General features: G+C 65.6%; 114 protein-coding genes (2 of these 114 cut by a window edge). 65 read left to right on the top strand and 49 right to left on the bottom strand.

Annotated elements, in window-relative coordinates:
• A protein-coding gene (serS, locus tag EJV47_RS11485; protein ID WP_126693291.1) for a serine--tRNA ligase crosses the window boundary here: on the bottom strand, positions 1-1,209 show its 5' portion. Its footprint begins 69 nt before the window's first position; 1,209 of the gene's 1,278 nt are visible here — the first part of the coding sequence; it begins with the start codon at positions 1,207-1,209; its stop codon lies beyond the left edge, outside the window.
• A 520-nt stretch (positions 1,210-1,729) separates the two neighbouring features.
• Between serS and rho the strand changes: the two genes are divergently transcribed.
• Positions 1,730-4,030, top strand: a complete 2,301-nt coding sequence (gene rho / locus EJV47_RS11480) for a transcription termination factor Rho (protein ID WP_126693290.1) — start codon at positions 1,730-1,732, stop codon at positions 4,028-4,030.
• Between the two features lie 346 nt (positions 4,031-4,376).
• Entirely contained in the window at positions 4,377-5,072 is a 696-nt protein-coding gene (locus tag EJV47_RS11475) for a DsbA family protein (RefSeq protein ID WP_126693289.1), read from the top strand.
• Between the two features lie 89 nt (positions 5,073-5,161).
• Here the strand turns inward: EJV47_RS11475 and EJV47_RS28025 are convergent, their stop codons facing one another.
• The 5 genes from EJV47_RS28025 to EJV47_RS11450 all read right to left on the bottom strand — a co-directional run bounded on the left by EJV47_RS28025 (position 5,162) and on the right by EJV47_RS11450 (position 8,735).
• Positions 5,162-5,809, bottom strand: coding sequence for a hypothetical protein (locus EJV47_RS28025; RefSeq protein WP_165903712.1), 648 nt, complete (start codon positions 5,807-5,809; stop codon positions 5,162-5,164).
• A 39-nt stretch (positions 5,810-5,848) separates the two neighbouring features.
• Positions 5,849-6,745, bottom strand: a complete 897-nt coding sequence (locus EJV47_RS11465; protein ID WP_126693288.1) for a UbiA family prenyltransferase — start codon at positions 6,743-6,745, stop codon at positions 5,849-5,851.
• A 207-nt stretch (positions 6,746-6,952) separates the two neighbouring features.
• Entirely contained in the window at positions 6,953-7,741 is a 789-nt protein-coding gene (locus EJV47_RS11460) for a class I SAM-dependent methyltransferase (protein WP_126693287.1), read from the bottom strand.
• Positions 7,742-7,812: 71 nt separating this feature from the next.
• On the bottom strand, positions 7,813-8,250 hold the full coding sequence (locus tag EJV47_RS11455; protein WP_126693286.1) for a hypothetical protein: 438 nt from the start codon (positions 8,248-8,250) through the stop codon (positions 7,813-7,815).
• Between the two features lie 23 nt (positions 8,251-8,273).
• Positions 8,274-8,735, bottom strand: a complete 462-nt coding sequence (locus tag EJV47_RS11450) for a hypothetical protein (protein WP_126693285.1) — start codon at positions 8,733-8,735, stop codon at positions 8,274-8,276.
• 151 nt (positions 8,736-8,886) lie between these two features.
• Here EJV47_RS11450 and EJV47_RS11445 point away from each other — a divergent pair, with 151 nt between their 5' ends.
• From EJV47_RS11445 to EJV47_RS11375, 16 genes are all read left to right on the top strand, one after another.
• Positions 8,887-9,537 carry a hypothetical protein gene (locus EJV47_RS11445; RefSeq protein ID WP_126693284.1) on the top strand — a complete coding sequence of 217 codons (651 nt, stop codon included), beginning with the start codon at positions 8,887-8,889 and terminating at the stop codon, positions 9,535-9,537.
• Positions 9,538-9,701: 164 nt separating this feature from the next.
• Positions 9,702-10,001, top strand: coding sequence for a winged helix-turn-helix domain-containing protein (locus tag EJV47_RS11440; protein ID WP_126693283.1), 300 nt, complete (start codon positions 9,702-9,704; stop codon positions 9,999-10,001).
• Between the two features lie 44 nt (positions 10,002-10,045).
• A complete protein-coding gene (locus EJV47_RS11435; RefSeq protein WP_126693282.1) occupies positions 10,046-10,474 on the top strand; it encodes a hypothetical protein in 429 nt (142 codons plus the stop codon).
• Positions 10,475-10,544: 70 nt separating this feature from the next.
• Positions 10,545-11,042, top strand: coding sequence for a hypothetical protein (locus EJV47_RS11430; RefSeq protein WP_126693281.1), 498 nt, complete (start codon positions 10,545-10,547; stop codon positions 11,040-11,042).
• Between the two features lie 100 nt (positions 11,043-11,142).
• Positions 11,143-11,520: a hypothetical protein gene (locus tag EJV47_RS11425; RefSeq protein WP_126693280.1), complete on the top strand. Its 378-nt coding sequence runs from the start codon at positions 11,143-11,145 to the stop codon at positions 11,518-11,520.
• A gap of 56 nt (positions 11,521-11,576) precedes the next feature.
• Positions 11,577-13,244: a DUF4153 domain-containing protein gene (locus EJV47_RS11420; RefSeq protein WP_126693279.1), complete on the top strand. Its 1,668-nt coding sequence runs from the start codon at positions 11,577-11,579 to the stop codon at positions 13,242-13,244.
• A 101-nt stretch (positions 13,245-13,345) separates the two neighbouring features.
• Positions 13,346-13,675 (top strand): hypothetical protein, encoded by a 330-nt coding sequence (locus tag EJV47_RS11415; RefSeq protein ID WP_126693278.1) that lies wholly within the window; start codon positions 13,346-13,348, stop codon positions 13,673-13,675.
• A gap of 14 nt (positions 13,676-13,689) precedes the next feature.
• A complete protein-coding gene (locus EJV47_RS11410; RefSeq protein WP_126693277.1) occupies positions 13,690-14,091 on the top strand; it encodes a hypothetical protein in 402 nt (133 codons plus the stop codon).
• A gap of 114 nt (positions 14,092-14,205) precedes the next feature.
• Complete coding sequence (locus EJV47_RS11405) at positions 14,206-15,000, top strand: ferritin-like domain-containing protein (RefSeq protein WP_126693276.1); 795 nt, start codon at positions 14,206-14,208, stop codon at positions 14,998-15,000.
• A gap of 13 nt (positions 15,001-15,013) precedes the next feature.
• Positions 15,014-15,430: a hypothetical protein gene (locus EJV47_RS28410; RefSeq protein WP_207895880.1), complete on the top strand. Its 417-nt coding sequence runs from the start codon at positions 15,014-15,016 to the stop codon at positions 15,428-15,430.
• The gene (locus EJV47_RS28405) at positions 15,420-15,773 is read left to right on the top strand and encodes a hypothetical protein (RefSeq protein WP_207895879.1); all 354 of its coding nucleotides are present in this window, start codon (positions 15,420-15,422) and stop codon (positions 15,771-15,773) included. Before EJV47_RS28410 ends, EJV47_RS28405 begins: the two co-directional genes overlap by 11 nt.
• A 45-nt stretch (positions 15,774-15,818) precedes the next feature.
• On the top strand, positions 15,819-16,358 hold the full coding sequence (locus tag EJV47_RS11395) for a hypothetical protein (protein ID WP_243651117.1): 540 nt from the start codon (positions 15,819-15,821) through the stop codon (positions 16,356-16,358).
• Positions 16,358-17,017, top strand: a complete 660-nt coding sequence (locus EJV47_RS28400) for a hypothetical protein (protein ID WP_207895878.1) — start codon at positions 16,358-16,360, stop codon at positions 17,015-17,017. Before EJV47_RS11395 ends, EJV47_RS28400 begins: the two co-directional genes overlap by 1 nt.
• 223 nt (positions 17,018-17,240) lie before the next feature.
• Entirely contained in the window at positions 17,241-17,543 is a 303-nt protein-coding gene (locus EJV47_RS11385) for a hypothetical protein (protein ID WP_126693275.1), read from the top strand.
• A 17-nt stretch (positions 17,544-17,560) separates the two neighbouring features.
• On the top strand, positions 17,561-18,262 hold the full coding sequence (locus EJV47_RS11380) for a metallophosphoesterase (RefSeq protein ID WP_126693274.1): 702 nt from the start codon (positions 17,561-17,563) through the stop codon (positions 18,260-18,262).
• Between the two features lie 85 nt (positions 18,263-18,347).
• Positions 18,348-20,747, top strand: coding sequence for a transglycosylase domain-containing protein (locus EJV47_RS11375; protein WP_243651116.1), 2,400 nt, complete (start codon positions 18,348-18,350; stop codon positions 20,745-20,747).
• A gap of 220 nt (positions 20,748-20,967) precedes the next feature.
• Here the strand turns inward: EJV47_RS11375 and EJV47_RS11370 are convergent, their stop codons facing one another.
• From EJV47_RS11370 to EJV47_RS11340, 7 genes are all read right to left on the bottom strand, one after another.
• Positions 20,968-21,240 (bottom strand): hypothetical protein, encoded by a 273-nt coding sequence (locus EJV47_RS11370; protein ID WP_126693273.1) that lies wholly within the window; start codon positions 21,238-21,240, stop codon positions 20,968-20,970.
• Positions 21,212-22,171: a hypothetical protein gene (locus EJV47_RS11365; protein WP_126693272.1), complete on the bottom strand. Its 960-nt coding sequence runs from the start codon at positions 22,169-22,171 to the stop codon at positions 21,212-21,214. The genes EJV47_RS11370 and EJV47_RS11365 overlap by 29 nt, the downstream gene beginning before the upstream one ends.
• A 99-nt stretch (positions 22,172-22,270) precedes the next feature.
• A complete protein-coding gene (locus EJV47_RS11360) occupies positions 22,271-22,525 on the bottom strand; it encodes a BPTI/Kunitz domain-containing protein (RefSeq protein ID WP_126693271.1) in 255 nt (84 codons plus the stop codon).
• A 51-nt stretch (positions 22,526-22,576) separates the two neighbouring features.
• Complete coding sequence (locus tag EJV47_RS11355) at positions 22,577-23,146, bottom strand: hypothetical protein (RefSeq protein WP_126693270.1); 570 nt, start codon at positions 23,144-23,146, stop codon at positions 22,577-22,579.
• Positions 23,147-23,405: 259 nt separating this feature from the next.
• Positions 23,406-24,335: a TIGR01777 family oxidoreductase gene (locus tag EJV47_RS11350; protein WP_126693269.1), complete on the bottom strand. Its 930-nt coding sequence runs from the start codon at positions 24,333-24,335 to the stop codon at positions 23,406-23,408.
• Positions 24,336-24,427: 92 nt separating this feature from the next.
• A complete protein-coding gene (gene folE / locus EJV47_RS11345) occupies positions 24,428-25,096 on the bottom strand; it encodes a GTP cyclohydrolase I FolE (RefSeq protein WP_126693268.1) in 669 nt (222 codons plus the stop codon).
• The gene (locus tag EJV47_RS11340) at positions 25,089-25,496 is read right to left on the bottom strand and encodes a 6-pyruvoyl trahydropterin synthase family protein (RefSeq protein ID WP_126693267.1); all 408 of its coding nucleotides are present in this window, start codon (positions 25,494-25,496) and stop codon (positions 25,089-25,091) included. The genes folE and EJV47_RS11340 overlap by 8 nt, the downstream gene beginning before the upstream one ends.
• A gap of 265 nt (positions 25,497-25,761) precedes the next feature.
• On the opposite strand from EJV47_RS11340, the gene EJV47_RS11335 reads away from it, so the two are divergent.
• The gene (locus EJV47_RS11335; protein ID WP_126693266.1) at positions 25,762-26,466 is read left to right on the top strand and encodes a coiled-coil domain-containing protein; all 705 of its coding nucleotides are present in this window, start codon (positions 25,762-25,764) and stop codon (positions 26,464-26,466) included.
• A gap of 95 nt (positions 26,467-26,561) precedes the next feature.
• On the opposite strand, the gene EJV47_RS28020 is transcribed toward EJV47_RS11335, so the two are convergent.
• The 10 genes from EJV47_RS28020 to EJV47_RS11290 all read right to left on the bottom strand — a co-directional run bounded on the left by EJV47_RS28020 (position 26,562) and on the right by EJV47_RS11290 (position 39,281).
• Entirely contained in the window at positions 26,562-27,050 is a 489-nt protein-coding gene (locus EJV47_RS28020; RefSeq protein ID WP_165903711.1) for an inorganic diphosphatase, read from the bottom strand.
• A 118-nt stretch (positions 27,051-27,168) separates the two neighbouring features.
• A complete protein-coding gene (locus tag EJV47_RS28015) occupies positions 27,169-30,162 on the bottom strand; it encodes a M1 family metallopeptidase (RefSeq protein ID WP_165903710.1) in 2,994 nt (997 codons plus the stop codon).
• 286 nt (positions 30,163-30,448) lie between these two features.
• Positions 30,449-30,805 (bottom strand): 50S ribosomal protein L19, encoded by a 357-nt coding sequence (gene rplS, locus EJV47_RS11325; RefSeq protein WP_126693264.1) that lies wholly within the window; start codon positions 30,803-30,805, stop codon positions 30,449-30,451.
• Positions 30,806-30,897: 92 nt separating this feature from the next.
• Positions 30,898-31,635, bottom strand: coding sequence for a tRNA (guanosine(37)-N1)-methyltransferase TrmD (gene trmD / locus EJV47_RS11320; protein ID WP_126693263.1), 738 nt, complete (start codon positions 31,633-31,635; stop codon positions 30,898-30,900).
• Between the two features lie 63 nt (positions 31,636-31,698).
• Positions 31,699-32,286: a ribosome maturation factor RimM gene (gene rimM / locus EJV47_RS11315; protein ID WP_126693262.1), complete on the bottom strand. Its 588-nt coding sequence runs from the start codon at positions 32,284-32,286 to the stop codon at positions 31,699-31,701.
• A gap of 113 nt (positions 32,287-32,399) precedes the next feature.
• A complete protein-coding gene (locus tag EJV47_RS11310) occupies positions 32,400-32,942 on the bottom strand; it encodes a 30S ribosomal protein S16 (protein WP_126693261.1) in 543 nt (180 codons plus the stop codon).
• A gap of 416 nt (positions 32,943-33,358) precedes the next feature.
• Complete coding sequence (locus EJV47_RS11305; protein ID WP_126693260.1) at positions 33,359-34,126, bottom strand: acyl-CoA desaturase; 768 nt, start codon at positions 34,124-34,126, stop codon at positions 33,359-33,361.
• Between the two features lie 221 nt (positions 34,127-34,347).
• On the bottom strand, positions 34,348-35,064 hold the full coding sequence (locus tag EJV47_RS11300) for an RluA family pseudouridine synthase (RefSeq protein ID WP_126693259.1): 717 nt from the start codon (positions 35,062-35,064) through the stop codon (positions 34,348-34,350).
• Positions 35,065-35,470: 406 nt separating this feature from the next.
• The gene (gene panB / locus EJV47_RS11295; protein ID WP_126693258.1) at positions 35,471-36,286 is read right to left on the bottom strand and encodes a 3-methyl-2-oxobutanoate hydroxymethyltransferase; all 816 of its coding nucleotides are present in this window, start codon (positions 36,284-36,286) and stop codon (positions 35,471-35,473) included.
• Between the two features lie 202 nt (positions 36,287-36,488).
• Entirely contained in the window at positions 36,489-39,281 is a 2,793-nt protein-coding gene (locus EJV47_RS11290) for a putative LPS assembly protein LptD (protein ID WP_126693257.1), read from the bottom strand.
• A 121-nt stretch (positions 39,282-39,402) separates the two neighbouring features.
• On the opposite strand from EJV47_RS11290, the gene EJV47_RS11285 reads away from it, so the two are divergent.
• From EJV47_RS11285 to EJV47_RS11235, 11 genes are all read left to right on the top strand, one after another.
• Complete coding sequence (locus EJV47_RS11285; protein WP_424321758.1) at positions 39,403-40,236, top strand: N-acetylmuramoyl-L-alanine amidase family protein; 834 nt, start codon at positions 39,403-39,405, stop codon at positions 40,234-40,236.
• Between the two features lie 82 nt (positions 40,237-40,318).
• Entirely contained in the window at positions 40,319-41,350 is a 1,032-nt protein-coding gene (locus tag EJV47_RS11280; protein ID WP_165903709.1) for an MlaD family protein, read from the top strand.
• A gap of 404 nt (positions 41,351-41,754) precedes the next feature.
• Positions 41,755-43,410, top strand: a complete 1,656-nt coding sequence (locus EJV47_RS11275) for an acyl-CoA carboxylase subunit beta (protein ID WP_126693255.1) — start codon at positions 41,755-41,757, stop codon at positions 43,408-43,410.
• 135 nt (positions 43,411-43,545) lie between these two features.
• Positions 43,546-43,944 (top strand): DUF559 domain-containing protein, encoded by a 399-nt coding sequence (locus EJV47_RS11270; protein ID WP_243651115.1) that lies wholly within the window; start codon positions 43,546-43,548, stop codon positions 43,942-43,944.
• A 118-nt stretch (positions 43,945-44,062) separates the two neighbouring features.
• A complete protein-coding gene (locus tag EJV47_RS11265) occupies positions 44,063-44,290 on the top strand; it encodes a UPF0175 family protein (RefSeq protein WP_126693254.1) in 228 nt (75 codons plus the stop codon).
• Entirely contained in the window at positions 44,283-44,741 is a 459-nt protein-coding gene (locus tag EJV47_RS11260; protein WP_126693253.1) for a PIN domain-containing protein, read from the top strand. Before EJV47_RS11265 ends, EJV47_RS11260 begins: the two co-directional genes overlap by 8 nt.
• 102 nt (positions 44,742-44,843) lie before the next feature.
• On the top strand, positions 44,844-45,086 hold the full coding sequence (locus EJV47_RS11255) for a UPF0175 family protein (protein ID WP_126693252.1): 243 nt from the start codon (positions 44,844-44,846) through the stop codon (positions 45,084-45,086).
• Positions 45,064-45,519 (top strand): PIN domain-containing protein, encoded by a 456-nt coding sequence (locus EJV47_RS11250; protein ID WP_126693251.1) that lies wholly within the window; start codon positions 45,064-45,066, stop codon positions 45,517-45,519. The genes EJV47_RS11255 and EJV47_RS11250 overlap by 23 nt, the downstream gene beginning before the upstream one ends.
• Before the next feature lie 147 nt (positions 45,520-45,666).
• Positions 45,667-46,089: an ATPase gene (locus EJV47_RS11245; RefSeq protein WP_243651112.1), complete on the top strand. Its 423-nt coding sequence runs from the start codon at positions 45,667-45,669 to the stop codon at positions 46,087-46,089.
• Positions 46,086-46,265, top strand: coding sequence for a hypothetical protein (locus EJV47_RS11240; RefSeq protein WP_126693250.1), 180 nt, complete (start codon positions 46,086-46,088; stop codon positions 46,263-46,265). The genes EJV47_RS11245 and EJV47_RS11240 overlap by 4 nt, the downstream gene beginning before the upstream one ends.
• Positions 46,266-46,557: 292 nt before the next feature.
• On the top strand, positions 46,558-47,712 hold the full coding sequence (locus EJV47_RS11235; RefSeq protein WP_126693249.1) for a hypothetical protein: 1,155 nt from the start codon (positions 46,558-46,560) through the stop codon (positions 47,710-47,712).
• Here the strand turns inward: EJV47_RS11235 and EJV47_RS11230 are convergent.
• Positions 47,661-48,947, bottom strand: coding sequence for a hypothetical protein (locus tag EJV47_RS11230; RefSeq protein ID WP_126693248.1), 1,287 nt, complete (start codon positions 48,945-48,947; stop codon positions 47,661-47,663). The two genes, EJV47_RS11235 and EJV47_RS11230, sit on opposite strands and share 52 nt — an antisense overlap.
• 110 nt (positions 48,948-49,057) lie before the next feature.
• On the opposite strand from EJV47_RS11230, the gene EJV47_RS11225 reads away from it, so the two are divergent.
• From EJV47_RS11225 to EJV47_RS11205, 5 genes are all read left to right on the top strand, one after another.
• On the top strand, positions 49,058-49,303 hold the full coding sequence (locus tag EJV47_RS11225) for a hypothetical protein (protein ID WP_126693247.1): 246 nt from the start codon (positions 49,058-49,060) through the stop codon (positions 49,301-49,303).
• Between the two features lie 24 nt (positions 49,304-49,327).
• Positions 49,328-50,539, top strand: a complete 1,212-nt coding sequence (locus EJV47_RS11220; protein ID WP_165903708.1) for a toxin-antitoxin system YwqK family antitoxin — start codon at positions 49,328-49,330, stop codon at positions 50,537-50,539.
• 13 nt (positions 50,540-50,552) lie between these two features.
• Complete coding sequence (locus EJV47_RS11215) at positions 50,553-50,906, top strand: hypothetical protein (RefSeq protein WP_126693245.1); 354 nt, start codon at positions 50,553-50,555, stop codon at positions 50,904-50,906.
• A gap of 272 nt (positions 50,907-51,178) precedes the next feature.
• Positions 51,179-51,412 carry a hypothetical protein gene (locus EJV47_RS11210; RefSeq protein ID WP_165903707.1) on the top strand — a complete coding sequence of 78 codons (234 nt, stop codon included), beginning with the start codon at positions 51,179-51,181 and terminating at the stop codon, positions 51,410-51,412.
• Between the two features lie 177 nt (positions 51,413-51,589).
• Positions 51,590-52,477 carry a transglutaminase-like domain-containing protein gene (locus tag EJV47_RS11205; RefSeq protein WP_126693243.1) on the top strand — a complete coding sequence of 296 codons (888 nt, stop codon included), beginning with the start codon at positions 51,590-51,592 and terminating at the stop codon, positions 52,475-52,477.
• 281 nt (positions 52,478-52,758) lie between these two features.
• Here EJV47_RS11205 and EJV47_RS11200 read toward each other — a convergent pair whose 3' ends face one another.
• Together EJV47_RS11200 and EJV47_RS11195 are read right to left on the bottom strand one after the other, a co-directional pair.
• Positions 52,759-53,364 (bottom strand): redoxin family protein, encoded by a 606-nt coding sequence (locus EJV47_RS11200; protein ID WP_165903706.1) that lies wholly within the window; start codon positions 53,362-53,364, stop codon positions 52,759-52,761.
• 17 nt (positions 53,365-53,381) lie between these two features.
• Positions 53,382-54,053, bottom strand: coding sequence for a 4'-phosphopantetheinyl transferase family protein (locus tag EJV47_RS11195; RefSeq protein WP_126693241.1), 672 nt, complete (start codon positions 54,051-54,053; stop codon positions 53,382-53,384).
• Positions 54,054-54,196: 143 nt separating this feature from the next.
• Between EJV47_RS11195 and EJV47_RS11190 the strand changes: the two genes are divergently transcribed.
• From EJV47_RS11190 to folB, 3 genes are all read left to right on the top strand, one after another.
• Complete coding sequence (locus tag EJV47_RS11190; protein WP_126693240.1) at positions 54,197-55,132, top strand: WD40 repeat domain-containing protein; 936 nt, start codon at positions 54,197-54,199, stop codon at positions 55,130-55,132.
• A gap of 137 nt (positions 55,133-55,269) precedes the next feature.
• Positions 55,270-56,286 (top strand): DivIVA domain-containing protein, encoded by a 1,017-nt coding sequence (locus EJV47_RS11185; protein WP_126693239.1) that lies wholly within the window; start codon positions 55,270-55,272, stop codon positions 56,284-56,286.
• 264 nt (positions 56,287-56,550) lie between these two features.
• Positions 56,551-56,922, top strand: a complete 372-nt coding sequence (gene folB, locus EJV47_RS11180) for a dihydroneopterin aldolase (RefSeq protein ID WP_126693238.1) — start codon at positions 56,551-56,553, stop codon at positions 56,920-56,922.
• A gap of 16 nt (positions 56,923-56,938) precedes the next feature.
• Here folB and EJV47_RS11175 read toward each other — a convergent pair whose 3' ends face one another.
• Both EJV47_RS11175 and EJV47_RS11170 read right to left on the bottom strand, forming a co-directional pair.
• Complete coding sequence (locus tag EJV47_RS11175) at positions 56,939-57,667, bottom strand: LytR/AlgR family response regulator transcription factor (RefSeq protein ID WP_126693237.1); 729 nt, start codon at positions 57,665-57,667, stop codon at positions 56,939-56,941.
• A complete protein-coding gene (locus EJV47_RS11170; protein ID WP_126693236.1) occupies positions 57,667-58,716 on the bottom strand; it encodes a sensor histidine kinase in 1,050 nt (349 codons plus the stop codon). Before EJV47_RS11170 ends, EJV47_RS11175 begins: the two co-directional genes overlap by 1 nt.
• A 204-nt stretch (positions 58,717-58,920) precedes the next feature.
• Here EJV47_RS11170 and EJV47_RS11165 point away from each other — a divergent pair, with 204 nt between their 5' ends.
• The 7 genes from EJV47_RS11165 to EJV47_RS11135 all read left to right on the top strand — a co-directional run bounded on the left by EJV47_RS11165 (position 58,921) and on the right by EJV47_RS11135 (position 69,069).
• Positions 58,921-60,000, top strand: a complete 1,080-nt coding sequence (locus tag EJV47_RS11165) for a hypothetical protein (protein WP_126693235.1) — start codon at positions 58,921-58,923, stop codon at positions 59,998-60,000.
• Positions 60,001-60,399: 399 nt separating this feature from the next.
• The gene (locus EJV47_RS11160; RefSeq protein WP_126693234.1) at positions 60,400-60,825 is read left to right on the top strand and encodes a BlaI/MecI/CopY family transcriptional regulator; all 426 of its coding nucleotides are present in this window, start codon (positions 60,400-60,402) and stop codon (positions 60,823-60,825) included.
• Positions 60,812-63,457, top strand: a complete 2,646-nt coding sequence (locus EJV47_RS11155) for a M56 family metallopeptidase (RefSeq protein WP_126693233.1) — start codon at positions 60,812-60,814, stop codon at positions 63,455-63,457. Before EJV47_RS11160 ends, EJV47_RS11155 begins: the two co-directional genes overlap by 14 nt.
• A gap of 204 nt (positions 63,458-63,661) precedes the next feature.
• Complete coding sequence (locus EJV47_RS11150; protein WP_126693232.1) at positions 63,662-66,211, top strand: DUF5916 domain-containing protein; 2,550 nt, start codon at positions 63,662-63,664, stop codon at positions 66,209-66,211.
• A 127-nt stretch (positions 66,212-66,338) separates the two neighbouring features.
• A complete protein-coding gene (locus EJV47_RS11145; protein WP_126693231.1) occupies positions 66,339-66,992 on the top strand; it encodes a hypothetical protein in 654 nt (217 codons plus the stop codon).
• Entirely contained in the window at positions 66,992-67,381 is a 390-nt protein-coding gene (locus EJV47_RS11140; protein WP_126693230.1) for a VOC family protein, read from the top strand. The genes EJV47_RS11145 and EJV47_RS11140 overlap by 1 nt, the downstream gene beginning before the upstream one ends.
• A gap of 53 nt (positions 67,382-67,434) precedes the next feature.
• On the top strand, positions 67,435-69,069 hold the full coding sequence (locus EJV47_RS11135) for a carboxylesterase/lipase family protein (RefSeq protein WP_126693229.1): 1,635 nt from the start codon (positions 67,435-67,437) through the stop codon (positions 69,067-69,069).
• 127 nt (positions 69,070-69,196) lie between these two features.
• On the opposite strand, the gene meaB is transcribed toward EJV47_RS11135, so the two are convergent.
• A complete protein-coding gene (gene meaB, locus EJV47_RS11130; RefSeq protein WP_126693228.1) occupies positions 69,197-70,171 on the bottom strand; it encodes a methylmalonyl Co-A mutase-associated GTPase MeaB in 975 nt (324 codons plus the stop codon).
• 214 nt (positions 70,172-70,385) lie between these two features.
• Here meaB and EJV47_RS11125 point away from each other — a divergent pair, with 214 nt between their 5' ends.
• Complete coding sequence (locus tag EJV47_RS11125; RefSeq protein ID WP_126693227.1) at positions 70,386-71,783, top strand: DUF5723 family protein; 1,398 nt, start codon at positions 70,386-70,388, stop codon at positions 71,781-71,783.
• 290 nt (positions 71,784-72,073) lie between these two features.
• Here the strand turns inward: EJV47_RS11125 and EJV47_RS11120 are convergent, their stop codons facing one another.
• From EJV47_RS11120 to EJV47_RS11100, 5 genes are all read right to left on the bottom strand, one after another.
• Complete coding sequence (locus tag EJV47_RS11120) at positions 72,074-73,168, bottom strand: YncE family protein (RefSeq protein ID WP_126693226.1); 1,095 nt, start codon at positions 73,166-73,168, stop codon at positions 72,074-72,076.
• A 171-nt stretch (positions 73,169-73,339) separates the two neighbouring features.
• Entirely contained in the window at positions 73,340-73,906 is a 567-nt protein-coding gene (locus EJV47_RS11115; protein WP_165903705.1) for an NUDIX hydrolase, read from the bottom strand.
• Positions 73,897-74,361 (bottom strand): VOC family protein, encoded by a 465-nt coding sequence (locus tag EJV47_RS11110; RefSeq protein ID WP_126693224.1) that lies wholly within the window; start codon positions 74,359-74,361, stop codon positions 73,897-73,899. The genes EJV47_RS11115 and EJV47_RS11110 overlap by 10 nt, the downstream gene beginning before the upstream one ends.
• Before the next feature lie 465 nt (positions 74,362-74,826).
• Positions 74,827-75,528 carry a L,D-transpeptidase family protein gene (locus EJV47_RS11105; RefSeq protein ID WP_126693223.1) on the bottom strand — a complete coding sequence of 234 codons (702 nt, stop codon included), beginning with the start codon at positions 75,526-75,528 and terminating at the stop codon, positions 74,827-74,829.
• 389 nt (positions 75,529-75,917) lie between these two features.
• Positions 75,918-76,709: an SDR family NAD(P)-dependent oxidoreductase gene (locus EJV47_RS11100; RefSeq protein ID WP_126693222.1), complete on the bottom strand. Its 792-nt coding sequence runs from the start codon at positions 76,707-76,709 to the stop codon at positions 75,918-75,920.
• A gap of 255 nt (positions 76,710-76,964) precedes the next feature.
• On the opposite strand from EJV47_RS11100, the gene EJV47_RS11095 reads away from it, so the two are divergent.
• The 3 genes from EJV47_RS11095 to EJV47_RS11085 are packed head-to-tail and all read left to right on the top strand — an operon-like array spanning position 76,965 to position 78,919.
• A complete protein-coding gene (locus EJV47_RS11095; protein ID WP_126693221.1) occupies positions 76,965-77,450 on the top strand; it encodes an ankyrin repeat domain-containing protein in 486 nt (161 codons plus the stop codon).
• A gap of 27 nt (positions 77,451-77,477) precedes the next feature.
• Positions 77,478-77,936 carry a GNAT family N-acetyltransferase gene (locus EJV47_RS11090; protein WP_126693220.1) on the top strand — a complete coding sequence of 153 codons (459 nt, stop codon included), beginning with the start codon at positions 77,478-77,480 and terminating at the stop codon, positions 77,934-77,936.
• A gap of 23 nt (positions 77,937-77,959) precedes the next feature.
• Positions 77,960-78,919, top strand: a complete 960-nt coding sequence (locus EJV47_RS11085; protein ID WP_126693219.1) for an alpha/beta hydrolase — start codon at positions 77,960-77,962, stop codon at positions 78,917-78,919.
• A 399-nt stretch (positions 78,920-79,318) separates the two neighbouring features.
• Here the strand turns inward: EJV47_RS11085 and EJV47_RS28010 are convergent, their stop codons facing one another.
• From EJV47_RS28010 to EJV47_RS11060, 4 genes are all read right to left on the bottom strand, one after another.
• Entirely contained in the window at positions 79,319-82,561 is a 3,243-nt protein-coding gene (locus EJV47_RS28010; RefSeq protein ID WP_165903704.1) for an AsmA family protein, read from the bottom strand.
• Positions 82,562-82,724: 163 nt separating this feature from the next.
• On the bottom strand, positions 82,725-83,132 hold the full coding sequence (locus tag EJV47_RS11065) for a CPBP family intramembrane glutamic endopeptidase (protein WP_165903703.1): 408 nt from the start codon (positions 83,130-83,132) through the stop codon (positions 82,725-82,727).
• 237 nt (positions 83,133-83,369) lie between these two features.
• Positions 83,370-83,534: a hypothetical protein gene (locus tag EJV47_RS28005; RefSeq protein ID WP_165903702.1), complete on the bottom strand. Its 165-nt coding sequence runs from the start codon at positions 83,532-83,534 to the stop codon at positions 83,370-83,372.
• 47 nt (positions 83,535-83,581) lie between these two features.
• Entirely contained in the window at positions 83,582-83,803 is a 222-nt protein-coding gene (locus EJV47_RS11060) for a hypothetical protein (protein ID WP_126693216.1), read from the bottom strand.
• Positions 83,804-84,926: 1,123 nt separating this feature from the next.
• Here EJV47_RS11060 and EJV47_RS11055 point away from each other — a divergent pair.
• The gene (locus EJV47_RS11055) at positions 84,927-86,519 is read left to right on the top strand and encodes an ABC-F family ATP-binding cassette domain-containing protein (protein ID WP_126693215.1); all 1,593 of its coding nucleotides are present in this window, start codon (positions 84,927-84,929) and stop codon (positions 86,517-86,519) included.
• 293 nt (positions 86,520-86,812) lie between these two features.
• Here the strand turns inward: EJV47_RS11055 and EJV47_RS11050 are convergent, their stop codons facing one another.
• A complete protein-coding gene (locus EJV47_RS11050; RefSeq protein WP_126693214.1) occupies positions 86,813-87,265 on the bottom strand; it encodes a helix-turn-helix domain-containing protein in 453 nt (150 codons plus the stop codon).
• Between the two features lie 108 nt (positions 87,266-87,373).
• Here EJV47_RS11050 and EJV47_RS11045 point away from each other — a divergent pair, with 108 nt between their 5' ends.
• Together EJV47_RS11045 and EJV47_RS11040 are read left to right on the top strand one after the other, a co-directional pair.
• Positions 87,374-87,715, top strand: coding sequence for a hypothetical protein (locus EJV47_RS11045; protein ID WP_126693213.1), 342 nt, complete (start codon positions 87,374-87,376; stop codon positions 87,713-87,715).
• The gene (locus EJV47_RS11040; RefSeq protein ID WP_126693212.1) at positions 87,699-88,004 is read left to right on the top strand and encodes a hypothetical protein; all 306 of its coding nucleotides are present in this window, start codon (positions 87,699-87,701) and stop codon (positions 88,002-88,004) included. The genes EJV47_RS11045 and EJV47_RS11040 overlap by 17 nt, the downstream gene beginning before the upstream one ends.
• A gap of 373 nt (positions 88,005-88,377) precedes the next feature.
• Here the strand turns inward: EJV47_RS11040 and EJV47_RS11035 are convergent, their stop codons facing one another.
• From EJV47_RS11035 to EJV47_RS11005, 7 genes are all read right to left on the bottom strand, one after another.
• Positions 88,378-89,097 carry a hypothetical protein gene (locus EJV47_RS11035; RefSeq protein ID WP_126693211.1) on the bottom strand — a complete coding sequence of 240 codons (720 nt, stop codon included), beginning with the start codon at positions 89,095-89,097 and terminating at the stop codon, positions 88,378-88,380.
• A gap of 410 nt (positions 89,098-89,507) precedes the next feature.
• Positions 89,508-89,915, bottom strand: a complete 408-nt coding sequence (locus EJV47_RS11030) for a hypothetical protein (RefSeq protein WP_126693210.1) — start codon at positions 89,913-89,915, stop codon at positions 89,508-89,510.
• 85 nt (positions 89,916-90,000) lie between these two features.
• Positions 90,001-90,318, bottom strand: coding sequence for a hypothetical protein (locus EJV47_RS11025; protein WP_126693209.1), 318 nt, complete (start codon positions 90,316-90,318; stop codon positions 90,001-90,003).
• A 58-nt stretch (positions 90,319-90,376) separates the two neighbouring features.
• Positions 90,377-90,793 (bottom strand): hypothetical protein, encoded by a 417-nt coding sequence (locus EJV47_RS11020; protein WP_126693208.1) that lies wholly within the window; start codon positions 90,791-90,793, stop codon positions 90,377-90,379.
• Positions 90,790-92,079, bottom strand: coding sequence for an AAA family ATPase (locus EJV47_RS11015; protein ID WP_126693207.1), 1,290 nt, complete (start codon positions 92,077-92,079; stop codon positions 90,790-90,792). Before EJV47_RS11015 ends, EJV47_RS11020 begins: the two co-directional genes overlap by 4 nt.
• Positions 92,080-92,093: 14 nt before the next feature.
• Positions 92,094-94,310 (bottom strand): methylmalonyl-CoA mutase, encoded by a 2,217-nt coding sequence (gene scpA, locus EJV47_RS11010; protein ID WP_126693206.1) that lies wholly within the window; start codon positions 94,308-94,310, stop codon positions 92,094-92,096.
• A 205-nt stretch (positions 94,311-94,515) separates the two neighbouring features.
• Positions 94,516-96,339 carry a methylmalonyl-CoA mutase family protein gene (locus tag EJV47_RS11005; protein WP_126693205.1) on the bottom strand — a complete coding sequence of 608 codons (1,824 nt, stop codon included), beginning with the start codon at positions 96,337-96,339 and terminating at the stop codon, positions 94,516-94,518.
• 180 nt (positions 96,340-96,519) lie between these two features.
• Between EJV47_RS11005 and EJV47_RS11000 the strand changes: the two genes are divergently transcribed.
• The 5 genes from EJV47_RS11000 to dnaA all read left to right on the top strand — a co-directional run bounded on the left by EJV47_RS11000 (position 96,520) and on the right by dnaA (position 102,797).
• Positions 96,520-97,716: a porin family protein gene (locus EJV47_RS11000; protein ID WP_126693204.1), complete on the top strand. Its 1,197-nt coding sequence runs from the start codon at positions 96,520-96,522 to the stop codon at positions 97,714-97,716.
• Between the two features lie 97 nt (positions 97,717-97,813).
• Positions 97,814-99,088: a porin family protein gene (locus EJV47_RS10995; RefSeq protein WP_126693203.1), complete on the top strand. Its 1,275-nt coding sequence runs from the start codon at positions 97,814-97,816 to the stop codon at positions 99,086-99,088.
• Between the two features lie 157 nt (positions 99,089-99,245).
• Positions 99,246-99,971, top strand: a complete 726-nt coding sequence (locus tag EJV47_RS10990; protein WP_165903701.1) for a 5'-nucleotidase C-terminal domain-containing protein — start codon at positions 99,246-99,248, stop codon at positions 99,969-99,971.
• Between the two features lie 143 nt (positions 99,972-100,114).
• Positions 100,115-101,053 carry a bifunctional metallophosphatase/5'-nucleotidase gene (locus tag EJV47_RS10985; RefSeq protein WP_126693201.1) on the top strand — a complete coding sequence of 313 codons (939 nt, stop codon included), beginning with the start codon at positions 100,115-100,117 and terminating at the stop codon, positions 101,051-101,053.
• Positions 101,054-101,183: 130 nt separating this feature from the next.
• A complete protein-coding gene (gene dnaA / locus EJV47_RS10980; RefSeq protein WP_126693200.1) occupies positions 101,184-102,797 on the top strand; it encodes a chromosomal replication initiator protein DnaA in 1,614 nt (537 codons plus the stop codon).
• 153 nt (positions 102,798-102,950) lie between these two features.
• Here the strand turns inward: dnaA and EJV47_RS10975 are convergent, their stop codons facing one another.
• Positions 102,951-103,445 (bottom strand): hypothetical protein, encoded by a 495-nt coding sequence (locus tag EJV47_RS10975; RefSeq protein WP_126693199.1) that lies wholly within the window; start codon positions 103,443-103,445, stop codon positions 102,951-102,953.
• A 115-nt stretch (positions 103,446-103,560) separates the two neighbouring features.
• Positions 103,561-103,989 carry an OsmC family peroxiredoxin gene (locus EJV47_RS10970; protein ID WP_126693198.1) on the bottom strand — a complete coding sequence of 143 codons (429 nt, stop codon included), beginning with the start codon at positions 103,987-103,989 and terminating at the stop codon, positions 103,561-103,563.
• Positions 103,990-104,107: 118 nt separating this feature from the next.
• Between EJV47_RS10970 and EJV47_RS10965 the strand changes: the two genes are divergently transcribed.
• The 5 genes from EJV47_RS10965 to EJV47_RS10945 are packed head-to-tail and all read left to right on the top strand — an operon-like array spanning position 104,108 to position 107,587.
• Positions 104,108-104,656: a hypothetical protein gene (locus EJV47_RS10965; RefSeq protein WP_126693197.1), complete on the top strand. Its 549-nt coding sequence runs from the start codon at positions 104,108-104,110 to the stop codon at positions 104,654-104,656.
• A gap of 55 nt (positions 104,657-104,711) precedes the next feature.
• Positions 104,712-106,208: a GH3 family acyl-acid amido synthetase gene (locus EJV47_RS10960; protein WP_126693196.1), complete on the top strand. Its 1,497-nt coding sequence runs from the start codon at positions 104,712-104,714 to the stop codon at positions 106,206-106,208.
• Positions 106,209-106,224: 16 nt separating this feature from the next.
• Positions 106,225-106,722 carry a hypothetical protein gene (locus tag EJV47_RS10955; RefSeq protein WP_126693195.1) on the top strand — a complete coding sequence of 166 codons (498 nt, stop codon included), beginning with the start codon at positions 106,225-106,227 and terminating at the stop codon, positions 106,720-106,722.
• Between the two features lie 15 nt (positions 106,723-106,737).
• On the top strand, positions 106,738-107,184 hold the full coding sequence (locus tag EJV47_RS10950) for a hypothetical protein (RefSeq protein ID WP_126693194.1): 447 nt from the start codon (positions 106,738-106,740) through the stop codon (positions 107,182-107,184).
• Between the two features lie 19 nt (positions 107,185-107,203).
• Positions 107,204-107,587, top strand: a complete 384-nt coding sequence (locus tag EJV47_RS10945; protein WP_126693193.1) for a hypothetical protein — start codon at positions 107,204-107,206, stop codon at positions 107,585-107,587.
• A 15-nt stretch (positions 107,588-107,602) separates the two neighbouring features.
• Here EJV47_RS10945 and EJV47_RS10940 read toward each other — a convergent pair whose 3' ends face one another.
• A complete protein-coding gene (locus EJV47_RS10940; protein ID WP_126693192.1) occupies positions 107,603-108,568 on the bottom strand; it encodes a phytanoyl-CoA dioxygenase family protein in 966 nt (321 codons plus the stop codon).
• A gap of 564 nt (positions 108,569-109,132) precedes the next feature.
• On the opposite strand from EJV47_RS10940, the gene EJV47_RS10935 reads away from it, so the two are divergent.
• The 3 genes in view from EJV47_RS10935 to EJV47_RS10925 are tightly spaced (at most 8 nt apart) and all read left to right on the top strand, a layout consistent with a single transcriptional unit that may run on beyond the window.
• Complete coding sequence (locus EJV47_RS10935) at positions 109,133-109,579, top strand: 3-oxoacyl-ACP synthase (protein ID WP_126693191.1); 447 nt, start codon at positions 109,133-109,135, stop codon at positions 109,577-109,579.
• An 8-nt stretch (positions 109,580-109,587) separates the two neighbouring features.
• Positions 109,588-110,298: a DUF6915 family protein gene (locus tag EJV47_RS10930; protein ID WP_126693190.1), complete on the top strand. Its 711-nt coding sequence runs from the start codon at positions 109,588-109,590 to the stop codon at positions 110,296-110,298.
• Positions 110,264-110,412, top strand: partial view of a hypothetical protein gene (locus EJV47_RS10925; RefSeq protein WP_126693189.1) — the start only. 349 nt of this gene lie beyond the right edge of the window; the window shows 149 of its 498 coding nt (coding positions 1-149); its start codon is at positions 110,264-110,266; the stop codon falls past the right edge of the window. Before EJV47_RS10930 ends, EJV47_RS10925 begins: the two co-directional genes overlap by 35 nt.

The following is a 110,412-nucleotide window of genomic DNA, read 5'->3' as shown; positions in this document are numbered from 1 at the left end:
CTGGTTGTTTTCCAGCAGCGCCGCCACGATGCGGGGCAGGGCCAGGGCCGAGCCGTTGAGCGTGTGCAGCAGCTGGGTTTTGTTGTTCTCGTCGCGGTAGCGCAGCTTCAGGCGGTTGGCCTGGTAGGTTTCGAAGTTCGAGGCCGACGACACTTCCAGCCACCGCCCCTGCGCCGCCGACCACACTTCCAGGTCGTAGGTCAGGGCCGAGGTGAAGCCCATGTCGCCGCCGCAGAGGCGCAGCACCCGGTAGGGCAGGCCCAGCTGTTGCAGCAGCCCTTCGATATGGGCCACCATGCCGTCGAGGGCCGCGTAGCTGTCCTCGGGCTTGGCAATCTGCACGATTTCCACCTTGTCGAACTGGTGCAGGCGGTTCAGGCCGCGCACGTGGGCGCCCCAGGAGCCGGCTTCGCGGCGGAAGCAGGGGGTATAGCCCGCGTTCAGGATGGGCAGGCGCTCCGTCGGGATGATTTCGTCGCGGTACAGATTGGTAATGGGCACCTCCGCCGTCGGAATCAGGTACAGGTCGTCGGCGGTGGCGTGGTACATCTGGCCCTCCTTGTCGGGCAGCTGACCGGTGCCGTAGCCCGAGGCCTCGTTGATGAGGATGGGCGGCTGAATTTCGGTGTAGCCGGCATCAATGGCCTGTTCCAGGAAGAAGTTGATGAGGGCGCGCTGCAGCCGGGCGCCCTGGCCCTTGTACACCGGGAAGCCCGCGCCGGTAATCTTGTTGCCCAGCTCGAAGTCGATGATGTCGAGCTTCTTGATCAGGTCCCAGTGGGGCAGCGCGCCTTCGGCCAGCTCCGGCTTCTGGCCCACTTCGCGCACCACCTCGTTGTCGTCGGCCGAGCGGCCGGCGGGCACGCTCGCGTGCGGCACGTTCGGAATACGATACAAGGCATCCTGCAGCTCCTTTTCCAGCTGCGTCAGCTCCTCGGCGGCGGCTTTGGTTTGCTGCTTCAGCTCGGCGGTGCGGGCTTTCAGCGTTTCGGCCCCGGCTTTGTCGCCGCTCTTCATCAGCCTGCCGATCTGCTGGGCCAGCTTGTTGGCCTCGGCCTGGGCGGAGTCGTGCTCGGTTTGCAGCTGGCGGCGGCGCTGGTCGAGGCCGATGATGCGCTGCACCTCAGCGTCGGCATTGGGGAAATTCCTTTTCGCAAGGCCGGCCAGCACGCGGTCGGTTTGCTCTTTCAGGACGGAAACTTGCAGCATAACGCAGTCAAAACACAATGAAACGGGGCAAAAGTAGTGCTTTTCGCCGGGCGCGGCACCGCCGGCGGCTGCCGCCCCAAGCTGGCCCGGCTCGGGGCGGCTACCAGGCCTCCAGGGCGTTTTTTGCGGGTTTGGCCGCGCTTCTCCGGTTCAAAATGCTTTTCCGCCGCGGCCGGATGCGGCTGCGCCTCAGCGGCCTGAACTATATCCTTCCCTGAAAAGTTAAATTCCCAGCCGGCAAATAGAAAAATGCTGCATCCTGTTGGGGCATTTGGGCGTATTGTGTAACATTGCGGAAGCAAGCCGGCGCTGATGCCGGGCCGCCCCCCCTCGCGGGTGAAGCGCCCCGCCTCCGATTTGCTCTTGTTCCGGCGCCCGCAGACTCCAGCTGTTTCCATCGCCCCCGCGCTTCTGCGCTGCTTTCCCGTTGGGTTGTGTGCCGTGGCGTTTCGCATAGGCGAAGCCCCGCGGCAGTTGCCGGGCCTTTCCACCCCGATTTTCCCTCTCCCCGTACCGTTATATGTACACTATTGATGAGCTCAAGGACCGGTTGTTGTCCGAGCTAAAGGAAATTGCTGAATCCCTGAACGTGGGCAATTTCCGCCGCCTGAGCAAACAGGACCTGATTTATAAGATTCTGGACCAGCAGGCCGTCACGCCGCTGGATAAGCTGCCCAGCAAGCGCGGCGCCGAGCCCGAAGCCGCCGCCCCGGCCGCACCAGCCCCCGCGGCGCCGGCCGCCCCGGCCCGCCCCGAGCGCCGCGGCCGCAACGGGGTGCAGAGCGCCGCCAAAGCTTCCGCCGCCGCTGTAGCCGAAGCTCCGGCGGCCGCCCCCGCCGAAACTCCCGCGCCCGCGCCTGCCGCCGAGGCCATTGAAGCACCGGCCGCTCCGGTGGCCGGTGGCCGCAGCCCGCGTACGGGCCAGCGCCCGGCCCGCGGCGGCCGTGCGGCCGCCGCACCCGCTGCCCCCGCCGAAGCTGCCGCCCCCGTAGCCCCGGAAGCCCCGGCCGCACCTGCTCCTGCCGATACTGCTCCGGCCGTCTCGGCGCCTGCCGCTGCGGCCCCCGCTGCCCCGGCCGAAGTTGCCGCCGCGGTAGCGCCCGAAGCGCCTGCCGCCCGCCCGGTGCGCTTCGTGGTGCCGCAGCCCGGCCGCGAGCCGCGCGAAATCCGGCCGGCCGACTACCGCCGCGACGCCCCGCGTACCGACCGCAACCGTCCGCAGGAAGCCCCGGCCGCCGCGCCCGGGCAGCCCGCCCCGCGCCCGGCCGGCGAGCAGCCCCGCCCCATCATCATTCCGCAGCCGCCCCGCGAGGAGCGCGAGCCGCGGGAAAACCGCGACGGCCGCGAGCCGCGCGACCTGCGCCGCGACGAGCCCCGCCGCAACGACGAGCCGCGCCGCCGCGACGAACCCCGGCAGCCGGAAGAGCTGCGCCGCGATGAGCCTCGCCGCACCGACGAGCCCCGCCAGCGCGAAGAGGTGCGCCGGGATGAGCCCCGGCGCGGCGACGAGCCCCGCCGGGAAGACGGCCGCCGCGACGAAGGCCGCCCGCAGGGTGAGCCGCGCGAGCTGCGCCGCGACGAGCCGCGCCGCGGCGACGAGCGGTTCAACCGCGACGGCCGCCAGCCGCAGCAGCAGGGCCAGCAGCGCCCCCAGGGCGAGCAGCAGGCGCCGCGGCCCCAGCAGCCGCAGCGCGTGGAGTCGCTGGAAATCACCATTCCGAGCGAAGGCGCCCTGGAAATGATGCCCGACGGCGGCTACGGCTTCCTCCGCTCGCCCTACTACAACTACCTCGCCTCGCCCGACGACATCTACGTGTCGCAGCAGCAGGTGAAGCAGTACTCGCTCAAGGCCGGCGACACGGTGAAGTGCACGGTGCGCCCGCCCAAGGAAGGCGAGAAGTACTACGCGCTGGTGTCGGTGGAAAGCATCAACGGCCGGACCGTGGAAGACGTGCGCGACCGGATTTCCTTCTCGCACCTGACCCCGCTCTTCGCCGATGAGCGTCTGAAGCTCACGACTTCGCCCACGCAGTACAGCACCCGCATTCTGGATTTGTTTGCCCCCATTGGTAAAGGGCAGCGCGGGCTGATTGTGGCCCAGCCGAAAGTGGGTAAGACGGTGTTGCTGCAGGAAATTGCCAACTCCATCGCCGAAAACCACCCCGAGGTGTACCTGATGATTCTGCTCATCGACGAACGCCCCGAGGAAGTAACCGAGATGCAGCGCACGGTGAAAGCCGAGGTGCTCAGCTCGACCTTCGACGAAACGGCCGACCGCCACGTGAAAATTGCCAGCATGGCCCTCGACAAGGCCAAGCGCCTGGTGGAGTGCGGCCACGACGTGGTCATCCTGCTCGACTCCATCACCCGCCTGGCCCGCGCCTACAACACGGTGCAGCCCTCCAGCAGCCGCATCTTGTCGGGCGGTATCGACGCCGGGGCGCTGCAGAAGCCCAAGCGCTTCTTCGGGGCGGCCCGCAACGTGGAAAACGGCGGCTCGCTGACCATTGTGGCTACGGCCCTGGTGGACACCGGCTCGAAGATGGACGAGGTTATCTTCGAGGAGTTCAAGGGCACCGGCAACATGGAACTGCAGCTCGACCGGAAGCTGGCCAACAAGCGCATCTTCCCGGCCATCGACGTACCGGCTTCGGGCACCCGCCGCGAAGACCTGCTCATGGGCAAGGACGAGCTGAACCGCGTGTGGGTACTGCGCAAGTTCATGTCGGATATGTCGGCCACCGAGGCCATGGAATTCCTCAAGGACCGTATGAAGGGCACCAAGGACAACATCGAGTTCCTGGTATCGATGAACGGGTAGGGCTGATGCCGCCCCGCAAGGAAAAGGCCCGCTGGCAGCTGCCGGCGGGCCTTTTTCATTATAGAGCCTGGTCTGCCGGCCCGGTTCAGGGCCGACGAGGCGTTGGCTGAGCAGGCCCGCAGCGGTACGCGGCCGGCACACGTACAGGCCGGCGGGCAGGCCCGGCAGCGTCACAATGGGGTGCTCCGGGCTGATGGGATACTTTGTATTGGTGTTTTTTGCGAAATAAATATGCTAATGGCCTTTCCATAGGCTTGGTTCCGGCTGGCTACGGCTGGCTTCGACGCTGGCCGTGAACTACTTAATATTGACCAGAAGTTTACCGGGCGACTGAGTAGTTTTGCGCATGAGCCAATCCAACCAAGCCGAACGCCAGCTTCTGTACATCTTCGACCCGCTCTGCAGCTGGTGCTACGGTACCAGCCCGGTGGTGCAGCGCCTGGCCGCAGAGTTTGCCGACCGCGTGCCCGTGACGGTGCTCAGCGGCGGCATGGTGGTGGGCCCCCAGGTGCGGCCCATTCGCCACGTGTGGCCGGCGCTGCAGGAGTCGCACGCGCAGGTGGCGCAGGTGACGGGCGCCGAGTTTGGCGCGGCCTACCAGCGCCTGGGCGCCGAGGGCAGCTACCGCAACGACTCCGAGCCGCCGAGCCGGGCGCTGATGGTGTTCAAGCAGCTCGACCCGCTCAGCCGCGAAGCCGAGTTTGCCCACGCCCTGCAGCGCGCCTTGTTCGTGGACGGGCAGGATCTGAACGAGCCGCAGACCTACGCCGCACTGGCCCGGCAGTTTAGCCTCGACCCCGAAGAGTTTGTGCGCTGGTGGGACAGCGACGCCAGCCGGCAGGCCACCAAGCACGAGTTTGAGGTGGTGCAGCGCCTGGGCGTGCAGGGCTTCCCCACACTGATTTTCGCCCACGGGCAGGACGGCTACGTGCTGGCCCGCGGCTACCAGCCCTACGAGCAGCTGAAAGCCGGCCTGGAGCAGCTGCTGGAAGAAACCGCCGCCCCGGATGCCCCCGAAGCAGGGCAACAGCCCTCGGCCTAAGCAGCCCGATACGCACGCGCCGACACCCAAGCGCCCGGCCTACCACCGATTGGTAAGCCGGGCGCTTGGGTGTCGGCGGGCCGGAAAAGTCAGCTGCCTACGCCGCCGAGGCGCACCACTTGCTTCTTGAGCGGCGACCAGGCAATGCGGCGCCGGTCTTCCTTGCCCACCAGGTAGTCGAAGCTGACGGTGCCCGAGCGGCGGCGCAAATCGTCCCGGCCGGCCCGGTCGAGGCTACCGGGCTGGTAGCTGTCTTTCGGGCCGATGGCGGGCGTGCGGAAGTTCTTGGCGGCGAAAAACTCGTCCATGCGCCGGCGCACGTAGGCTTCGCGCTCCTGGCGGGTGGCCCCGGGCTTGGTCATTTCGTACACCATGCTGGCTTCAAGGTCGGCCGAGCTGAGGGCTTCGCGGAAAATGACGGTGCCGTCGGCGGCCGTGATAGTGAAGGTGGCTTCGCTGCTGAGCAGGGAGTCGCCGCGCAGCACCAGCTGAAACAAATCGGGGGCGGAGGGCGAGGAAAACAGGTGGCGAGTACGCACCACTTTCAGCGTATCCGACTGGGCATTGGTGACCGAGGCGGCGGTGGTATCCAGGGGCTCCGGCGCGGGCGAGTCGGACACGGTGGCGGTGTCGGTGCCAACGGCGGGCGTGCCGGCGGAGCGCTCGGAGGAAGGCGTGGAACAGGCTGCCAGCGCGGCCAGCAGCGTCAGGGTAGGGGTGAGGCGGCGAATCAGCATAGCCCCGTTGTACGCAGCGGCCGGGGGCGGCGTTTGGGCTCAGGGCAGCACGCTGCCGAAGTGCCGCAGCGCCAGCATCAGGATAAACGCCGCGCTCAGGCACAAAGACGACACCTGGTTCATGCGCATGGTGTGGCGGAAGTCGGCGGCGGCCGCATCGTGCCACACGGCCAGCACCCAGCGCGCGAAGAGCAGCACCACCGGCAGCGTGGCCACGGCAAAAATCACCAGGAAAGCCAGCTCCTGCCGCTGCCAGAAGGCGTAGCCCAGCACTGCGGCCCCGGCCAGCAGCCCCAGCCCGGCAAACACGAAAGTGCCGCGCAGGCCCAGCAATAAACTGAGCGTCTGGTCGCCGCGCTGCCGGTCTTCCCGATGCTGGTACACCTGCGTGAGCGGGTAGGAGCCGCACAAAAACAGGCTGCTGACCAGAGCCAGCAGCAGGTTGTCGGGGGCGAGGATTTCCGCCGAGCGGGCCTGCGCGCCTACCTGCGTCATCAGGAACGTAAACGCACCCTGAAACACCACCACCACCAGCGTGCTGATGATGGGGTACTTCTTGAGCCGAATCCGGTCGTAGCTGTAGGCCTTCGATACGAGCAGGTACACCGTCAGCAGCGCGGCAAACTCCCAGCTGATGAGCAGGGCCCCGAGCACGGCTAGCGCGTCGAACAGCACGACCAGGTGCCACAGCGCCGGCGTGACCTGCGGCGGCCGCTCCAAGCCCCCGATGCTGCCCTCGTCGCGGTCGAACCAGGAGTTGTAGCCGTTGGAGGCGGGGTAAGCCAGCAGGTGCAGCACCACGAACACGCCCACCGCCCGCGGCCCCGAAAACGGCTGGCGCAGCGCGCTCAGCGCAAACCAGTACACCGGCATCAGGTACACCGAAAACGGGATGCGCAGCAGCGGCAGGGCTTTTTGGTAATTGGCAGTGGTCAATGATTGAATGATTGAGTGAGCGAATGATTGGTTGGGGCAATGATTGAACGGCTGTTTGGTTGATGGCCAAATGGCTCGACTGAATGGTCAAATGCCCTGGTAGCCAGATGGTCGGTCGTGCTGACGTGAGCAGTTCAGCACGACCGACCATTTGGCCATCGAGCTATTTGCCTGTTAAGAAAATCATTCAGTCATTCCTTCATTCAATCATTGCCCCTTGGGCCAGCCGACGAGGTAGGTTACTTCTGGGCCCTGGGGGTGGCGCACTTTGCCGGCCTGCCACGCGTAGCGGCCGTCGGGGTCGGCGCGGCGGGCCAGCTGCAGCAGCTGCTCGGGCGGGTACATGCGCAGAATGCTCACCACGCCGTCCCAGATGGTGAAGAGCGGAATCAGCGGGACGAGGTAGGTGAAAAACAGCCGGCTCAGGCTGAACGGGCGCACGAAGGGCATGATGCACAGCAGCACCACCGGCAGCACGGTGCAGGCCAGCAGCAGCTCCCACCAGTGCTTGCCCGCCCCCTCGAATACGCCCACGCCGGTGCCCGCCCGCACCGCGTCGCGCAGCAGCGCCTCACCGGGTGCCGGCCGGAAGTGGTGAAAGGCCGAAAACACCGCCCGGAAGCCCGGCAGCGCCGCCGGCACCTGCAGGGCATTCACCGGCTCGGGCACGAAGGCTATGCGGCCGCCGGTCTGCTGCTCGATGTGGCGCCAGGCGGCCGGCTGGGGATAGAGGTCGGTGAGCAGGATGCGCGCCTCGGGCAGCTCCTGCTGCAGGGCCTGCAGCACGTCTTCGGTGCCACCGCCCGCGCCGGCGCACAGCTCCAGCACCTGCGTCTGCCCGGTGCGGCGCAGCCCCTCGGCCAGCAGCGGCGCGATGGGCCGGTAGGTGTGCAGGTGCGTTATCATAAAACGCAGGTAGTCCAGCATGCCGGCCCGCACCACGTTGGGAAACCAGGGCTGGTCTTCGAACTCGAACAGGTGCAGGCGGAGCTTCATAGCGGGCGGGGCAGGGGGCGGAGGGCGCTGACAAGATACGTCGCCGTCCCGATGCCAGCCCAGTTACTGGCTCAGACCCACGGCTCCTCGGCCGCAGGGGCCGGGGCAAACAGCCAGGGGTGGTACAGGTACATGGCGCAGCCCAGCGCGGCCGGCCAATACACCAGGGCAAACAGCAACAGCTCGTCGAGGCCCCCGAACAGGCCGGCCACCAGCAGCAAAGGCAGCAGAAACAATGTGGTGATGCCCAGAGCGGCGGCCACTTGCCGGTGGCGGAAGCTGGCCAGCCGCGGCAGCAGGTAAAACAGCCCGGCCGCCAGCGGAATGGTAATGAGCGAAAAACCCGCGGCCAGCATGGCGCCGAACAGGCCCATCAGCAGGGCATTGCCAAGGCGGCCCTGCCAGACGGCAAACAGCAGCAGTACGCCGTTCATCAGGCCCGCGCCGCTAAGGTTGGTGAGCAGCCACAGCAGCAGGGCGTTGGTCAGGGGTGGTTTGGGTGCGGGCATAGCAGTAGCAGAATAGCGTGGCATTACACCCATGGCTCCTCGGCCACGGCCGCGGCCGGAAACAGCCAGGGGCGGTACAAGTACATGGCGCTGGCCAGTGCCGCCGGCCAGTATGGTAGGGCGCAAGCAAGCAGCCTCCAAGCTGGCTCGCTTATAAAGTCTGTCATACCTACAACCGGCAACAGAAATATCACCGTCGGGCCAAGGCCAGCTAGCCACTGCCGTTGCCAGTAGGCTGTTACCCGCGGCAACAGAAAGAACAGCAGTCCGGCCAGTGGCACACTGGCCAGCGAAACAACCGCTGCTATCAGGCCACCCACCAAGCCGGCAAACAGTCCGAAGGCCGCATCACCATCTCTGATACCCAACAGCAGCAGCAAGCCCACAAACACTGCGCTGCCGCCGGCATTGGTGCAAAGCCACAGGAGCACGGCCTTGTGCCAGGGCGGTTTGGAAGCAATGGGCGGGGCAGCGGACAGCGACATGGTATTAAGTAGAGGATGGTAACTTGGCGGCTGGGCAGCCCGCCCGGCACGCGGCATGGCTGCCCGGCCGATGCCCGCCGGAAAAAAGTCGGGCCCAGAGTTGCAAAGCAGGGAAAAGTTAACCAGCTTTGCAATACAAAGTGCTCTGAATATGAAGCCAGCCGTTGACCCCTTAGCCCAGCTAGCCGAAATCCGCACCATCATGGAGCGCTCCTCGCGCTTCATTTCCCTGAGCGGCTTGTCGGGGGTAGGGGCGGGGGTGGTGGCCCTGGCCGGGGCCGGCTTTGGGCACTGGTACCTGCGCACCCAGTACGGCCCGGGCGGCTTCGTGCGGCTGATGGAGGGCTCGGAGCAGATGCGCCACAGCACCCTGCCCTTCCTGCTGGGCCTGGCCCTGGTCATCATCCTGCTGGCCGGGGGCGTGGCCGTGTATTTCACCCAGCGCCGCACCCACAGCAGCGGCCGTTCGCTCTGGGACCCGGTGGTGCGCCGCCTGTTCTGGAGCATGGCCATTCCGCTGGTGGTGGGCGGGCTGTTCTGCCTGCAGCTCTACCTGCGCGGGGCGGCCGGCCTGGTGGTGCCGGGCATGCTGCTGTTTTACGGCCTGGCCCTGCTCAACGCCAGCAAATACACCCTCGACGAAATCAAGCTCCTGGGCATTTCGGAGCTGGTGGTGGGGCTGGTGGCCACGCTGTTTCCCAACTGGGCCTTCGTCTTCTTCGCTATCGGCTTCGGCCTCTGCCACATCGGCTACGGCCTGCTCATGTACAACCGCTACGAGCGGCAGGCATCGGCGCAGTGAGTAGATGATTGAATGATTGAGTGTTGGGCCCAAAACCGGTTAATTCTTGAATGAGCCTTCAATCACTCAATCAGCAAGTCATGCCAGCATTGACTTACCTTCGCCCCTCGTTTCCGTTTCTCCGCTGATTCTGTGCGCCGCCCCGCCGGTTGCGTTTCCCGCTCGTGAAGCACGCCATCCACCAGCTCAACAAGGCCTTTGACCACCGCGTGCGGCTGGGCGTCATGGCCGTGCTCATGGCCAACGAGGAGGTGAGCTTCGGCGACCTGAAGGAGACGCTGGACCTGACCGACGGCAACCTCGCCAGCCACGCCGCCGCCCTGGAAAAAGCCGGCTACGTGCAGGTCAACAAGCAGTTCATCGGCAAGAAGCCCAATACCACCTTCACCGCCACCAAGGAGGGCCGCCAAGCCTTCCAGGACCACCTCGACACCCTCGAAAAGCTGCTGCGCCGCGACGGGTAAATTTTTTTGCGGCAAAACTTTGAAACACAAAGTTCTTTACAGAAATGAATTTTCTGCGGTACGAACGGTCGGCTGACCATTGGCGCCTTGCCCCGGCCTCGAAGGCCTGGCTGGTGCTGGCAACTGCACTCGGCGCGGTGGCACCGGCCTACGGCCGTTCCGCCCTGGAAGACCTCGACGGCAGCTTTGCCGTGGGCGTGCTGCTGGGCTGGCTGCTGCTGCTACCACTCTTCGGCTTCGGCTGGCCGGCGCTGCTGGGCTGGGCTACGTGCCGCGTGCTGCGGAGCCGACGGCCGGGCTACACCTGCCGGGCTTGGCCCTGCGCCGTGCTGGCCATCGGGGCGGATTGGGCTGGGCGGATGCTGAATTTTGGCTTCGGTTGGCTGGGCTACGCCAGTTTTCTGGTGCTGCCGGTGAGCGGGGCGGTGCTGGGTTACTACCTCGTACGGCGGCCCGCGGCTGGCCCGGCTTGATGGCGGAGGCCGCGGAAAAAGCCATTGGAATACTTCTGAATGCGAATTAATTATTAGCCGAAAACTCACTATGCTGCTCATTGCCTATAATTATTTTACCGAGCTGTACCACGTCGGGTTGTGGTTTGGCTTAATTCTCCTGGTGCTGTACATCGGGCTCCGATTGACAGGCCGAAATCTGACGGCGGTGCCACCGGCAATCCTGGTTTATCTGTTCGTTTTCTGCTGGGCCAAAGCCACGTTTATGGAAGCCTACAACGCCAAGGATATTGTCGGTTACAAGCCCCAAATTCGCACGGAAGGCGGCTGGCTATCCGACAACAGCTACTCTTACGAATGCCAAGAGCCCATTTACGCCCACGAAAGCCGCGGGCACGCCATCCTGTGGCTGGGTCCATTTGTGGCCATGGCCGGGGCCATGCTCTACGACATATCCCGGAGCCGTCGGCACAGCCTGTATATAGCGGCATTATTTATTCCGTTCCTGCTGTTTAGCTATTTATGTATGGCCGGTGAATATTTATTTGATTCGGATTCAAAGCCCTGCAATAGGATGGAATATCATTAGCATAATATCCGCTGATTACGGGCAGGGAAGCTTACCGGCTTTCCTGCCTTAACAGGGGGCTTATCGATTATAAATCACGCATTCACCACCATTTCTGCCCATGAGCATTCTGCGCTACGAACGTCCGGCCAACCCCGCCGCCCCGCCGGACGCGCCCTCTATTGCCCTGGCCCTGTTGAGCCTGCTGGCTATTCTGCTCCTGTCGGCGGTGGTGGGGCTGATCAGCGCGGTGGTTTTGGTGCACGCCGAAGCGGCTGGCCCCACCAACCTGGCCTTGGGGGCGCTGGCGGTGCTGCCTTTTGCCACCCAGGGCGCTACGCTGGTGCTGGTCATCCGGCCCATGTGGCACCGCTGCCAGCACGACCGGCCGGTGGCCGCTACGGTGGCGCTGAGCCTGGGCTGGCTCGTATTTGGCGGCTTGCTGCTGCTGGAGCTGAGCATGTTAGGCCTCAGCGTTGTGCCCTTGAGCCTGGGCTGAGGCCGCAGGTGCAGTTTTTATTTGCCTTTAAACTTTGAAACACAAAGTTCTTTAACATGAACGCCCTCCCGCTTTTCACCCCGACCACGGCTCCTGCCGAAACGGCGCCGCTGAGTGCGCCCGTCTGGCGGCCCGCTCACCTGGTGCTGACCACCGCCCAGAAATGGCTGCTGCCCCTGGGCGTGCTGGCCTTCGATGTGCTGTTCTGGCAGCAGGGCCTGGGCCTGAACTTGGCCCTGTACACCCTGCTAGCCGTGGTGGTGCTGCTGGCGGGGCGGCCCCGCGCCGCCTGGCGCTCCGGTTACTTCCGCCTGGTGCTGGCGGGCACGCTGCTTTCCTGCGCAGCAGTGGCCTGGTACGGCTCGGGCGCGGCGGTACTGGCCTGCACCGGCTCGTTGCTGCTGCTCTGGGGCTACGCCAATCAGCCCTTGCTGCAGCAGGCCTCCCTGGCCTTGCTCACGGGCTTGGGCGCGGCCGCCGAGGTGGTAGCCGGCCTGCCCGCCCTGCTGGTGCGCAGCCTGCCCAGCCGCAGCACCAAGGCGGGCCGCGTGGGCTGGTACGCCCGCCTGCTGCTGGTGCCGGTGCTGATTCTGGGTGTATTCCACATGCTGTTTGTGCTGGCCAACCCGCGCTACGCCGCCTGGGCCGCCGTGGCCTGGGCGCAGCTGGGCCGGTGGCTGGCGGCCTGGTTTGAGCTGCTCTCAATCGGGCACCTGCTGTTTCTGGTGCTGGGGCTGGCCTGCACGGCGGCCGTGCTGCTGCGGGTGCCGCTGCCCGGCCTGGCCCAGTGGGAGGCCCGCTTCGGCGAGTTTACCCTGCGCCGCCGCGACCGGGTGGCCTCCTTCGCCGTGCGCCACCCCCACTTCGGCCGCCACGGCTTCCGCACCGCCGATTTGCGCAAGGAGTACCTGGCGGCCCTGGCCGTGTTCGGGCTGGTGAACCTGCTGCTGCTGGCCGTCAACGCCATCGACGTGCAGTGGCTGTGGTTCGGCTTCGAGCCGGAAAAGAACTTCGACCTGGCCCAGTTCGTGCACGAGGGGACGTACGTGCTCATCTTCAGCATCCTGCTGGCCATGGGCATCGTGCTGTGGTTTTTCCGCCGCAACCTCAACTTCTACCAGCCCGGCCTGCCGGCCCTGCGCTGGGGCGCCACGGTGTGGGTGCTGCAGAACGCGGTACTGGCCGTGTCGGTGGGGCTGCGCAACTACTACTACATCAGCAATATGGGCCTGGCTTACAAACGCATCGGGGTGTGCTTCTTCCTGCTGCTGACGTTGTTCGGACTCGTGACCATCCTGCTCAAGATCTGGCAGCGCCGCTCGGCCTTTTCGCTGGTGCGCCTCAACAGCGTGGCCGCCTACCTGGTGCTGCTGGCGCTGGCGGCGGGCAACTGGGAAATCTGGATTGCGCGCTTTAACCTCACGTCGGACTTCAAGCAGGTCGACTACGGCTTCCTGCTCGACATGCCCGGCCGGGTGCTGCCCGAACTGGTACGCTACCGGGCCGTGCTCGGGCAGATGAAGCAGATTACCCGCGACGACGACAGCGGTTATTACAGCGAAGTTATCGACGCCGAAACCGCCCGGCGCCTGCTCGACGGCCGCGTGCAAAGCTGGCAACAGCAGCAGCGCGAGCAAGCCAGCTGGCAGGACTGGACCTACGCCGACCAATCCGCCTACGCGGAGCTGACCGCCCTAGCCAAGGCCCGGCCGGCCAAGCGCTGAGCCCCCGCCGCCAAGCCCGGATGACCGGCGCCTAACTTTCAGAACACGAGCCGGCGGAGGCTGGCGCATACTTTCCACCCGGTTCCATTCCCGTCCTTGCTATGAATCCCCAACCTGTTTTTCCGACGGCGCACGGCGCCTGGCTGCGGCGCAGCTTCGGCCTGCTGCTCGGCGTGGGCCTGCTGGTGCTCATGCTCCGGTTTATCGACGACTTTCCCGAAATCTGGCAGCGGCCCATCTTCTTCCTGACGGTGCTCGGGGCCAACGCGCTGCTCTACCTGCTGGTCACGCGCCGGGGCAGCCACACGCCCGGCGCCGGCCAAGCCGCCCAGACGCTGCTGGTAGCCGCCGCCGTGCTGGTGCACCTGCTCAGCGGCATCGGGCTGCTGCTGGCCTGCGTGTTCATCTACCTGGACATCAACCCGCACTAGCCACGCGGAGGAGCATGGGTGCTTTCCTGTCGACCGGTTCGCCCGTCGCGCTGCGGCAGCGGCTGCTGCGGAGCCTGGCTTGGACGGCGCTGGGCTTGGGCCTTGACCTAATGGTGTGGTTGGTCTGCGACCCGACTTCCATTGGCCGCGGGGCAGTTGGCAGTGGTGCCCGGCTGTTTCTGCTGCTGCTGGCGAATGTCGGAATGACAGCACTACTCACCCGGCAGGTGGTTGTTTTCGAGCCAATAGACCACCCAGGTGCTAAAATCAGCACCTGGCCAAGCAGGCTGGCGGCCTATAGCTGGTTGCTCGTGCTGCTGCTGCTGACGTGCGCCTGGGTGCTGGCCGATGTCGTGCTGCTGCTGGGCTGGCTGTTCGAGGCCGGCGACTACGGGGACCCGGGTTCGGGCGGTTAACGGCCGGCCGCGTGGCCTGGGCCTGATGCCCCGACGTGAAGCCGGAATAAGCCCGGCGTTTTTCCCTGACTTCCCACTCACTGCTTTCCCGCCGCCCCGCGCGGCTTCCTTGCCATGAACTTTGCCGACTGGACGGCCTATTTCCGCCGCAACAAAAACCACCTGGCCGATGTGAGCTGGGACGACCCGTACCGCCTCACGCCGCGCGAAAAACGCGCCGCCGGCCGCTCCCTGCAGCATTTTCAGCGCTTCGAAACCTCCGAGGGCCAGTACCTGCGCCAGCGGGCCGAGGCTATGCACGACGCCGACTACGCGGCCGCCATCCGCGGGCTGATTGAGGAGGAGGGCGACCATTCGCAGGCGCTGGGGCAGTTTCTGGACCTGCAGCAGCTGCCGCGCCTGCGCCGCTCCTGGGTCAACGACGCCTTCCGCGGGCTGCGGCGCTGGGGCAGCCTCGAAACCACCATCCGCGTGCTGCTCACGGCCGAGGTGGTGGGCACCGTGTACTTCCGCGCCCTCTACCACGCCTCCTACTCGGGCCTGCTGCAGCAGCTGTGCCTGCGCATCATCCGCGACGAGCAGATGCACGTCAACTTCCAGGCCTACACGCTCACGCAGCTGCGGCCGCGGGCTTCGGGGCTGGGCTGGGGGCTGCGGCAGCTGCTGCACGGCGGCCTCACGGCGGGCACGGCGCTGGTGGTGTGGCTGTGCTTCAACCGCACCCTCTGGGCCGGCGGCATGGGCCCGGTGGGCTTCTTCGCGGCGGTGGCCGAGGAGTGGGACCGGGCCTGCGGGCTGCTGCGCCAGCCGGGCCGCATCGAAATCCGGGAGCCGCAGCCGGCCGGCCGGCCCGGCGCCGGCCGCAGCGTCGGTAGCACCGGGCCGGCCAACCTATCCGTCGGCTTCTAAGCTGCCCGCAGTCATGAACCAGCCTAACACTGCTCAGCCGGTGGCGCCGCCCCTGGCGTCGGCAGAACTGGCCCGCTACTTAGCCTTGGCCCAGCAAGTCAAGGACACCATTACCATCGTGTGCATGAACCTGCTGCTGCTGGTACCGATAGCCTGGCCCGGCCTGGTGCTGTACGGGCTGCGCTGGCGCCTAACGCGCCGCGGCGTCCGGCCCGGGCGCTGGTTGTGGGGGCTTACGCTGATTCACGAGCTGCTCTGCCTCTGGCTGTTTGCCGGCATCCGGCCCGGCTCCGACCTGGGCGGAATGGAGCCGTTCGGCCTTAGCTACGTGCTGGGGACGCTGCTGTCGGTTGCCGCGCTGCTGACGGTGCTGAGTCTGGACGCCGCCGCGCCAACCACGCACCCTGCCCCGCCCGCCGATGCCGACTAAGCTGCTGCCCCTGGCCCGGCTGGCCGTGCGCCTGGCCCCGCGCGGGCTGTGGCTGCTGCTGGCCGGCGCGCTGCTGGCCGCGCTGAACCTGGGCTTCCGGCGCGAGATATGGCCGAATACGCCCGCGGCCCAGTCGTTTTTCGAGCTGCTCCTGCTGCTGTGCGGGCTGCCGCTGCCCTGGCTGCTGGCCCGCACCGCCCAGCTGTTGGGCCGGCAACTGCGGGGCTGGTTCTGGCGCCTGCTCTGGCAGCTGGCGGCCGCGGGCGGCTACGTTGGGGCCTTTTTTAGCTCCGTCGCCGGCTTGTTCGGGCTGGCTTACCTGCTGCTGCGGCTGGTCAGGTAAGTCGCTGATTTTCATTGTCACGATTCCGCTTATCCCCAACCCGCTATGCCTGCTTCCTCCTCCGCTGCTACCGCCGACCGGCCCGTGAGCGGCCTGCGCAATTACCTGTCCCTGCTGCTGCTGTTCGTGCCGGCGGTGGCCTTCGGGGCGCTGCTGCTGCTCACGCCGGGGCTGGCCCAGCGCCTGCACCTGCAAGCCGCGTTTCCGTTCGTGCCCTGGCAGTTCTGGGTGGTGCTGCTGGCCGGGGCCGCCGCCACCTACGGCGGCGTGGCCGACTGGCGCTACCACCGCAACCCCCTGCACCTGAAGCTGCCGGCCAAGGAGCGCGACGCCGAGGCTCTGGCTCTGGGTGCCGGCGGCGTGCCCATGTTCGGGCTGATGTGGCTGGCCATGCTCAGCCCCCAGCCCAGCCGCTACCTGGTGCCCATTGTAGTGGTGCTCATCTACACCGTGGTGGCTATTTGCTACGACGAGTTCGTGTTTCACCGCAAGCGCTGCGGCCCCGAGGAAACCGCGTACCACCGCCTGCTGGTGTTCGGCAATGGCCTGGCCTGGCTGGCCTGGTTTCACTTCATCTACGGCTGATGCGGGCCCTGCGCTACCTGCGCCGCGCCCACCAGGAACTGGCCCGGCAGCCCTCGCCGCCCGGCCGCGTCGGCTTCGGCCCCGGCGCCCGGTGGATGCACCAGCAGCTCGGCCGCCTGCGCCCCCCGGGCGCGCTGCCGCCTTTCGACGCCCGCTTGCCTTACGAGCGGTACGGCTGGCTGAAATACGGCCTGTGCGGGCTGTCCGCCGCGCTGGTGGCCGCCCCGCTGCTGGCCGCTGGGCGCTGGGGCGGGCTGCCGCTGGCGGGGCTGGCGTTTTACCTGGTCGAAATTCACCTGCTGTTCGTCTTCCCGCTGCTGCTCGACCAGCACCCGCGGCCCCTGCGCCAAAGCGCCCGGCTGCTGCACCGGCGCATAGGCGTAGGGCCGGCCCTGCTGACGGTGCTGCTCATTGCGGCGCACATGCTGCTGGGTTTGCTGCGCCCGCGCCGCCCGCTGCTGCACTGGTACGCCGGCTGCCTGGCGGTGCTGTACTGGTACGAAGACGTGCGCCAGACGTGCCCCGGCGCTGAGTGCGGAACAGGTCCTCCCAACGCGCTCCAACGGTCTGCCCCGGCAGTTGTCAAGAATTATGGCTGGTCAGTCACCATTCCTGACAAACACTGTCAAGAATTTCGGGCCGCCGGTAAGAATTCCTGACAGGCTCTGGCAAGAATTTCAGCTCGTGGGGCAGAATTGTTGCCAGCCGTTGGAAATAATTCCAGCTGATGGGTCAGAATTGTTGCCAGCCGTTGGAAATAATTCCAGCTGATGGGTCAGAATTGTTGCCAGCCGTTGGAAATAATTCTGGCTGCTGGGGCAGAATTATTTCCACGAGCTAGCCCAGGTTTGTCAGGCCAAACCAGATTTTCCCACTTTCCTGATGAGAGTCAGAACAATCCGGTTCTTGGTGCTGGCACCCTTGCTGATGGTGGCCCTGCTGGGGCTGTACCTGGGGCTCTTCAGTCGCTCCAGCCGCGTGTACGGCCGGATGAAGCAGGTCGAAATCGGCATGACGCGGCAGCAGGCTACGCAGCTGCTCTCCCCGCCCGACACCGCGTACTGGTGGGTGGAAGAAGCTGACTCGGTGCTGGTGCTGCACTACGATATGGGCTTCGGCGCCCCGGATGCCCTGTGCGTGCTGGTCCGGCGCGACACCGTGACGGCCGTGGTGTACAACCAATAACGCTTCGACGCTTTGCTATGCCCACCCCCGACCTGCTGATTCGCCGCGAGCAGTACCGCAGCAACGCCCCGCACGCCCCGCTGCGCCTGCTCTACCTCTCCGATCTGCACTTCACCGCCCGCAGCGACGCGCTGGCCGCCCGCATTGCCGCCCTGGGCGCGGCCGAAGCCCCGCAGCTCATCCTGCTCGGCGGCGACTACGCCGACACGCCCGGCGGCCGCCGACCCCTGGCCCGCCTCGTGGCCGAGCTGGCCCGGCTGGCGCCCACCCTGGCCGTGGCCGGCAACCACGACCGGTGGCTGGGCCTCGGAGCCATTCGCGCCGCCATTACCGATGCGGGCGGGCAGTGGCTGGAAGGCCAGCGCCGGCAGCTGCAGCTGGGCGGGCTACGGCTGCACCTCGACGGCAACCTGCCGCCCGAGCCGGGCGCGCTGGCCCGGCAGGCCGGGCAGCTGCGCCTGCTCTGCGCCCACCGCCCGCCCAACCTCGCCCGCCTGCACCCGCACTACGACCTCATTCTGGCCGGGCACCTGCACGGCGGACAGGTGGTGCTCTGGCAGCGCGGCGCCCAGCTCTTCCCCGGCCGCTGGCTCTACCGCTGGAACGGCCTGCGCTACGCCCGCGGCGGCTGCCGCCTGCTCGTCAGCCGTGGCCTGGGCGACACGCTGCCCCTGCGCCTGGGCTGCCCGCGCGAGCTGCTGAGCGTGGCGCTGGGCTAAGCCGCCGCCCGCCCCGGCCGCCAGCGGTTATATTTGCACTTCCGCCGGTGCGCGCGCGTTGTGGCCGCCCGGTACATTCTGCCCGATGCCCCCGAAAGAAGACGCTCCGAAAGCCGCCCGCCCGTCGAAAACGCCCCGCCCCAAACGCAGCTGGCCCAACCGCCTCTCGCGCATGGCCTGGGCCGCGTTTGCCGTGCTGGCCGGTTTTTTTCTGCTGCTGCCCCTGCTGGTGGCGTCCAACTTCATGTTCCTGTTCGGCAAGTCGCCGAGCCTGGAGGAGCTGGAAAACCCCAAGGTGGAGCAGCCCTCGGAGGCCTACACCGCCGACGGCGTGCTGCTGGGCCGCTACTACCGCGAAAACCGCTACCCCGTGCCGCTCGACAGCATGTCGCCCTGGCTGGTGAAGGCCCTGGTAGCCACCGAGGACGTGCGCTTTGAGGAGCACTCGGGCATCGACCCGGAGGCTTTGGGCGGCTCGGTGCTGGCGGCCCTGCGCGGGCAGAAGCGCGGCGGCTCCACCATCACCCAGCAGCTGGCCAAAAACCTCTACAAAACCCGCCGCGAGGAGCAGGGCGCCCTGGGCAAGGTGCCGGTGGTCGGCACGGTGGTGGCCAAGCTCAAGGAATGGCTGACCGCCGTGGAGCTGGAGCGCCGCTACACCAAGCCCGAAATTCTGCGCATGTACCTGAACACCGTGGATTACGGTTCGCAGGCCTATGGCATCAAGGTGGCGGCCAAGACGTTTTTCAGCACCACGCCCGACAGCCTGACGCCCGAGCAGGCCGCCGTGCTGGTGGGCGGGCTGAACAACCCCACGGCCTTCAACCCCAAGTTTCACCCCGAAGCCGCCACCCGCCGCCGCAACCTCGTGCTCACGCGCATGGCCCAGGCCGGCGTGCTGCCCGCCGAGCGGGCTAAAGCCCTGCAGGCCCAGCCCATCGTGCTGCAGTACCAGGTGGAAAAGCACGTCGACGGGCCCGAGAACTACTTCCGCACCGCTATCAGCCAGTTCGTGAACAGCTGGTGCGAGCAGAACGGCTACGACATGTACCGCGACGGGCTGAAGATTTACACCACCATCGACTCGCGCATGCAGGCCCACGCCGAGGAGGCCGTGGAAAAGCGCATGCGCACCCTGCAGCGCACCTTCGACAACTTCTGGCGCAACCGCGACTCCCAGCCCTGGGTGGACGAGCAGGGCAAGGAAATTCCGAACTTCATCGAGACGCAGATCAAGCGCACCGAGCTGTACAAGCGTCTGGCCGAGCAGTACAAGGGCCGCCCCGACCAGCTGGAAGCCGCCCTGCGCACCAAGCGGCCGATGAAAGTCTTCACCTGGAAGGGCGACGGCGACACCACCCTGCTCATGTCCCCGCTCGACTCGCTGGCCTACTACAAGCACTTCCTGCACGCGGGCATGATGTCGATGGACCCCTACACCGGCTACATCAAAGCCTGGGTGGGCGGGCTGAACTACCGCTTCTTCCAGTACGACCACGTGAAGCAGGGCCGCCGGCAGGCCGGCTCCACCTTCAAGCCCTTCGTGTACCTGACGGCCATCGATAAGGGCTACGCGCCCTGTGACCGGATTCGGGACCAGCGCGTGACCATCAAGTACGTGGAGAACGGCAAGCCCATGGAGTGGCAGCCCGACAACGTGACCCGCGAGTACACCGGCTCGAATATGACCCTGCGCCACGCCATGGCCCGCTCCGTCAACTCCGTGACGGCCCAGCTGACCGAGCGCGTGGGCTGGGACGAGGTGGCCAAGTACGCCCACAAGGTCGGCATCCGCAGCAAGCTGCTCGGGGTGCCCAGCATCGGCCTCGGCTCCGGCGGCGACGTGAGCGTGTACGAAATGGTCAACGCCTACAGCACCTTCGTCAACGGCGGCTTCCGGCCCGAGCCGCTTATTGTCACGCGCATCGAGGACCGCAACGGCAACGTCATCAAGCAGTTCGACCCCCAGCAGAAGCCCGCCATTTCGGCCGAAACGGCCTGGCTGATGCTCTACATGCTGCGCGGCGGCATGGAAGAGCCCGGCGGCACCTCGCAGGGCCTGTGGGAGTACGACCTGTGGGACAACGACAACCAGATTGGCGGCAAAACCGGCACCACCTCGAACTACTCTGACGGCTGGTACATGGGCGTGACCAAAGACCTGGTAACGGGCGTGTGGGTTGGCGGCGAGGACCGCAGCATCCACTTTTTCCGTACCGAGCAGGGCGAAGGCGGCCGCATGGCCCTGCCCATCTTCGGCATGTACATGGAGCGCGTCTACAAGGACACCGACCTGGGCATCAAGCCCGGCCACTTTCCCAAGTACCCCGGCAAAATCTCGCGCAAGTACATCTGCTACAGCGAAGACGACCGGCCGCGCCGCCGCCGCGACGAGGTTATCGACACGCTGGTGGCCGACAACCTGCTGGAAAAGCTCAACAGCAGCCAGGGCGGCAACATCCCCGACAGCCTGCCGCAGCCGTAGGGAAATAGGAGATGACGCCAGTGGCGGATCGGCCGTTGGTGGTGTAGCGCGGGCTTTAGCCTGCATCCGCGTGCACAAACCCGACGGATGAAGGCAGCCGAACGCGGGCTAAAGCCCGCGCTACCTGCGCGCGTCTCCGTTTGCCGGAACAAGCCGCAACTTGGGTTGGGAGCTAGCCTTTGGTTTTCTGCTGCCTGCTTACTGGCCTGTAGCTTTCCTCCTACCAGGGCAGCGGCTCCCCATTATCGGGCGTTGTATGGGCTGGTGCCGGCTCCGGTGCGGCGACTGGCTTCGTACGAGCGGGCGGCCGCCGAAACCACCAGGCGGCCAGCCCCGCCACCGCCAAAGACAGCAGCTGAAACCAGCCCCGCCAGCCGCCCGGCGTGGGTAGCGGCGGCTGCACGGCTACGGCATTGCCCCAGACCAGGAAGGCATCGGCAATGGGCAGTTGCCCGAACAGGTAGCTACGCCGCCCACCGCTGGTGTAGGCCATGCCGAAGGCGCTGAGCGAGTTGCGCAGCCCCGCGGCCAGCACCGGGTCGCCGTAGAGCTGGGCCGTGCGCCGCCCCACCAATGCCCCAGAGCACCGGTCCGGAATCCACGTCGCCCAGTCCAAACTGCCCCTGCGGGTACTCCCGGATGCCCGGCAGCCCCAGCCGGCTGGCCACGAAGTAGCGCCGGTACAGCCCGTACTGCTGCCGCCCGAACGCCGGGTCGATGTCGTGGAGCAGGGCCAGCATCAGGCTCTGCGAAGCGCCGCGGGCCCCCTGCCGGACGCGCCCGGTGCGCGGCTCCACCTCGTGCGGAATCAGGCCCAGCGTGTCCAGCCGCGTCTGCACCCGGCGCAGCCAGCCCCGGATGACGGGCTGGTAGCGCGGCGGGTACAGCCGGTTGTGCACGGCCAGGGCGGCCACGCACACGGCCGCATCGGCGGGCCAGGCGGCACCGAAGTAGGATTCGGGAAAGGGAGAAGCCGTGTCGGGCAGGGCATCGGCAATCCGGGCGCAGGTCTGGCGGAAGCGGGCTTCGTCGGCGGGGCGGCGCTCGGCGGGCGTTTCGGCCAGCAGCTGCCGGCCCAGCGGGTAGGCCAGCCAGCCGTTGTAAAAGGCGCCGTAGGGCAGGGGCAGGTCGGCGTCGAAAATGGCCCGGCCCTGGCCCGACGCTACCTGCGCGCCGGCCCAGCGGCTTTCGGCCAGGGCCTGCCGGTGCAGGGCATCAGTGGCAGGTACGGCGGCGGCCACTTCGCTCCAAGCCAGGCCGTAGAGCGCGTTCAGAAACACGAAGCCCTCGGGGTACAGCCCCTGCATGTCGGTGGCCGCGCCCTGGTGCAACTTCGGCTGCAGGTGCCGCAGCTGGGCCAGCACGTCGGCATCGAGCGGGCGGCCGGCTAGCTCCGCGGTGGCGGGCTGACGCAGCAGGGCCACGTTCAGTTACAGCAGATAAGCCAGCACGAGCAGCAGGGGCACACGCAGCAGGGCTTTCAGGGCTTTGAGCATACCCGCAAGATGCAGCCCCGGCGCGGCTTATTGGTCCTCGCAGCCGCAGTCCTGGCACTCCTGCAGCGTCTGAAAAGGCACCACGCCCGCGCAGCCGCCCCAGGTGAACTGTTCGCAGCGGCCGGTTTTCTGGTTGTAATAATACTTCGGCATGGCTGCCATGCACGGACCGGTGTTGGGCTCCAGCCGGCACTGCTCGGGCAGGACCCGGTCTTTGTCTTCGCAGCTGAGCAGGGTAGCGGCGCTGAGTAGGAGTAATAAGGCAGAGTATATGGTTTTCATAGACTGAGGACCTGCCCGCCCGGCATAAGGTTGCAAGCCGGTACGTATCAATTAGTTGACCGGGCTGCGGCCGGCTTTCCTGATACGCGCCAGCTCGGCTGCGTAGGCCTCATTGGTGCTGGCGGGCATAGCAGGCTCACTCCGAAAGCGGAAGCCCAGAAACTGGCCGTAAATAGTCCGGATTCGGCGCTCTGTCAGCTTCGCGTCGAACACCGGCCCAGCGGCGGTCAGCTCGTAATAGCAGATCGGGTTGTAAGTGGTGTACTCGCCCCGGTCGCCCCCCACTTCGTTGCTGGTCAGCATTCCGGCCAGTTCCAGCGGAGCGTCGTCGTCGAGCTGAGCCGCCCCGGTGATGAAGACCGGCAGCGTATCGGTCACGGTGCCGCGCCCATTGCTGATGCGCAACTGCAGCAGCAGGTTCAGGTCGCGGTTGTTTACTTCCAGCAGCACCGTCGCGCCCCTTGTGCCATCGGCAAACGTGGTGGGGTAGGGGCGCCGGGCGGCTTCGTACTCGTTGGCGCTGTCCTGATAAACGAGCTGGCCAGCGTGCAGCACCTGCAGGTGGCTATACAGCGTCAGAGCCGAATCCAGTACTTCTGGCCGGCCCAGGCGCAGTACCACGCCGTGCGGCAAGCGGACCTCCCTGGCTGGCTTGGCGGCAACGGGCCCGGCATTAGCAGCAGAAGAAGCAATAGAATCGGCCGCCGGTGGCAGGGTGGGCGCGGTGGCCGCAACGGTAGCGGATGGAACTGAGGTCGGTGCGTCGGGGCCGCAACTGCTGGCTAGTAGTGCGCCGACTCCGGCCAGAAGCAGTGAGTATCGTTTGGGCATTCGGCCAACGGCGCAGGTGATAAGGCGCCAATCGGCAGCAAAATAGCCGCTATTCCTCCTCTTTCTGGTAAAACGACTCCAGCGCCCCGCGCAGCTGCGGGTACTCAAACTGGAAGCCCTGCGCCATGATTTTCTGGGCACTCACGCGCTGCGAAGCCAGCACGATTTCGCTCATTTCGCCCATCACCAGCTTCAGGCCGAACTCCGGCACCTTGGGCAGTACCAGCGGGCGGTGCAGCACGTCGGCCAGGGTAGCGGTAAACTCCTTGTTGGTCACCGGGTTCGGGGCCACCACGTTGTAGGTGCCCTGCCACTCGGCGTCCTCCATCGTCTGGATAATCAGCCGGCAGGCGTCGTCGATGTGCACCCAGGACATGTACTGCCGGCCCGAGCCCAGCACCACCCCGGCGCCCAGCTTCACCGGCCGGGCAATGGTAGGCAGGGCGCCGCCCTCGTCGCTGAGCACAATGCCGATGCGGGTAATGACCGTGCGGATACCCAGCTCCTGCACCTGCTGGGCCGCCCGCTCCCACTGGGTCGATACATCGGCCAGAAAGTCGTCGGCCGGGGCGGGCGGGGTGTCTTCGGTCAGCAGCCGGTCGTCGGCGTCGCCGTACACCCCGATGGCGGAGGCCGAAATAAAGGCCTTCACGTGGTGCTCCTTCTCGCGCAGCTCCCGGGCCAGCAGGTTGGTGCCGCCCACCCGGCTGGCCATGATGTCCTGCTTCCGCTCCTCCGTCCACTTGCCCTCCGACACGCTCGCGCCGGCCAGGTTCACAATAAAGTCGGCGTAGCGGATGGCCGCCTCGTCGATTTGCCCGGTGGCCGGGTCCCAGCGAAAGGAGCAGTAGTGGCCGTGGGAGGTTTGCCGGCTGAGGTGCGCCACCTCGTAGCCGGCGTCAATCAGCATTTCCGATAGCCGCATGCCAATAAGGCCGCGGCCGCCCGAAATCAAAACTTTGCGCAGGGAAGGTTTCATGGGAGAAGCTAGGCCCGGCCGAAGTGGGGAAACGGGGGCGAAAAGGGCCGCAAATGTACAGCCCAAACGCAAATCAGTAGAGCGTCAGTTCGTTATTTGCCGATCTGCCGCAGAAACTCCTGCCGCAGCGTCTCGTCCTGCCCGAAGCGGCCGCCGTACTCGGCCGTAATGGTGGAGCTGCTCGTGTCGTTCACGCCCCGGCTCATCACGCACAGGTGGTCGGCCTCGATGAGCACGGCCACGTCCTCGGTCTGCAGGCTGTGCTTCAGCTCCTCGGCAATCTGCCGGGTGAGGCGCTCCTGCACCTGGGGCCGGCGGGCGTAGTATTGCACCACGCGGTTCAGCTTCGAGAGGCCCACCACGTGCTCCCCGGGCAGGTAGGCCACGTGCGCCTTGCCCACGATGGGCACGAAGTGATGCTCGCAGCAGCTGAACAGAGTAATGTCGCGCTCCACCAGCATCTGCTGGTACTGGTAGCGGTTGTCGAACAGGCGTACGTCGGGGCGGTGCTCGGGATTGAGGCCGCGGAACCACTCGTGCACGAACATCTTGGCCACCCGCCGCGGGGTGCCGGCCAGGCTGTCGTCGGTCAGGTCGAGGCCGAGCAGATCCATGATGTGGCGGAAGTGCTCGGTAATGCCGGCAATTTTCTCTTCTTCGCTGAGTGCAAACGCGTCGGGGCGGAGCGGGGTGCGCAGGGCGGAAGCCAAATGGGCATCGGGCAGGCCGCTGGCTGCGCCGGGGTCGGGCTGGTTAGCCATGGTATTCTACAAAATTGCGGTCCGTCTCGTGGAGCGTGACCGATAGGGCCAGGTGGGGGGCCAAATGGGGCCGCAGCCGTTGCCAGCACACCCGGGCAATGTTCTCGGCCGTGGGGTTGAGCTGGCGAAAATCCTCGGTGTCGAGGTTGAGGTTGCGGTGGTCAAAGGTATCCAGAATCTCGCGCTTGATGAGCCGGCTCAGGTCTTTCAGGTCGTATACGTAGCCGGTGGCCGCATCGGGCGCCCCGGTGAGGCGCACGGTCAGCACGTAGTTGTGGCCGTGGTAGTTAGCATTGCTGCAGGGCCCGAAAAAGGCCACGTTCTGCTCGTCCGACCAGGCCGGATTGTATAGGCGGTGCGCCGCATTGAAGCTCTCAACGCGGCCGACGGTTACGTTCATGGGGAGCTTAACCGGCATAAGATAGACTTTGTTGCGAGTTTTACATCATATTAGACTACAGGACTTTAGCTGGAAAGGATTTTTATTGCATTGTATTTAATTAATATTAAAAGTGATACATCAAATAAAAGTGCTGTATTCCGAAAAAAATCACGCGGGGCCGGTGGTGCTTTGTTAGAGGGTGGTTAAATTTGGTGAGTTGTTAACCAAACCTTCGGGAGGTTGCGGCGCTTCACATCGTTTCTTCCAACTCATTTCACTTCTTATGAAATCAGGCGTACTCCTCTCCCTGTTGCTGTTCGTCCTGACGACTGCTGGTTTCGCCCAACGCTCCCCCGTTGACGAAACGGACATGGCCATCAAAGGCATTCCCCGCAAGGGTCAGCGCGTCACTATTCAGTTGGACAGCAAGCGCGTCGAAGACTCGTGGGTGAAGCTCATCAACGAGAAAATCGGCAAAGTAAAGGCCGACAAGGGCGTGTACTCGATGGACGGCGTGGTGGTTGAGTCCATCTCGAAAACCCCGATCCGCATCATCTCGAAAGTCGACGCCGTGCCCACCGGTACCACCGTGTGGTGGTCGATTGACCTGGGCAACGCCTACCTGAGTAAGGACGCTACGCCCCAGCAGTGGAAAGCCGCCGAGGCCTACCTGAAAGACTTCGCCCGCGGCCTGTACCGTGAGGACATTGCCCTGCAGATCAACGAAGCGGAAAAGGCCCTGATCAACTCGCAGAACAACCACATGGCCGTTATTGCCAAGCAGGACGCCATCAAGAAGGACATCGAGCGCAACAAGGCCAAGAAGCAGGAAATCCAGCAGCAGCTGGCTGAAAACGCCGCTGAACTGGTGAAGCTCAACAACAACGTGGACGCCAACCTGAAAGAGCAGGAAGCCGCCCGCGCCGACATTGTGAACATGCGCGTGCAGCTGGAGTCGGTGAAAGACCGCATGAACAAAATCGAGTAGTCTTCATTTGACGCTCAACTAAAAACGGCCCCGCCACTGCTGGCGGGGCCGTTTTGCGTTTTAGAGTATGCCGCGGGTAGAGGCCGACGGAGCGCTTAAGGCCGGCTGAGCACCTTGCGGATGCGCTGCTCGGCCGCCTGCTCGTCGCGCCAGCCGACGATGCGCACGGCGCCGGCCTCGCCCGAATGGCGGTACCACAAACCCAGCACCTCGCGGGCGGCCGGGTAGCGCGCGGTCAGCTCGCGCCAGGAGCTGACGGGCATGATCTGCTGGCTGGGCCGGGCGGGCACCGTCAGCACCACCGACTCCATTTCGCCGGCGTCGTCGAGCAGCAGCAGGCCCACGGGCAGCACTTCCAGCACGGTGCCGGGCGGCTGAGCCTCGGCCAGCACCAGGGCGGGCTGGGGGCCACCGCGCGGGTGGCGGGGCGTGGGCGGTAGCCGGGTGCCGGGCACGAAGCCAGCGTTGGCGGGGTAGGGCAGAAAGTCCACGGTGCGGTCGGTGCCGGCGCGCTGCTCGGGGCGGAATTCGTTGCTGGCCGCGTCGTAGTGCAGGGGGCGGCTGGTACCGGCGGGCGTTTCCACCACCACCTGCAGCAGGTGGCGCTCGGCCGAGTAGGTAGGCAGCTCGTCAAAACGCGGCTGGCAGCCGGTCGTCAGACCAGCTGCCAGCGCTGCCAGGGAAATGCGGCGGGCCAGGGCCCTAGCGCAGCACCTGGTCGATGAGTTTGAGCGGGTTGGCTTTTTGCAGGTTGAGCACAAAGCGGATGTTGTCGGTAAAGTTCTTGCGGCTGGCGGGCAGTCCGTCGAGGTACTGCGAGCCGGCCACGGGGAAGTACAGGGTAAACCCTTCGCCAAACAGCGGCAGAGCCACGCCGGCGTCGTAGTACAGGCGCTGGTTGCGGCCGCCGGGCAGCAGCTGGCGCTGGTCGGTGGCCCCAAAGTCGGCAAAAAGCTGCAAGGGCACCACCGGCAGGTCGGCTTCGAGGTTGAGCGTGGTCAGCCACTTGGTGGCCGCCACCGGAATGTAGGCCTTGAAGGCCCCGTCGCGGTTGTCGGTCTGGTGCTGCTGGGCCGTCCAGGTATCCGAAATCTGCTGGCGGTCGAGGAACACCGTCTGGCGGCGGTAGTCGGGGCTGCCGCTCAAGCCCATCACGTAGCGCACCTCGCCGGGGGCCGACTGCTGGAAGAACCGGCCCCCGAACAGGCGCACGCGCACGCTCTTGTTCTGCTGGTAGTAGCGCTGGTAGTGCAGGGCGAGGCGGGCCAGTACCGGCGAGTCGTAGCTGGTGCCGGCGTTGCGCGGGCTGAAGGTGTTCAGCTCGGCCTCGGCGCCGTACTGCTGCACGGCGTCGCCCGCCCGCAGCTCGTAGCTCAAGGAGGGAATGATATTATCGGAAAACGCGTCGTTGGAGCGCACGATGGTGTAGGCCAGCTGCAGCTGCTGCTGGGGGCCGGCCGGACGCGGGCGGCGGAATTCCAGCGTCACGCTTGGCTCCAGCTTGGTAAACCGCTCGAAGCGCATGACCTGGAAGCTCGTCGTGACGCGCTGCAGCAGGCGGCCGGTGGGCAGCGCGTTCAGGCTCAGCTGCCCGATGCCCTTCAAATCCCGACGGTTGAAGCTGAACATGGGCATGGCCAGGTAGCTCAGCTTGTTCTGCACCAGCGGGTTGTTGTAGAAGGCCGCCCCGAGCATGAACTTGTCGTAGGTGTTGGCCCCGAGCACCGGCAGCCAATAGAAGGCGCTTCTATCCCAGCGTTCCAGCCCAGCCAGGGGGCGCAGGCGCACTTTTTCCAGCGTCGGGAAGGCACCCGAGAGGCGGCGCCGGTCGTCGCGGCGGTTGAGCTGGGGCGTGAGGTACTGGGCATCCACCACCACGGCGGCTACCTCGGGCGTGCGGCGGAAGTTGAGCTGGGTGACGTCGGTGTCCTCGGTTTCCGACTTATCCTCGGCTTCGCGGCCACCGAACACGGGCGTCCACTGGGTTTCCAGCACCTTGCCCGTGGCGTCGACGGTGGACACCGGCACCGACCAGGGCGCGTCGGACTCGTTGCGCACCAGCACCTTCACCTGCTGGTCGGCCAGGAGCAGATCCGACACGGTGGCGTTGTAGCGCGCGGGGCTGCCCATCATCTGCCGGAAAAACCAGTCGAGCTTCTGCCCGCTGGCCTCCTCCATGGCGGCCTGAAAATCGGCTGGCCCCGGGTGACGGAACTTCCACCGGTCGAAGTACAGGCGCATGCCCTGGTCGAATTTGTCCTGACCCAGGTAGGCGGCCAGGTAGCGCAGCAGCCCGGCCGTTTTCACGTACACGATGGCGCCGTAGTTGTAGGAGCCGTACTTGGCGGCGGGCACGCCGGCCACGGCCTGGTCGTAGCCGCGGCTGGCCGGGGCCTGCCACTGCAGCTGCGAGGCGGCGTAGGGCGGCACGCCCTGCAAATCGAAGGTTTTGGCGGCCAGGGGCGAGGTGGTGGCTTTGGCAATCGGGTCGGTCAGCTCCTCGCCGGAAGCCTCCGACACGCGGGCTTCTACGTAGCTGTTCACGCCTTCGTCCAGCCAAGGGTATTCCCGCTCGTTGGAGGCCAGAATACCGTAAAACCAGTTGTGGCCGACCTCGTGAATGATGGCAAACGGCTCGGTTACCGTCACCATGGGGTACTCCATGCCCGAGCCGGCGCTCAGGGCCCCATCAACGGCGGTAGCGCTGGAGTAGGGGTATTCGCCCACCCAGCGGGAGTAGCCGCGCAGGGCGTGCTTGATGTCGTTGCGGCGTTTGAGCCAGTCCGCGGCGTTGCGGTTGGTAAACATCAGCCAGCTGGTCACCACGCGCCCCGAGCCGGGCAGCTGCACGGTGTCCTTGAGCACGTTGAAGCGCTTATCGGCAAACCAGGCGAAGTCGTGCACGCGGTCCTGGGTGTAGCGCAGGGTCTTGGTCGTGGCGGCCGACTGCGGAAAGCTCACGTCGGAACCGAAGGCCTTGGCGTCCTTGCCGGCGGCGGTAGCGGCCAGCTGGTCGAGGCGGGCCCGCTCGTCGGGGTTCTGCAGCTCGCCGGTGGCGCCCACCACGTAGTTGTCGGGCAGGGTGATGCGCACGTCGAAGGAGCCGAACTCCGAGTAGAACTCGCCCTGGTCGAGGTAGGGCATGGGGTGCCAGCCGCCGCGGTCGTACACGGCGGGCTTGGGGTACCACTGGCTGATCTGGTAGCTCTGCCCCACGTGGCCCATGCGCGAGAAGGAATCGGGCAGCTTCACCCGGAAGGGCGTGGTGATGGTCACGCGCTGGCCCGGCTGCAGGGGCTGGGGCAGGGTGAGCTTGGCAATGTCGGGGTTCTGCGGGTCGTAGTCGAGCTTGACCACCTGGCCCTCCACGCGGAAGTCGAGCTGGTCGATGTAGCCGCGCTGGGCAGGCTTGGCAAACTCAAACTTGCGCTTGCCCTGCTCGCGCTGCTGGCGGGCAAAGGCCGAGGAGTTGTCCTTGTAGGCGTTGGGCCAGAGGTGAATCCAGATAAAGGGCAGCGCGTCGGGCGAGTTGTTGACGTACTGCATTTCCTCGCGGCCGGTCAGCACGTGCTGCTGGTCGTCGAGGGTCACGTCGATGGAGTAGTTGACTTCCTGCTGCCAATACGGGCGGTTGTTCTGGGCAAGCGCCGCCAGTGGCAGCATGGCCAGCGCGAGGCTGGGTAAGATTTTTTGCATAAGAGAAGCACAATGGCGCGCCGAAATTACGTGTTCGGGGCCGATTGGGGTTTGCTAATCGAACGACCAACAAAGAACGTCGTGTCGAGCGAAGTCGAGACATCTCGCTTGATAGTATTCTGCTCGTTGCTCGAGGAGAGGTTACTATCGGCCATCAGCACGCGATATGTCTCGGCAAGCTCGACACGACGTTCTTTTTTGGTCGTCGAATGGTTGGTCCGCAAACAAAAAACCGGGCCTCCACCGCGAGGGTAGAGGCCCGGTCTGAGCTTGGAGGCGGGAAGCCTTAGGCGCGCTTCTCTTTGATGCGAGCCTGCTTGCCCGAGAGGCCGCGCAGGTAGAACAGGCGGGCGCGACGCACTTTACCGCGACGGATCAGCTCGATCTTGTCGAGGTTGGGCGAGATGATGGGGAAGATACGCTCGGTACCGATCTGGTTCGATACTTTGCGCACGGTGAAGGTTTCACCGTTGGTACCGGCGTTCCGGCGCTGGATTACCACGCCCTGGAACTGCTGAACGCGCTCCTTGTTGCCTTCGCGGATTTTCACGTGTACGTTGATCGTATCACCGGGTGCGAAGTCCGGGAAGCTGGCGCGGCGCTCTTTGGCTTCCTGGTTGATGAGGTCGAGAAGTTGGCTCATGACAGCAAAAAAATCTAGAAAAGGCGGCGCCGCCGCCCAAGTGGTTTCGGTAAGGAGGCGCAAATATAGTGAGTTTCGGCCGGGCTACAACACTAAGCGTTAGGTTTTTTCCGGCGACGCGGCTTACGCGGCTCCTCAAACGCTTCCTGGGGCATATCGGCCAACAAATCGGGGCGGCGCTGCTGGGTACGCTGCAGGGCTTGCTCGTGCCGCCAGTCCTCCACTTTAGGCGTATCGCCCGACATGAGGATGGCTGGCACCGCGCGCCCGCGCCACTCCGCCGGCCGCGTGTACACCGGCGGGGCCAGCAGGTTGTCCTGAAACGAGTCGCTCAAAGCCGATTCCTCGTTGCCCAGCACCCCGGGCAGCAGGCGCACCACGGCGTCCACCACCACGGCCGCGCCCAGTTCGCCCCCGCTGAGCACGAAGTCCCCGATGCTGATTTCCTCGGTCACGTACTCTTCGCGGATGCGCTCATCCACGCCCTTGTAATGGCCGCAGAGCAGAATCACGTTTTGCAGCAAGGACAGCCGGTTGGCCGCCGCCTGCCGAAACGTGGGTCCGTCCGGGGTGAGGTAGATGATGGCGTCGTACGGGCGCTCGGCCCGCAGCCCGTCGATGCAGGCGGCAATGGGCTCGGGGCGCAGCACCATGCCGGCGCCACCCCCGAAGGCGTAGTCATCGATTTGCCCGTGCTTGTTGATGGCAAACTGGCGCAAATCGTGCAGGTGAATTTCGGCCAGCCCCTTGTCCTGGGCCCGCTTCACGATGGAATGCGCGAAGGGGCTGACGAGCAACTCGGGCTGGCAGGTGATGATGTCGAAGCGCATGGCAGTAGCGCGAAGGTGCACTTCGCGTTTCGTTGAACGGTAGCGGCGTCGGCGACTGTGCGGCTATTCCCGGCTGGCTTGGGCCTCCGCCTCGTCGTCGGCGTCCGGGGCGCCGGGGTTGAGGTACACGTCGAGCAGGCCTTCGGGCAGGGTCACGTACAGCTCCCGGCTGTCCTCGTCGGCGTGCTGCACCAGCTCGTCGACCACCGGAATGAGTACCTCCTGGCCCTGGTAGCGCATGGCCAGCAAGTCCTGCTCGGGCAACTCGTAGAAGGCCTCCACGGTGCCCAGCTTGCCCAGGTTCGTATCGACCACATTGTAGCCGATAACGTCGTGGAAGTAAAACTGGTCGTCGTCCAGCTCGGGCAGCTCGGCCAGGGGGCGGTAGAGCTTCAAGCCCCGGAACAGCTCGGCGTCCTCGATGCGCTCCACGTTTTTGAGCTTGAGCAGCACGCGGGTGCCCGCCTGGGCCGTTACGCGCTCCACCTCAAAGCGGAACAGCTTGCCGGAGCCCACGGGCCGCTCCACAAATACCTCTTCCAGGTCGAGGTATTCCTGCACGTCGTCCACGTCCAGCTCGGCCACCATCTGCCCGCGCAGGCCGTGGGTTTTCACCACGTAGCCCAGTTCGTAGCTTTCGTCAAGGGTCATGTTGGCAGGGTATGAGGGTATGGGGGTAGGAGGTAAAAAGTGTAGGAGTTCAGGAGCCGCCCGAAAGCAACTCCTAAACTCCTACCCTCTGAAACTCCTAAACTATGGTAGGCTTAGGCGTTTTCCTCGGTGCTTTCGGCCGGAGCTTCGGCAGCCTCGGGAGCTTCTTCAGCAGCCGGAGCGTTGGCAGCGGCGGCGGCAGCCTGCTTCTGACGCAGCGCCTCGGCGCGGGCTTCGCGCACTTTGGTTTCGGCGGCCAGCTGCTGCTTGCGCGCTTCTTCCTTCGCGGCGCCCACGTTGGTGCGCTTGCCTTCAATCTTGGCGTTCTTCTCCTCGGTCCACTGCTGGAAGCGCTGGTCGGCTACGTCCTGGCCGATGGCGCCTTTGATAACGCCGAGCTGCAGGTGCTTGCGGTACAGCACGCCGCGGTACGAGAGCATAGCGCGTACGGTGTCGGTGGGCTGGGCGCCCTTCATCAGCCACTCGAAAGCCTTGTCGGCGTCGAAGTTGATGGTGGCGGGGTTGGTCAGCGGGTTGTAGGTGCCGAGCTTCTCGATGAAGCGGCCGTCGCGCGGGCTGCGCGAGTCAGCTACTACGATGTCGTACATAGCGGCCTTTTTGCGGCCGCGGCGGGCGAGGCGGATTTTAACTGCCATAAACCGTGTCGGTTAGGTGACGCAACTCGTGCGTCGGATGAAAAAAGATTTGGGCTGCAAAGGTAGGGAATTAAAGTATTACTCTAATTCTGAGCGTAAACATTTGTTGAAAAACGAACCATCCCGTCATCCTGAGCAGAGCGAACCGGAGGAAGGCGCAGCCAAGGACCTTCCCCTCACCCCGCACCAATTGTAAAACGCAGCCACCGGCGCCCAGTAGTCTGGGCCATGGGTACTGTACTTCTCCACAAAAGCTGTTGCTAAAAAGCGTCTACACGATGGCATCAGCGGCGGTGCGGGGTGGGAGGAAGGTCCTTCGCCTTTGGCTCAGGATGACGTTCTTTTTCCATCCCAGCGACCAACAAAAAAGCCGCTCCGGTTTCCCGAAGCGGCTTTTGAATCTGGGCTGATGGAGCCTAGGCGGCCAGCGGCACCGGCTCCTTGGCCGATTTCTCGCGCTTGATTTTGATGACGCTCAACTTGTCCAGCGTCCAGATGACGGGGTAGGTCGGGTCCAGCTCCCACCACTTCACGCCGAAGTTGACGCGCATGGGCAGCTTGTGGTGGTTGTTCTGAAACAGCTCGCCGCCGGTCAAAAAGTCGAAGAACAAGGAGTTGCGCGACTTGTCGTTGTTGTCGAAGTTCTGGTAGCCGTACTTGTGGCCGCTCCAGTTCACGATGGCGCCGTGCACCGGGCCCATCAGGAAGTGGAAGGGCAGCAGCAGGTACAGGTACCACATGGTAGCCGGCACGAAGGCCACGTAGAAGCCCACGTAGGCCGCGCCCCAGCCAATGCGCGACATCCAATGGTCGCCGATGCGCTCCAGCGCGTTCCAGGTGGGGTAGTCGCCCTCGAAGCGCTTGGCCAGCTCGTACTCGTCGTTGAGCACCGAGTTGTAGATGTTTTTCGTCTTCCACATCATCGTGAAGGCATTCGACGAGAAGTGGGGGCTATGCGGGTCCTTGTCCGTATCGGAGTAGGCGTGGTGCATGCGGTGCAGCAGCGCGTAGGCCCGGGGCGAAAGGTAGGAGGAGCCCTGCGCCAGGTAAGTCAGCAGGAAGAAGAACCGCTCCCAGAACCGGTTCATGGTGTACATCTTGTGGGCCGCGTAGCGGTGCAGGTAGAACGTCTGCACGAACAGCGACAGGTACCAGTGCCCGACGAAAAACAGCAGGATCGGCATGAGGCAGGAAAGAAGGAAAAGAGGTAAAGCCTTGACGCCTAAACGCGTTTGGGGCTGTTTGGTTCGAAGAAGCCGCGCAAACCTAGCACGGCAGCCCGCGGGCAGGCAATGACATTCGTCAGCCGGACGAGCGGTGATTTAGCGAGTTGGTGACTTAGTGAGTGGCCGCTGGCTGCCGCGCGGGCAGAACAATTCACTAAGCCGCTAACTCACGAAATAATTCACTGCACCAGCTCGCCGCTGCGAATCGGGTCCCACACTTCGGCGTCGGGCAGCGGGGCCACGATGTCCATTTCCTGGTGGGTGACGGGGTGCTTAAACTGCAGCCGGCGAGCGTGCAGGGCAATGCTCAGGTCGGGCAGCGGGGCCATGGCGCCGTACTTCACGTCGCCGGTGATGGGCGTGCCCAGGCCGGTGCTCAGTTGCACCCGAATCTGGTGCGGGCGGCCGGTAATGGGATTGACTTCGAGCAGGTAGCGGTGCCCCACCTGGCCCAGCACTTTGTAATTCAGCTCGGCGCGCTGGCCCTGCTGGTGCTTCTGCGGGTAAGCCTTGGTGACGTTGCGCATGGGGTCTTTTACCAGCCAGTGCACCAGCGTGCCCTCCATTACCTGCGGGGCCTTGCCCACCAGCGCCCAGTAGGTTTTGTGCATGTGGTTGTCGCGGAACATCTCGTTCAGCCGGCTCAGGGCCTTGCTGGTTTTGGCCAGCACCACGATGCCCGACACGGGCCGGTCGATGCGGTGGCACACGCCGATAAAGGCGTTGCCGGGCTTTTTGTACTTCAGGCGCAGGTACTCGGCGGCTTTCACCGACAGCGGCTCGTCGCGGGTTTCGTCGGCCTGCACCAGGGTGCCGGCGGTTTTGTTGACGATGAGCAGGTGGTTGTCTTCGAACAGAATTTCTTTCTGCTCCGACCAGATGGCGGGTCTATTCACTACTGGAATCCGGAAAAGGTAAAGACGTTGGCGGGGCGGGCCCGGAATAAGTCAACTCACAGCCACAGACGCACGCTCCACAAGGGGGAGCCGGGTGACGCGCCGACCAACGGTAACTGCAAATAAACGACAGAGTTCGGATATGCATTGCCCGGGTGGCCCTGGTGCCAGCCCCAAAGGGCTTCGCCGCAGCCCTATAACAGCCGTGCCCCGACTTGGTTAGGCCGGGGCACGGGTATTTTTTCGGGCGGAATCCCATGGCCAAACCGTCGGTGAACCCGCCGCAAAACCGGGCGGCAGACGAGGGCAGGGGAGAAGGTGTGGCTCAAACGTAGTGCTGCCGCGCCTTGAAGTCGTGGCAGCGCCCGGGACGATTAGCATCCACCCAATCCGACGGGGCTTTTGCTTAATACGCTTCCTTCTCGTTGGGGAAGCTGCGGCTTTTCACGTCGTCGACGTACTGCGTGACGGCCTGGTGCATGATGTCGCCCAGCTCGGCGTAGCGGCGCAAAAAGCGGGGCTTGAACTCCTGGGTGATGCCCAGCATGTCGTGCACCACCAGCACCTGCCCATCGACCTCCGGCCCGGCGCCGATACCGATAACCGGGATGGTGAGCTGCTCGGCCACCTGCTTGGCCAGGGCCGAGGGAATTTTTTCGAGCACCAGGGCAAAGCAGCCCAGCTCCTCCAGCAGCTTGGCGTCCTCAATGAGCTTCTGGGCTTCGGCTTCTTCCTTGGCCCGCACGGTGTAGGTGCCGAACTTGTAGATGCTCTGCGGGGTCAGGCCCAAATGGCCCATAATCGGGATGCCCGCGGCCAGAATGCGGGTAATGCCTTCCTTGATTTCGGCGCCGCCCTCCAGCTTCACGCCGTGCGCGCCCGATTCCTTCATGATGCGAATGGCCGAGCGCAGGGCCTCCGAGGAGTTGCCCTGGTAAGAGCCGAAGGGCATATCCACCACCACAAAGGCCCGGCCGACGGCCCGCACCACCGAGGCGGCGTGGTAAATCATCTGGTCGAGGGTGATGGGCAGCGTGGTTTCGTGCCCGGCCATGACGTTGGAGGCCGAGTCGCCGACGAGCAGCACGTCGATGCCCGCCCCGTCCAGGATTTTGGCCATCGAGTAGTCATAGGCGGTGAGCATCGAGATTTTCTCGCCGCGCTGCTTCATGGCCAGCAGCTGGTGCGTGGTCACGCGTTTGATTTCCTTGTGCTGCGACATGGGGTTTGGGGTCTTGGGAGCTTAGGGTCTTGGGGGCTTGGGCCGAAAAAAATCGGCAGCTTCGCTCCCCGTGGTGAGGACGCAAAGCTGCCGATTTTCTTTTAACCAGTTCCGGCAGGCCCGTTCCAGGCGCCTTTCCTATTCCAACACGCTTCTCAGCCCTGCCTCCCCAGAACAACCCAAGCTCCCAAGACCCCAAACCCTACCGGTTCAGGAAGGTGCGGTTGCGGTTCAGCTTTAGATCCTGCAGCAGGGCCGATTTGGCGCCGATGGTCACGTTGAAGCCCTGAATCTGGCCGGTGGGCATCCAGGAGCCGGTAATCTGCCAGCAGTGCAGGTCGCGGTAGAAATTGATCTGGGTCAGCGTAATCTGCTGGTTGACGAAGTCGTAGCCCGAGGAGTAGCCGATGCGCATCTTATCGGTCAGCTTGATTTCGCCGCTGATGTTCATGGCCACGGTGGTCCAGGAGCGGGGCCGCGTGTAGAGCGTGCCGCGGCCGGGGCGCGGGCCGGGGTCCTGGTACAGGGCGCCGAGCGTGGCGCTCAGCGTCCACGGAATCGAGAAGTCCAGGTAGTCGGCGTAGGAGTCGGGCTGGTTGGGGTTGCCCAGCACCGGGTCGTTGGGCAGGGCCACGCGCTGGTTGCGGTTGGCCGACTGCCCCGGGCGCTGGTTGCTGTCGAACTGGTAGGTGAGGTTGGCCGAGGCCTGGTCGAGGCGCATCAGCCGGGGCTTGGACTGCTCCCAGAGGTACTGGTCGATGAGCGTGCCGCTGGAGTCGCGCTGGTAGAAGCTGAAGCCGGCCGTGACGTTGATGTTCAGCTTCTTGGCTACCTGGGTGCGGAAGTTGGTGCTCAGCGGGGCCAGGTTGAATCCATCAGCAAAGAAGTTATAGCCGGTGCTGAGGTCTAAGCCGTCAATCAGGCTGACCTTCTTCGTGGGCTCGTTGCCGGTGGTATCCTGGTTGTTGCGCACCTTCATTTCCACCTGGTTCTGCAGGCTGAAGCTGACCTGGCCCACCGGCCCACCGCCCGGCCCCGTGCCCGCAAAGCCCTGGAAACGCGAAAATTGTAAGGCTTCGTACGGGTCCCCGGTTGTCGTCAGGATGCTCGTATTGTTTCCGAAGACGGTGTTCCGCGGGTCGCCGTACGGGGCCTGATAGAAGTTGGGATTCGAGTAGTTATTAGGCGAGGCCGAGACGCTTAGGCTGGGCGCCGCGCGGTGGCGGATGGCCTGGATTTTCTTGTCCCGGCCGAAGTTGACGGTGCCGTACAGGTTGGTCGAGAGCGAAGCGCCGCCCGACACGTTGGCCACCCGGTAAAAGCCCGAAACGGTGTCGATGCGGATGGCCTGGGCTTCCGGCACGTAGCGGTAGTTCAGGCGCTTGAGAAACCACGACTCGCCGTAGGAAATCGACGGAGCCAGCGAGAGGTGGCGCAGCACGGTGTAGTTGCCCAGCGAGATGCCGAAGCGGTGCTGCAGGTTGGTCTGGGCATTGCGCAGCAGCACGCCCAGGTTGCGGGTGGTGATGGGAACGGTGCGCGAGGTGAGGCTGCCGCCGATCAGCGGAATGCCGGTGCTCAGCGTGCGCACGGGCTCCAGGTTGCTCAGGCGGTTCTGGCCGGTAAAGGTGTAGTCCACCGCAAACTGCTCGTACCACAGCCCGCGCGTGGGCAGGCCAAACAGGCTGTTCACGTTCTGCCGCTGCACACCCACCGTCACGTCGGGCAGGGTCAGGTTCACGGCTTTGGTGATGGTGTTGATGTCCTGCGTCATCTGCACCGAATAGTTGATGGGCAGGTTGCGCAGCTGCTTCTGGTAGCTGATGGAGGAGCTGAAGGCCGGCGTGAGGTAGTTGCGCACGTCGGTGGTGGTCTGCTGGTTGAACTCCGGGCTACCCGTGCGCACGTTGGCCGAAAAGCGGCCCCCGCCCGGCCGCGGCGTGGGCGTATGGCTCCACGACAGCCAGAAGGTGCGCGGCTTAAAAGTGCGGTTGTTGTTATTGTTGGCGCTCAGGTCGCCGGTGCGCTGCAGGGCCGTGGCCGGGCGGCGCGAGTAGCTGAAGTCGAGGCGGCCGTCGTAGCTGTAGCGCTTGCGGTAGGTGAGGTCGGCCTGGGCCGTCCAGCCCCCGAAGGCGTCGCCCGAGCCGGAGTACACGCTGCCGGTGGTGCGCAGGCCCATGTACTCGTTGATGGCGAAGTAGTAGCCGCCGTTGGAGAGGTAGAAGCCCCGGTCGATGGCCTGCCCGAAGGTGGGAATAATCAGGCCCGAGGCGCGGCTCTTGCCCGGGGTGGGGAAGTAGCCGAACAAAAAGCCCAGCGGCGTGGGAATGTCGCCGATGACGAGGTTGAAGGGGCCGGTTACCACGTTTTTGCGCGGCACCACCTTCATCTTCGAGGCGTTGATGAAAAAGTGCGGGTGCTCCAGGTTGCAGGTGGTGTAGCGCCCGTTCTGCCCGTAGATTTCGTTGTACTGGTTTTTCTTCACCACCGCCGCGTGGATGTAGCCCTCGCCCTGCTGGGTAATGGCCTCCGAAATCTTGCCCTTCTTGCTCTTAAAGTTGTAGGCAATGCGCCCGGCCTGGTAGGTTTCGGCCGCGTCCTTAAATACGGGCTTGTCGCGCACCTTGCCGGTGGAGTCGGCCAGGCCCTCGGCCGTCAGCACGTTCTGGCTGTAGTCGACGGTGATAACGCCGGCTTTCAGGTCCATCTCGCCGTAGTTGACGCTGGCCTTGTTGTAGAGAATGGCCTTTTTCTCCTGCACGTTGAAGCGGATGGAGTCCTTGGCCTGGTACTTCACGGTGGTTTCCACGTCGCCCTTGCGCCGGCCGCCCACGCCCACGCGCAGGGAGTCGGCGCCGGTGCGGGCCGTGTCGGGGCGGGCGGCGCCCGGGGGCAGGGGCTGCCGGGGCGGGGCGGGGCGCTGCTGGGCCGAAGCCAGGCTTGCCCACAGGCCGCACAAAACCAGCAGGAGGACGCGGCGTAGATAGCGCGGCATCCGCCCGCTGCGGCATACGATTTGAATATGCGCCGCGGAAAAGGTCACGAAGAGCAGAATTGCGTTATTTTGTGGCTAAGAGTGCAAAAATAGCGGGTAGCCGCCCCATCTAACGAACTCCGTGCGGAATATTGTCCTTCTCGGCGCCGGACTGCTCGCCCTGCTTCTCGGGCCGGCCCGCAGCCCGGCCCAGCAGCCCGACTCCAGTGCCCACCCCGCCCGCCCGGCCGCGCCGGGCGCCTACCGCCTGCGCACCGTGGTGCTCGACGCCGGCCACGGCGGCAAGGACAAGGGCTGCGCCGGGCCCGACGGAGCCCGCGAAGCGGCCGTGGCCCTGAAAATCGTGCTGGAGCTGGGCCGCCTCATCGAGGAGGAAATGCCCGAGGTGAAAGTGGTGTACACCCGCAAAACCGACGTGTTCGTGGAGCTGGCCGACCGCGCCGGCATTGCCAACAAACACAGCGCCGACCTGTTTATCTCCGTCCACTGCAACGCCGGGCCCGCCGCCGCCCGCGGCACCGAGGTCTGGACGATGGGGGCGCACAAGACCGAGGCCAACCTGGCCGTGGCCAAGCGCGAAAACGCCGTTATCCTGCAGGAAGACAACTACAAGGAGCGGTACGCCGGCTTCGACCCCAGCTCCCCCCAGTCGCACATCCTGTTTTCGCTCTACCAGAGTGCCCACATCGACAACTCCCTGCGCTTCGCTGCTAAGGTCGACCACGAGTTTCGCACCTCGGTGGGGCGGCCCTCGCGCGGGGTAAAGCAGGCCGGCTTTCTGGTCCTGTGGAAATCCACCATGCCCTCGGCGCTGATTGAAGTCGGCTTCCTCACCAACCCGGGCGAGGAGCAGTATTTGAACGATAAAGCCGGGCAGTCGTATATGGCTTCGGGCATCTACCGCGCGTTCCGCAAGTACAAGCAGGATCTGGAAGCCAGCAGCGCCGCCGACTAACTGCGCGCCGCCCGGTTATCTTGCGCCGCCGTTGCGCCCTGCTTCGTCTTTATCCTCCCTCGTCTTTCTCGCCGTCCTCCCCGTGTCCAAAGAAGCCAAAGTTGCCCTGCTGGCCGTTGTAGCCCTGGTGGCGTTGTTTGTTGGCTTTCGATTCCTGAAAGGCAGCAACCTGTTTTCCTCTGACCGCACCTTCTACACCGTCTACGACAACGTGGACGGGCTGAACTCCGGCGCGCCCGTGATGTTCAACGGCGTGAAGGTGGGTCAGGTCAAGAACTTGGAGCTGGCCTCCGACCGCGGCAACCGGATTCGCGTGTCCCTCGAAATTGAGAAGCGCGTGGAAGTTGGTGACTCCACGGTGGCCAGCCTGAGCGGCTCCCTGCTGGGCTCCAAAACCATTACCCTGCTGCAAGGCCGCAACACCAAGATTTTTGGTGGCGGCGAGGAAATCCGCTCCTACCACGCCGCCAGCATCACCGACGCCTTCCAGGCCAAGGCCCTGCCCGTACTCGGTACCGTCGACTCCACGCTGCTCAAAGTCAATCAGTTCCTGAGCAAGGAAGCCCGCCTTAGCCTGCAGCAGACCCTGCTGAACTCGCAGGCCACCACCGAGGCGCTGCGCAACCTGCTGGTGGCCAACCAGCGCAACATCAACCAGATTACCTCCAACATGGCCCGCCTCAGCGCCGACCTAGCCGTGACGGAGCGCAAGTTCGACGCGGTAGCCTCCAACCTGGCCCTGATTACGGACACGCTCAAGCGCGCCCCGCTGGCCAAAACCGTGCGCGACATGAACACCGCCGTGGCCCAGACGCAGGCCACCATCAAGGGCCTGAACCAGCAGCTGAACTCGACGAAAGGCTCCCTGGGCAAGCTGCTCAACGACGACTCGCTCTACACCAACCTGAACGCCACTTCGGCCTCGGCCAACGCCCTGCTGGTGGACCTCAAAGCCAACCCCAAGCGCTACGTGCACTTCTCGGTGTTCGGCGGCGGGGGCAAGGAGAAAAAGAAAATCGAGACGGAAGTAAAGCCCGACGGCACCCGCACCCGCGAAACCAAAACCGTGACCCAGCAGCCCGCTGCCCCCGTGGATACGGCCGTGCGGCCCTAATCTTTGCTTGGCTTAAATCGAAAGCCCGCGTCGAAAGACGCGGGCTTTTTTGTGCTATACCAGGATGTCTGTGCTGTACCAGCACGTCTGTGGTATAACAGCCCGTCATCCTGAGCAGAGCGAAGGACCTGCCTCAAACCCTGCACCGCCGCTGACAACAATGCCCCAACGCCAATCAGCCAGAATGATTAAAGCACAGCCACTAACATCGGGGCATTGGTGGCTGCGCTTCTCAGTTGGTGCAGGGTGCGAGGTAGGTCCTTCGCTCTGCTCAGGATGACGGGCTTTTTTTGCCCTGCTGATACTGTAACCTAACACTCGTTAGGCTGATGCGTTAAATCCTGTACCTTTGGAAATGGCCCGCGCAGGCGGGTATTTCGTCTCCCCAACGCTCCATCATTCCCGTGAATCAGCCCGCAGCTCCCACCCGCCAGGACCTCGAATTCAACAAAAACGAAGACAGCATCAAGCAGCTGAACTTCCAGCTGCAGAAGCGCCTGGAAAAGGTGCGGCTCGGCGGGGGCGAAAAGCGCATTGCCGCCCACAAGGCCAAGGGCAAGCTCACGGCCCGGGAGCGGATTGACTACCTCATCGACAAGGGTTCGGAAACCGTCGAAATCGGCGCCTTCGCGGGCGAGGGTATGTACCGCGAGGAAGGCGGCTGCCCCTCGGGTGGCGTGGTGGTGGTTATCGGCTACGTGCAGGGCCGGCAGTGCGTCATCGTGGCCAACGACGCCACGGTGAAGGCCGGGGCCTGGTTTCCGATTACGGCCAAGAAAAACCTGCGCGCCCAGGAAATCAGCATCGAAAACCGCCTGCCGATTATCTACCTGGTCGATTCGGCGGGGGTGTATCTGCCCATGCAGGACGAAATCTTCCCCGACAAGGAGCACTTCGGCCGCATCTTCCGCAACAACGCGGTGATGAGCAGCATGGGCATCGTGCAGCTGGCGGCCATCATGGGCCCGTGCGTGGCCGGCGGAGCCTACCTGCCGATTATGTCCGACGAGGCCATGATTGTGGACGGCACGGGCTCGGTGTTTCTGGCGGGCTCCTACCTGGTGAAGTCGGCCATCGGCGAATCCATCGACAACGAGACGCTGGGCGGGGCTACCACGCACTCGGAAATTTCGGGCGTGACGGACTACAAGTTCAAGAACGACGAGGAGTGCCTGGACCACATCCGCAACATCTTCGACAAGCTCGGCGCCCAGCCCACGGCCGGCTTCTCGCGCAAGGCCCCGCAGGCCCCGGCCCTGGATGAAAAGGAAATCCTAGGCCTGCTGCCCGCCGACCGCGTGAAGCCCTACGACATGATGGATATCATCCTGCGGCTCGTGGACAACTCGGAGTTTGAGCCCTACAAGGACCTGTACGGGCAGAGCCTGATTTGCGGGCTGGCCCGCATCGACGGCTGGGCGGTGGGCATCGTGGCCAACCAGCGCAAAATCGTTAAGACCAAGAAGGGCGCCATGCAGATGGGCGGCGTTATCTACTCCGACTCGGCCGACAAGGCCGCGCGCTTTATCATGAACTGCAACCAGAAGCGCATCCCGCTGGTGTTTCTGCACGACGTGTCGGGCTTCATGGTCGGCTCGCAGTCGGAGCACGGCGGCATCATCAAGGACGGGGCGAAGATGGTCAACGCCATGTCCAACTCCGTGGTGCCGAAGTTCTCGGTCATCATCGGCAACTCCTACGGGGCCGGCAACTACGCCATGTGCGGCAAGGCCTACGACCCGCGCCTCATCGTGGCCTGGCCCACGGCCCAGCTGGCGGTGATGAGCGGGGCCGCCGCGGCCAATACGCTGCTGCAGATCCAAGTAGCCGCCGCCGAAGCCAAGGGCGACAAGCTCACCGAGGAGGCCAAAAAGGAAATGTTCGACAAAATCAAAGCCCGCTACGACGAGCAGCTCTCGCCCTACTACGCCGCCGCCCGCCTCTGGGTCGACGCCATCATCGACCCGCTGCAGACGCGCAAGCTAATTTCGGAAGGCATCAGCATGGCCAACCACGCGCCGATTGAGAAGGCGTACAATGTGGGGGTGATTCAGGTGTGAAGAAATAAAATTCACAGAAGGGGGCCATCGGTTGTCTCTTTTTCTTTTTGAGATACTAAAATCAAAACTGAAAGTCAGATGAATAATTGCTTGGAATGCGGATGTGTTATTTCATTCGGGGTAGCAGGTTACTCAATGGAAAACTTTGGTGTACCGCTTTGTATGCCGCATCAAGAATATGCCAAGCGTATGGAGTTGCAGTCGACAGAAGAATCTATGCGTTTATATTTCGCGCTGAAAGAAAGGGGCGTTCCTGCTAAGCTAGAACAGTTCGATGGGTACAAGCATATAGATATTTCCGTACCTGAAGCAAAGGTCAATATTGAAGTTGATGGGATACATCATAACCGCGATGCTAAACAAGCCCTTTCGGACTTAAAGAGAACTTACTATTCATTTCTTAGAGGTTATTTGACAATACGAATTCCTAATTCTTTAGTACGTAACGACAAGTTGCTAGATGAAACAGCGGATTACCTAGTTGATATGCTTAATGTCAATCGGAGCAATAACTTCTCGAAACGTCGGAATTGAAAGTTTAACGGAAGCGAGCAATACATCTACTTTCTGACCAGTTGCAACGGCGCAGGCAAACCTGCCGCTTACGCCCTACTGCCCGGCTTTGGGGGGTAGAACTACGTATCTTAAAGACATGAAAACCCTGACCCTCACCATTCCCGACTCACTGGACCTCAGCGCCCGGGAGGCGGCTATGCTGCTGGCCACGCGCCTATACGAGCAAGGCAAGCTCACGCTCGGCCAAGCCGCCGAGCTGGCCGGCTACAGCAAGCGCACCTTTATGGAATTGCTGGCAGACTACGGTGTGTCGGTCATCAACCATTCGCCCGACGACCTGGCGCGGGACATGGCCAATGCCTGAGCTGGTTATTTCTGACACCAGCTGCCTGATTCTGCTGACCAACATCGGCGAATTAGACCTGTTGCAGCGACTGTACGGCCGCGTCTGGACAACACCAACAGTGGCAGCTGAATATGGAAAGCCCTTGCCAGCGTGGATAGCGGTGGAGGCGGCCCGTGACCAATACCGGCAACAGCTGCTTGCTACGCAGCTGGACGCGGGCGAATCAAGTGCTATAGCGTTGGCGCTGGAGAAGGCTAATTGCACGCTGATTCTGGATGACCGACGCGCCCGGCGCGTTGCTGAGCAGCTACGGATTCAGATTACCGGCATCCTGGGGGTGTTGCTGAAAGCCAAGCAGCGCGGAGTTATTCCGGCTGTCAAGCCCCTGCTGGCCCGCATCCGGCAAACCAATTTTCGGCTGTCGGCGGAGCTGGAAACGCAGGTGCTGAAGCTGGCCGGGGAGCTATGACCAAGCACTTCTACCTCTTGGCCGGCTGCAATGGCGCGGGCAAAACCACCGCCTACGCCCTGCTGCCCGGTTTTGGGGGGTAGAACTACGTATCTTAACGCAATGAAAACCCTGACTATCAACATCCCTGATTCACTCGACCTCAGCGCCCGGGAGGCGGCTATGCTGCTGGCCACGCGCCTATACGAGCAAGGCAAGCTCACGCTCGGCCAAGCCGCCGAGCTGGCCGGCTACAGCAAGCGCACCTTTATGGAGCTGCTGGCAGACTACGGCGTGGCCGTGTTCGACCTGACCGAAGAAGAGCTGCTAAGCGACGTACAGAATGCCGCCCGTTATCATCGCTGATGCCAGTTGCCTGATCCTGCTGGAAAAAATTGGCGCGCTTGAGCTGCTGCCCCGGCTTTTCGGTCGCATCACCGTCACGGACATCGTGGCGGCCGAGTACGGGCTGCCGCTCCCCGAATGGGCAGCGGTAAAAGTCAACCAAGATGCTTCGCAACTGCAACTGCTGTCCTTGACCCTGGACCGGGGCGAAGCCAGCGCCATTGCCCTGGCATTGGAGCAGTCGGACTGCTTGTTAATCATGGACGAGCGGCGCGGTCGGCAGGTAGCCTTCCGGCTGCATCTGCCCGTTGTCGGCACATTGGGCATTTTGCTTCGGGCCAAGAGCAGCGGCCTCATCGGGGCCATCAAGCCGTTATTGGATGCCATTGGCACCACCAATTTTCGCCTGAGTAACCAATTGGTGCAGCTCGTGCTGAAGCAGGCGGGGGAATAAATCTATGAGGCGCCTCTACCTCCTGGCCGGCTGCAATGGCGCGGGCAAAATCACCGCCGCCTACGCCCTGCTGCCCGCGCTGCTCGACTGCCACGAGTTCGTTTCGACGAAATAGCGCGGGGCCTCTCGCCGTTTCAGCCTGGGACGGTGAGCGTGCAGGCGGGCCGGCTGATGCTCACGCGGCTGCGGGAGCTGCTGGCGGCGGGGGAGAGCTTTGCGCTGGAAACCACGCTGGCCACGCGCCTCTATCTGCCCTTCATCCGGCAGGCCCAGGCGCAGGGCTACTACGTCAGCTTGTTCTTTTTCTGGCTTGATTCGCCGGAGGCAGCCGTACAGCGGGTGCGGACGCGGGTACGGGAAGGCGGGCACCACATCCCGGAGCCGACCATTCGGCGGCGGTACGAAGGCGGATTGCGGCAGTTTTTTAAGCAATACCGCACGGCCGTTGACAGCTGGGTGTTGCTGGATAATTCGCCGGGCAAGCCTCAGAAAATAGCTGAAGGAAACCCGGCACACGAAGAAGTAGTTGACGTAGTAATTTGGCAGCAACTAACTGCGCACTACCAATGACCAAGGAAGAGCAGGCCGCGCACATCAGCCGTCAGCTGGATAAGGGCCTCGTGCTGGCCTACGAAGCCATGCTGGCCTTTAAGCGCTACAAGCAGACGCCCGTCATTATTTCGCGCAACGGGCAGGTGTTGGCCGTGTCGCCGGACGACCTGCCGCCGGCCCGGCCCGTGGCATAAGCCCGCCAAGCCCCAAGACGCAAAACGCCCCGGCCACCCAGCCGGGGCGTTTTGCCTTCTAGCGCGGTGCCACCCACCCGAAGCGTAGCACCTTACTCGCCGGCATAGGTCCGGGCGCAATGTGAACTGGGCGTTGCTCGCAGGTTACGCTTGCGCACAGGCCGGGGGCAGTACCCCACCCGATTATTTTTTTTCGGGTGGGGTACTGCCGGGGCGTGGGCGCGGGCTGGAGCGGCCAAAACCCAAGCGGGCCGTATCTTGCCCGCCGGTTGGTTGTCACGCCCCTCTTCCTATGGCCAAGAAAACCGCGGCGGCCTCGCCGCAGCTGATCCGCATTGCGGCCCCCGGCAGCGCCGATCTTTCCAAGGAGCAAAAAGCCTTTAACCGGCTCACCAAGCGCATTGCCAAGCTGGAAACCGAGGTGCACGCGTTTCGCGCGGCCGCTACCCGGCTGCGCCAGCGCATGCAAGCCGAGTACCGCCCCTTGCAGCAGAGGCACAACGACGAGCGGGCCCGGCTGGTGCGGGTGCTCGACCACGCCTACCAGCAGCACAAGCTCACCAAAACCGAGCGCGGCAAAATCGAGGACCTCATCGCCCACGCCTGCGCCGACCTGCCCGGGCGCGGCCACCCCGAGCTGCAACCCATCATTGAGCGCTACGCCCCGCCGCCGCTGAGCGAGCAGGAAGAGGCGGCGCTGGACCAGCAGACGGCCACCATGATGAAAACCCTCTACGAGCTGCAGTACGGCATCCGCTTCGACCCCGCAGCCGACGTGAGCACGCCCGAGAAGTTCCGCGACTACGTGCAGCAGCAGCTCGACGCGGAGGAAGCCGAGTACCAGCGCCAGGAAGCCGCAGCGGCCGAGCGCCGGGCCCGGCGCAAGAAAAGCCCGAAGCAGCAGGCCGCCGAGGAAAAGAAGAAGGCCGAAGCCAAGAGCGTGACCCAGGCCGTGCGCACCCTGTACCTGGACCTGGTAAAGCACCTGCACCCCGACCGGGAGCGGGACGAGGCCGAGAAAGCCCGCAAAACCGAGCTGCTCCAGCGCGTGACCACCGCATACGAAGCCGGCGAGCTGCTGACTTTGCTGCGCCTGCAGCTGGAGCTGAACCGCCTCGACCAGGACCACCTCGAAAACCTGGCCGAAGCCCAGCTGCGCTACTACAACCAGCTGCTGCGCGACCAGGCCCGGGAGCTGGAAGCCCAGCTCTACGAGGAGCAGATGGAGCTGAGCAACTTCACCGGGCGCACCTACTACTTCGGCGCGGCACCCGCCGCCCTGGAGCGCGACTTTGAGCAGCAGAAAAGCCAGCTCGAAGCCAAAATCCGGCAGCTGGCGGCCGAGGTGCTGGCCTTCGAGCACGACCCCCGGGCCCTCAAGGCCTTCCTGAAAACCTACAAGATTCCCAAGCCGGGCCCCGGGCCGCTGCTGATGCCGCTGTGGTAAGGCGGTGGTATAGCCCGCGCCACCCGCGCGAAAAACGGCATGTGGTGCCGCTGCGCAAAATCGGCCACCCGCGCCTGCCACGCGGCGGCAGTTGAGGCGTCGGGGGCGAAGTGCAGCTCCACCAGCCACAGGTGCACTTGGTAGTAATCGAGCAGCCAGGCGTGGGTATCGAGCGCGAAGAGGGCAGCCAGGCCGGGCGGGCGCGTGGCGGGCTGGCCGGTGCGGCACCGGGCCACCGCGTCGAAGGCCCGCAACAACTCGGTGTACACGTTGTGCTCCAGCTGCAACGCCTCGGGTACGGCAGCCTCAGTCAGCAAGAGCCAGCGCCCAAGCGCGGGGTATTGGCCGGCGAGAAACAGCGCCTCGGCGACCAGAAAATGATAGCCGGCCGGAAACTGGTTGTAGAAGGCCGGCAAGGCAGGGGCGGATGGCACCGGCGGCAGCTGCGCCGCCTGCTGCTCCACCTGGGCCAGCAGGGCGGCGGGCAGCGGCTGGTCGGGGGCGTCGTACCAGGCCGCCACAAGCTGGGCGAAGGCGCGGCGGCCCTGCGGAAAGGCGTGCAGGCCTGGGGCGCAGGGTAGCGCCAGCAGCTGCTTCAGCCGCTGACGCCAGGCGGGCTCGTCGCCGCCTAGAAACTCGCCCAGAAACAGCGTGCAGTGCCCAAACAGCTGGGCCTCGGGCGTGGGCTTGTGCCGCAGGTATTCGCGCAGCAACTCACCGTAAGCGCCGTTGAGCGAGGCCAGGTCCACGAACGACTCCACGAAAAACTCCTGCCCGGCGGGGTGGGCGGCCAGGCGCAGGGCCAGGGGCGCCGCCGGACCGGTGGGCGCAGCCGGCCGCGTGACGCGCCCCAGAAAGTAGCCCAGCAGCAGTCGCTCGGGGTAAGCCAGCTGCGCCATTCCTAGCAGTTCGGGGATGTCGGGCGCGGCGGCCGTGGGCGCGGGCGGCGCGGCAGCCAGGGCCGCCACGGCCCGCCCGAAGGCGGCAAAATCGGCGTGGCCCGTGTACCGGGCCAGCGTATCGAGGGTGTGCAGGTGGTAGCCGCCCTGCTTGTGCACCAACCCGAAAAACCGGCGCAGCGTGCTGGGGCTGAGCCGCCGCCCGCCGGTGGCGGCGGTGCGCTGAAGCTGCTGCTCCAGCGCGTCGCAGTGGCTAGGGTAGCGGAGCGGCTGCCCGAAGCGGGCGGCCACGGCCTCGCGCAGGGCGGTGTGCAGGGGGGTGGGCAGATGGGGCACGGCGGATAGCGGGAACTGGTTCAGCTGCCAAAAAAAGAAATTTTTGGCCTTTGCGCCCACGGCCCGGCGCGGCGCACTTTTGGGCCTTCACCACATAGCCCCCAAATCCCATGAAATGCACAAGCTGCGGCCGGGAAGGCATTTTTTTCGGCGACACCTGCCAGCACTGCGGCACCCGCAACCGCGACAATACCCAGTCCTTGGACGGCCTGTGGGGCCGCGCGCAGTCCAAAGAGAAGCCGCGCAAGGCCCCGGGGCCGAAGAAGTCGTTTTTTCGGCCGCTGTGGGCGCTGCCGTTTCGGGTGCTGTGGCTGCCGGTGCGTTTGGGCTGGTGGCTGGTCAAGGGCGCGTTCTAAAGCCACCAAGCTGCCATGTTACCGATGAAGACGCTCCGCCGGTTTCGGCCGCTCGCGCTGCTGACCGGCCTGCTGCTGGGGCTGGCCCACGCCGCCGGGGCCCAGCAGGTGCTGCTCAAGCGCACGTACTACGACCTGAGCCGCCGCCGCTTGCACGAGGAATACCAGTATATCCGCACGGCGGCCGTGCCCGAGTGCAAGCACGGCTACTACAAAGAATACGACGAGCAGGGCGTGCTCTGGAAAAAGGGCAACTACCGCCATAACCAGGCAGAAGGCCGGCAGCTGGAATACCTGAACGCGGCCGGGCAGCCCCAACTGCAATACGACGTAACGGTGCGCCACGGCATAGCGCACGGTCCCTATATCCGCTATCGGGGGGCCAACGAAAAAATGTCGGCCGGCAACTATGTAAACGGCTCCCGGGAAGGCGTCTGGCATTTCTACTACGCCGAAGGCTACGAGGTATGCCGGTATCAGAACGATAAAAAGGAAGGCCCGGCGGCGCTGTATTACACGGGCGGCAAGCTGGCAGAGCAATACGCCTACCGCAACGATGAGCGCTACAACGACGGCGACATCCAGAGCTTCTATGAAGATGGCAGCCCCAAAAAATCCGGTCACTTCACGGCCGGGTTGATGAACGGCCGGTTTCGGGCCTGGTACCCCAACGGGCAGCTGCGCTACGAGGAAAACTACGTTGACGACGCGCCCGAAGGCCGTTTTCTGGCCTACAGCGAAGCAGGTGAGCTGATTACGGACGACGTGTACGCCGCCGGCCGACTGGTAGAGCACAAGCAAACAGCCCGGGAAATGGCCGAACAAGCGCGGCAGCAGCAGTACGAAGCACTGCGGCAGCGGCAAAAGTTGCAGCAAGATTCTATACAACAAGCCTACGCGCGGGCCGAAACCGACCGTCGGCAGCAGCTGGAAATGACGCAAGAGGCCGAAGCGCTGGCCAAAGACGCGGCATTGAAACAGGAAACCATGCGCAACGAAGCTGCCGTGGGCTACCGCCGCCAGCTCGACCCGCGCCTGTACGTGGAACTGTACCAGCAGCTTCTGGCCGATTACCGCGCCGCCACCAGCCCCGCCGATCAGCTCACGCGGGCCAAGCGGCTGAAGCGCCTGCTGGCGCTGGCCGTGGCCCTGGAGCGCGGCGAGCAGCCCGAGCTGCGCAAAGCGTTGCGCAAGGAACCCGATCTGACAAAAGCCCTGGCCCTGACCGGCCTTTAGTTCCACCTGCCTGATGAAACCGATAACATTTGCTGGAAATTTCGTTTTCCTGAACGTTAGCCGCCTGTACCGGGTAGGAATGAGTGAGGCCGAGCTGTATGACATTACCCGGCAAGCCTGGCGCGTAGCCCCCTGCCGACGTGAGCGGGTACAGTACGCGGCGGCCGTGCAGGGTGGCCTCGTGCGGGCCGTGTACCGGGTGCGGCGCTGGCGGCCTTGCGCCGTACCGAAATTGGCCGGAAGGTGGGAGTTTGAGCAGGCCGCGCCCGAAGCCGGCCTGCGCGAACGGTACGTAGGGCAGCCCGCCGCCCCATACATGCCGCCCGGCAGCCGGTTCGTGGTGCAGTACAATTTCGAGTGCCGCTGAGCAGCAATTTACTAGAAGCAGCATGGCAGTCTGCCCGGGGGCGCAAGTAGCCGGTGACGCGGCGGAAACCCGCCCGTTTGGGCCGCCCAGATTCCCCGCCCCAAAATCGGCACCGGCTACTTGCAGGAAACTCATACCAAACTGGTCTGTCGGGGGTGCAGCCATTACTGCGACTTGCTGAGTTCACCCGCAGACCGTACGCACGACCGAAGCCGCTATCCAGACGTTCCAAGGCCGGCGCGGCGGGCCCATATTAGTTGTTTTCCGGCGATATGAGCCACAAAAAAGTGCCTAACCCGCCCGTGCCGCGCCTTTCTGTGCTCGGCCACCGCGCCCTGCTGCGTCATGCCGACCCGGGTCTGCGCGAAACCGCCGCGCTGCTGAAAGCCGCCGCGAAAGTCACCATCTTCTCCGGGTCGGGCTGCGCCCAAGCCCAGCCCGAAATGCTGCAAGCGGCCGAGGCGCTGGGCGCCCCCAAGTCACGGCAGCGTCTTATTTCAGTGTAGAGGCGTTACGTTCTGCTCAGAGTGAAAGAAGATTATTCCATTTGCCTTGATCATGGATGCGGCACGGCCCCGCAAACAAACCCGCCGCCCGGCCGTGGCAAAGCCGCCCGCGTTGCGTTTATTTGTGCTTTACCGGGCTCCGAGTTGCTGCCGGCGCCGGGCCTGTTTGCGCGTTCCATGACCAACAAAGAACTCAAAGCCCTTATTTCGCTGCTCGACGACGCCGAAATCCGGCCCCAAATCGAGGAGCGGATTCACGAGCTGGGCGAAAGCGTGATTCCCTTTCTGGAAGAAGCCTGGGAGGAAAGCCTCGACCCGGCGCAGCAGCAGCGCCTGGAAGAGCTGATTCACGATTTGCAGTTCAGCGGGCTGCAGGAGCGCCTGCGCGTGTGGCGCGACTCGGGCGGCGAGAACCTGCTGGAGGGCATGTGGCTCATCAACAAGTACCAGTACCCCGACGCCGACCTGCAGGCCCTCAACCGCGCCGTGGAGCAGCTGCGCTACGAAGCCTGGACGCTGATGTCGTCTGAAATGGGGCCCATTGACCAGATCCGGGCCCTGAACCACATCCTGTTCAAGGTGCACCGCTTCGCGGCCAACACCCAGAACTTCCACGCCCCGGCCAACTCCATGCTGCACCTGGTGCTGGAAACGCGCCGCGGCAACCCGCTCACGCTCTGCGTAATCTACCTGCTGGTGGCCCAGCGCCTGAAGCTGCCGGTGTACGGCGTGAACCTGCCCAACCTGTTCATTCTCACCTACAAGCCCGAGGAGCCGCAGAACCAGCCGTTCTACATCAACTGCTACAACCGCGGCCTCATTCTCACCCGCACCGACATCGAGCACTACGTGGCCCAGCTAAACCTGCCGGCCAACGACATCTTCTTCGAGCCCTGCTCCCACCTCGACATCGTGCGCCGCGCCCTGCGCAACCTGGCCGTGAGCTTCGAGAAAATGCAGGAGCCCGAAAAAGCCACCGAAGTCAGCAAGCTGCTGGCCATCCTGACCGGCGAGGAAGCCCCCGTGCCGCCTCCCAGCGAGGAAGACGAGCCGGACGAGGAGTAACGTTTCGGGTAGGGCAGGAGCGAAGAAAGAAGAACGTCATCCTGAGCAGAGCGAAGGACCTTCCTCGAACCCCGCACCGCCGCTGATAATAACGAGCAGACGCTAATCAGCTGCAACGATAAAAGCGCAGCCACTAACCGCTATGGTAGTGGCTGCGCTTCTTTTATGTAGGCGTTCTACCGAAAGAACGTCAGTGGCTTTGACTCTGGCGGCGGTGCAGGGTTCGAGGAAGGTCATTCCTGCGTCAGGATGACGTTCTTCTTTCGTCACACCTCGCCCGTTTAGTTCTTCTTGATCAGGCAGCCCGAAGCCCGTTTCTCGGCAATGGCGGCCGTCTGGCCGGCCAGCACCGCGTCGATGGCGCTTTTCAGGTAACGGTCCTTCACGTACGACTCCATCTGCGGGTTGTCGTCGATGGCGCCGCGGTAGCGCACCGTGAAACCGCCCGCTACGGGCTGCAGCACCACGGCTTCCGGCGTTTTCGAGACGCCCAGCAGGGCGGCGGTTTTCAGGCCTTCGTCGGTGAAGGGGCTGCCAGCGTCGCCGCTGGTTTTCACCTTCAGCTTGTCGGCGTCGAGGGCGTCGGCGGTCTGTTCCAGGTTGATGGGCGCCGTCACCAGCAGAAATTCAACTCCCTGGGCGGCGTAGGCGCTGCTGAGCGCGTTGAGGCGGCTTTGGTACAGGCGGGAAAAGGGGCAGCCGGGGTTGGTGAAGACCACCACCACGGCCTTGCGGCCGGTGAGCGAGCTGAGCGTCAGGGCCGAGTTGTCGGCGCGCTTCAGGGTGAAATCGGTGACGAGGGCCGTCTGGGCCCGGGCCGACGTTACCACCACGGTAGCGGTGATGAGCAGCACGGCGGCGAGCAGGGAAAGGCGTCGGAAAGACATATCGGGGAGCTGAAACATCAGCGCAAAAGGGCGGGGGAATGGGTCCAGGTGAGTACGCAGCCGGAAGGTAGCTGTTCGTAGCCGAGCCGGTGCTGCGAGGGGGCTTCGTCGGGCGGCAGCAGGTGGCCGGTGAGCTGGCCGGCGGCCTGCAGCTCGAACGGGTCCAGTTGCAGGTGCTCCTTGAAGAGCAGGCGGCGGTGGCTGTAGAGCTTGTAGAGCGTTTCCTTGGCGCTCCAGTAAAGGCTGTGTTTTACATCATCGGGGCCGGCGTCCAGCAGTTCGTCGTCGGATAAGAACTTACGGGCCAGCTGCCGGGCTTTCGGGCGCACTTGTTCAACATCTATGCCAACGCGCCCGTGCGCCGTCAGCAGCGCCGCCACCCACTCGCCGGAGTGCGACAACGACACGCCGAAACCGGGCGGGCCCACGACGAGCGGCTGCCCGGTGTCCGGGGCGTTGCGGATGAGGGCCGGGCCGGCGCCTAGCTCCCGCAGCAGCGCGTGGGCCAGGGCCCGACCGGCCAGCCACTGGCGCGGGCGCTGCGCATCGCGGCCGGCGGGCAGCAGCTCGGCGTAGCCGGCGGCGGCGGGCAGCAGCGCCAGCAGCTCCTCCACGGGTTCGGTGAGGTGCCAGAGGCCGAGCAGGGCGGGCGAATCGGGGAGGGGCGCGGTCAGGCGGTGAAGCGGCACGGGGAAAAACGGGGTTGGCCTGGGCTAAGGTACGGCCACTGGCAGGATTCGCGGCGGGCCCGGTGTGGCGGCAGTGCCGGCCGGCGGGCGTACTTTCGTGCCGCCGCCAGTGCCGCGGCTCCTTCTTGCCCCCTTTGCTACCGATGACTTCCGCTTCCCGCCCGCAGGTTCATAAGCTGGCCGCCCTGACCGGCCACCGCGACTGCGTGTACGCGCTGACCGGCCACCCGAACGAGGCCACGTTCTACTCGGCCGGGGCCGATGGGCTGGTGGTGGCCTGGAACGTGGACGCGCCCGAGCAGGACGGGCAGCTGGTGGCCCGCGTCGAAAACTCGGTGTACGCGCTCCATTACGAGGCGGCGCGGCAGTTGCTGATTATCGGCCACAACTTCCAGGGCGTACAGGTCATCGACCTGCGGGACAAAGCCCTGCGCCACGCCACGGCCCTGCCGCCGGTGGCCATTTTCGACTTCGCCTACTCTGAAGCCCGGCAGCGCCTGTACGTGGCCCTGGGCGACGGTACGCTGGCCGTGCTGCGCACCACCGATTTCGGCGTGGAGCAGCTGCTGCGCCTGAGTTCGGCCAGCCTGCGTTGCCTGAGCCTGCACGAGGGCCGCGGCGAGCTGGCCGTGGGCGGCTCCGACCACCGCCTGCGCATCCTCGACGCCGACACGCTACAGGTGAAGCACACGCTCAGCGACGCCACCAATTCCGTCTTCACCTGCGCCTACGGCCCCGACGGGCGCTACCTCTACCTGGCCGGCCGCGACGCCCACCTGCGCGTGTACGACGCCGACCACGGCTACGCGGAGGCCTACACGGTGGTGGCGCACATGTACACCATCAACCACCTCACCTTCAGCCCCGACGGCCGCCTGCTGGCCACCAGCAGCATGGACAAAAGCATCAAGCTCTGGGACGCTGCCTCGGGCCGCCTGCTGCGGGTGGTCGACCGGGCCCGGCACGCCGGGCACGGCACCTCCGTGAACCGCTTGTTTTGGTCGGGGCGGCAGAATCGGCTAGTTTCGTGTAGCGACGACCGCAGCCTGGCCGTTTGGCAGGTGTCGGTTGATGGTTGACGGGGGACCGGTAGGGCAGGCGCAAAATCCCGGATGCCGCCGGGCCCTTTGCCCGGCTGGGCCTGGGCACGACACCCGGAGCCTACTGCCGAAACCGTCAACTACCAGCCCGTAGCAAGCTTCCATTTCCCCTCCCCATGAAAATTACCGCCCTCGATATCCGCCAGAAAACCTTTGAGCGCGCCTTCCGCGGCGTCGACAAGGACGAAGTAGACGGCTTCCTGCTCACCCTCTCGCAGCAGTGGGAGCGGATGACCGACGAAAACCGGGAGCTGCGCCGGCAGCTCGACCAGGCCCAGCAGGACGTGCAGCGCATGCGCGAAGTGGAAACCTCGCTCTACCGCACCCTCAAAACCGCCGAGGACACCAGCTCCAGCATGGTGGACCAGGCCCAGAAGGAGGCCGAGCTGAAAGTGCGCGAGGCCCAGATGGAAGCCGAGCAGCTGCTGTCGGAAGCCCGGCAGAAGGCCCGCGCGGTGGTAGACGACGCCTACCAGCAGGCCGATAAAGCCATTGCCGACATGCAGCAGGAAGTGCAGAGCCTGGGCCAGGAGCACCAGCGCCTCGAAGGGCTGTACGACGGCCTCGTGCGCGACCTGCAGCAGCTGGCCGGCGCCGTGCAGCAGAAAGCCGACAAGGCCAAGGAGCGGCCCCGCGGCGGGGCGGCGGCCATCCTTTCCAAGGCCGCCAGCGTAAAGGTGGTACGCGAGGAACCCGCCTCGCCCGCAACCGAACCGTCCTCCATGTACGTGCCCGCACCTGCCGCCTCTTCCTCCGCCGCCAGCATCCCCGCCACCGCGCCCGCCGTGGGTAGTGGTTTTGGTGATGCCCGGCCCCGCGCCATCGGCTTCGAGCCCAATGGCCCGCAGCCGGGCAAGCAGCCCCAGCCCGGCTCGCCCTCGCACCCCGAAATCAGCCCGAAGGAGCCCTACGAAAACCCCGGCGTGGCCGAGCCCGGCCGTATTCACCAGCCCGAGCCGGCCACCGTGCCCAACGCCCCGGAGCCCTACATTCCCACGCCCGCACCCGACGTGCAGCCGGTGACGCCGTCTTCGCCCGAAATTGCGCCGCCCGCCCCCACGCCGCACCCCGGCTACGCCGCCGCCCCGGCCGTGGCCGCCGAAGCCGAGAAGTCGTTCTTCGACGAAATCTAAATCACGGATTCTTTCGGATTTATCCGGATTGCGCGGATTTTGTGGACGATTGTCGTCCGGGTGGTGCCACGACTCCAAAAGTCGTGGCACCACTACTTTTAAGCTACTGGTTCCGGCACCACCAGCTACGCCTGCCTTCCGGGGCGGGCTTTTTGTTTCCTTTGCGGGCGGTGGGCGGCTTGTTGGGGCAACGTAGTGCGCCGCATCACCCGACGGGCCACACCGCACAACTCACCATTTCACCACCTCACCATTTCACCGCCGATGGGTCAGATTGCACTGGAAGGCCTGGAGTTTTTCGCGTTTCACGGCTACTACGACGAGGAGCAGAAAATCGGGAACAAGTACGGGGTGGACCTGCGCGTGCGCACCAACCTGTACCGCGCCGGCAGCACCGACCAGCTGGCCGAAACCGTGAACTACGAGCTGCTCTACCGCCTCGTGGCCGAGGAAATGCAGGCCCCGGCGCGGCTGCTGGAGCACCTGGCCCACCGCATCATCGACCGGATTCTGCACGAGTTTGGCCACGTGCGCTGGGTGGAGGTAAGCGTGTCGAAGTTCAACCCGCCGGTGGGCGGCATCTGCCAGCGCGCCCGCGTGACCTTGAAGCGCAAGCGGCCCCAGCCGGCCATGTAGCGCGGCGGGGTGGCGTTCAGCGCAGGTGCCGGAGTACGTCCTGCCGGTAGGTAGCGCCCACGGGCAGCTCGTGGTTGCCGGCCAGCAGTACGTTGCCGCTCAGCCGCTCCACCTGGGCTATGTTCACCAGATAAGACTTATGGATGCGCAGAAAGCGGCTGGCGGGCAGCTGGCTCTGCAGGTTTTTCAGGGTTTCGGCCACCAGCAGCACCCGGCCCGACGCCAGGCGGCACTTCACGAAGTTGCCGTAGCCCTCGATGTAGAGCAGCTCGGCGAAGCGCACCCGCTCGGTGCCGGCATCGGTCTTGAGAAACACCGAATCGGCGGGCGGCTCTGCGGGGGGCGGGGCGCTGCCGGTGGCGCCGCTAGTGCTGGCCCGGCCGTCGTGCAGGCGGTTGATGGTTTTGACGAACCGCTCGAAGCGGATGGGCTTGAGCAGGTAATCGGCTACGCCGAGGTCGAAGGCGTCGAGGGCGTGCTGGGCGTGGGCGGTGCACAGCACCACGGCCGGCGGGTGAGGCAGGGCGCGCAGCAGCTCCAGGCCGGTCAGCTCGGGCATGTCCACGTCCAGAAACAGCACGTCGACGGGCGTGGCGCGCAGCAGTTGCAGCGCTTCCACCGCGCCGTGGCAGCTGCCCGCCCAGCGGGCCAGGGCCGGCAGCCGGTCGAGGTAGGCGCGCAGCACGGTGTGGGCCAGCGGCTCGTCGTCGACGAGCAGGCAGCGGAGGGGCGCGGAGTCAGGCATCAGGCGACAAGTTCGGCAGCGGGGGCCAAAGCCAGGTGCAGCACGGCCCGGAAATGCGTGTCGGTGGCCTCGATGCTGAGCCGGTGCCGGGCGCCGGGGTAAAACTGCGCCAGCCGGGCCCGCAGCGTGGGCAGCCCCACGCCCGAAGGCCGGGCCCGGAACTGCGCCGGAATGGTGTTTTCGGTGCTCAGCGTGAGGCCCACATCAGTCTGCACGAGGCTGATGCGGATGTGGTTAGGGCCATTGGGGCCGACGGCGTGCTTGAAGCAGTTCTCGACCAGCGGCAGCAGCAGCAGCGGGGCCAGCGGCCGGTCGGGGTAGGGCAGGTCGGTACTGAACTCCACCTGCGTATTGGCCCGCAGGCGCAGCTTTTCCAGCCCGATGTAGTTGGCCAGGTACTCGGCCTCGGTGCCCACCGTCACCTGCGCCTGCCGGGAGCTGTCGAGCTGGTAGCGCATCAACTCGGCCAGCTGCAGCAGGGCTTCGGGTATCTGCTCGGGCGCCGTCAGGCTCAGGGCGTACATATTGTTGAGGGTGTTGAACAGGAAGTGCTGGTTGACCTGGGCTTTGAGCAAGCTCAGCTCCGTTTCGAGCTGCCGGGCCCGCAGCCGCCGCATCTGCAGCTGGCTGAGCAGGCCCCGCCGGGCGTAGCGCAAGCCCGTGCCCAGCAGCAGAATCAGCGCCGTGCCCACCATGGCGCTCAGAAAATCGGTCCCGGTGTAGGCCTCCACCGGCACGTGGCGCAGCCAGGACCGGCCCACGTCGCCGAGTGCGTCGAGCAGGGCACCGAGCACCAGCGCGGCAGTGGTGCCCGCCACGTACCAAGCGCGGTGGCCGCGCTCCAGCAGGCGGGTGAGCAGGGCAAAGTGCAGGTACAGGGGCGGGGCCACCAGCGCCAGCTCCATCAGCAGCGCGGCAAAAGCGCGGGCCGGGTCGCGCCCCAGCGCCGGGGCCCCAAACCACGAGAGGGCACCCATCAGGACCAGGACAATCAGCCAGCCGAGGCCGTGGCGCACGATTCGGCGCTGCCAGAAGGGGAGAGAAGTCATGGCGCAAAACTACCGGGGGCCGCTGCCGGGCAGAAATAAACATGACCAACGGCGTTGGTCCGCGCCGGCGAGTAGTTGGTCATCGGTTGGCGCCGGTTGGTCATTCCGATGTGCGGCGGCGGCGCGGGCCGCGCAGTTTCGGGACCAGAAACGCCGCGGCGGCTGCACCGTCGAGCCGACCCGGCCCAACCCCCTTTACCACTTATGAAAACCTCTGCTCCGCGTACCCCAGGCTCCGCCTCCGTCCTTTCGTCCCTGATAGTACCGCCCGCCGCCACCCGGCGGCGCTGGCTGGGCGCGCTGCTACTGAGCGGCTGGTGCTGCACCAGCGCCGCCGCGCTGCCCACCGCCGGCCCTGGTTCCTTCCTGCCGCCAGCCGACCGGCCGCTCACCAGCCTGATGCCGCGCCCGAGTGCTCCAAAACCGGCCCCGGCGCCCGGCAGCTGGCAATTCCTCGCTACTGATGCTACAGAGCAGCCGGCAGGCCCCGCCGATAATCCAACGCCGGACCAGGCATCGGCCGCCCGGCCCGGACTGCGGCAAGACGAGCCCCGGCAATGGCACCGGCGCATTTCCCGGGAGCTGAACGAACGGGTGCGGCTGGGCTTCGCGGCGGGGCTGATGCCGCTGCAGGGCCGCGCCGCCGAAGTCGGCCTGACCTTCGCGGCGCCCGGCTCCGGCTTTCGGGGCGAGGCCCAGCGGCGGGTCGACGCGCCGGCGCTGGTGCGCTGGTACGGGAGCGTATTTCAAGTGCGCGTGCTGCCGCCGCTGACCGTGCACCTGACCACCCGCCGCTTGTTGGGCAACTGGAAGGGGCGGGGCTGGGAAGCCGGTGCCACCTACGAGCACAACCTGCGCCCCGGGCGCCGGCCGCTGCTGCTGCGCGCCGGCCTGGCCTACTCGCAGCAGCGGGTGCGCTACGGCTTCGGCACCTACGCCAACGCCGATGCGCGCCTGCAGCTCGACGACGTTCGGCTCGATGCCCGCGAGCTGGGCGTGTCGTTGCAGCAGCGCACCCGGGCCCTGGTGCCGCAGCTGGGGCTGGGCTGGGCCTTTTCGCGGCGCTACGAGCTGGTGGCTGATCTGGGCTGGCAGCTGCTGCGCCAAACCCGTACCGAGCTGCACGTGGCGGAGAAAACCGGCTCCGTCCTCTTCCGCCGCCACGACGACGTGCCGCTAGCAAAAGCCGGCGCCACGGTGACGGTGGACGGTGGCGCCGCCACGCCGCCCTGGCAACTGGGCCAGGCCATGCTCAGCGTCGGACTGATTTACCGGCTGAATTAGCAGGTTCAATCGGACCTGCCGGCGGGTGGTCCTGCGACTCTGAGGCGCAGGCCTGCCGTCGCGAAACGACCGGCCGGGGCCGCTGCCAATGCCGAACCCGGCAAGGAGCCGGAAGCCGCCTGCTGGCCGCCCGGCCCACCTACCAGCCGCCTGGTCTGCGCCCGACAAAGCGCGCGGACCAGGCGGCTTTGCCTCGTAGCGCCGACGGGCGGCCGCCGCAGCCAGCTGGTGCCGCAAGGGCTGATTGCGGAAGCCCGGACGCTTTTGTGATGCAGCTACTTACCTGCGCTTGTTGTCAGTAGTGCGTGGTCTGACGAAATATTTCGTAGCAAAAGCTTGACTTCTACGACGTGCTTCGTACATATTTGCTACGAAGCTATTCGTAACGTTCACCTCGACATGACCAAAAAGAACATACCGCGCCCGACGGAATCGGAGCTGGAAATTCTGCAGGTGCTGTGGCAGCACGGGCCGAGCACGGTGCGCTTCGTCAACGACGAGCTGAGCAAGCGCCGCGACGTGGGCTACACTACCACCCTGAAGCTGCTGCAGCTCATGCACGAAAAAGGCATCGTGGTGCGCGACGACTCCAGCCGCACCCACGTGTACCGCCCGGCCCTGCGCGAGCAGGAAACCCAGGGCCAGCTTATCGACCGGCTGCTGGAGGCGGCGTTCGGCGGCTCGGCCCTGAAGCTGGTGCAGCAGGCCTTGGGTAACCGCCGCACCACCCGCGAAGAGCTGGACCAGATTCGGAACCTGCTCGACAACATCGACGACCAAACCCCCGCCAAACCCGCAACCGACGCCCCCGATGAACTGGCTTGAGAACCTGCTGACGCCCGCGCTGGTCCGCGCCGTCGGCTACACCATCCTGCATTCCCTGTGGCAGGGGGCCGTGGTGGCCCTGGCGCTGGCCGGGCTGATGCTGGTGCTGCGCCGCCACTCGGCGCAGGTGCGCTACCGCGTGACGGGCGGCGCCCTGGCCCTGCTGCTGCTGCTGGCGGGCGTCACCTTCCTGCGCTACTACTGGACGGCCCTGCCCGCCGCCGACGTACCAGCTGCCGCCGCCGCTCCGGCGCTGACGGCCGCTACCTCGGCCCCCGCTGCTCCGGCTGCCGTGGCCGCCGAAGGTCCGCTCAGCACCGCCACCATCCTGCGCTACGTGGAAGAGCACCTGCCCCTGCTGGTGATGATCTGGCTGCTGGGCCTGCTCACTATGACGCTGCGCCTGCTCGGCGGGCTGGCCTACGTGCAGCGCCTGCGCCACTACGGCACCCGTCCGCTGGGCTTGCTCTGGCAAAACCGCCTCAATAGCCTCGCCGAGCGCGCCGGCCTCGACCGCCCCGTCGGGCTGCTGGAGTCGTCGCTGGTGCGCGTGCCGGTGGTGGTGGGCCACCTGCGCCCCCTGATTCTGCTGCCCCTGGGCGCCGTGGCCGGTTTGTCGGCCGCCCAGCTCGAAGCCATTCTGGCCCACGAGCTGGCCCACGTGGCGCGCCGCGACTACCTCATCAACCTGCTGCAGTCGGTGGCCGAAGTGCTGTTTTTCTACCACCCGGCCGTGTGGTTTATGACGGCTACGCTGCGCACCGAGCGCGAAAACTGCTGCGACGACGTAGCCGCCACGCTCTGCGGCGACCCGCTGGTGCTGGCCCGCGCCCTGGCCGCCCTGGCCGAGCTGGGCCTGGAGCGCGCCGCTGCCCCGCGCCTGAGCATGGCCGCCACCGGCCCCAAGGGCTCCTTGCTGGGCCGGGTGCGCCGCTTGGTGCAGGGCCGCACCGCCCCCACGTTTACCGAAGGCTTCATGGCCGCCTGCGTGGTGATGGTGGGCCTGCTGCTGCTCTCGTTTACGGCCGCCGCCGCCCTGGCCAACCCGCGCCTGGCCGAAGCCCCGCGCCTGCTGCGCAACAGCGTGCTGCGCCCTATTATCAACGCCGTGACGCCGGCCCCGGCCCGCGCCATCTGCACCGACGAGCAGCTGACCACCAGCACGACGACCTCCACGACCAGCAGCACCACTACCACGACTACCAGCGACGATGACGACCCCAAGCGCAAAAACAAGCGCAAAGCCAAAGGCAGCAGCCAGGTAGTAGTGGTCGACGGCGCCGGCCGCCGCGGGGAGCCGGGCACGGTGATTATCGAGAAAGACAAGAAGGGCCGCGTGACGGATATGTACGTGAACGGCCAGCGCGTGGAAGGCGCCGCGGCCGACGGGCGCGGCGGCAAGGGGGGCGAAAGCCGCACCCAGGTTATCAGCGTGCCCGGCAACGGCCGCGCCTACGTGCTGCCGGGCAATGGCCAGACCTTCACCTACGTCGGCCCCGGGGATTTCAAATTCGACTCCAAGTTCGACCAGCGCTTCAACTCGGCCGAGTTCCGGCAGCAAATGAAGAAGCTGGAAGTGGATTTGCGCCAGCTCGAAAAGCTCAACCACCTGCAGAACCTCAACTTCAGCTACAACGGCAACGGCAACTGGGAAATGCAGCGCGACGCCCTGGCCGCCGCCGAGAAGTCCTTGTCCAAAGCCCGCTTCGACCGCGACCTGACCGAGGCGGAGCGCGAGCGGGTGGAGGAAGCCCTGGACCGCGTGCGCGACCAGCGCAGCGAGCTGCGCGAGCGGCTGCAGGACCACAGCGAAGCCCAGCGCGACCGGGAAGAGGCCCTGCGGGAGCGGGAAGAAGCTTTGCGCGAACGGCGCGAAGCCCTGCGCGAGGAAGAACGCGCCCGGCTGGAAGATGACCGCGCCCGCTCCAACGAAGAGCGCGCCCGGCTGAATGCCGAGCGGGCCCGCCTCAACGCCGAACGAGCCGCGCGCAACGCTGAGCGCGCCCGCGAGAATGCCGAACGAGCCCGGGAAAACGCGGAGCGCGCCCGCCGCGTGGAGGAGCAGTTTGTGCAGGAGCTGCTCAAGGACGGGCTCATCAAGGACACCAAGAACTTCAGCCTGAGCCTCTCGCAGACGAGCATGAAGGTCAACGGCACGGAGCAGCCCGAGAGCGTGCGCCGCAAGTACCTGGAGCGCTGGAACACCGCCTCCGGCCGGCCGCTGAGCGGCACGGGCTCGGTGACGATGAACCGCAGCGAGAACAGCTCCACCACCTCGATTACCAACGCCGACAGGCCCACGCCCCCGGCGCCGCCGGCTCCCCCGGCGGCGCCCGGCACCTGGCGCGCCGTGCCGCCGGTGCCCCCGGTAGCGCCGCTGCCGCCCCGGGCACCCCGCGCCCCGCGGGCCCCGCGCACGACCTCCGTCAACGGCGTGAACCTGACCGAGCAGCTGCGCCAGGACGGACTGATCGGGGCTGCGGACCGCAGCTACCAGTTCCGCCTGGACGGCAGTGAAATGGTGGTGAACGGCAAGAAGCAGCCCGCGGCCACTGCCGATAAGTACCGCAAGCTCATGGGCGGCGACAAAGGCCAGAAAGTAAACCTGAACGTCAGCGTCAGCGAAGACTAAGCGGCACTGACCGACGCGCCACAAACCGGGACGGGCCGGCTGGGAAACGCTCCTGGTCGGCCCGTTCTGCGTGCGGGCGGGTAGCATAATTCCGCCCCGGCTGCAGCCCGCCGCAAATTCTTCGCTGGGCTAAGCAACGCTTGCCCCCGCGCCCTCATCTATCGCGCACTTCCCGCTTTCCCACTGGTTCCCCGCCTTATTCCAATGTCTATTCACAAGCTGCTGTTTCTGCTGCTGGGGCCGCTGCTGCTGGCCTGGCCGGCGGCGGCCCAGGCCCCCGCGCCGACTGCTGCGGCCGCCACCACGCTGGCTCCCAAAAAGCAGCTGCAGGCCCTGCGTATTGCCGAAGCCATCAAGCTCGACGCGGCCCTCGACGAGCCGGCCTGGCAGCAGGCGCCCATTGCCACCGACTTCATTCAGAACCGCCCCAACCCCGGCCCGCCCGAGCGGCACAAAACCGAGGTGCGCATCCTCTACGACGACGCCAACCTCTACATCGGGGCCGTGATGCACGACGTGTCGCCCGACTCCATCATGCGCGAGCTGGCGGCCCGGGACAACTTCGGCAACACCGACTTCTTCGGGGTCTTCCTCGATACCTACCAGGACAAGCTCAACGGCTACGGCTTCTTCGTGACGCCCGGCGGGGTGCAGATGGACGCGCGCTACTCCCCGGCCGGCGGCGAGGATTTCAACTGGAACGCCGTATGGGACTCGCGCACGGCCCTGCGCGGCACCGACTGGGTGGCCGAGCTGCGCATTCCGTACTCGGCCATCCGCTTCTCGGCCCAGCCCGAGCAGCACTGGGGGCTGAACTTCATGCGCCAGCGCAAAAAGGAAAACCAGGGCTTCTTCTGGAACGAGGTGAAGCCCGCCATCGACGGCTTCGTGAACCAGTGGGGCACGCTGGAAGGCATCCGCGACATCAAGCCCCCGCTGCGCCTCTCGCTCACGCCCTACGTGTCGGGCTACGTGAACCACAACCCGCTCAACGCCGAGGGCACCCGTCGTACCACTACGAGCTTCAACGGCGGGGCCGACGTGAAATGGGGCATCAACGAAAGCTTCACCCTCGACGCGACGCTGGTGCCCGACTTCGGGCAGGTGCAGAGCGACAACCAGGTGCTGAACCTGTCGCCCTTCGAGGTGCAGTTCAACGAAAACCGGCAGTTCTTCACCGAGGGCACCGAGCTGTTCAACAAGGGCAACCTGTTCTACTCCCGCCGCGTGGGGGCCACGCCCATCGGCTTCTACGACGTGCAAGCGGCTGACAACGAGAAAATCATCCGCAACCCGGCCGAAACGCGGCTGCTGAACGCCACCAAGGTATCGGGCCGCACGAAGAAGGGGCTGGGCATCGGCTTGTTCAACGCCCTCAGCAACGACGTGTACGCCACCATCCAGAACAAGGAGACGGGGGCGGAGCGGCAGGTGCTGACGCAGCCCTTCTCGAACTACAACATTGCGGTGCTCGACCAGTCCTTGAAGAACAACTCGTACGTGTCGCTGATCAACACCAACGTGACGCGCTTCGGCCGCACCTACGACGCGAACGTGACGGGCGGGCTGTGGCGCTTCGCCAACAAGAAGAACTCCTACGCCATCGACGGACGCGTGGTGTACTCGCGGCGGCGCGGCAACGTGTTCGGCTCCGACGCGCAGATTGACGACCAGAACGGCTACAAGTACCGGGTGAGCGTGGGCAAAATCAGCGGCAGCTTCACCTGGAACCTAAGCCACGGCATCGAGTCGGACCACTACAACCCGAACGATTTGGGCATTCTGTTCGGCAACAACAACATCAGCCAGGAGCTGTACATGAGCTACAACAAGTACAAGCCCTTCTGGAAGGTCAATAACTTTTACTCCTGGTGGGGCGTGGCCCACTCGCTGCTCTACGCGCCCACCCAGTACCAGAACGCCAACGTGTACGGGGGCTGGAACACCACCTTCACCAAGCAGTTTCTGACCACGGGGATGAACTTCGACGCCAACCCCGTCACGCGCGACTACTACGAGCCGCGGCAGTACCCGCTGGGCAAATACTGGGTGCGCCTGCCGGCCAACGTGAACGTGGGCGGCTTCATCTCGTCGGACTACCGCAAGAAGCTGGCCCTGGACGTGAACGGCGGCATCCGGGTGTACGAAGAGGACGGCCGCCTGCCGCGCCCGCGCCGCGCCGGCTACGGCGTGAGCGTGTCGCCGCGCTACCGCGTCAACAACAAGCTGAACTTCCGCTACTCCGTCGACTGGAACCTCTCGCGCAACCAAATTGGCTACGTCAACGGCGGTATGGACGGGAACGAGCCCGAGGACCAGCCCTTCCTCAACGACGTGGTGCTGGGCCGCCGCAACGTGGTGACGGTGTCGTCGGTGCTGCAGGCGGGCTACACGTTTACCAACCGCATGTCCCTGACCATCCGCACGCGGCACTACACCAGCAACGTGCGCTACAAGGATTTTGCCCGCCTCACGCCCGGCGGCGAGGAGGAGCTGATTGACTACCGGCGCAACCGCGACAACACCTACAACGCCTTCAACGTGGACGCGGTGTACTCCTGGTGGTTTGCGCCCGGCTCCCAGATCAGCGTGGTGTGGAAAAACGCGGGTACCAACTTCCTGGAAGCCAACCAGGCCACCCCGCTATACTTCGACAACCTGAACAACACCATCAACACCCCGCACAACAACTCGCTGTCGGTGAAAATCCTCTACTACCTCGATTACTTGGCCGTGCGGCCCAAGCGCAGCTAGTAGTTGCGCCAGTCGGCCCCGGCGCCGCGGTTTTGCCATGAGCGAAGCCGCGGCGTTTGCTTTTGCGGGGGCCGCAACTCTGCGCCGGGAAAGGCGTTCGGACTACTTTGGCGCTTTACTTTAGGCTATGACTTTACACTTACTGCGCGGGCTGAGCCTGCTTGCCCTGCTGACCACGGCCTGCGGCTCCGAAAAGCAGCCCGAAGTGAAGGCGACGCCCCCACCAGCCTCGGCCGCTACCGCCCTGCGCCAGGACTCGGTGCGGCAGGGCAGCCCCGCCACCAACGACGAGCTAAGCCACGAGCTGCAGCTCCAACCCATCCGCGCCAACTTCCAGAGCCTGAACGCCCGCAAGCAGTGGAGCCGGGTGGTGAAGCGCGAGTTGAGCCGCTCCACCGAAGGCGGGGAGGCGGTGTTTTACTACGAAGGCGCGGTGCCGGTCAAAATCGTGGCCCGCGACTACGGCGAGACGGGCCAGTGGCTGACCGAATATTACCTGCTGGACGGCCAGCTGTCCTTCGTGTACGAGCAGAAGACGAGCTATAACCGGCCATTCTACTACGACTCTGCCACGGCCCGGCAGAACGGCGGCCCGGCTTTCGACCCCGCCCAGTCCACCGTCGAGGAAACCCGCAGCTACTTCGCCGACGGCCAGCTGATTCGGCAGCTCCGGGGTAAGGGCGTCGAGCCAAAGCCGGCCAGCGAGATGCTGCCGCTCGAACAAAAGCGCCTGCTGACGGATTACAACGAACTCCTGTCAATCCTTCACGCCCCCGACTAATGCCCCAGCACATTGCCAACCTTACCCTGCTCGTCCGCGACTACGACGAGGCCATCCGCTTCTACGTCGATAAGCTGGGCTTCGAGCTGCTGGAAGACACCGACCGCGGCCAGGGCAAACGCTGGGTGCGCGTAGCCCCAACTGGCGGCGCCACGCCGGCCCTGCTGCTGGCCCAGGCCGCCACCGACGAGCAGCGCGCCCACGTCGGCAACCAGGCTGGCGGCCGGGTGTTCCTGTTCCTCAACACCGACGACTTCGCCGCCGATTACGCCCGCTATAAAGCCGCCGGGGTGCAGTTCCTGGAGGAGCCGCGCTACGAGGACTACGGCTCGGTCGTGGTATTTGCCGACCTCTACGGCAACAAGTGGGACCTGCTGCAGCTCAAGTAGGCGGCCCTGTCTGAACCGCTGCTTTATTTTTTCGCCCGCCAATCATTCCCACCGTGAAGTCTGCTATCCTGCTCCTGCTGCTGGCCGTGTCTCTTATCTGCCTGAGCCAGGCCAAGAAACCAACCGCTAAAGAATCCGCCGGCAGCCGGGTACGCGTGGCCGCGGGTACGCTGGAAGGCCGCACCAGCCAGGGTATCCGCGTCTTTCTCGGGGTGCCGTTTGCCGCGCCGCCAGTCGGGGCCCGGCGCTGGCAGCCGCCCCAGCCGGTGCAGCCGTGGGCGGGCGTGCGGCCGGCCACCGCGTTTGCCGCCCGGCCCATGCAGCTGCCCTTGTTCGGCGACATGAACTTCCGCTCCCCGGCTGGCAGCGAGGATTGCCTGTACCTGAACGTGTGGACGCCCGCCACCGCGGCCCAGGAGCGGCGGCCGGTGCTGGTGTACTTCTACGGCGGCGGTTTCCAGGCCGGCGACGCCTCCGAGCCGCGCTACGACGGCGAAGCCATGGCCCGCCGCGGCATCGTGGCCGTGACGGTCAACTACCGCCTGGGCGTGTTCGGCTTCCTGGCGCACCCGGAGCTGACCAGAGAATCGGGCCGCAACGCCTCGGGCAACTACGGCCTGCTCGACCAGCAGGCGGCCCTGCGCTGGGTGCAGCAGAACATCAGCGCCTTCGGCGGCGACCCGCAGCAGGTTACCATTGCCGGCGAGTCGGCCGGTTCCATGTCAGTGAGCGGGCAGATGGCTTCCCCTGGCTCGAAAGGCTTGTTTCAGCGGGCTATCGGCGAAAGTGGCTCCCTGCTGGGCTCCAGCCTGGGCCTGACCCCGCTGGCCGCGGCGGAGCAGGCGGGGGCCACCTTCGCCGCTGGCGTGGGTGCCACCTCGCTAGACGCCCTGCGCGCCCTGCCGGCCGAGCAGCTGCTGGCCGCCGCCGGCAAGCCCGGCGCGCCCCGCTTCGGCCCCATCCTCGACGGGTACTTTCTGCCCCAGGCGCCCCCGGCCATTTTCGCGGCCGGGCAACAGGCCCGCGTACCGCTGCTGCTGGGCTGGAACTCCGAGGAAATGAATGCCGGCTGGCTGCTCGGCGGCCAGCCTCTGACGCCCGAAAACTACCAGCAGGCCGTGCAAAAGCGCTTTGGCGACCGGGCGGCGGCGGTGCTCAAGCTGTACCCCGCCACCACGCCCGCCGAAGCCGAGCAGTCGGCCACCGACCTGGCCGGCGACCTGTTCATCGGCTACAGCACGTGGAAGTGGGCCGCCGCGCACCAGCAAACCGGCGGGCAGCCCGTGTACCGCTACCTCTACGCCCAGCCCCGCCCCGCCATGGTGCCGGCCATGGGCGACGCCACGCCCGGCCTGGCCGGCGGCGTGCTGAAAGCCGACCCGAGCAAACCCAAGCCGCCCGCGCCCCGGGGCGCCGTGCATTCGGCCGAAATCGAGTACGCCCTGGGCAACCTGGCCACCAATAAAGTCTACGCCTGGACGGCCACCGACTACCTGGTGTCGGACCTGCTGCAGCGCTACTTCGCCAACTTCATCAAGACCGGCAACCCCAACGGCGCCGGCCTTGCGCCCTGGCCCGCCGCGGGCGGGGCCCGCCCGCAGCAGCTGCGCATCAACGCCAGCACCCGCGCCGAGCCCGCGGCCCAGGAAGCCCGGTATCAGCTGCTGGACGAGCTGCTGAATAAGTAGCGTGAAGCTCTGCTTCGCGTTTCGTTGACCGATAGTCGTGCAGGCGTCAGCAACGATGCACGAAGCGGAGCTTCGCGCTACACGCAAGCCGTCCAGGCATCAGCTAATGATACGGCTCTGCTTCGCGCTACAGCCCCAGCAGCTCCGCCGCCGCTCCGAAGGCCGACTGCTGCCCGCTCATCACCCGCTGCTGCAGCGCGGGCAAGCGCGCGGCCACGTCCGGGCGGGCGTAGAAGCGTTCCTCCAGCGCCTCCCGGATGCTTTGCTGCAGCCACTGCAGGTTCTGCTCCTGCCGCCGCCGCTCAAAGGCGCCGTTGCCGCGCGTCAGCTCCAGGTATCGGCCGATTTCCTGCCACACGCCCGGCACGCCCTCGCCGGTGAGGGCCGAGCAGGTGCGGGCCACCGGCGCCCAGCCCGAGGCCGCGTGCGGAAACAGCCGCAGCGCCGACTGGTACTCCACCCGCGCCCGTTTGGCCGCCAGCTCGTTGCCCGAGTCGGCCTTGGTAATAACTACCGCGTCAGCCATTTCCATGATGCCGCGCTTGACGCCCTGCAGCTCGTCGCCGGCGCCGGCCAGCATTAGCAGCAGGAAGAAATCGACCATGCCGTGCACGGCGGTTTCGCTCTGGCCCACGCCCACGGTTTCCACGAAAATCACGTCGAAGCCCGCCGCCTCACACAGGAGCAGCGCTTCGCGGGAAGCCCGGGCCACCCCGCCCAGGGAGCGGCCGGCCGGGGAGGGGCGGATAAAGGCCTGCGGGTGCGCGGCCAGCTGGTTCATGCGGGTTTTGTCGCCCAGGATGCTGCCGCCGCTGCGCTGGCTGCTGGGGTCCACGGCCAGCACGGCCAGGCGGTGGCCCTGCTCCACCAGGTGCATGCCCAGGGCTTCGATGAACGTGCTCTTGCCCACGCCCGGCACGCCCGTAATGCCCACCCGCACCGAGCGGCCCGCCTGGGGCAGCACCGCCGTCAGTACCTGCTGGGCCAGCGCCTGGTCGGCGGGCAGGGTGCTTTCGACGAGGGTAATGGCGCGGCTGAGCACGAGCCGGTCGTGGGCCAGCAGGCCGTCGATGTACTGGGCGGCGGGGAGTCGTTTGGGCACGGCGGAGAAGAAAATCGGCGGTAGGGCCGCCGAAAACGGGCTTACGCGGGAGCCGGGAATCGGGCTAAGTCGATTTTCGGCGTTTGCTCATCGATTCGTAACCGGCCCGCTTTGGTTCGGCGGCTTAAATGTAGGTACTTGCCCCGGCGTTGCGCCGCCACCCCCTGAGCCTATCCGCCGCGGCGCGGACTTACCCTCTCAACAACTACCGGTGATGAAACGACTACTGACTGGCCTGGCCCTGACGGGCCTGGCGCTGGCCCCCGCGGCCCTGCACGCCCAGAACGAGCTTAGCAACTTCGGCTCCACGGGCCGCGGCGGCGTGGCCAATACCTTCGTCAGCGACTACCAGGCCATCGGCATCAACCCCGCCAACCTCGCCCGCATCGGCAGCCCCAAGGTGGCGGTGGGCTTGCTGCAGTTTGGGGTGGGCGTCGGCTCCCAGTCGCTCACGCGTGAGCAGATGATGCGCTTCATCAAGCGCGTGGACGACCGCCTGACCCAGGCCGAAAAGCAGGAGCTGGCCAAGGCCTTCACCTCCGACAACGCCCTGAACGTGAATGCCGACGTGACGACCTTCGGGGCGGCCGTGTCGCTGCTGGGGCTGGGCACGGTGGCCATCAGCAACCAGCAGCGCTTCGTGAGCCACGCGGGGCTGAACAAGAACATGGCCGAAATCCTGTTCCTGGGCAAGAACGCGCCGATTTACCAGAACTACCAGCCTGGCACCGCCCCGCTGGTGTCCACCGCCCTGGAAGGCACGCGCCTGCAGATGAGCTGGCTCAACGAGTTCAACGTGGCCTTTGGCCGTCGCATCCTCGACAACGACATGTTTCAGCTCTCGGCCGGCGTGGGCTACCGCTACATCGAGGGCGTGGGCGTTATCGACATCCGGGCCGAGGACGGCAAGCTCAACGCATTCGGCTCCGTGTCGCCGCTGTTCGATATCAACTACGGCGACGTGGTGCGCAACCCGCAGTTCAACTACCGCAGCGGCGGCTCGGGCCTGCGCCCGGTGGGCAAGGGCAACGGCTTCGATTTGGGCGTGGCCATCGAAACCGGCAAGGCCCTGCGCCTGGGCCTCTCCCTCACCGACGTGGGTAGCATGAAGTGGACGGGCAACCTGCTCACGGCCAACGACCAGCGGCTCAAGCAACTCAACTCCACCGGCGTCAATACCTACAACTTCTTCAAGGAAGCCGCCCAGCTGGTGGCCGCCGGCACCGACAGCCTCTTCCAGTACCAGCCCAGCGCCGAGCGGTCCGAAAGCCTGCCCACCAAGCTGCGCGCCGGCGCTGGCCTGCGCATCAGCGAGTATTTCGAGGTGGGCCTCGACGCCACCATTCCGCTCAACAACGTGGCCGGCAACCTGCCCAAGCCCTTCATCGGCGCCGGCGTCGACTTCAAGCCCATCCGCTGGCTGCGCCTGAGCAGCGGCCTGAGCAGCGGCGCCGGTTACGGCTTCAGCCTGCCGCTGGGCGTCACGCTGGCCACCAAGCACTACGAAGCCGGCCTCAGCACCCGCGACCTGGTGGGCCTGTTCACCTCCGAAAGCCCCTACGTGTCGGTAGCCACCGGCTTTCTGCGCTTCAAGTTCGGGGAGCAGAAGTAGGTGATTAAGGGATTGGGTGATTAGGTGCCTACGGCAGCCGGATCAATCTGAACGTCATCCTGAGCAACGCGAAGGACCTTCCTCGCACCCTGCACCGCCGCGGATGCCATCGTACCGACGCTAATCGACTGAAACGATAAAAGCGCAGCCACCAACATCAGGGCGTTGGTGGCTGCGCTTTTTAGTTGGTGCGGGATTAGAGCGTCAGGGCGTGTGTCAGCGGCGGTGCAGGGTGCGAGGAAGGTCCTTCGCGTTGCTCAGGATGACGGGCTTTTTCCCCAATCCCCTAATCACCGAAAATAGCTCTGCATGAAGATGGGCAGGCCGAGCTTGCCGCGGCGGCCGCCGAGCTTGATACCGTCGTCGGTGTACTTGGCGGCTGTGCCGGCGGCGTTGGGGTTTTCGATGATGCCGAGGAAGGGGTTGTCCTCGCGGGCCACGTAGATGCGGCCGTCGGGGCCGAGCTGCAGGGAGCCGATTTTGCGGTTGGCGGAGTTGCCGACGGCGGTTTTGGTACCGGTCTTGAGGTCCACCTGCCACACCTGGGCGTTGCCGCCGCCGGTGCCGTTGCTGCTGGCGTAGAGCTTGGAGCCGTCGGGGGAAAATTCCACGCCGTAGGCTTCCTCGAAGGGGCCGTAGCTCTTGGGGTTTTTCACCAGGCCGGTGGCGTTGTCGAAGTCAAATACCTCTACCTTGTTGGCCTCGCGCCAGATGGCCACGCCCAGCTTCTTGCCATCCACGGAAAACTTCATGCAGCCGATGGCGTTGCGGCCGGGGCCGGCGTGCATCGAGCCCACGTTGCTCAGAATCGGCTTGGTCTGCACCCCGTCGGGCGTGACGAGGTAGCTCACGAAGGCGTTGGAGTTCCAGCGGTGGCCCACCACCCAGATGTCGCGGCCGTTCTTGTGGCGCACGGCGGCCAGCTTTTCGGCCACTGGCGAGATGAGCAGGCCGTTGGTGCGCTTTACGTCGCCCAGGCCCTCGGCGTCGGTCATGTCGACCACGGAGTAGCGCATGCCCACGCTGCTGCCCTCGGCGGCGGTGGTGAAGATGTAGAACACGTTGCCGCTGCCCGGGTCGGGAATGACCAGGGCGCTCTGGGAGGAAGTTTTGCTGCCGGCCAGGCCCTTGCCGTTGGGCATGAGCTGGTGCTGGCGGTTCCACACGTTCACGCCGTTGGTGTAGAACAGGAGCTGTCCGCGCGAGGTGGTAGCCACCGACGAGCCCTCGTAGGTGGCCAGCTTGCCGTCGAGCAGCGGGGTAGGGGCGCCCTGGCGGAAATCGAGGCCGGCTTCTTGCCCGAAGTACCAGATGGAGGCCTGCTGCTGGGCCCGGGCGCCGAAGGTCAGCAGCAAGGCCAGCAGGAAAGAAAGACGAGTGCGCATAAGCGGAAAAGTTGCTTTGTGGCCTTCAACGCAAGACCATGCCAAATTGTGAGGAAGAATGAGGAATGAAGAAGGAAGACGCAACCCAGTCTCAACGAAGCGGTACGCTATTCCTCATTCCTCATTCCTCATTCCTCATTCCTCATTCCTCATTCCTCATTCCTCATTCCCTCACACTGCCCATTCGCCCGCAGTGAGGCGGGGCAGCAGCTGGCGCACGATGCGGTAGCTCAGTCCCCAGAGCCGGTGCTCCCCGATGCGGATAAACGACACCAGGGCGGGCCGGGGCCAGCCGTCGAGCTGCCAGGTTTCGGTGGCGTGGCGGGCCGGGTCGAGCAGCTCGGTCACGGGTATTTCCAGCACTTCCGTCACCTCGCGCTCCAGCCAGCGCCACACGGCCGGCCGGCTAATGCGTCCCAGATAGGGCGTGACGCGGAAGCCGGTGGGCGTACTCACGTCGGGCAATTCGGCCAGCACCTCCACGGCCGTACGCGGCAGAAATACTTCCTCCTCCGCCTCGCGCAGGGCAGTATCGAGCAGGGAGGCGTCCTCCGGGTCCTGCTTGCCGCCGGGGAAGGCCAGCTGCCCGCCGTGCACGCCGAAGTTGCTGCGCACCAACAGCACCAGGCGCAGCTGGCCGGCGTCGTCGCGGTACACGGGCACCAGCACGGCGGCCTCGCGCAGCTGCGGGGCGGGCGGCGGCAGGGTGGAGTCGTCGGGCGGCAGCGCTATTGCCACGCGTGCAGCTCGATGATGTTGCACTCCGGGTCCATCACGTAGGCCCAGGTGACGCTGCGGCCCAGCGGGGTCATCTGGGTGGCCACGTCGCCCAGGGCCGAGCCGCCCTCGGCCAGCACCACGGCCCGGGCCGCGGCTACGTCGGGCACCTCAAAGGCAATGTGGCCGAAGCCGGGGCGGTTGGGGGCGGTGCGGGCGCGGTTGGTGAGCGGGTCGTAGCCGAAGATTTCCAGCGTGGGGCCGTTGTCGCCGTAGCCGGGCAGGCGCAGGTGCACGCCGCGGCGGCGGGTGCCGGGCTCGGTAGTCAGGGCCGAGTCCTGGTAGTCGCGCTGGGGCAGGATGGGCACGCAGCCGAATACCCGCTCGTAGAAGCTGGCCAGGGCCTGCCAGTCTTCGGCCGTGAGGTTGGTATGGGCGTAGCGCGCCGTGAGCAAGGGCTTTTCCACTAGTTGCATCGAGTGTGTGAACGGGGTCGGGCTTCCGGTATTCAGAACGAATGCCCAATATATCCATTGCCCGCGGAGTGGCGCTTCATGCATTTGCATGAAATGGGCGGATGGCTGGCCCGTGAGCAGGACCGCGGGGCAAGCCGCCACAGTCGGACGTCCTACCAGCGCGTTGCGAGTTGATTCTGCCTTGGTAGGACGCCTGCGGGCACAGAATCAATTGATTTCACCCCGGATGGAAGCCAGGCCAGAATATATTGGGGCGGTTGGCTCTGGCAGGAAGCCAGGCAGATGGGCCGTTCAACGCCGGCAACGACGCAACCACCCCAGCCGCCGCCAAAGCGGCCGCGTCAACTGAGGAGGGGAGTTGCCGTTCCAACCTGTCACCTGTCACCTGTCACCTGTCACCTGTCACCTGTCACCTGTCACCTGTCACCTGTCACCTGTCACCTGTCACCTGTCACCTGTCACCTGTCACCTTGCCGGCAGGGTGTGGTGCTGCTCGAAGTACTGGTACGTCGGTGCCAGCGTGGCCCAGAAGGCGTGGTGGGGACTGGACCAGTGGGCGGCCAGGTCGGTGGGGTTCAGCTCGAAGGGGAAGATGTGGACGGGCAGCGTGTCCTGACCGGCGGCGCGGGCTTCCACGGCCAGCACGTACAGCTCCTCCACGCAGTCGTTGGTGATGGGCAGGCAGCCGATGGTGACGTTGGAGCCGTGGATGAAAATGTCGCCGCCGGGGTCCTGCTCGCCGCGGGCCCGGTCGTGGGCGTTGGGGTAGTCGAGGCCCAGGGAAAGGTGGTAAAGGCTGCTGGGGTTGTAGCGGTCCACGCGGTAGCAGCCCTCCGGAATCTGCCCGTCGCCGGACTTGAGTTTGGGGCCCAGCGTGCCCGAGGTGCCAGCCAGGTGGTAGCGGCGCAGCAGCTGGTACCGGCCCTGGCCGTGGTTGCGGGCCCACACCTCCACCCGCCGCCCGATCTTGAAGGCCCGCAGGTACAGCTCCAGCCGGTCCGCATCGAGGTGGCGGCGGCGCAGCTCGGCCTGCAGGGCGGGCCAGCGGGCGGCGTAGGCGGCGCGCACCCGCGGGTAGCGCTGCTGCTCGAGGCGGAAGGTGGAGTCGGCGGGCAGGGTGCAGCTGAGCAGCACGGGCAGCCACAGCAGCAGAAAAGCGGCGCGCATGGGCGTAAAGCGGTAAGGATACGCCGGCCTAACGCCGCGCTGCCGGGGCGCAGTATCGGGGTAAATAAATATTAGAATATGAGCAATAAAAGGATCCGTCAGGTAGTGCATCTGCTCTGGCTGCTCTGGACCGGTCCCGGCACTCCAGCCGCGTAGCGGCGCCACGTCAATAGCACTGCACCGAACATAAAGCAGCTGAGCTCCGGAGGAGCGGCACCTTGACTGCGCGGGTCTGGTGCCGCTCCTCCGGAGCTCGAAACGTGCTTATCTACCGGGTTGCCTATTGACGTGGCGCCGCTACGCGGCTGGTATTACCACAGCTGTGTCCAAAGTTCTCCCTGGGAAAAGCGCTAACGGTTTTATCAACATCCATCCGTAGCCGCTCAGGCCTAGCCGATGCTGCGAATCACCCCGCCGTCGACGCGCACGGAAGCGCCGTTGGTGGCCGCCGCCAGCGGGCTGGCCAGGTAGGTCACCATCGTAGCAATTTCGTCGGTGGTGATGAAGCGCTTGAGCAGGGACGAGGGCCGGGCGTGGGCGAAAAAGTCTTTTTCGGCCTCTTCGCGCGTCTGCCCCTCGCCGGCCAGCTTGCCGATAAACTCCTCCACGCCCTCCGAGGCCGTGGGCCCGGGCAGCACCGAGTTGACGGTGACGCCGGTGCCGGTGGTCAGCTCGGCCAGGCCCCGGGCCACGGCCAGCTGGGCGGTTTTGGTGGTGCCGTAGTGAATCATTTCCGCCGGAATCTGCAGGCCCGATTCGCTGGAAATAAAGATGATGCGGCCCCAGTTGCGGCTGAGCATCTGCGGGAAGTACTGGCGCGAGAGGCGCACCCCGCTCAGCACGTTCACCTCGAAAAAGCGCAGCCACTCCTCGTCGGGAATGTCGGCGAAGGGCTTGGGGTCGAAGATGCCCACGTTGTTGACCAGAATGTCCACCGTGGGTACTTCGGCCAGCAGGCGCTGCACGTCCTCGGCGCGCCCGAAATCAACTACCACGCCGCGCACCTCGGCCGCGGGCGTCTCGGCCAGGATGGCGGCGCGGCCCTGCTCCAGGCGAGCCTCGCTGCGGCCGGTGATAATGACGCGGGCGCCCTCGGCCGCCAGCCGCCGGGCAATGGCCAGTCCGATGCCGGCCGTGGAGCCGGTAACCAGCGCAGTTTTGCCGCTGAGTTGTAAATCCATGCGAAAGAAGTGCTTGATGAAACTGCCTGCTGTAACCACCGAAGCCCGGTTTTGTCTTGCGGCGGGTCCGCGCCGTAGCGCGAAGCTCTGCTTCGCGTATTCAGAACGACTCGTTGAACAGCCAGCGTTGATTTCGTTCTGCGACAATCGTCCGGGATACGCGAAGCAGAGCTTCGCGCTACGGCCCAGCATTTGGCCAAATCTGCGCCGGCCGCGTACTTGCCAGCTCCAAGCCATTTCACCGACCCAACTCCAATGACCTTTTCCTCCGCCCGCCCCGAAGACCTGCTGTTCGATGCCGCCCGCCGCGGCGACGTAGCCCTGCTGCGCGAGCTGCTGGCCGCCGGCGTCGACGTCAACGCCCAAAACGGCAAGGGCTTCACCCCGCTCATCCTGGCTACCTACAACAACCAGCCCGAGGCCGCCCAGCTGCTGCTCGAAGCCGGTGCCGACGTCAACGTGCAGGACGTGAGCGGCAACTCGGCCCTGATGGGCGTGAGCTTCAACGGCTACGCGGAGCTGGCCCGCTTACTCATCCGGCACGGCGCCGACCTGAACGCGCAAAACGGCAACGGCGGCACGGCCCTGATGTTTGCCACCCTGTTTGGCCGCCACAACATCGTGCCCCTGCTGCTCGAAGCCGGCGCCGATACCACCCTGCGCGACGTGCGCGGCCTTTCCGCCCGCGACCTGGCCCTGCAACAGGGCAACGAGCAGGCCCTGCAGCTGCTGCCCGAATAAGGCCGCCTGATACCCATTCTTGCGCTCATGCCCGCCGCCCCGCCCAGCATCCGGCCCTACCAGACCCGCGACCAGGCCGCCTGCCTGGCCCTGTTCGACGGCAACTGCCCGCCCGCTTTCGACCCCACCGAGCGGGCCCTGTTCGAGCGGTACCTGGCCGCTGCCCCGGCCGATTTCTGGGTGCTCGAAGCTGACGGTGCCGTGCGGGCCTGCGGCGGCTACGGCTCCCGCGACGCGGGCCAGAGCTGGGAGCTGTACTGGGGCATGGTCGGCCGGGACTGGCACGGGCGGGGGCTGGGCCGGCAGCTGCTGGAGTTTCGCATCCGCCACCTGCAGGCCCGCTACCCCGGCGTCCGCATCATCAGCCGCACCTCGCAGTACGCGCAGGGCTTTTTTGCCCGGCGGGGCTTCGTGCTGCACCGCGTGGCGGAACACTTCTGGGGCCCCGGCCTGCACCTGTACGACATGAGCCTCGCGCCGGCCTGAAGCCCGCCAACCTACTCTCCGTTATGGATTCATCCGCTTACGGGCCCGACGTGCTCGGCCCCGACTTCGAGCAGCTACGCATCGAGCAGCCCGCCGACTACGAGGGGCCGGTCGTCTGCACGCTGGTGCGGCCCCGGCCCCACGTGGCGCCCATCCGCTGGCGCCTGGCCGTGCTCTACGTGCACGGCTTCACCGACTACTTTTTTCAGCGCGACATGGCCCTGCAGTGGGAAGGCCGCGGCTTCCGCTTCTACGCCCTCGATTTGCGCAAGTGCGGCCGCTCCTGGCTGCCGCACCAGCGCCCCCACAACGTGCGCGACCTGCGCGAGTACTTTGCCGACCTGAACGCCGCCCTGGCCGTTATGCGCGGGGAAGGCATCGAGCGGGTGGTGCTCTTCGGCCATTCCACCGGCGGCCTCACCGCCGCTTTGCACGCCGCCGCCCACCCCCAGGCCTGGGAAGCGCTGGTGCTCAATAGCCCGTTTCTGGAGCTAAACCAGCCGCGGCTCTTGCGCGAGGTGGTGGCCCCGCTGGTAACGCGCCTGGGCCGCCTGCTGCCCGGCCTGCCCGTGCCCAACAACCTGCCCACCGGCTACGGACAGAGCCTGCACCGCCAGTACCACGGCGAGTGGGACTACGATTTGCGCTGGAAGCCGCTGAAGCTGTTTCCCGTCAACGCCGGCTGGCTGCGCGCCATCCGGGAGGGCCACCGCCAGGTAGCGGCCGGGCTGCACGTGCCGGTGCCCGTGCTGGTGCTGCACTCGGCCCGCACCGTGCGGCAGTACGCGCCCTTCAACGACGAGTATTTCGAGGCCGACGGGGTGCTCAGCGCCAACGACATCCACCGCCTGGCCCCGCGCCTCGGCCCCCGCGTGACGGTGCAGCCCATCGAAGGCGGCATGCACGATTTAATGTTGTCGCGCCCCGAAGTGCGCCGGCAAGTGTACGAGCACATCTTCCGGTGGATGGCGCCGCTGTTTTAGGGAGCGGTCAGCGCACACGAAAGAACGTCATGTCGAGCCCTGCGAGACATCTCGCGTGCTGATGACCAATGGTAAAACCCTCGTTAAACGAAAAGATTACTTGTGGCTGTCAGCACGCGAGATGCCTGACTGCGTCGACCTTTGGTTCGTGGCGCTCTGCATGACAGTTTTCCATCAGTCAAGCGACGGGCACCTCTGGGCTACAAGCGGCCCAGATTCAGCGTCTCGCCGGCTTGCAGGGCTTGCACGGTCATGCCATCGGTGGGGGCGCGGTGAGGCGGAAGCTGGCGTGGCCGAGAAACTGCAGCGGGGTACTGGGCATGGGGAAAGCCGGCTGAATCCGGCCCCACAGAAACGCCGTTGCCCGCCAAGCCGGCAACGCTGATTGGTAGTGCGCCGCTACCGCCCCGGCGGCCGCAGCAGGCGCAGCGTGGTGTCGATGGGCTGGCGCTGCAGCAGGCGGCGGTACTCCTGCAGCAGCTGCGCCTGCTGCTGCCGTTGCTGGCGGCGCTGAAACGGCCGCACCTGGTAACGCATGTGGCCCTGGGGCCGGCGCAGGTGCAGGTACAGCAGGTGGCGGTCGGGGTGGCGGGCGGTGGCTCCGCTGCGGATGCGGGCCACACGGCGGCGGTTGTTGCCCAGCAGGGCCTGCATGGGGTTCAGGCCCACGTACAGGTTGCTGCGCCCCGTCAGGTAATACTCGCCGCTGATTTCCAGGTCGCTCAGGTTGCTGTTGAGCCGCAGCCGGGGCACCAGCAGCCGGCCCTGGTCGAGAAACACCTGGGTGCTGACGGGCCGGAAAAACAGGTGACTGGTTTTCTTCTGCCCGATAAAGCGCAGGGCCTGCTCCAGGGCCGTCACGCGCAGCAGCTCCAGGTTTTGCACCTCGGCCCGGGCGTAGCCGCTGGTGCGCGCCACGGCGGGCAGAAAGGTCGAGTCGAGGTCGGTAATGAGGTCGGCTTCGCAGTCCATGGTGCCGCGCACGTTGTCGCTGCCCAGCACGTCGAAGCTGAGCGCGTCGGCCACCTCAAACAGCCGCGGCAGCTCGATGCGCTGCAGCTGGGCCTGCACGTGCAGCGGGTGGCGGCCGCCCACGGCGTGGGTCTGCAGGCGCCCGCGCAGCTTCAGCTGCCCCCCGAAGGCCTGCAGGCTGCAATCGTCGAGGCGGGCCTCGCCGGGGCGCAAGCGCGAGGCCAAGCGAAAATCGGTGCCGCTGAGGGCGCCGTAGCGCACCCGCTCGGCGCGCACCTGCAGCCGGGCCGTGAGCACCCGCCCGCCGAGCAGGGCCGTGGCCCGGCCCTGGCGCACCGCTGCCGCCGAGTCGGCCGCCGCGGCGCTGACGGCATCATCCTCGTCATCATCGTCGTCGTCGGGTTTCAGGCTGGCCAGCAGCAGCAGCAGGCGCTGCACGTCCACGGTGGCGTAGCGCAGGTCCAGGCTGGCGTCGGCCGATTGCAGGCGGCCCCGGGCCACGTGGGCCGAGGCCTGGGCAAAGCCCGCTCCGCCGGAAGTAGTGACAAAGTACAGGGAGGGCAGGTGGAAGCTGGAGCCGGCTTTGGTGAGCCGCAGCCGCACGTGCCGCAGGTTTTCGCCGACGGGCATCAGCAGCGTGCCGATGTCGCAGGTGGCCCGGCCGTTGGCCAGCAGCAGCAGCTTGCGCACCGGCGACTGCAGCCGCGCCGTTTCGGCGTCGGGCTTGGCGCGGCGCGGGCGGGCCAGCAGGGAGCGGCGCACCAGCCGGGCCACGCGGCGGTAGTCCACCGTGCCGAAGCGCAGGGCCAGGGCAAACTCACCCGCCGTACGACCCCGGGCCGCCGGCCCCGGCCACGAAGCCCGCCCGCGCACCTGCCCGCCCCACACCCGCGCCGACAAGCCGCTGAGGCTGGTGCGGCGGGCGTCGCGGCGCACCGTCAGGGCCACTTGCTCCAGGGTATCGGTGGGCAGCACCAACCGCCCGCAGCGCAGGCCCACCCGCAGCTGCAGGCCCGGCGGCAGCAGGCTCACGCTGCCCCGCCCTTCGGCTGCCGGCCGCCGCTGCTGCGCCGCGCCGCCGGCCGGGCGCAGCAGCTCACCCAGGCGGGCCAGGCGCAGCTCGTCCACCGCAAACTGCCCGGTGATGCGCGTGTTCGGGCGCTGGCCGGTGAGGTAGTCGAGCAGGTACAGGGTGCGGGCGGTGGCCCGGAAGTGCATGCCGTCGACCTGCCCAGTCAGCGCGTCGAGGCGCCAGAGGCTGTCCTGCAGGCCCAGGCGCACGTTCAGGTCGCGGAAGCTGGCCTGGCGGGCCGGAATGTCGAAGGCCGCGTCGTGCAGGCGCAGGTAGCCGCGCACCGACAGCGCCCGGCTGCCCGGCGGCTGGCCCTTGGCGGGCGGCAGCAGTCCGTGCAGGCGTACGTCCAGCTCGGCCGCGCCGCGCCGGGCCCGCCAGCCCCCCGGCGCCACCAGCGCCGCCAGGGCCGGCAAATCGGTGCGCCCCCGGATGCGCCCGCTGATGCCGGGCCGGGCGAAGTCGCGCACCTGCAGGTTTAGGTCGAGCTGGCCGAAGGGGGAGTGAATGCGGCAGTGCTGCAGGGTGAGCGTGGTGCTGCGCGGATTGCGCTCCGGGCCGTTATCAAGCACGGCCAGCAAATCCCAGCGGCTGATGCGGCGGGCCGAGTCGGGCCAGCGCAGCTGCGCCCCGCGCAGCTCCAGCCGCAGCACGCCGCGGGGCAGCACGGTGGGCGTGCTCAGCCCGCTGATGGTGTAGCGCAAATAAGCCTTGCTGGGGCTGCGCACGCCCGCCACGTAGGGGCGCAGGCTGGGCGGCAGCAGGTTGGGCAGCACCAGCGTCAGCGCCTGCGGCCCCTCGAAGCGCAGGTTCAGCCGGGAGCCGACGGGCACCTGCCGATCGGGGGTGTGGGTGCCGCTCAGGCGAATGGTGTCGCCGTGCAGGGTGGCGCGGGTGCCATCGAAGCGGCCCTGGCGGCGGGCAAAGGAGTAGCGGTAGTGCAGCCGGGCGTGCACCGGCTCGCGCAGCAGCAGCGTGCCGGTGCGGCGGCGCAGGCTGTCGATATGGCCCTGCATGGTACCGGATAGGCGCAGCTCGTCGCCGCGCAGGCGGGCTGTCAGCTGCCCTTCGGCCACCCGGCCCAGGAAGCGGCTGCGCTTGTAATCGTTGCGGAAGCTCAGGCGCAGGTTGTGCAGCCGCAGGGCCGGCAGCTCGAAGCCGGGCGGCGCCTGCCCGGGGCCCGCGCGGCGCCGGCCGTGCAAGGTCCAGCGCCGGCCTTGGGCGTCCACGTAGGTGCGCAGCTCGGCGTCGTGCAGGCTCAGGGCATCGACGCGCAGACGGCCGCGCAGCAGCTGCAGCAGGTTCAGGCGCAGATCGGCCCGGGCCACGCGCAGCACCGGCTCGGCGCGCTGGTAGGAGGTATCAGTCAGCACCAGGCCGCGCACCGAGGCCGTCAGGTGCGGGAAGTCCTGCCAGCGCAGCTCCACCCGGAAGGGGCTGACGCGCAAATCGGAGCTTTCGGCCAGCTGCTCCCGAATCTGCCGGGCCAGGTAGCGGCGGCCGAAGTCGGTACCCAGCAGCCCGATGCCCAAGAGCACCAGCAGCAAGAGCAGCACGAGCAACAACCCGCCCAGGCGGCGGCAGAGGGAAAGGAGCATAGACGGCAACGCTGCGCTTAGGGGCGGCAGGGCGGCCCGGCGGGAGACGGCCCCGGCGGCCGGCCCTGCCAATACGGCCCCGGCCGCCCGGCGGCTGCCCGCACCGAACCTGAACAGTTAAAAATACGCCTCACCGGCGCAAACGGTGGCCTCCTTCGTCCCGCTAGTCGCTCAGCCCGCGCTGAAAGGCTGCCTGCTGGCTGCGCCGAATCATCAGGTAGCCCGCGCCCAGCAGCAGGAGCACTACCCCCAGCGTGGTCAGCAGGCCGTCGTCGGTGGGCAGCGGCGCAGGGGCGGCCGGCGGGTGGGCCGGGCGCAGGGCGGCGGTGCCCACGCCCGCGTCGAACAGGGCGTGGCAGAGGATGGGCACCAGGATGTTCTGGGTGCGCATGAAGAGGCCGGCCAGGAACAGCCCGGCGAAAAAGGCCGTCAGCACCTGCCCGTGGGTATCGTCCAGGGGCTGCCCGCGCAGCAGGTTGGCGTAGTGCAGCCCGGCAAATAGCAAGGACGATACCACGGCCGCCCGCAGGGGCCGCCCCGGCGCGGCGCGCAGCAGCAGGCCCAGCAGCACGCACGCCCCGGCAAAACAGCTCCTCCACCGCTCCAATCAGCAGGTTGTCGAGCAGGTAGAGCCCGCCGAGCAGGGGTGGGGTGGCCCGCAGCCGGGGCAGGCTGTCGGCCAGCACGAGGGCCGGGAGCAGAAACGGCGCCACCAGGCCCAGCAGGTTACCCGCGTGAAAGCGGCGCAGGCGCAGCAGCCAGGGCTGCAGCCGCAGCCGGTACACCAGCCCGAGCACGTAGCCCAGCATCAGCAGCCGCGCGGCCACGCCGATGAGCAGCGCCGCCAGCGGCGCCCCGGCCCCGGCCCGAGGAGGCGCAGCGCCGCCGCTTTCAGGCCCAGCAGCGGCAGCAGCCCCAGCAGCGCCCAGCTGATCTGGCGCAGTGGGGAAGTACGGGCGAGGGTAAGCAGCATAGGACAGCGGGCTGCCGAAGAAAGACCGAATGCGCCCCCATTGGCCCTTACATGCGCCGAATTCCCTGGCGCAGCAGCAAGGCCGTGAGGCCGGCGGCGGCCAGCAGCTCGGCAGTCAGCACCAGGCTGCGCGTCGGGGTGACGGTGTCCAGCAGCACGTTGCCCAGCAGCACGAATAGCTGGTGCAGGGCCACCATCATGGGCAGCAGGCTGGCAAACACGAACAGCAGGCCCAGGCGGCGTTGCGGAGTCTGGAAGGCGGCAGTCATAGCAATCAGGGGTATGGATGCGTGAGGGCAGGAAGATAGTTATAAACCCCGCACCCCGCCGCTACGCTTGTCATTCGGGGGCAACCCTCCGGCGCCTTTGAGACCTGCCAATCCCTTGCACCGCCAAGGCCAACGCGCAGACGCCAACAAGGCCAAGTTGCGGAGAAGGATTAGCAGCTAGGAAAGCTAAGATTAGCTCCCCTCCTCAGATGATTCCGCGCATCAAGCGGCGGGGGGCTGGGGGTGGTTGAAAAATTAGAGTTAGAAAAACTAGAGCTAAAAATCGTCTGTCATGTCGAGCCCCGCGAGACATCTCGCGTACTGACTCTAGACAGTAGTTTCTAGCTCTAGTTTTTCAACCACCCCTAGCCCCCCGCCGCTTGATGCGCGGAATCATCTGAGGAGGGGAACTAGCTTCTAGCTGCTAGCTCTTGGTTAGTTCTGCGCAACTCAGGTCAGCAAGTCGGCGCGCTCAACGCGTGACCCTTGGTGTTTCAGCCTCGGTAGAAGACACAGGCCGCAGTGCTGATAGGGGCAAGGCCCTGCGCGCTGTGCAGGCTGCCGGTGAAAAACAAGGGCGCCCGCACTTCCAGAGCCGCTTGCCTATATTTGCCGCCGGATAAGCCTCACTCTTACTCCAATGGAAATCCACTAAGCACCTCCTGCTGAACTGCGCACCAGCCGGCCCGCCCCCGCGGCGGCGCTGGTAGCCGGATTATCCATTCGTCCTGCCGCCCCCTGCCGGGGGCCGGACGCCCACTCCCCCGCCGTATGTAATCCAGCCGACGGCCCCGCCGCTCCAGCCGCGTTACCGGACTCCAGGTTCCCCGCCCTTGCTTTTGCCGGCGGTGGAGCCGCATGTTTCATCCTGCCAAGCCATTCCCCGGGTGCTCCGCCCGGCGGCTTGCCCCGTCCGTCGGCGTTTGGCTGCTGCCCGGCCGGCCCTTCTGCGCCGCGCCCCGGCCACCCGACCCGGATGGTTGCGCGGCTCCACGCCGCCCTGGCGCGGCCCCTTTTTCCTTGCTGCCTGCCCGCGCCGCGGGCTCCGAGCCGGCTTGCCGTCGGCTACGCCCTGCGCGGCCGGAGCGGGCCGCTTCCGCCCACCCTTTTATCCTCTTTAGTCATGAGTATTCTCACCAACGCGCTTTCCTACGTGCATGCCGACGGCCAGACGCTGTTTCAACACCTGCAGCTGTCCATTCCGGCCGGCGGCAAGGCTTCCCTGGTCGGGCCGAACGGGGCCGGCAAATCCACGTTGCTGCGCCTGCTGGCCGGGCAGCTGCCGCCCAGCGCGGGCGAGGTGGTGCTCAGCGAGCCGGCCTACTACGTGCCCCAGCACCTGGGCCAGTACGACCACCTCACCGTCGCCGAGGCCCTGGGGGTGGCCGGCAAGCTGCAGGCCCTGCACGCCATTCTGGGCGGCGACGCCGCGCCCGAGCACTTCACCCGCCTCGACGACGACTGGGCCATCGAGGAACGGGTGCAGGCGGCGCTGGCCTACTGGCAGCTGGGGCACCTGCCGCTGGCGCAGCCCCTGCGGGCGCTGAGCGGGGGCGAGAAAACCAAGGTGTTTCTGGCCGGCGCCGCCATCCACGGCCCCGGCCTCATCCTGCTCGACGAGCCCTCCAACCACCTCGACGCCGGCAGCCGGGAGCTGCTCTATGAGTTCGTGCGCCGCAGCAAGGCCACCCTGCTGGTGGTCAGCCACGACCGCGCCCTGCTGAACCTGCTCGACCTCACCCTGGAGCTGACCCCGGCCGGCATCGAAACCTACGGCGGCAACTACGACTTCTACCAGCAGCAGCGCCAGGGCCAGCTGGCCGCCCTGCAGGCCCAGCTGGGCGAGCAGGAGAAGACGCTGCAGCAGGCCCGGCAGAAGGCCCGCGACGTGGCCGAGCAGCGCCACAAGCAGGAGGCCCGCGGCAAGGCCCACGGCGAGAAAAAGGGCCTGCCGCGCATCGTGGCCGGCAACCTGCGCCGCCAAGCCCAGGAAAGCTCGGCCCAGCTGCGCGAAACCCACCAGGAAAAACTCCACGACCTGGGCCAGCAGGTGCAGCAGCTGCGCGCCCAGGTGCGCGAGCAGCTGCCCCTGCGCCTCGACTGGCGCCCCTCCGCGCTGCACCGCGGCAAGGTGCTGGTGGAGGCCGAGGCCATCAACTTCGGCTACGCCGGGCAGCCGCTGTGGCCCCGGCCGCTCACGTTTCAGCTGCGCTCGGGCGAGCGGCTGCGCATTGTGGGGCCCAACGGGAGCGGCAAAACCACCCTGCTGCGCCTGCTGATGGGCCAGCTCCTGCCCACCGCCGGCCGCCTCACTGTGGCCGCTTTCGAGTACGGCTACCTCGACCAGGACTACGCCCTCGTCGACAACCAGCTGCCGGTGCTCGGGCAGCTGCAGCGCTTCAACTCCCGCGGGCTGCTGGAGCACGAGCTGAAAACCGTGCTGCACTATCACCAGTTCGGCCCCGACACGTGGGAGCGGCCCTGCGCCGGCCTCAGCGGCGGCGAGAAAATGAAGCTCAGCCTCGCCTGCCTCGGCGTGCGCAACAACGCCCCCGACGTGCTCATCCTCGACGAGCCCACCAACAACCTCGACCTGGCCAGCCAGTACGTTCTCACCCAGGCCGTGAAAGACTTCCCCGGCACCGTGCTGCTCATCTCCCACGACCAGCACTTCGCCCAGGAAATCGGCGCCGAGCGGACGCTGAGCCTGGAGTAGGGGCTGAGCGGCCCCGCATACGGCGCCCGCCGCGCCTGCCCGCGCACTCGCTCTGCTATGCCGGGTGAGCCGCAAGCAGCTCGGCTGTGCCGAGCACCCGTCTGCGCCGGCTGCACGATAATTCCGCCCGCATGGGCGTCGTCCGCACGACGCCCATGCGGCGCGCTACCGCGCTCGGCATAGCCGGGCCACGTACGGTTCACTCGGCGCAGCCGAGCGAGTGCCGCGGAGAAGCGTAGGCGCCGCGTGCGTCGTAGTGGTGGTTTTTTTCTGTCACTGCCCGTGGCCCGTGCTTAGCCCGATGCTTGTTTGCGCAGCAGGTCGATAATCAGCTGGCGGTCAGCGGCCATGATTTCCAGCATACGGGCCCGTTCGCGCCACCAGCTTAGCTCTTTCTGACATTCCTCCAGGCTGGCGTAGGTGGCCGGGGCCTCCTGCAGGGCCGGCTCCGGCGTCTTCACTGCGTAGGGCGTGCCGGGTTCGGCGGCCGGCGTGGAGCTGCCGTCGGCGGGCTTCAGCATGGGGCCGCGGCCGCCCACCAGCCACTCCAGGTTCAGCCGCGGCACCGCCAGGCTGATTTTCTCCAGGGTATCCACGCTGGGCTTGGTCTGCCCGCTGGCCACTTTCACGATCTGGCTGGGGTTGACGCCCACCAGCCGCGCAAAGGAATTGGCGCTGTGGTTCAGCGCTTCCAGCAACTGACGGAAACGCTCGTGCAGGGTCTGGTTCGGGGAGGCCTCGGCCATAGCGGGTGCGCCGGAATAGCGCTAAGTAGTTGCTTGTTATTCAAACTAGCATTAACATTGTAATGCTAGTTGGCGCAGGTGCGCCGCCGTATCAGTACCAAATTTATCATGCCGAAAACAAAAACGTCCAACCTGCCCGCGGCCGCCCCCGCCAACCTCTGGCGGCGGGGCAAGGGGCACGTGCGGCCCCCGCACGAGGGCAACCGGCTCTGGCAGCTGTACTGCGAGATGGGGCGCACCCGCGCCGCCGTCTTCCGGGAGCTGCTGCGCGCCTCCGCCATCAAGCTCAACACCTTCACCAGTGACACCGCCCGGCAGCGGCAGCTGGGCAGCATCGCCGCCGGCCGCCTGCAGGTGTACCGCGACTTTTTCCTCGCCGACGGCGTGGACCTGTACGAAGTAATGCGCGCCGAGCGCGGCGCCCCGCCCGCCCATGACGCCGCCCGCTGACGACGCCACGGCCCCGCGCATCCGGCAGATCCTGCTCACTGTGTTCGGCTGCTACGCCACCCGCGACGAGTACACCCCCGCCCACCTGCTGACGGTGGTACAACGCCTGCTGGGCGAGCCCGCCTGCACCCCCGAGCTGCTGGACGCCGAGCTGCGCAGCTGCCCCTTCGCCCGCAGCCGCGGCCAGGGCCCGAGCCTGCGCTGGCGCTTCGTCAACGCCCACTCCGTGTGCCCGCCCCGCCCCCCGGCCGACGGGCCCGCGCGCCCCCGCTCGGCCATTGCCGAGTAAGCAGTACCCCGGGCGCCCCCGCTCGGCTATTGCCGGAGCAGCACCCGGGCGCACTCGCTCGGCTATTGCCGAGTGAGTCCTTCGTAGCTCGGCTGAGCCGAGCAGTCGTCCGCGCCGCCCGAACGATACCAACCCGGGCGGCTATTAGGCAAAGAGTGACTACAGCCCAGGCCCCACGCGGCGCAGCCGCGCAAGGGTAGGGGGCGGGTTCGGGCCGGCGGCGCGGAGCCGCGCTCGGCCCAGCCGAGCCACGTACGGCTCACTCGGCAATAGCCGAGCGAGTGCGCCGGGCATAGAAAAAGCCGGGGGCGGCCCGGCTTTTTCGGTAGTAGCAATAGGTGTAATTCGGGGTAGTCATTAGGGGCCGGTGGGCTTAGGCCTGGGGCGCGGGGCCGCCGGGCTTGTCGGGGCGGGCGGCCGCGTCGTCGGCGGCTTCGGAGAGGCGGTAGCGCTGGCGGCGCAGGGCGTCGTCGGGGAAGGCGCCTTTGGCGGCCTTGTTGAGCTGCTGCCCGAAGCCGTAGGCCGCGTTCTGCACCCGCACGTAGCCGCCGGTGTCCTCCTGGTTGGTGCCCTTCTGCATTTCCTGCTTGGTGTCCACCGTGTCCAGCTCGTCGGCCAGGGCTTTGAGGGCGGCCAGCTGCCCGGCCTTGAAGCCCTTGGCGGCCAGGGCTACTTTGTCGCGCTCGGCGGCTTCGGCAGCCATGTCGAGCAGCAGGCGCATTTCCTCGGGGTCGGTCGAGGCCTTGCGGTAGCGGTCCTTGCCGTACTGCGTGAGCCGGCCCTTGTTCTTGGGGAAGGCCTGCTCCACGTAGTAAAACACCGACTGCACCATCCGCCGGGCCCGCTCCATTCCGTCGCCCACCACGGCGGTGTCCTCGCTGAGCAGGCCGCGCCGCACGTCCACGTTGGGCGCCTTGTCGGCCGCCTCGATGGCCGCCAGCCATTCGGCCCCGAACGTACCGCCCAGTTCGGGGTTGACGGCGGCAAACGCCGCCGCGTCGGTGAGATAGTGGCCGTGCATGGTCCGCATCCGGGCGCGCATGTCGGCATCCGAGCCCGAAAACTGACGGACTTCGGGTTTTTGTTTCGCCATAATGGTAATATCAGAGTGGAAAAAAGATGAACTGATAGGATAAGGGTATGATTATTTTATGCCATTATCAACTTTTACCCACCTAGACAGTGCAAAAGCTTCTTAGGGCCGCGCAAAACCAACGCAGGGGCATGTGAAACGGATAAAGGGCCGTGCGAAATGGACAAAGAGCCACGCTAAACGCTTAAAGAGCCATGCTAAATGGACAAAGTGACATGTTAGACGGATAAAGGGCCGTGCGAAACTATCAGAGGGCCATGCGCAACGGATAAGGGGCCATGCGAAACCAATGCAGGGACGTGCAAGGCGGGTAAAGAAACGGTCCGGCGGAACGTAAGAGCACCTAGTCCCGGCCACGACCCATCTGCCCCGCGCCGCGGTGGCTATCGGGTGGCTGACCTAGTTGCTCACTAGCGACGGGGTAGTGTATCCCGCGAAACAAATCCACCAATCAGTGCCTGCGGATTGGTAGATGACCAGCGCATCACCTCTATAAAGTTCGTGTAGGTCCGATACGTGGTAATGTCTAAGCTGTGCGGCTCCTTCACCACGGAGTCGCCCACTGCCAGGTATTTCTGGGCTGTGGTACCCAACTGCATTTGCATGTTTTGCCCGGCAATCCGCACCACCGGGTATCCTTTGTTGTACTGGTAAATCGTATCGATCCGGCCGCGTACGCGCAGATTCACGTAAGCCTGGCCGCTCAGGTACTGCGAGTACGGCAGCTTCCGCGACTCGGTCCGGAGCAACTGGTACATTATCGCCAGCCCCACGGCCGATGCCAGCAAGTTTTTAGCTACGGAATATTTCTGATTCATAAGGGGGCAAGGGAATGATGATAAGAATACGCGAAAGAAGTGTCGCAGCCCGAATATGCCCCCGCGCTGCGGCGGCGCCCTTCACTTACTCATCCAGCAATTCCCGGTTGCGCCGCTGCGCCTCCTCGAACACGGCGGGCCACTGAGCCAGCGGCACGGCCGTTTCCCGCGTCACCTCATCGAACAGCAACCAGGCCCCGGCCGCCCGCGCTAGCCGCCGCAGCTCCTGGGTATCCTCCGCCGTGATGCGGCTCCAGCCAAACGAGCGGGGGCCGCTGCTCAGCGCGTCCCAGGCCACGTACTCCACGTTCATAATCCACTCGGCCCCGTGGAAGCAGCGCTGGGAAATGCCGCTGAGGTAGTCGGAAAGCTGACGTTGGGCGGGAGTGAGGTTTTGGTGCACGGGGTGGGGAAGAAATGAAGCCGGCCCGCTGGGGTGGCGGGCCGGGGTAAGGAAAATATTACAATGTGTACTCGTGATGCTGCGTCTTCGGGGGATGCATGGTGCAACGATGCTTTTTACCGAAGTTCAACAACTGTTTCTGTGTCTTCAAGTCCATCGTTGGAGAACGACGAATAACGACGAAGCAATGTTTGGGCTGCAACGGTGACTGCAGTACCCGTATGGTATTAGCTAACTGGTCCAGCGCCTTCGGAAAGTCGCTGCCCTTGAGTTCCACATAGATTTCAGCGGGAGCATCGGGAGCCTGAAAGACAAAGTCGCAGCCCGCCTCCGCTCCAAAAAAATTCTCCGGCTCCAGCACTGTTACGGGTAGCTGACGAGGATTAAGCAAGCGAAAAGCACTTGCTGCCTTGGGCGTCTTGACCGGAATAATCTTGTTGCGCGTGACGCGCCGAAAGTGGGTTGGTACCTTCATTCGGGCTGGGTGGCGGGGTCTAAGGCCATCAAGGCACCAAACTGGTCAGCCGTTACATCAGAGGCGCTATCCAGCAAATCGGCCGTGAGCAGGCCCGATTCTTCATCAATCAGACTCTTGACGCGGCCGTTTTCGAAGCCGTACACCCGCATATCGGCCAGCGCGAGTTGCTGGTTTTTGGGTACCACTTTATACAAGGCCTTTAGCTTGGCGGGCTGGTCGCGCAGGGTTTCGGCTAGCTGATGCGCGTAAACGAGGTTGTTGAACGAGGTAAGCAGATAGGGGCTGTGGGTGGTAATGACGTACTGAAGCGTATAGACGCTTTCGTGGTATACAGTGGCCATAAGCTGTGCCATTGCCCGTTGCGACTCGGGGAACAGGTGAGTTTCCGGCTCTTCGATGTACACAGTGCGTAGCGAGTGGGCCTCACCACTAAAATGAGGGATATCCTCCAGACCGTTGTTTAGCAGAATCAGTAGCAAGGCAAAAGATTCTTGCTGACCGGAAGAAGCTTGAGCCAACGATACTCGGCGGCCGTCATCATTTACTATGAACTCCTCCTCGCCTTTGATTTCAATCCGGCCTCGTAGAATGTGCGCGGCTAGACTGGAAAAATCTTTGTGTCGAACGAGGTCGTTATTCAGAAAGCGGCGACGACTGAGCTCATATAAAGTTAAAAACTCGCGAAGGAAGGGGTCAACTACAGGGGCTTGAGCTAGAAAACTCAACGTTGCTCCTTTGAGCGCAGAGAAAAAAGACCGTCCTGCTAAAATGAATAGCTGAGTCGCATTGAATGCATCTCCGACCTCATAACGCAGCATATCGTTTATTTCTACAATGCGGTTAGATTCCCACATATAAGCGTTGCTTCTATAGCCTGCTCGGTGCGCAGCAGCAACTTCTTGACGATAAACTTTCGCGGCGTCCCGAAATAAATCAGAGTACGTTAATTTGAGCTTGCCGTTGATATTCTCTAATTGAATGAAATTATATGCAGGTAAATAATCGGAAAATTCGTATCGGAGAAATAGGGTTTTGTCAGTCTTCCATAAACCTGGAAAATACTCCTTAAACCTACTGATGTAAGCCGCATCAATCTGACGTTTATCATCGCCTGACTGAGCAGCATTCAACATGGTCGGCAAGAAAGATTTAAACCAATACAGGCACTTCGCGCACACGCTTTTGCCACTGGCTTGCGGGCCGATGAATATGTTAATGCGCGCTAGCTTAATATCGACTTCTTCTAGCCCGGCGAAGTTGCGAATGATTAACCGTTCAGTCATGGTTTAAAGAATGATTACGCCTGCCCCAGCTTCCCCAGAATCTCCTGCGCGGCCACGGCAATGACGGTGCCGGGGCCGTAGATGCCGGTGACGCCGGCGTCGTAGAGGAACTGGTAGTCTTGGGCGGGGATGACGCCGCCGGCAATGACGAGGATGTCTTCGCGGCCGAGCTTGGCCAACTCTTCGATGAGCTGGGGCACGAGGGTTTTGTGGCCGGCGGCCAGGCTGCTCACGCCCACCACGTGCACGTCGTTTTCGGCCGCCTGGCGGGCTACTTCCTCGGGCGTCTGAAACAGGGGGGCAATGTCCACGTCGAAGCCCACGTCGGCGAAGGAGGTGGCAATGACTTTGGCGCCGCGGTCGTGGCCGTCCTGGCCCATTTTGGCCACCATCAGGCGGGGGCGGCGGCCTTCGCGCTGGCTGAACTCGTCGGCCAACTGCCGGGCTTTGCTGAATTCCTGATCGTAGTCCATTTCGGCGGAGTACACGCCCGAGACGGTGCGGATGGTGGCCTGGTGCCGGCCGAAGACGGATTCGAGGGCGTCGGAAATTTCGCCCAGGGTAGCGCGGAGCCGGGCCGCGTCGACGGCCAGGGCCAGGAGGTTGTCCTGTAGCTCGGGCTTTAGCCCGAGTTCGTTGTTTAGACCGGGCGCTGTTTGTTCAACGGGGGAGTTACTATCGGACGGACGCGGGCTGAAGCCCGCGCTACGGCGGGCGGCATCCGTGAGGGCTGCCAGGGCCTTTTGCACGGCTTCGTTGTCGCGCTCGGCGCGCACCTTCTGCAGGCGGGCAATCTGCGACTCGCGCACGGCGGCGTTGTCGATGTCGAGGATTTCGATGTCGGTCGGCTCGTCGACCTGGTACTTGTTGACGCCGACGATGATTTCCTTGCCCGAGTCGATGCGGGCCTGCTTGCGGGCGGCGGCTTCCTCGATGCGCAGCTTGGGCAGGCCGGTTTCAATGGCCTTGGCCATGCCGCCCAGGGCTTCTACCTCCTGGATGAGGGCCCAGGCCTTGTCGGCCAGCTCGTGGGTGAGGGTTTCCACGTAGTAGGAGCCGCCCCAGGGGTCCACCACGCGGGTGATGTCCGTCTCGTGCTGCAGGTAGAGCTGGGTGTTGCGGGCAATGCGGGCCGAGAAGTCGGTGGGCAGGGCAATGGCCTCGTCCAGGGCGTTGGTGTGCAGCGACTGGGTGCCGCCGAGGGCCGCGGCCAGGGCTTCCACGGTGGTGCGGGCCACGTTGTTGAACGGGTCCTGCTCGGTGAGCGAGTAGCCCGAGGTCTGGCAGTGGGTGCGCAGGGCCAAGGACTTGGGGTTTTCGGCCCCGAACTGCTTGATGAGCTTGGCCCAGAGCAGGCGGCCGGCGCGCAGCTTGGCAATTTCCATGAAGTGGTTCATGCCGATAGCCCAGAAAAACGACAGGCGCGGGGCGAACTGGTCGATGGTCATGCCCGCCCGGATGCCGGCGCGCACGTACTCCACGCCGTCGGCCAGGGTGTAGGCCAGCTCCAGGTCGGCGGTGGCGCCGGCTTCCTGCATGTGGTAGCCCGAGATGCTGATGGAGTTGAACTTGGGCATCCGCTGGGCCGTGTAGCTGAAGATGTCGGCAATGATGCGCATCGACGGCTCGGGCGGGTAGATATAGGTGTTGCGCACCATGAACTCCTTCAGAATGTCGTTCTGAATGGTGCCCGCCAGCTTCTCCGGTGGCACGCCCTGCTCCTCGGCCGCCACGATGTAGAAGGCCAGCACCGGCAGCACCGCCCCGTTCATGGTCATCGACACCGACATCTGGTCCAGGGGAATCTGGTCGAAGAGCACCTTCATGTCCTCCACCGAATCAATAGCCACGCCCGCCTTGCCCACGTCACCCACGACGCGCGGGTGGTCGGAGTCGTAGCCGCGGTGGGTGGCCAGGTCGAAGGCCACGGAGAGGCCCTTCTGCCCGCCGGCGAGGTTGCGGCGGTAAAAGGCATTCGATTCCTCGGCCGTGCTGAAGCCCGCGTACTGGCGCACGGTCCAGGGGTTCTGCACATACATGGTGCTGTAGGGCCCGCGCAGGTAAGGCGCCTGCCCCGCGCCGAAGCCCAGGTGGTCGAGGCCGGCCACGTCGGCGGGCGTGTAGTAGCCTTTCAGCTCGATGCCTTCGGGCGTGGGGGAGCCGGGCGGCTGCGCGGGCGGCGCGAGTTGCGGGGCGGCGTCGTAAGGAATATGGGAGAAGTCGGGTTTCATGGGGAGTGGCTGGGGCGGCTGGCTAAACGTCGGTCATCCTGAGCGTTGGCGAAGGACCTTCCTCGGGCCTCGCACAGACGCTAAAGTCCAAGCGACAAACGTTCTGGTAAGGGGCGTCAGTGGCTGCGTTTATTAGATGGTGCAGGGGGGAGGAAGGTCCTTCGCAAGCTCAGGATGACGTTCTTCCATCCGGCACTGAATACTATCACCGGCCCTGCAGACGCGCCAGCACGTCATCCGTGCTGTAGCCCGAGACGGTGAATTCCTTGAAGCCGAAGTATTTCACCGCGTCCTGCATGGTGGGCAGGTCGCAGGCCAGCAGGATGGGGGCGTCGTACTGCATCTGCACGGTGTCCTCCTCGCTGTCGTCGGGGCGGTTGCGGATGAAGTCGGCAAACTGCTGAAACTGCTCGGGCTGGGCCGACATCAGCGTGGCTTCCTCGGCCGAGGAAAACAGCAGCGACAGGGCCCCCTGCGCCGGCAGCTCCGACATGGCGGGGCGGTCGGCCACGGGCAGCAGGCGCACGAAGGACTGGTAAATCTGCTGGATGGTATCGGTGCCGAGCAGCACCACGGCGGCCTTTTTCTTTTTCTGCTCCTTGCGGATAAAGTGCATGGCCGTGGCCAGGCGCAGCACCTCCGAGGGGTAGGCGGCCCGGGCCGTGTCGAACTGCCGGCTGCGCAAAAGCTTCTTGGGGTCGAAGCCGAACTGCTCCTTCAGGTTCTGGAACAGGTTGGTGCCCACGATGACCTGCTCGTTGGTGGCAATGCGCCGGAACTGTTCCATGGTGGCCAGGCGGATGCTTTCCATGACCTTGCCCCGGGTGACGAGGAAGCCCCCGCCCGCCTCGGTCTGCTGAAACAGCGCCCAGGCCTCGCGCGCCAGCTGGTCGGTGAGCGTCTCGATAAAGTAGGAGCCGGCGGCGGGGTCGGCCACGCGGTCGAGGTAGGCTTCCTCGCGCAGAATCACCGGCACGTTGCGGGCAATGCGGGCCGAAAACTCGTTAGGCTCGGCGTAGAGGCTGTCGTAGGGGGTGACGGAAATGGAATCGGCCCCGCCCAGCACCGCGCTCATGGCCTCGGTGGTCACGCGCAGCATGTTGGTGTGCGGGTCCAGGGTGGTCTGCGTCCAGGAAGAAGTGGTGGCGTGGATGCGCAGGGTAGCCGCCACCTCGGGCCGCACCCCGAAGGCGTGCAGCACCGTGGCCCAGAGCCGGCGCAGGGCGCGCAGCTTGGCTATTTCGGTGAAGTAGCTCGGCCCGATGCTCACGTGGAAGTGAATAGCCGAGGCCACGGCCGTGGTATCCAGGTCGAGGTCGTGGGCGGTGAGGTTGTCCAGAAACGAGGCGGCAATGCTCAGCGAGTAGGCCAGCTGCTGCACCGGTGTGGCGCCCCGGTTGCCGAAAAACGCCCCGTTGACGGCCAGGGGAAAAAACTCCGGCAGGTGGCGCGTGAGCTGCAGGCAGCGCAGCATGGCCTGGGTCTGCATGGCGTAGTCGTCGGGCAGGGTGCCGGGGCCGGGGGAGTAGCGCAGGAAGCCCCGCAGCGGCGTCTTGCCCGTGGCCGCGAGCAGCTGGCCGAGAAACTGCTCGGGCTGCCGGCTGACGGTGAAGCCCCACACGCCCTGGGTTAGCGGCAGCGTGGCCGCGAGGTAGCCCAAATCGAAGCGGTCCGCACCGGCAATGTCGAAGTGGGCGCCGTCGGCCCCGCCCTGCAGGGCGCGGGCGGCGTGGTCGATGGCGGCGCGGCCGTCTTGCCCGGGCTCTACCAGCAGGGCGGGCAGGTTGCGCCAGGCGTTGGGGGCACCGCGGTGGGGAGGGCGCACCTGCGGGGCGGGGGCGCCGCCCAGGGCGGCCAGGGCTTCGCGGTGGTAAAAGGGCTGCAGGGTGAGGCCGTCGGGCGTGGTCCACTGCAAATCGGCCAAATCGGCGCCTTTCAGGTCGCGCTGAATGCGCTGCTGCCAGGCGGCCGTGGTCAGCGGCTCAAACTCGGAGAAGGAAACGGGAGCGGGGCGGGGGCTGTCGGACATAAAAGGCGCAAACAGGCGGCAGACGGGCCGGAAATGGTCCGTATCGGTGGCCGCAAGATACCGGGTTTGGGCAAGAGGCCACAGGCCTAGGTCTTTTCCCCGGGTGATTAAAGCTGCGTAGTTTTACCGGATTGGTAGTGGTCGACTATCCGGTAGGCTACGTAGGCTCAGCCCTTATTGATGAGAAAAAATCTACTCCTGACTGCGGCTGCCGTGGTCTTCCGCCTTACGGCCATGGCCCAGGCGGGTTTTCAGCCCGGATATACCGTGTCGGCCAGCGGCGACACGCTGCGGGGCGAAGTGAAGCTGCAGAGCGCGCCGCGCAACGCGGTGGAGTGCCGGTTTCGGCCCGCGGCCGCCGCGCCCGAGCAGGTGCTGACGCCGGCGCAGCTGCGCGGCTACGGTGCCGCGGGTCAAACGTTCGAACGCCTGCCGCTCGATACCGCAGCGGTGTTTGCGGAAGTGCTGGTGAAGGGCCCCGTGCAGCTGCTGTACGCGGCCGGTACCCGCACCGAGCGGTACTTTCTGCGGCGCGGCGGCCGCCTGACGGAGCTGCGTCAGCAGGTGACGGAGGTGAAGCGCGGCGCGCAGGTATACATTGCCACTACCCGCATGTACCGCGACACGCTGGCGGTGGCCTTTCGCGACTGTCCGAAAGCCGTGGCGTACGCCCAGAACGCCATGTTCCGGCTGGATGATCTGAGCAAGGCCGTGTACCGCTACAACGCCTGCCTGGGCGCGGCCGTCGCCCCCAAGCAGCGCCGCAACGTGATGCAGCTGGGCCTGACGGCCGGCTACGCGCTAACCGACCAGTTTCGCATGGGCCGTGCCGACGGCTCCAGCTCGATAAACAAGGTTTACGACGGCCAGCCCTTTTTCAACGCGGGCCTGAGCTTGTACATCAAGCCCGGCTTTGCCCGTTCCCCCCTGACCCTGCTCACGGGCGTGGGTGCGGAGCTAAACCGGCGCTTTGCGGGCACCGTCGACATCGGCGTAACGCAAACCCAGATAACGGTGCACCTGGATTATGCCACCATGCCGCTGCTGCTGCGCTACTCCCCCCGGCAGCAGGGCCGGGTGCATCCGTACGTCGAGGCCGGCGGCAGCCTGCGGCTGCTGGTGAAGGTGGACCGCGACGAGAAGGTGTTTCTGACCACGCCCCGCATTGTAGAGCCTTTCCTGGGTACTTACAAGAAGCTGGGAGCCGGCGCCGTGGGTGGAGTCGGGGTAGCGTTGGGGCCCGAAGGCGGCCGTCACCTATGGCTGGGGCTGCGCGGGGAAGTGGCCATGGGCCCGTCGTTCTACGCGGGCAATTCCTCGTTTCGAACCGTGCAGGTACAAGTGGGCTACCAGCTTACCGGTTCACGCGCCGACTAATTTTAGTAGTAGAGTATAGCTTTTGTTAAGTATTTTAGCCAGCTTGCCCGGCCCCTTTTTCGGGGCTATTGCTTGTCGACTCATTCCTAGCAAGACCATGCGAAAATTCCTTGGCGCGCTGCTGCCCGCCCTACTTGTGACGTTGGCCACCCAGGCCCAGACCAACTTCCGCCCCGGCTACGTGCTGCCCACCGAGGGCGACACCCTGCGCGGGCAACTCGACTTCCGCGGCGAGCGGCGCAACAGCCGCCTCTGCCGCTTCCGCCCCGCCGAAGGGGGCGCCGTAACCGACTACCGGCCCGAGCAGCTGCGCGGCTACGGCGTGGCGGGCGGTGCCCAGTACCAGACCATCAGCGTGAAGGTGCTGCGCCAGATTTCGGCCACCGAAACCGACAGCCTGCCGCAGACTTTGTTTGCGGAGGCGCTGGTGCTCGGCCCGGCCAGCCTGCTCTACCTGCACGACCCCGGCGACGCGGCCCGCTTCTTCCTGCGCATGGGCCAGCAGCCGGCCCAGGAGCTGCTACAGCGTAGCGAAGACGTGCGGGTGAACGGCCAGACCCTGCGCCGCAAAACCGACGAGTTTCGGCGCACCCTGGCCGCCAGCATGAAGGACTGCTACGCCGTGCAGCCCGAGCTGACGCAGGTGCAGCTCACGCACAACTCGCTGATCAAAGTGGTACGCCTCTACAACGAGTGCGTGGGCGCCAAGCCCGTGGTGCCCGTCAGCGCCGAGCGCCGCAACCGCGCCCGGCTGGCCCTGGTGGCCGGTGGGCAGCGCCGCACGCTCACCTACCGCCCCGATGAAAGCGTACTGGCCACGTTTCCCATCAACAAGGCGCTGAGTGTGGACGGTAAGGTAGAGCCGGTGCTAGGCTTGGCCCTGCAGCTGAGCCTGGCCGGGCTGAACCGCCACCTGTCGGGGCGCGTGGAAGCCCTGTACGAAAGCCAGGCGTTCAGCCACCAGCGCAGCAGTCCGGGCGGCTTTTCGGGCACGACGGTCACCCGGGAAATTCGCACGCGGCTGACGCAGCTGCAGGTGCCCGTTTTCGTGCGCTACGCCCCGGCCAAAGGGCTGGTGCGGCCGTTCGCCCAAGTGGGCTTTATGGGGAGCTACTTCCTGCGGGCCGACTGCGAAATCCGCACGAAGACCACCCCGGCTACGGAATACTCAGCCTGGGAGCCGCTGCTGGAGCCGCGCCGCTACGAGTTTGGCTACGGCGGCAGCCTGGGCCTGAGCACCGCCCGCCCCGAGGCCCGCAACCTGTCCCTGGAGCTGCGCTACCTGCGCAGCAACGGCTTCAGCGACAATATTGCGCTGGAAACCAGCCAGAGCCGCTGGGCCCTGCTGCTGAGCTACGAGCTGACCAAATAGGCCGTTGCAAGGCGCCAATGGCTGCCGCCGGCCCGGGTGAAGCACCGGGGCCGGCGGCTACTTTTTGCCCGACCGGGGAACCAGCCGGGGCCTGGCGTATCTTTGCGCTTTGCAGTTCCCCGTAGTATTCATGTCCGCTTTTCCCTTCCGATCCGCCGTGCTGGTTCTGCTGCTGGCCGCCACGGCCTGCCAGCGCGGTGGCTACCAGCCCAAAGCCCAGCTGACCGACACGGCCCACCTCGTCGGGGCCGAGCAGCCCGCCGACCCCCAGGTGGAAGCCGTGGTGGCCCCGTACCGCCTGAAAGTCAAGCAGCAGATGGATGAAGTTATCGGCCGGGCGCCGGTGGCCATCCGCAAGAATCCGGGCGAGTCGCCGCTGGCCAACTTCGCCGGCGACGTGCAGCGCGAGCGGGCCGCCCGGGAGCTGGGCCAGCCCATCGACCTGGGCGTGATGACCAACGGCGGGCTGCGCGCCGAGCTGCCCGCCGGCAATATCACCATCGGTTCGGTGTTTGAGCTGATGCCCTTCGAGAACGAGCTGGTGGTGCTCGACGCCCCCGCCTCGGTGGTGCAGCAGCTGTTCAACTACGCCGCGCCCATCCACATGGCCATTTCCGGCGCCACCTACACCGCCACGCCCGAGGGCAAGCCCGTCGACATCCGCATCGGCAAGGAGCTGTTCGACCCCGAGAAGGACCGCACCTACACCATTGCCATCAGCGACTACCTGGCCGGCGGCGGCGACAAGCTGGAGTTTTTCCGCCCGCTGGCCCCGCGCCACACCAACGTGCTGCTGCGCACCGTCTTTCAGGACCACATCCGCCAGCTCACCAAGGAGGGCCGCCCGGTGGAAGCCCAGGCCGAAGGCCGAGTCAAGTTTTAGAATGTGGGAAATGTGACGGAATGTGGGAGAATGTGAGAAATGAGCCCAACAACGTCAACATCGTTGCTCCTCTCGCCGCATCTACCGCCTGACCGATCAGCACATTAATCACATTTTTCACATTCCCGCGCATTAACAGAGACATGCTACGTCGCGACTTTCTTAAAACTTCCGCTCTGGGTGCCGCTGGCCTGAGCCTGGTGGGGCCGGGGCTGATTAGCTCGGCGGCCGCCGCGGCCGCGCCCGTGCACCTGACCATCCTGCACACCAACGACATGCACTCCCGCATCGACCCGTTTCCGGTGGGCTCGGCGCAGTGGGCCGACCAGGGCGGCATGGCCCGGCGGGCGGCGCTGATTGCCCGCATCCGGCGGGAGCAGCCCAACGTGCTCCTGCTCGACGCGGGCGACATCTGGCAGGGCACGCCCTACTTCAACTTCTTCGGTGGGGAGCTGGAATACAAGCTCATGAGCCAGATGCAGTACGACGCGGCCACCCTGGGCAACCACGACTTCGATAACGGCCTGCAGGGGCTGGAAAAGCAGCTGCCCCACGCCCAGTTTCCCTTCCTGATTGCCAACTACGACTTCGCCCAGACCCCGCTCAAGGGGCGCTTCCAGCCCTACAAGGTGTTTGTGAAGCAGGGCGTGCGCGTGGGCGTGTTCGGGGTGGGCATCGAAATGGCCGGGCTGATTTCGGACAAGAACTACGGCGCCACCAAGTACCTCGACCCGGTGGCCGTGGCCAAAGAGCAGGCCCAGCACCTGCGCACGGTGGAAAAGTGCGACCTGGTCATCTGCCTCTCGCACCTGGGCTATAAGTACGACTCGGCCAAAATCGACGACCTGAAGCTGGCCGCCGCCGTGCCCGGTCTCGACCTCATCATTGGCGGCCACAGCCACACCTTCCTCGACGCGCCCACGGTGGTGAAAGGGCCGCAGGGCCACCAGACGCTGGTGAACCAGGTGGGCTGGTCGGGCATCAAGCTGGGCCGCATCGATTACCGCTTCGACCGGGCTTCGGGGAGAAAATCTGTGGCCGCAGCTGAAGCGCTGAGTATCAACGCATCAGCGCTGAGCTAGCGGAATTTGGTTTGGCGCTCTGCCGACTTTTCCACATTTTTGTCTCCCCCTAGCCGAAACCGGGTCTTAAAACCGGGTTTCGGGCGGGTTTGCTCGTCCTCCCCACACACCGCTTGCGCAGCCTGGTTTAATGCAGAAGGATTGCCGTACAGTCTGGGCTAACTGCTTGCGCGTTATCCGCGGAAGCGTGGGGGAGCAGAGCTTCCGCACGTGGTTTGAGCCCATTGTGCCGGTGGCCTTGCAGCGCAACCTGCTCATCATCCAGGTACCCAGCCAGTTTTTCTACGAGTGGCTGGAGGAGCACTACGTGGACGTGCTCAAGAAGGCCATTGTGCAGGAGCTGGGCCCCGAGGGGCAGTTGGAATACTCCATCGTGGTGGACCAGGGCAACGAGCAGGCCCGGCCGCGCACCGTGAACCTGCCCGCCACCCGCGGCGGCGCCCCCAACCGCGCCCCCGCCAACACGCCCACCGCCGCCCAGGTGCGCCCCATGGCGCCCCAGCAGCCCGGCCCGGCAGCCGGCAACCAGCCGCCCGCCAACTTTCCCTACAACCCGAACGGCCCCACCTACACGCCCGGGGGGCAGACCGGTAACCCGTACCCCAAGCGGCAGCCCGCGGCCCAGGCCGCGCCGGCCGCTGCTGCCGTAGCGCCGGCTCCCGCGCCGCTGCGCAACCCCTTTGAGGTGCGCTCGGTGACGGACCGCAGCTACCTCGACTCGCAGCTCAACCAGAACTACTCGTTCACCAACTACATCGAGGGCTCCTGCAACCGCCTGGCCCGCTCGGCCGGCTGGGCCGTGGCCGCCAAGCCGGGCACCACTTCCTTCAACCCGCTGATGATTTACGGCGGGGTGGGGCTGGGCAAGACGCACCTGGTGCAGGCCATCGGCAACCACATCAAGGAGCACGCCCCGGGCAAGTTCGTGCTGTACGTGTCGGCGGAGAAGTTCACCAACCAGTTCATTGAGAGCCTGCGCAGCAACTCGGTGCAGGATTTCGGTAACTTCTACCTGCTGGTCGACATTCTGATTCTGGACGACGTGCAGTTTCTGGCCGGCAAGGACCGGACGCAGGAAATGTTCTTCCACATCTTCAACCACCTGCACCAAGCCGGCAAACAGGTTATCATGACCTCCGACGTGCCGCCGCGGGAGCTGAAGGGCTTCGAGGAGCGCCTGCTGAGCCGCTTCAAGTGGGGCCTCACGGCCGACTTGCAGAGCCCGGACTTTGAAACGCGGGTGGCCATCATCCAGAACAAGATGCAGGCCGACGGCATCGACATTCCGCCGCAGGTGGTGGAGTACCTCGCGTATTCCGTCGAGACGAACGTGCGCGAGCTGGAAGGGGTGCTGATTTCGCTGATTGCGCAGTCCTCCTTGACGCGCCGCGAAATCGACCTGGAAATGGCCAAGCAGGCGCTGCGCCACATCATCGAGGACGTGGAGGCGGAGGTGAACCTGGACTTCATCCAGAAAACCGTGGCCGAGCACTTCGGCATCCCGGTGGATCTGCTCAAGGCCAAAACCCGCAAAAAAGAGGTGGTGACGGCCCGGCAGGTGGCCATGTACTTCGCCAAGGAGCACACCAACCACTCGCTCAAGAGCATCGGCTACCACTTCGGCGGCCGCGACCACAGCACCGTCATTCACTCGGTGCAGACGGTGTCGGACCTCATCGACTCCGACAAAACCTTCCGCACCACCATTCAGGAGCTGCGCAAGAAGTTTACGGGCGGGAAGTAGAGTTTTTAGTGCTCGGTGCGTAGTGCCTGGTGCTTAGAAAAAGCGGAGAGCTTTGCAGGCCAACAACTCGTTGGACGTTGCAAAACTCTCCGCTTTCACTTGGGTATCGGCACAGCTTCTAAGCACTAGGCACTGCGCACCAAGCACTAAACCTTACAGCTCCGTGGTGGTGCGTTCCTCGAAGGCCAGGTTGTTGTGCTTAGCGAAGTCCTGGAGCATAGTGCGCAGCTGCTGGCGGCGGCGGCGGCGCACCTGGCGCAGGTTCAGTGAGTAGCTGGTGCCGTCCTGCATGCGCAGCAGCAGGTGCTTGGGCTCCAGCAGCAGGCCGCGCATCTCGCGGGCCTCGAAGGGCTGCTTGCCCACGAACAGGCCGCCCTTGTGCACCAGGTAGGAGGGAGTGATTTCCAAGTACGTCTGGGTGCCGAGTAGGGGGGAGTTCTGCACCAGCACGTACAATATGTAGAGCACGGCCAGGCTCAGGAACATCCAGTCGAGGTAGCGCAGCACGCCGGGCGTGCGGTTCGGGTCGCCGAGGATGGAAAGCAGGGGGTAGGCTACGGCCACCAGGCCAAACACCAGCTGCCCGAAGAAGGGGACGCGGGAGGTGTTGGCGGGCTGCAGTCCGATGCGGGTATACGAGGAGGGCATAGGCGGCAAAGCTAATTCGTTTTTTGTTGCTCGTTTCGCGTTGTTCGGCTCAGGCCGGGTAACTGGTTACGCCACAAGCTGGAAAACGCGAAACGAGCAACGGAAAACGAACGGGCTACTTCAGCGTGGCCGAGGCCAGCTCCATTTCGGGCACGGCCTTCAGCAGCACCGAAATCGGGCAGTTTTCCTTGGCTTTTTCGGCGTACTGCTGAAACTCTTCCTGCGACAGGCCCTCTACCTCGCCCTCGGTAGTCAGGCTGATCTTGGTCACTTTCGGCACGTCGCCGGAGGTATCGAGCGAGACTTTCGACTCGGTGCGGATCTGCTTGACCTGCTTGCCGTCCTTGGTCAGGATGCTGGTCAGGAACATGGTGTAGCAGCCGGCGTGGGCCGCCCCGATCAGCTCCTCGGGGTTGGTGCCTTTCTGGCCCTCGAAGCGCGCCCCGACGGAATACGGCGCCTTCACCACGCCGCTCTGGGTCGTGATTTCGCCGCTGCCTTTGATGTCGCCGTTCCAGACGGCATTGCCACGTTGGTTGATCATGGAAGTAGTTGGTTTGGAAGTAAGGTTGAGCGTTGAGCCAGCTCGGCAGTACATCCCGTTGAAAACGCGGGTGGGTTTGCCGAACTTGGCGGCGCAGTATAGTCAAGCTTCGCAGATTATGATAGCCGCCGCGATTCGCAAGGCCGCCGATGGCTCCCGGCTTCGCCGCTGGTGCCTGCTGCTGGGCTGGTCCGTCTGGGGGCTGTGGCTGCTGGTCATACTCGTCAGCATTTCGCCGCTGGAGGCCACCAGCATCGGGCTGAAGCTTGCTATTCACCTGCTGCTGGCCGGACTGAGCTGGCTGATGCCGCTGGCGCTGAGCCTGCACGTGAACGTGTGGATCCGCGGCAACTCCTGGTGGATAGACCTGTTGCGCATTGGGCTGGTGGGGGTGTTGCTGCTGCTGATGTCGGTGCTGCTGTTTGCTGGGCCCTGGGCGGTGGGCATGGCGCCGTTTCCGCTAGAGCCGCGGTGGACGGATGAGCGGGTGCTGCGGCAGCCCGACGCCGCCTGGGGGCGGGTGGCCGTGCAGCAAGGCACTGATAAGTGGGGTAATCCTGTAAAGCGCGTGGTACAGCTCACGCCCGTGCTGGGCCTGTGGCAGTGGGTTCAGCCCGTCGATACCGCCCGCATCGACCCCCGCGACTGGCGGCGCGTAAGCCGGTAAAGGCTACTTTTACCCTCCGCCCTCATTCCCGCTTACCCTCATTTCCCCTCCCCGAATGGGCCTGAAGTCCTTACTGAGCCGCCCGCTCGCCGCCTACACCGTCCGCCAGTACCAGCAGTGGGCGCGCCAGCCCGAGCTGGCTCAGCAGCGCATCCTGCAGGAGCTGCTGCAGCGGGGCCGCGCCACCGCCTTCGGCCGCGACCATGGCCTGGGCGGCGCGCGCACCGCCCTGGAGTTTCAGCAGCGCGTGCCGGTGCGCGACTACGAGGCCCTGAGCCCGTACTTCGAGCAGGTCAAACAGGGCGAAAGCAGCGTGCTGTGGCCCGGCAAGCCGCTGTATTTGGCCAAAACCTCCGGTACTACTTCCGGCACCAAGTACATTCCAATTACCCAAGCAAGTATCGGCAACCACATCAACGGGGCCAAGGACGCGCTGCTGCACTACGTGCATTACTCCGGCCGGCCCCAGTTTCTGGATGGCAAGCTGATGTTTTTGTCCGGAAGCCCGGAGCTGGAGGAAGTTGGCGGCATCAAGACGGGGCGGCTGTCGGGCATCTCGAATCACCACGTGCCGGCCTACCTGCGCCGCAACCAGCTGCCGAGCTACCAGACCAACATCATCGAGGACTGGGAGCAGAAGCTGGACCGGGTGGTCGACGAAACGCTGGGCCAGCCCATGACCTTGATTTCGGGCATTCCGCCCTGGGTGCAGATGTACTTCGACCGCGTTACCGCGCGCACCGGCCGGCCGGTAGGGGAGGTGTTTCCGGCGTTTCAGCTGTTCGTGTACGGGGGCGTCAACTTCGAGCCCTACCGGCGCAAGCTGCTGGAAAGCATCGGGCGGGCGGTGGATACGGTGGAGCTGTTTCCGGCCTCGGAGGGCTTTTTTGCTTTCCAGGACGAGCCCGGCAATCCGGGGATGCTTTTGCTGGCCGACGCGGGCATCTACTACGAGTTTATCCCCGCCGAGCGGTTTTTCGAGGCCAACCCGCCGCGCCTTACCCTGGCCGAGGTGGAGCTGGATAAGAACTACGCCCTCGTTGTGTCGTCCAACGCCGGGCTCTGGGGCTATTCCGTGGGCGACACCGTGCGCTTCGTGAGTTTGCGCCCGCACCGCGTCGTCGTCACGGGCCGCATCAAGCACTTTCTGTCGGCCTTCGGGGAGCATGTCATCGGCGAAGAAGTGGAGCAGACCTTGCGCGAGGTGCTGCAGCAGTTTCCGGAGGCGGAGGTGGTCGAATTCACCGTGGCCCCGCGGGTGAGCGAGTCGGGCGCCGAACCCTCGCGGCACGAGTGGCTGGTGGAGTTTGCCCGGCCGCCCCAGGATGCCGCCGCCTTTGCCGCCGCCCTCGACGCGGGCCTGCGCCGCCGCAACGTGTACTACGACGACTTGCTCAGCGGCAATATCCTGGCCCCGCTGCTGCTCACGGCGCTGCCGGCCGGGGCATTTCAGCGCTACATGCGCAGCCAGGGCAAGCTGGGCGGGCAGAACAAGGTGCCGCGCCTGAGCAACGATAGGGCGCTGGCTGAAGGGCTGCTCGGCGCCAGTTAATCTGCCTGCATCCCCGATGAAAGTACTTCCGAACAACACTCAGGACGCGGCCGAGCAGCCCTGGCAGCTGTTAAACCCGCGCACCCACGCCCGGCACTGGCGCCGGGAGCTGCCGTTGCTGCTGCTGGCCGCGGGGCTGTGCATCTGGGCCAGCCTCATCGGCTACGGCGGCCCGGTGCTGCTCATTGCCGCGCTGGGGCTGCTGTACCTGCTGCAGGAGCGGCACCCGCAGCGCATCACGCTCACCGCCGATACCATCACCATTGAGTTCTACCAGCTGTTCAAGCGGCGGCAGTTCGCGTGGCCCCGTGCCGAGACGCTGGTGAGTGAGCTGAGCAAGCCCGGTAGCCTGCTTTCCTCGCGGTCGGTGTACGAGCTGCGGCTGGCTCACGCCGAGCACGGCCTCACCTTGAGCACCGCCGACGGCTTCAGCCAGGCCCAGCTGCAGGCGCTGTACGACGAGCTGGAGCCGCCGGTGCCGGAGGAGGAGCTGGCAGCGGAGCGGCCCGAATAACCTGCTCAACCCGCCGTGCGCCTCGCCTTCGACCTCGACAACACCCTCATCCGCGCCGGCCACCCTTTCGCGCTGGACGCGCCGCGCCTGGGCTGGCTGGCCCGGCTGCTCGGCCCTGAACCCTTGCGCCAGGGCACGGCCGAGCTACTGCGCCACTGCCAGCGGCAGGGCTGGCAGGTATGGATATATACCACCTCGTACCGTTCGGCGGGCTACATCCGGCGCCTGTTCTGGCTGCACGGCGTCCGGCTCGACGGCGTGGTAAACCAGCGGCGGCATGAGCGGGAGGCGCGGGTGCGCTGCTCCAAGCACCCGCCCAGCTTCGGCATCGACGTGCTGGTGGACGACGCACCGGGCGTGGCCCTGGAAGGGGAGCAGTACGGCTTCCGCACGATAATCGTGGACCCGCGGGACGAGCAGTGGATAGAAACCGTGCAGCGTGCCCTAGCTTTGTCAGTATAAGGCTATTACACTTATTCCGATGACTGGCAGCCTTGTTCCTCTGGTTCTGGCCGCGCTGCTGCTGTGGGATTGGCGCGTCAAACGCCGCTTTCTTCGCACGCTGCTTGCCGAGGGCTACCAGGCACAGGGCACCGTGCGGGAGTACAGCCAGCCCGACGCCTTGACGCCGCGCAGCTACCCGTACGTGGAATACCTGGATGCCACCGGCCACGTTCGGGTGCAGCGGCTGGAATACCCCAAAAAGAAAGACGACACGCTTGCTGTCGGGCAAATAGTCGACATCGTGAGTCACCGCGGCCACTTGTATTATTTGACCGAGTTGGAGCAGGGCCTTTCGGCACGGATCGGCAATGCGGTGTTTCTGGTAGCCGTGGCGGCCTGGTGGCTGTGGCAGAAGCTGTAAGCCTGGCCCCGGCCGCTACTCCTGCCGCAGCGCGGGCCGCTGGGTGATTTCGTGGTAGCAGATGACGCCCTCGGCGAAGTAGTGCAGCACCATGCTCTTGCGGGTGCGGCCCGCCTCGCGAATGGGCGTGCCGCCGTGCAGCAGGTTGGCGTGCCAGAGCAGCACGTCGCCGGCGCGGGCGTGGAATTCCTCGGGCTGCAGCTGGTTTTGCTTCACCACCGCGTCGATGGCCTGCTCGTAGGCCTGGTAGGCCGCTTCGCCGATGGTGAAGTGGGTGCCGCCGTGGGGGTAGTCGTCGTTGAGCACGTAGGGCAGGCGGTGGCTGCCGGGATAGTAAAACACCGGCCCGTTATTGGCATCCACGTCTTCCAGCGCAATCCAGGCCGCAATGAGGTAGCCCAGCGGGTAGGTGGTCATGTGGATGGTGTCGGAGTGGGCCTTCTGCTGGCTACCCTGCTGGAAGTTGATGCTCTGGAACGGCTGGCGCACCTCCTTGCCCAGCAAAAAGCTCAGGATGGCGTGCAGCTCGGGCTTGTTCACGATGCGCCGGATTTCCTCCGACTGGTGAATGGCAAACATGATTTTGACCCGCTCGTAGCGCCAGTTGGCTTCGCCCTGCCCGATGAGCCGGTCGATTTCGCGGTTGATGGTGGCCACTTCCTCGGCCGTGAAAAACCCGCGCAGCACCACGTAGCCGCGCTCCGACCAGGGCAGCAGGCTGGCCTGCACCTCGGGCGAGAACTGCCGGAACTCGGGGTAGCTGGCGGCCGCGTGGCGGCTGTCCTGCGCGTCGAAGCGGGCCGGCTCGCCCGTGCTCAGCCCCTTGAAGTCCTGCGACGACACCGACTCGTACACCCGCTTGCGCAGGCCGTAGCGCTGGTAGAGCTGCTCGTTGTGGCGCAGCTGGCGCTGGTGCAGAAAGTTGTAGACGGTGTAGCTGAGCTTAAAGGAGCTGAGCCGGTCGCGTAGAAACTGGAGCATGACCGAAAACGGCGGTTACAGCTCCGAAAGTAACGAAAAGCCAGTTTGCGCCCGGGAATCCATTCTTTTGCGTTCTGCCACCACTGCCATGCTCCTGCTCGGAACTCTTCAGCAACGTGCCGTTTGCTACTTCGACGCGCTCCAGACGCCGGATTGGGCGCCGCACCTGCCCCAGGCCGGCTGGGTGTTGCTGGTAGCCGTCGACGAGGAAGACGGTGCCCGGTTCGAGCTGCTGGCCCGCGCCTGCCTGCACCGGCCGCCGCGGGCCATCTGCTGCGCGGGCCCGGGGGCCGCCTCACTGGAAGAGTGGTTCGACGGGGAACTAGTCAGCCGGGCCGTGGGAACAGCTGCACCAGCGGCCGTTCGACTACGAGCGGGCCCCGGTTACCACGGCCCACGCTTCTTTCGAGGAGGGCCTGTGGTACGCTGCGGTGCTGGCCCCGAACACCTGCTCCGCCGCCGTCGAAACCATCGTATGCCTTGATAGTACGGGCCGATACCGAAACCGAATGGTAGAATTGCTCCACCTCATCCCCCAGGGCTGGCTGCCACCCGAACCCGCTGATGCTTAAACCAGAACTCTACGCCGCCTGCCAGCGCTTCGCCGAGCAGCGCATTCAGGCCATCGAGGCCGCCATCCGGGCCGCCCAGGAATCGGCCAACGCCGAAACCAAGAGCAGCGCCGGCGACAAGTACGAAACCGGCCGCGCCATGGCCCAGAACGAGCGGGACCGAAATGCCGTGCAGCTCCACGAAGCCAAGCAGCTGCTGGGCGAGCTGCAGCGCATCACCCCCGAGCGCGCCTGCGACGCGGTGCGCCCCGGCGCCCTGGCCCACACCAGCCTGGGCCGCTTCTACATCAGCATCAGCGCCGGCAAGCTCACCGTGGGCGGCGTCGACTACTTCGCCGTGTCGGCGGCGGCGCCGGTGGCCCAGGCCCTGAGCGGCAAGCGGGCGGGCGAGTCGGCCACGTTCAACGGCAAGCCCATCCGCGTCGACGCGGTGGAGTAGGGGCGGCTATGGATATCTGGAAGCATTGCCTGTTGTCGCAGCGCAAGTTTGGGGGCGAGCCGCAGGATTACGTGGCCGTACACCGCTTTATGGATAGCAGCAAGCTGTTTTATTACCATGCCCGCCACCGCCTGCTGCTGCACCACACCCTCGGCCTGGAGTGGGCCACCCAGCTGCTGGGCGACTTGCTGACCACCTCCGCCGGGCGCACCGTGCTGGTGCGCGACGTGGCCGCCGAGCACTGCAAGGAAGATTTGCTCGGCCGCGTGCCCTCCCTCGGCGACTGGCTGCGCGAGGCCGATGCTGCCCTGGCCCCGCTGGTGCCGGCCCTGGAGGCGCTGCCCGCCATGCTGTCGGTACCGCTGCGGCAGCTGGTGCTGGCGCCTTACCTGCGCACCGGGCTGCCCTCCGCCCTGCTTATCACGGCCAGTAACTTCGGCGTGCACCTGGCCGGGCAGCTGCTGGGCCTGGCCGCCGCCGAGGAGCTGGCCACCGCCCTGCGCCCGCTGCCCGACGTGGCCCAGCTGCTCCAGCACTTCACCTTCGCCCACCCGTGGCAATACCGGCCCGACCCCAAGGAGCTGGCCTGGCTGCGCCAGCAAGAGCACCGTCGATATGAACTATCAACCACTCACGCGCCTGCTGGCCCGGCTGCTGCCAGCCCGCTGGCCCACCCGCAAGTGCATGGAATACCAACAAACCAAACAGCGCCTGTTTGAGCTGCTGCAGACCGGCCACCGCGTCAGCGTCCGTTGGGACTGCGGCGGCGACGAATCCTTTGTGTACATCAGTATCGACGGGGAGGAGCAGCCCAATACGTTCGAGCCGGGCAA

This window comes from Hymenobacter gummosus, assembly GCF_003970915.1.
In the GTDB taxonomy this organism is placed as follows: domain Bacteria; phylum Bacteroidota; class Bacteroidia; order Cytophagales; family Hymenobacteraceae; genus Solirubrum; species Solirubrum gummosum.
Note: the sequence above shows the minus strand (reverse complement) of the source record. Positions and strands in the feature narration are given on the sequence as shown.

Coding starts and splice junctions, on each gene's coding strand:
- rho (WP_126693290.1), top strand. CDS start 1,730: ATGTACACTATTGATGAGCTCAAGGACCGGTTGTTGTCCGAGCTAAAG.
- EJV47_RS11475 (WP_126693289.1), top strand. CDS start 4,377: ATGAGCCAATCCAACCAAGCCGAACGCCAGCTTCTGTACATCTTCGAC.
- EJV47_RS28025 (WP_165903712.1), bottom strand. CDS start 5,809: ATGCTGATTCGCCGCCTCACCCCTACCCTGACGCTGCTGGCCGCGCTG.
- EJV47_RS11460 (WP_126693287.1), bottom strand. CDS start 7,741: ATGAAGCTCCGCCTGCACCTGTTCGAGTTCGAAGACCAGCCCTGGTTT.
- EJV47_RS11455 (WP_126693286.1), bottom strand. CDS start 8,250: ATGCCCGCACCCAAACCACCCCTGACCAACGCCCTGCTGCTGTGGCTG.
- EJV47_RS11450 (WP_126693285.1), bottom strand. CDS start 8,735: ATGTCGCTGTCCGCTGCCCCGCCCATTGCTTCCAAACCGCCCTGGCAC.
- EJV47_RS11445 (WP_126693284.1), top strand. CDS start 8,887: ATGAAGCCAGCCGTTGACCCCTTAGCCCAGCTAGCCGAAATCCGCACC.
- EJV47_RS11435 (WP_126693282.1), top strand. CDS start 10,046: ATGAATTTTCTGCGGTACGAACGGTCGGCTGACCATTGGCGCCTTGCC.
- EJV47_RS11430 (WP_126693281.1), top strand. CDS start 10,545: ATGCTGCTCATTGCCTATAATTATTTTACCGAGCTGTACCACGTCGGG.
- EJV47_RS11425 (WP_126693280.1), top strand. CDS start 11,143: ATGAGCATTCTGCGCTACGAACGTCCGGCCAACCCCGCCGCCCCGCCG.
- EJV47_RS11420 (WP_126693279.1), top strand. CDS start 11,577: ATGAACGCCCTCCCGCTTTTCACCCCGACCACGGCTCCTGCCGAAACG.
- EJV47_RS11415 (WP_126693278.1), top strand. CDS start 13,346: ATGAATCCCCAACCTGTTTTTCCGACGGCGCACGGCGCCTGGCTGCGG.
- EJV47_RS11410 (WP_126693277.1), top strand. CDS start 13,690: ATGGGTGCTTTCCTGTCGACCGGTTCGCCCGTCGCGCTGCGGCAGCGG.
- EJV47_RS11405 (WP_126693276.1), top strand. CDS start 14,206: ATGAACTTTGCCGACTGGACGGCCTATTTCCGCCGCAACAAAAACCAC.
- EJV47_RS28410 (WP_207895880.1), top strand. CDS start 15,014: ATGAACCAGCCTAACACTGCTCAGCCGGTGGCGCCGCCCCTGGCGTCG.
- EJV47_RS28405 (WP_207895879.1), top strand. CDS start 15,420: ATGCCGACTAAGCTGCTGCCCCTGGCCCGGCTGGCCGTGCGCCTGGCC.
- EJV47_RS11395 (WP_243651117.1), top strand. CDS start 15,819: ATGCCTGCTTCCTCCTCCGCTGCTACCGCCGACCGGCCCGTGAGCGGC.
- EJV47_RS28400 (WP_207895878.1), top strand. CDS start 16,358: ATGCGGGCCCTGCGCTACCTGCGCCGCGCCCACCAGGAACTGGCCCGG.
- EJV47_RS11385 (WP_126693275.1), top strand. CDS start 17,241: ATGAGAGTCAGAACAATCCGGTTCTTGGTGCTGGCACCCTTGCTGATG.
- EJV47_RS11380 (WP_126693274.1), top strand. CDS start 17,561: ATGCCCACCCCCGACCTGCTGATTCGCCGCGAGCAGTACCGCAGCAAC.
- EJV47_RS11375 (WP_243651116.1), top strand. CDS start 18,348: ATGCCCCCGAAAGAAGACGCTCCGAAAGCCGCCCGCCCGTCGAAAACG.
- EJV47_RS11370 (WP_126693273.1), bottom strand. CDS start 21,240: ATGGCCTACACCAGCGGTGGGCGGCGTAGCTACCTGTTCGGGCAACTG.
- EJV47_RS11360 (WP_126693271.1), bottom strand. CDS start 22,525: ATGAAAACCATATACTCTGCCTTATTACTCCTACTCAGCGCCGCTACC.
- EJV47_RS11350 (WP_126693269.1), bottom strand. CDS start 24,335: ATGAAACCTTCCCTGCGCAAAGTTTTGATTTCGGGCGGCCGCGGCCTT.
- folE (WP_126693268.1), bottom strand. CDS start 25,096: ATGGCTAACCAGCCCGACCCCGGCGCAGCCAGCGGCCTGCCCGATGCC.
- EJV47_RS11340 (WP_126693267.1), bottom strand. CDS start 25,496: ATGAACGTAACCGTCGGCCGCGTTGAGAGCTTCAATGCGGCGCACCGC.
- EJV47_RS11335 (WP_126693266.1), top strand. CDS start 25,762: ATGAAATCAGGCGTACTCCTCTCCCTGTTGCTGTTCGTCCTGACGACT.
- EJV47_RS28015 (WP_165903710.1), bottom strand. CDS start 30,162: ATGCAAAAAATCTTACCCAGCCTCGCGCTGGCCATGCTGCCACTGGCG.
- rplS (WP_126693264.1), bottom strand. CDS start 30,805: ATGAGCCAACTTCTCGACCTCATCAACCAGGAAGCCAAAGAGCGCCGC.
- trmD (WP_126693263.1), bottom strand. CDS start 31,635: ATGCGCTTCGACATCATCACCTGCCAGCCCGAGTTGCTCGTCAGCCCC.
- rimM (WP_126693262.1), bottom strand. CDS start 32,286: ATGACCCTTGACGAAAGCTACGAACTGGGCTACGTGGTGAAAACCCAC.
- EJV47_RS11310 (WP_126693261.1), bottom strand. CDS start 32,942: ATGGCAGTTAAAATCCGCCTCGCCCGCCGCGGCCGCAAAAAGGCCGCT.
- EJV47_RS11305 (WP_126693260.1), bottom strand. CDS start 34,126: ATGCCGATCCTGCTGTTTTTCGTCGGGCACTGGTACCTGTCGCTGTTC.
- panB (WP_126693258.1), bottom strand. CDS start 36,286: ATGTCGCAGCACAAGGAAATCAAACGCGTGACCACGCACCAGCTGCTG.
- EJV47_RS11290 (WP_126693257.1), bottom strand. CDS start 39,281: ATGCCGCGCTATCTACGCCGCGTCCTCCTGCTGGTTTTGTGCGGCCTG.
- EJV47_RS11270 (WP_243651115.1), top strand. CDS start 43,546: ATGGAAAACTTTGGTGTACCGCTTTGTATGCCGCATCAAGAATATGCC.
- EJV47_RS11265 (WP_126693254.1), top strand. CDS start 44,063: ATGAAAACCCTGACCCTCACCATTCCCGACTCACTGGACCTCAGCGCC.
- EJV47_RS11260 (WP_126693253.1), top strand. CDS start 44,283: ATGCCTGAGCTGGTTATTTCTGACACCAGCTGCCTGATTCTGCTGACC.
- EJV47_RS11255 (WP_126693252.1), top strand. CDS start 44,844: ATGAAAACCCTGACTATCAACATCCCTGATTCACTCGACCTCAGCGCC.
- EJV47_RS11250 (WP_126693251.1), top strand. CDS start 45,064: ATGCCGCCCGTTATCATCGCTGATGCCAGTTGCCTGATCCTGCTGGAA.
- EJV47_RS11240 (WP_126693250.1), top strand. CDS start 46,086: ATGACCAAGGAAGAGCAGGCCGCGCACATCAGCCGTCAGCTGGATAAG.
- EJV47_RS11235 (WP_126693249.1), top strand. CDS start 46,558: ATGGCCAAGAAAACCGCGGCGGCCTCGCCGCAGCTGATCCGCATTGCG.
- EJV47_RS11225 (WP_126693247.1), top strand. CDS start 49,058: ATGAAATGCACAAGCTGCGGCCGGGAAGGCATTTTTTTCGGCGACACC.
- EJV47_RS11220 (WP_165903708.1), top strand. CDS start 49,328: ATGAAGACGCTCCGCCGGTTTCGGCCGCTCGCGCTGCTGACCGGCCTG.
- EJV47_RS11215 (WP_126693245.1), top strand. CDS start 50,553: ATGAAACCGATAACATTTGCTGGAAATTTCGTTTTCCTGAACGTTAGC.
- EJV47_RS11210 (WP_165903707.1), top strand. CDS start 51,179: ATGAGCCACAAAAAAGTGCCTAACCCGCCCGTGCCGCGCCTTTCTGTG.
- EJV47_RS11205 (WP_126693243.1), top strand. CDS start 51,590: ATGACCAACAAAGAACTCAAAGCCCTTATTTCGCTGCTCGACGACGCC.
- EJV47_RS11200 (WP_165903706.1), bottom strand. CDS start 53,364: ATGTCTTTCCGACGCCTTTCCCTGCTCGCCGCCGTGCTGCTCATCACC.
- EJV47_RS11190 (WP_126693240.1), top strand. CDS start 54,197: ATGACTTCCGCTTCCCGCCCGCAGGTTCATAAGCTGGCCGCCCTGACC.
- EJV47_RS11185 (WP_126693239.1), top strand. CDS start 55,270: ATGAAAATTACCGCCCTCGATATCCGCCAGAAAACCTTTGAGCGCGCC.
- folB (WP_126693238.1), top strand. CDS start 56,551: ATGGGTCAGATTGCACTGGAAGGCCTGGAGTTTTTCGCGTTTCACGGC.
- EJV47_RS11175 (WP_126693237.1), bottom strand. CDS start 57,667: ATGCCTGACTCCGCGCCCCTCCGCTGCCTGCTCGTCGACGACGAGCCG.
- EJV47_RS11170 (WP_126693236.1), bottom strand. CDS start 58,716: ATGACTTCTCTCCCCTTCTGGCAGCGCCGAATCGTGCGCCACGGCCTC.
- EJV47_RS11165 (WP_126693235.1), top strand. CDS start 58,921: ATGAAAACCTCTGCTCCGCGTACCCCAGGCTCCGCCTCCGTCCTTTCG.
- EJV47_RS11160 (WP_126693234.1), top strand. CDS start 60,400: ATGACCAAAAAGAACATACCGCGCCCGACGGAATCGGAGCTGGAAATT.
- EJV47_RS11155 (WP_126693233.1), top strand. CDS start 60,812: ATGAACTGGCTTGAGAACCTGCTGACGCCCGCGCTGGTCCGCGCCGTC.
- EJV47_RS11150 (WP_126693232.1), top strand. CDS start 63,662: ATGTCTATTCACAAGCTGCTGTTTCTGCTGCTGGGGCCGCTGCTGCTG.
- EJV47_RS11145 (WP_126693231.1), top strand. CDS start 66,339: ATGACTTTACACTTACTGCGCGGGCTGAGCCTGCTTGCCCTGCTGACC.
- EJV47_RS11140 (WP_126693230.1), top strand. CDS start 66,992: ATGCCCCAGCACATTGCCAACCTTACCCTGCTCGTCCGCGACTACGAC.
- EJV47_RS11125 (WP_126693227.1), top strand. CDS start 70,386: ATGAAACGACTACTGACTGGCCTGGCCCTGACGGGCCTGGCGCTGGCC.
- EJV47_RS11120 (WP_126693226.1), bottom strand. CDS start 73,168: ATGCGCACTCGTCTTTCTTTCCTGCTGGCCTTGCTGCTGACCTTCGGC.
- EJV47_RS11110 (WP_126693224.1), bottom strand. CDS start 74,361: ATGCAACTAGTGGAAAAGCCCTTGCTCACGGCGCGCTACGCCCATACC.
- EJV47_RS11105 (WP_126693223.1), bottom strand. CDS start 75,528: ATGCGCGCCGCTTTTCTGCTGCTGTGGCTGCCCGTGCTGCTCAGCTGC.
- EJV47_RS11100 (WP_126693222.1), bottom strand. CDS start 76,709: ATGGATTTACAACTCAGCGGCAAAACTGCGCTGGTTACCGGCTCCACG.
- EJV47_RS11095 (WP_126693221.1), top strand. CDS start 76,965: ATGACCTTTTCCTCCGCCCGCCCCGAAGACCTGCTGTTCGATGCCGCC.
- EJV47_RS11090 (WP_126693220.1), top strand. CDS start 77,478: ATGCCCGCCGCCCCGCCCAGCATCCGGCCCTACCAGACCCGCGACCAG.
- EJV47_RS11085 (WP_126693219.1), top strand. CDS start 77,960: ATGGATTCATCCGCTTACGGGCCCGACGTGCTCGGCCCCGACTTCGAG.
- EJV47_RS28010 (WP_165903704.1), bottom strand. CDS start 82,561: ATGCTCCTTTCCCTCTGCCGCCGCCTGGGCGGGTTGTTGCTCGTGCTG.
- EJV47_RS28005 (WP_165903702.1), bottom strand. CDS start 83,534: ATGCTGCTTACCCTCGCCCGTACTTCCCCACTGCGCCAGATCAGCTGG.
- EJV47_RS11060 (WP_126693216.1), bottom strand. CDS start 83,803: ATGACTGCCGCCTTCCAGACTCCGCAACGCCGCCTGGGCCTGCTGTTC.
- EJV47_RS11055 (WP_126693215.1), top strand. CDS start 84,927: ATGAGTATTCTCACCAACGCGCTTTCCTACGTGCATGCCGACGGCCAG.
- EJV47_RS11050 (WP_126693214.1), bottom strand. CDS start 87,265: ATGGCCGAGGCCTCCCCGAACCAGACCCTGCACGAGCGTTTCCGTCAG.
- EJV47_RS11045 (WP_126693213.1), top strand. CDS start 87,374: ATGCCGAAAACAAAAACGTCCAACCTGCCCGCGGCCGCCCCCGCCAAC.
- EJV47_RS11040 (WP_126693212.1), top strand. CDS start 87,699: ATGACGCCGCCCGCTGACGACGCCACGGCCCCGCGCATCCGGCAGATC.
- EJV47_RS11035 (WP_126693211.1), bottom strand. CDS start 89,097: ATGGCGAAACAAAAACCCGAAGTCCGTCAGTTTTCGGGCTCGGATGCC.
- EJV47_RS11030 (WP_126693210.1), bottom strand. CDS start 89,915: ATGAATCAGAAATATTCCGTAGCTAAAAACTTGCTGGCATCGGCCGTG.
- EJV47_RS11020 (WP_126693208.1), bottom strand. CDS start 90,793: ATGAAGGTACCAACCCACTTTCGGCGCGTCACGCGCAACAAGATTATT.
- EJV47_RS11015 (WP_126693207.1), bottom strand. CDS start 92,079: ATGACTGAACGGTTAATCATTCGCAACTTCGCCGGGCTAGAAGAAGTC.
- scpA (WP_126693206.1), bottom strand. CDS start 94,310: ATGAAACCCGACTTCTCCCATATTCCTTACGACGCCGCCCCGCAACTC.
- EJV47_RS11005 (WP_126693205.1), bottom strand. CDS start 96,339: ATGTCCGACAGCCCCCGCCCCGCTCCCGTTTCCTTCTCCGAGTTTGAG.
- EJV47_RS11000 (WP_126693204.1), top strand. CDS start 96,520: ATGAGAAAAAATCTACTCCTGACTGCGGCTGCCGTGGTCTTCCGCCTT.
- EJV47_RS10995 (WP_126693203.1), top strand. CDS start 97,814: ATGCGAAAATTCCTTGGCGCGCTGCTGCCCGCCCTACTTGTGACGTTG.
- EJV47_RS10985 (WP_126693201.1), top strand. CDS start 100,115: ATGCTACGTCGCGACTTTCTTAAAACTTCCGCTCTGGGTGCCGCTGGC.
- dnaA (WP_126693200.1), top strand. CDS start 101,184: ATGCAGAAGGATTGCCGTACAGTCTGGGCTAACTGCTTGCGCGTTATC.
- EJV47_RS10975 (WP_126693199.1), bottom strand. CDS start 103,445: ATGCCCTCCTCGTATACCCGCATCGGACTGCAGCCCGCCAACACCTCC.
- EJV47_RS10970 (WP_126693198.1), bottom strand. CDS start 103,989: ATGATCAACCAACGTGGCAATGCCGTCTGGAACGGCGACATCAAAGGC.
- EJV47_RS10965 (WP_126693197.1), top strand. CDS start 104,108: ATGATAGCCGCCGCGATTCGCAAGGCCGCCGATGGCTCCCGGCTTCGC.
- EJV47_RS10960 (WP_126693196.1), top strand. CDS start 104,712: ATGGGCCTGAAGTCCTTACTGAGCCGCCCGCTCGCCGCCTACACCGTC.
- EJV47_RS10955 (WP_126693195.1), top strand. CDS start 106,225: ATGAAAGTACTTCCGAACAACACTCAGGACGCGGCCGAGCAGCCCTGG.
- EJV47_RS10945 (WP_126693193.1), top strand. CDS start 107,204: ATGACTGGCAGCCTTGTTCCTCTGGTTCTGGCCGCGCTGCTGCTGTGG.
- EJV47_RS10940 (WP_126693192.1), bottom strand. CDS start 108,568: ATGCTCCAGTTTCTACGCGACCGGCTCAGCTCCTTTAAGCTCAGCTAC.
- EJV47_RS10935 (WP_126693191.1), top strand. CDS start 109,133: ATGCTTAAACCAGAACTCTACGCCGCCTGCCAGCGCTTCGCCGAGCAG.
- EJV47_RS10930 (WP_126693190.1), top strand. CDS start 109,588: ATGGATATCTGGAAGCATTGCCTGTTGTCGCAGCGCAAGTTTGGGGGC.